This window comes from Kerstersia gyiorum, assembly GCF_004216755.1.
Classification (GTDB): Bacteria; Pseudomonadota; Gammaproteobacteria; order Burkholderiales; family Burkholderiaceae_B; genus Kerstersia; species Kerstersia gyiorum.
On sequence record NZ_SGWZ01000002.1, the window covers coordinates 114260 to 229602 of the forward strand.

At 61.1% G+C, this 115343-nt stretch carries 94 protein-coding genes, 1 tRNA gene and 1 pseudogene (2 of these 96 running past the window's edge); 58 read left to right on the top strand and 38 right to left on the bottom strand.

All coding sequences use genetic code 11. The annotated features are described in order from the left end of the window. The 3 genes in view from EV679_RS06870 to EV679_RS06880 are tightly spaced (at most 17 nt apart) and all read left to right on the top strand, a layout consistent with a single transcriptional unit that may run on beyond the window. A protein-coding gene (locus EV679_RS06870; RefSeq protein ID WP_130487088.1) for a cytochrome ubiquinol oxidase subunit I crosses the window boundary here: on the top strand, positions 1 to 1424 show its 3' portion. It extends 154 nt beyond the left edge of the window; only the last 1424 of its 1578 coding nucleotides appear in the window; its start codon lies beyond the left edge, outside the window; its stop codon occupies positions 1422 to 1424. 17 nt (positions 1425 to 1441) lie between these two features. Beyond that, positions 1442 to 2575: a cytochrome d ubiquinol oxidase subunit II gene (gene cydB / locus EV679_RS06875; RefSeq protein WP_130486829.1), complete on the top strand. Its 1134-nt coding sequence runs from the start codon at positions 1442 to 1444 to the stop codon at positions 2573 to 2575. Positions 2576 to 2585: 10 nt separating this feature from the next. Next, entirely contained in the window at positions 2586 to 2816 is a 231-nt protein-coding gene (locus EV679_RS06880; RefSeq protein WP_068368941.1) for a hypothetical protein, read from the top strand. 326 nt (positions 2817 to 3142) lie between these two features. Here EV679_RS06880 and EV679_RS06885 read toward each other — a convergent pair whose 3' ends face one another. After that, a complete protein-coding gene (locus tag EV679_RS06885) occupies positions 3143 to 3505 on the bottom strand; it encodes a VanZ family protein (protein ID WP_165389983.1) in 363 nt (120 codons plus the stop codon). 313 nt (positions 3506 to 3818) lie between these two features. Here EV679_RS06885 and EV679_RS06890 point away from each other — a divergent pair, with 313 nt between their 5' ends. Both EV679_RS06890 and EV679_RS06895 read left to right on the top strand, forming a co-directional pair. Beyond that, positions 3819 to 4382, top strand: coding sequence for a VUT family protein (locus tag EV679_RS06890; protein WP_130486831.1), 564 nt, complete (start codon positions 3819 to 3821; stop codon positions 4380 to 4382). Next, positions 4379 to 4828 carry a hypothetical protein gene (locus EV679_RS06895; RefSeq protein WP_130486832.1) on the top strand — a complete coding sequence of 150 codons (450 nt, stop codon included), beginning with the start codon at positions 4379 to 4381 and terminating at the stop codon, positions 4826 to 4828. Before EV679_RS06890 ends, EV679_RS06895 begins: the two co-directional genes overlap by 4 nt. On the opposite strand, the gene EV679_RS06900 is transcribed toward EV679_RS06895, so the two are convergent. Further along, positions 4825 to 6981 (bottom strand): sigma-54-dependent Fis family transcriptional regulator, encoded by a 2157-nt coding sequence (locus EV679_RS06900; RefSeq protein WP_068368932.1) that lies wholly within the window; start codon positions 6979 to 6981, stop codon positions 4825 to 4827. The genes EV679_RS06895 and EV679_RS06900 overlap by 4 nt on opposite strands. 246 nt (positions 6982 to 7227) lie before the next feature. Here EV679_RS06900 and exaC point away from each other — a divergent pair, with 246 nt between their 5' ends. Further along, positions 7228 to 8754, top strand: a complete 1527-nt coding sequence (gene exaC / locus EV679_RS06905) for an acetaldehyde dehydrogenase ExaC (RefSeq protein WP_068368929.1) — start codon at positions 7228 to 7230, stop codon at positions 8752 to 8754. Positions 8755 to 8929: 175 nt separating this feature from the next. After that, positions 8930 to 9958, top strand: coding sequence for an alcohol dehydrogenase AdhP (gene adhP / locus EV679_RS06910; RefSeq protein ID WP_068368927.1), 1029 nt, complete (start codon positions 8930 to 8932; stop codon positions 9956 to 9958). A 262-nt stretch (positions 9959 to 10220) separates the two neighbouring features. On the opposite strand, the gene EV679_RS06915 is transcribed toward adhP, so the two are convergent. Both EV679_RS06915 and EV679_RS06920 read right to left on the bottom strand, forming a co-directional pair. Then, positions 10221 to 12101 (bottom strand): ABC transporter ATP-binding protein, encoded by a 1881-nt coding sequence (locus EV679_RS06915; RefSeq protein WP_068369422.1) that lies wholly within the window; start codon positions 12099 to 12101, stop codon positions 10221 to 10223. A gap of 84 nt (positions 12102 to 12185) precedes the next feature. Next, positions 12186 to 13037, bottom strand: a complete 852-nt coding sequence (locus EV679_RS06920; RefSeq protein WP_130486833.1) for a YoaK family protein — start codon at positions 13035 to 13037, stop codon at positions 12186 to 12188. A 407-nt stretch (positions 13038 to 13444) separates the two neighbouring features. Here EV679_RS06920 and EV679_RS06925 point away from each other — a divergent pair, with 407 nt between their 5' ends. From EV679_RS06925 to EV679_RS06945, 5 genes are all read left to right on the top strand, one after another. Next, positions 13445 to 14149, top strand: a complete 705-nt coding sequence (locus EV679_RS06925) for a thermonuclease family protein (protein WP_165389984.1) — start codon at positions 13445 to 13447, stop codon at positions 14147 to 14149. A gap of 76 nt (positions 14150 to 14225) precedes the next feature. Further along, positions 14226 to 16463 carry an ABC transporter substrate-binding protein gene (locus EV679_RS06930; protein WP_068368920.1) on the top strand — a complete coding sequence of 746 codons (2238 nt, stop codon included), beginning with the start codon at positions 14226 to 14228 and terminating at the stop codon, positions 16461 to 16463. Next, the gene (locus EV679_RS06935; protein ID WP_068368918.1) at positions 16460 to 17437 is read left to right on the top strand and encodes an ABC transporter permease; all 978 of its coding nucleotides are present in this window, start codon (positions 16460 to 16462) and stop codon (positions 17435 to 17437) included. Before EV679_RS06930 ends, EV679_RS06935 begins: the two co-directional genes overlap by 4 nt. 9 nt (positions 17438 to 17446) lie before the next feature. Further along, positions 17447 to 18931: an ABC transporter permease gene (locus tag EV679_RS06940; RefSeq protein ID WP_068368915.1), complete on the top strand. Its 1485-nt coding sequence runs from the start codon at positions 17447 to 17449 to the stop codon at positions 18929 to 18931. A gap of 2 nt (positions 18932 to 18933) precedes the next feature. Beyond that, positions 18934 to 20724, top strand: coding sequence for an ABC transporter ATP-binding protein (locus EV679_RS06945; protein WP_130486835.1), 1791 nt, complete (start codon positions 18934 to 18936; stop codon positions 20722 to 20724). A gap of 30 nt (positions 20725 to 20754) precedes the next feature. Here the strand turns inward: EV679_RS06945 and EV679_RS06950 are convergent, their stop codons facing one another. After that, positions 20755 to 21711 carry a LysR substrate-binding domain-containing protein gene (locus EV679_RS06950; protein WP_083969512.1) on the bottom strand — a complete coding sequence of 319 codons (957 nt, stop codon included), beginning with the start codon at positions 21709 to 21711 and terminating at the stop codon, positions 20755 to 20757. A 261-nt stretch (positions 21712 to 21972) separates the two neighbouring features. On the opposite strand from EV679_RS06950, the gene EV679_RS06955 reads away from it, so the two are divergent. Beyond that, positions 21973 to 24270 (top strand): NADP-dependent malic enzyme, encoded by a 2298-nt coding sequence (locus EV679_RS06955; RefSeq protein WP_068368904.1) that lies wholly within the window; start codon positions 21973 to 21975, stop codon positions 24268 to 24270. A gap of 291 nt (positions 24271 to 24561) precedes the next feature. Here EV679_RS06955 and efp read toward each other — a convergent pair whose 3' ends face one another. From efp to acnA, 4 genes are all read right to left on the bottom strand, one after another. Continuing rightward, positions 24562 to 25119 (bottom strand): elongation factor P, encoded by a 558-nt coding sequence (efp, locus tag EV679_RS06960; protein ID WP_068368901.1) that lies wholly within the window; start codon positions 25117 to 25119, stop codon positions 24562 to 24564. Between the two features lie 157 nt (positions 25120 to 25276). Further along, positions 25277 to 26422, bottom strand: coding sequence for an elongation factor P maturation arginine rhamnosyltransferase EarP (gene earP, locus EV679_RS06965; RefSeq protein WP_130486836.1), 1146 nt, complete (start codon positions 26420 to 26422; stop codon positions 25277 to 25279). A 54-nt stretch (positions 26423 to 26476) separates the two neighbouring features. After that, a complete protein-coding gene (locus EV679_RS06970; RefSeq protein WP_127773560.1) occupies positions 26477 to 27682 on the bottom strand; it encodes a DUF2863 family protein in 1206 nt (401 codons plus the stop codon). Positions 27683 to 27978: 296 nt separating this feature from the next. Then, a complete protein-coding gene (acnA, locus tag EV679_RS06975; RefSeq protein WP_068368893.1) occupies positions 27979 to 30681 on the bottom strand; it encodes an aconitate hydratase AcnA in 2703 nt (900 codons plus the stop codon). Between the two features lie 216 nt (positions 30682 to 30897). Here acnA and EV679_RS06980 point away from each other — a divergent pair, with 216 nt between their 5' ends. The 10 genes from EV679_RS06980 (at position 30898) to EV679_RS07025 (ending at position 43356) form a co-directional block, all read left to right on the top strand. Beyond that, a complete protein-coding gene (locus EV679_RS06980) occupies positions 30898 to 31752 on the top strand; it encodes a TrbG/VirB9 family P-type conjugative transfer protein (RefSeq protein WP_130486837.1) in 855 nt (284 codons plus the stop codon). Continuing rightward, a complete protein-coding gene (locus EV679_RS06985) occupies positions 31749 to 33386 on the top strand; it encodes a hypothetical protein (RefSeq protein ID WP_127773563.1) in 1638 nt (545 codons plus the stop codon). Before EV679_RS06980 ends, EV679_RS06985 begins: the two co-directional genes overlap by 4 nt. A 1-nt stretch (position 33387) precedes the next feature. Further along, positions 33388 to 34872: a hypothetical protein gene (locus tag EV679_RS06990; protein ID WP_068368890.1), complete on the top strand. Its 1485-nt coding sequence runs from the start codon at positions 33388 to 33390 to the stop codon at positions 34870 to 34872. Next, on the top strand, positions 34859 to 35410 hold the full coding sequence (locus EV679_RS06995) for a hypothetical protein (protein WP_130486838.1): 552 nt from the start codon (positions 34859 to 34861) through the stop codon (positions 35408 to 35410). The genes EV679_RS06990 and EV679_RS06995 overlap by 14 nt, the downstream gene beginning before the upstream one ends. A 1-nt stretch (position 35411) precedes the next feature. Beyond that, positions 35412 to 37409 (top strand): ATPase, T2SS/T4P/T4SS family, encoded by a 1998-nt coding sequence (locus EV679_RS07000; protein WP_165389985.1) that lies wholly within the window; start codon positions 35412 to 35414, stop codon positions 37407 to 37409. After that, a complete protein-coding gene (locus EV679_RS07005) occupies positions 37402 to 38559 on the top strand; it encodes a type II secretion system F family protein (RefSeq protein WP_130486840.1) in 1158 nt (385 codons plus the stop codon). The genes EV679_RS07000 and EV679_RS07005 overlap by 8 nt, the downstream gene beginning before the upstream one ends. An 86-nt stretch (positions 38560 to 38645) precedes the next feature. After that, complete coding sequence (locus EV679_RS07010) at positions 38646 to 39344, top strand: type 4 pilus major pilin (protein ID WP_130486841.1); 699 nt, start codon at positions 38646 to 38648, stop codon at positions 39342 to 39344. Next, complete coding sequence (locus EV679_RS07015; protein WP_130486842.1) at positions 39341 to 40408, top strand: hypothetical protein; 1068 nt, start codon at positions 39341 to 39343, stop codon at positions 40406 to 40408. The genes EV679_RS07010 and EV679_RS07015 overlap by 4 nt, the downstream gene beginning before the upstream one ends. Before the next feature lie 60 nt (positions 40409 to 40468). Beyond that, positions 40469 to 43090, top strand: a complete 2622-nt coding sequence (gene alaS, locus EV679_RS07020; protein WP_130486843.1) for an alanine--tRNA ligase — start codon at positions 40469 to 40471, stop codon at positions 43088 to 43090. 17 nt (positions 43091 to 43107) lie between these two features. After that, on the top strand, positions 43108 to 43356 hold the full coding sequence (locus EV679_RS07025) for a sulfurtransferase TusA family protein (RefSeq protein WP_068368878.1): 249 nt from the start codon (positions 43108 to 43110) through the stop codon (positions 43354 to 43356). A gap of 299 nt (positions 43357 to 43655) precedes the next feature. On the opposite strand, the gene EV679_RS07030 is transcribed toward EV679_RS07025, so the two are convergent. The 3 genes from EV679_RS07030 to EV679_RS07040 form a co-directional block, all read right to left on the bottom strand. Next, positions 43656 to 45965 (bottom strand): CHASE2 domain-containing protein, encoded by a 2310-nt coding sequence (locus EV679_RS07030; protein WP_068368875.1) that lies wholly within the window; start codon positions 45963 to 45965, stop codon positions 43656 to 43658. A 96-nt stretch (positions 45966 to 46061) separates the two neighbouring features. Continuing rightward, positions 46062 to 47222, bottom strand: a complete 1161-nt coding sequence (locus tag EV679_RS07035) for a FecR family protein (RefSeq protein WP_130486844.1) — start codon at positions 47220 to 47222, stop codon at positions 46062 to 46064. Positions 47223 to 47231: 9 nt separating this feature from the next. Then, complete coding sequence (locus EV679_RS07040) at positions 47232 to 47933, bottom strand: response regulator transcription factor (RefSeq protein ID WP_130486845.1); 702 nt, start codon at positions 47931 to 47933, stop codon at positions 47232 to 47234. A 468-nt stretch (positions 47934 to 48401) separates the two neighbouring features. Here EV679_RS07040 and guaB point away from each other — a divergent pair, with 468 nt between their 5' ends. From guaB to EV679_RS07055, 3 genes are all read left to right on the top strand, one after another. Beyond that, a complete protein-coding gene (gene guaB / locus EV679_RS07045; protein WP_068368868.1) occupies positions 48402 to 49862 on the top strand; it encodes an IMP dehydrogenase in 1461 nt (486 codons plus the stop codon). 136 nt (positions 49863 to 49998) lie between these two features. Continuing rightward, complete coding sequence (gene guaA, locus EV679_RS07050; RefSeq protein ID WP_130486846.1) at positions 49999 to 51591, top strand: glutamine-hydrolyzing GMP synthase; 1593 nt, start codon at positions 49999 to 50001, stop codon at positions 51589 to 51591. Between the two features lie 307 nt (positions 51592 to 51898). Beyond that, positions 51899 to 53101, top strand: a complete 1203-nt coding sequence (locus EV679_RS07055; protein WP_130486847.1) for a tyrosine-type recombinase/integrase — start codon at positions 51899 to 51901, stop codon at positions 53099 to 53101. Between the two features lie 29 nt (positions 53102 to 53130). On the opposite strand, the gene EV679_RS07060 is transcribed toward EV679_RS07055, so the two are convergent. Continuing rightward, complete coding sequence (locus tag EV679_RS07060) at positions 53131 to 53370, bottom strand: helix-turn-helix domain-containing protein (protein ID WP_130486848.1); 240 nt, start codon at positions 53368 to 53370, stop codon at positions 53131 to 53133. Positions 53371 to 53477: 107 nt separating this feature from the next. On the opposite strand from EV679_RS07060, the gene EV679_RS07065 reads away from it, so the two are divergent. Beyond that, entirely contained in the window at positions 53478 to 53663 is a 186-nt protein-coding gene (locus EV679_RS07065) for a hypothetical protein (protein WP_130486849.1), read from the top strand. Between the two features lie 121 nt (positions 53664 to 53784). Here the strand turns inward: EV679_RS07065 and EV679_RS07070 are convergent, their stop codons facing one another. Further along, positions 53785 to 54636 (bottom strand): helix-turn-helix domain-containing protein, encoded by an 852-nt coding sequence (locus tag EV679_RS07070; protein WP_130486850.1) that lies wholly within the window; start codon positions 54634 to 54636, stop codon positions 53785 to 53787. Positions 54637 to 54746: 110 nt separating this feature from the next. On the opposite strand from EV679_RS07070, the gene EV679_RS07075 reads away from it, so the two are divergent. From EV679_RS07075 to EV679_RS17825, 8 genes and pseudogenes are all read left to right on the top strand, one after another. Further along, positions 54747 to 54962: a helix-turn-helix transcriptional regulator gene (locus EV679_RS07075; RefSeq protein WP_130486851.1), complete on the top strand. Its 216-nt coding sequence runs from the start codon at positions 54747 to 54749 to the stop codon at positions 54960 to 54962. A gap of 10 nt (positions 54963 to 54972) precedes the next feature. Next, positions 54973 to 55929: a replication initiator protein A gene (locus EV679_RS07080; RefSeq protein WP_130486852.1), complete on the top strand. Its 957-nt coding sequence runs from the start codon at positions 54973 to 54975 to the stop codon at positions 55927 to 55929. 1019 nt (positions 55930 to 56948) lie between these two features. Beyond that, entirely contained in the window at positions 56949 to 57326 is a 378-nt protein-coding gene (locus EV679_RS07085) for a plasmid mobilization protein (protein ID WP_130486853.1), read from the top strand. Between the two features lie 31 nt (positions 57327 to 57357). Beyond that, positions 57358 to 57597: a HigA family addiction module antitoxin gene (locus EV679_RS07090; RefSeq protein ID WP_130486854.1), complete on the top strand. Its 240-nt coding sequence runs from the start codon at positions 57358 to 57360 to the stop codon at positions 57595 to 57597. Between the two features lie 162 nt (positions 57598 to 57759). Further along, on the top strand, positions 57760 to 58365 hold the full coding sequence (locus tag EV679_RS07095) for a recombinase family protein (protein WP_130486855.1): 606 nt from the start codon (positions 57760 to 57762) through the stop codon (positions 58363 to 58365). Then, positions 58362 to 63134 (top strand): DEAD/DEAH box helicase, encoded by a 4773-nt coding sequence (locus EV679_RS07100; RefSeq protein ID WP_130486856.1) that lies wholly within the window; start codon positions 58362 to 58364, stop codon positions 63132 to 63134. The genes EV679_RS07095 and EV679_RS07100 overlap by 4 nt, the downstream gene beginning before the upstream one ends. Positions 63135 to 63201: 67 nt before the next feature. Beyond that, complete coding sequence (locus EV679_RS07105; RefSeq protein WP_130486857.1) at positions 63202 to 65856, top strand: TrlF family AAA-like ATPase; 2655 nt, start codon at positions 63202 to 63204, stop codon at positions 65854 to 65856. A gap of 1348 nt (positions 65857 to 67204) precedes the next feature. Beyond that, positions 67205 to 67541, top strand: a pseudogene (locus tag EV679_RS17825) (VOC family protein). A gap of 196 nt (positions 67542 to 67737) precedes the next feature. Here the strand turns inward: EV679_RS17825 and EV679_RS07115 are convergent. From EV679_RS07115 to EV679_RS07140, 6 genes are all read right to left on the bottom strand, one after another. Beyond that, positions 67738 to 68766 carry a methionine synthase gene (locus tag EV679_RS07115; RefSeq protein ID WP_207224904.1) on the bottom strand — a complete coding sequence of 343 codons (1029 nt, stop codon included), beginning with the start codon at positions 68764 to 68766 and terminating at the stop codon, positions 67738 to 67740. A gap of 20 nt (positions 68767 to 68786) precedes the next feature. Beyond that, complete coding sequence (locus EV679_RS07120; protein WP_127773592.1) at positions 68787 to 69773, bottom strand: DUF1852 domain-containing protein; 987 nt, start codon at positions 69771 to 69773, stop codon at positions 68787 to 68789. 461 nt (positions 69774 to 70234) lie between these two features. Further along, the gene (locus EV679_RS07125; protein ID WP_130486858.1) at positions 70235 to 70573 is read right to left on the bottom strand and encodes a DUF6616 family protein; all 339 of its coding nucleotides are present in this window, start codon (positions 70571 to 70573) and stop codon (positions 70235 to 70237) included. Positions 70574 to 70590: 17 nt separating this feature from the next. Further along, a complete protein-coding gene (locus EV679_RS07130; RefSeq protein ID WP_130486859.1) occupies positions 70591 to 71367 on the bottom strand; it encodes a DNA alkylation repair protein in 777 nt (258 codons plus the stop codon). Then, positions 71364 to 71870: a MarR family winged helix-turn-helix transcriptional regulator gene (locus tag EV679_RS07135; RefSeq protein ID WP_127773594.1), complete on the bottom strand. Its 507-nt coding sequence runs from the start codon at positions 71868 to 71870 to the stop codon at positions 71364 to 71366. Before EV679_RS07135 ends, EV679_RS07130 begins: the two co-directional genes overlap by 4 nt. A 160-nt stretch (positions 71871 to 72030) precedes the next feature. After that, a complete protein-coding gene (locus tag EV679_RS07140) occupies positions 72031 to 72570 on the bottom strand; it encodes an AAA family ATPase (RefSeq protein WP_130486860.1) in 540 nt (179 codons plus the stop codon). Positions 72571 to 72726: 156 nt separating this feature from the next. Here EV679_RS07140 and EV679_RS07145 point away from each other — a divergent pair, with 156 nt between their 5' ends. Beyond that, positions 72727 to 73155 (top strand): organic hydroperoxide resistance protein, encoded by a 429-nt coding sequence (locus tag EV679_RS07145; RefSeq protein WP_068368821.1) that lies wholly within the window; start codon positions 72727 to 72729, stop codon positions 73153 to 73155. 138 nt (positions 73156 to 73293) lie between these two features. On the opposite strand, the gene EV679_RS07150 is transcribed toward EV679_RS07145, so the two are convergent. Beyond that, positions 73294 to 74412, bottom strand: a complete 1119-nt coding sequence (locus EV679_RS07150) for an NADH:flavin oxidoreductase (protein ID WP_130486861.1) — start codon at positions 74410 to 74412, stop codon at positions 73294 to 73296. 127 nt (positions 74413 to 74539) lie between these two features. Here EV679_RS07150 and EV679_RS07155 point away from each other — a divergent pair, with 127 nt between their 5' ends. Further along, positions 74540 to 74962 carry a winged helix-turn-helix transcriptional regulator gene (locus EV679_RS07155; protein ID WP_127773597.1) on the top strand — a complete coding sequence of 141 codons (423 nt, stop codon included), beginning with the start codon at positions 74540 to 74542 and terminating at the stop codon, positions 74960 to 74962. A gap of 37 nt (positions 74963 to 74999) precedes the next feature. On the opposite strand, the gene EV679_RS07160 is transcribed toward EV679_RS07155, so the two are convergent. After that, positions 75000 to 75584, bottom strand: coding sequence for a chorismate--pyruvate lyase family protein (locus EV679_RS07160; protein ID WP_165389986.1), 585 nt, complete (start codon positions 75582 to 75584; stop codon positions 75000 to 75002). Between the two features lie 161 nt (positions 75585 to 75745). On the opposite strand from EV679_RS07160, the gene EV679_RS07165 reads away from it, so the two are divergent. Then, the gene (locus tag EV679_RS07165) at positions 75746 to 76330 is read left to right on the top strand and encodes an isochorismatase family protein (protein WP_068368809.1); all 585 of its coding nucleotides are present in this window, start codon (positions 75746 to 75748) and stop codon (positions 76328 to 76330) included. Positions 76331 to 76417: 87 nt separating this feature from the next. Continuing rightward, positions 76418 to 76888: an NADAR family protein gene (locus EV679_RS07170; RefSeq protein ID WP_130486863.1), complete on the top strand. Its 471-nt coding sequence runs from the start codon at positions 76418 to 76420 to the stop codon at positions 76886 to 76888. Positions 76889 to 76949: 61 nt separating this feature from the next. Here EV679_RS07170 and EV679_RS07175 read toward each other — a convergent pair whose 3' ends face one another. After that, on the bottom strand, positions 76950 to 77237 hold the full coding sequence (locus EV679_RS07175) for a hypothetical protein (protein WP_083969469.1): 288 nt from the start codon (positions 77235 to 77237) through the stop codon (positions 76950 to 76952). Between the two features lie 33 nt (positions 77238 to 77270). Between EV679_RS07175 and EV679_RS17730 the strand changes: the two genes are divergently transcribed. After that, positions 77271 to 77432 (top strand): hypothetical protein, encoded by a 162-nt coding sequence (locus EV679_RS17730; RefSeq protein WP_207224905.1) that lies wholly within the window; start codon positions 77271 to 77273, stop codon positions 77430 to 77432. On the opposite strand, the gene EV679_RS07185 is transcribed toward EV679_RS17730, so the two are convergent. The 3 genes from EV679_RS07185 to EV679_RS07195 form a co-directional block, all read right to left on the bottom strand. Then, positions 77404 to 77958 (bottom strand): class IV adenylate cyclase, encoded by a 555-nt coding sequence (locus tag EV679_RS07185; RefSeq protein WP_130486864.1) that lies wholly within the window; start codon positions 77956 to 77958, stop codon positions 77404 to 77406. The genes EV679_RS17730 and EV679_RS07185 overlap by 29 nt on opposite strands. Positions 77959 to 77978: 20 nt before the next feature. Continuing rightward, positions 77979 to 78776 carry an SDR family NAD(P)-dependent oxidoreductase gene (locus tag EV679_RS07190; RefSeq protein WP_130486865.1) on the bottom strand — a complete coding sequence of 266 codons (798 nt, stop codon included), beginning with the start codon at positions 78774 to 78776 and terminating at the stop codon, positions 77979 to 77981. Between the two features lie 238 nt (positions 78777 to 79014). Then, positions 79015 to 79290 carry a hypothetical protein gene (locus EV679_RS07195; protein ID WP_068368798.1) on the bottom strand — a complete coding sequence of 92 codons (276 nt, stop codon included), beginning with the start codon at positions 79288 to 79290 and terminating at the stop codon, positions 79015 to 79017. A 167-nt stretch (positions 79291 to 79457) separates the two neighbouring features. On the opposite strand from EV679_RS07195, the gene EV679_RS07200 reads away from it, so the two are divergent. After that, positions 79458 to 80228 (top strand): AraC family transcriptional regulator, encoded by a 771-nt coding sequence (locus EV679_RS07200; RefSeq protein ID WP_130486866.1) that lies wholly within the window; start codon positions 79458 to 79460, stop codon positions 80226 to 80228. Here EV679_RS07200 and map read toward each other — a convergent pair. The 4 genes from map to EV679_RS07220 form a co-directional block, all read right to left on the bottom strand. Further along, positions 80204 to 80998: a type I methionyl aminopeptidase gene (gene map / locus EV679_RS07205; protein ID WP_127773604.1), complete on the bottom strand. Its 795-nt coding sequence runs from the start codon at positions 80996 to 80998 to the stop codon at positions 80204 to 80206. The genes EV679_RS07200 and map overlap by 25 nt on opposite strands. 348 nt (positions 80999 to 81346) lie before the next feature. Beyond that, positions 81347 to 81423, bottom strand: a tRNA-Met gene (locus EV679_RS07210). A gap of 117 nt (positions 81424 to 81540) precedes the next feature. Further along, positions 81541 to 82230 (bottom strand): substrate-binding domain-containing protein, encoded by a 690-nt coding sequence (locus EV679_RS07215; protein ID WP_130486867.1) that lies wholly within the window; start codon positions 82228 to 82230, stop codon positions 81541 to 81543. A 155-nt stretch (positions 82231 to 82385) separates the two neighbouring features. Next, positions 82386 to 83678 carry an MFS transporter gene (locus EV679_RS07220; RefSeq protein ID WP_130486868.1) on the bottom strand — a complete coding sequence of 431 codons (1293 nt, stop codon included), beginning with the start codon at positions 83676 to 83678 and terminating at the stop codon, positions 82386 to 82388. Positions 83679 to 83896: 218 nt separating this feature from the next. Between EV679_RS07220 and EV679_RS07225 the strand changes: the two genes are divergently transcribed. Next, positions 83897 to 84685 carry an AraC family transcriptional regulator gene (locus EV679_RS07225; RefSeq protein ID WP_068368767.1) on the top strand — a complete coding sequence of 263 codons (789 nt, stop codon included), beginning with the start codon at positions 83897 to 83899 and terminating at the stop codon, positions 84683 to 84685. Next, entirely contained in the window at positions 84682 to 85128 is a 447-nt protein-coding gene (locus tag EV679_RS07230; RefSeq protein WP_130486869.1) for a DUF1178 family protein, read from the top strand. The genes EV679_RS07225 and EV679_RS07230 overlap by 4 nt, the downstream gene beginning before the upstream one ends. Before the next feature lie 133 nt (positions 85129 to 85261). Here EV679_RS07230 and EV679_RS07235 read toward each other — a convergent pair whose 3' ends face one another. The 4 genes from EV679_RS07235 to EV679_RS07250 form a co-directional block, all read right to left on the bottom strand. Then, a complete protein-coding gene (locus EV679_RS07235) occupies positions 85262 to 86098 on the bottom strand; it encodes a siderophore-interacting protein (RefSeq protein WP_068368762.1) in 837 nt (278 codons plus the stop codon). A gap of 294 nt (positions 86099 to 86392) precedes the next feature. Next, positions 86393 to 87160 (bottom strand): M23 family metallopeptidase, encoded by a 768-nt coding sequence (locus tag EV679_RS07240; protein ID WP_130486870.1) that lies wholly within the window; start codon positions 87158 to 87160, stop codon positions 86393 to 86395. 104 nt (positions 87161 to 87264) lie between these two features. Beyond that, positions 87265 to 87744 carry a YkgJ family cysteine cluster protein gene (locus tag EV679_RS07245; RefSeq protein WP_083969463.1) on the bottom strand — a complete coding sequence of 160 codons (480 nt, stop codon included), beginning with the start codon at positions 87742 to 87744 and terminating at the stop codon, positions 87265 to 87267. A 184-nt stretch (positions 87745 to 87928) separates the two neighbouring features. After that, positions 87929 to 89431 carry a DASS family sodium-coupled anion symporter gene (locus EV679_RS07250; RefSeq protein ID WP_068368757.1) on the bottom strand — a complete coding sequence of 501 codons (1503 nt, stop codon included), beginning with the start codon at positions 89429 to 89431 and terminating at the stop codon, positions 87929 to 87931. 363 nt (positions 89432 to 89794) lie between these two features. Here EV679_RS07250 and argG point away from each other — a divergent pair, with 363 nt between their 5' ends. The 7 genes from argG to lon all read left to right on the top strand — a co-directional run bounded on the left by argG (position 89795) and on the right by lon (position 98916). Continuing rightward, complete coding sequence (argG, locus tag EV679_RS07255) at positions 89795 to 91132, top strand: argininosuccinate synthase (RefSeq protein ID WP_068368751.1); 1338 nt, start codon at positions 89795 to 89797, stop codon at positions 91130 to 91132. Between the two features lie 588 nt (positions 91133 to 91720). Beyond that, entirely contained in the window at positions 91721 to 92383 is a 663-nt protein-coding gene (locus EV679_RS07260; RefSeq protein ID WP_068368748.1) for a response regulator transcription factor, read from the top strand. Between the two features lie 503 nt (positions 92384 to 92886). Continuing rightward, complete coding sequence (gene tig, locus EV679_RS07265; RefSeq protein WP_127773613.1) at positions 92887 to 94200, top strand: trigger factor; 1314 nt, start codon at positions 92887 to 92889, stop codon at positions 94198 to 94200. Position 94201: 1 nt separating this feature from the next. Beyond that, positions 94202 to 94849, top strand: coding sequence for an ATP-dependent Clp endopeptidase proteolytic subunit ClpP (gene clpP, locus EV679_RS07270; RefSeq protein ID WP_068368741.1), 648 nt, complete (start codon positions 94202 to 94204; stop codon positions 94847 to 94849). 163 nt (positions 94850 to 95012) lie between these two features. Further along, the gene (clpX, locus tag EV679_RS07275; RefSeq protein WP_068368738.1) at positions 95013 to 96296 is read left to right on the top strand and encodes an ATP-dependent Clp protease ATP-binding subunit ClpX; all 1284 of its coding nucleotides are present in this window, start codon (positions 95013 to 95015) and stop codon (positions 96294 to 96296) included. Between the two features lie 44 nt (positions 96297 to 96340). Then, on the top strand, positions 96341 to 96472 hold the full coding sequence (locus EV679_RS17955) for a hypothetical protein (RefSeq protein ID WP_257741023.1): 132 nt from the start codon (positions 96341 to 96343) through the stop codon (positions 96470 to 96472). 2 nt (positions 96473 to 96474) lie between these two features. After that, positions 96475 to 98916 (top strand): endopeptidase La, encoded by a 2442-nt coding sequence (lon, locus tag EV679_RS07280; RefSeq protein ID WP_068368735.1) that lies wholly within the window; start codon positions 96475 to 96477, stop codon positions 98914 to 98916. A gap of 252 nt (positions 98917 to 99168) precedes the next feature. Here the strand turns inward: lon and EV679_RS07285 are convergent, their stop codons facing one another. Continuing rightward, positions 99169 to 99933, bottom strand: coding sequence for a class I SAM-dependent methyltransferase (locus tag EV679_RS07285; protein ID WP_130486871.1), 765 nt, complete (start codon positions 99931 to 99933; stop codon positions 99169 to 99171). A 176-nt stretch (positions 99934 to 100109) separates the two neighbouring features. Between EV679_RS07285 and EV679_RS07290 the strand changes: the two genes are divergently transcribed. Continuing rightward, on the top strand, positions 100110 to 101282 hold the full coding sequence (locus tag EV679_RS07290) for a benzoate/H(+) symporter BenE family transporter (protein WP_130486872.1): 1173 nt from the start codon (positions 100110 to 100112) through the stop codon (positions 101280 to 101282). 119 nt (positions 101283 to 101401) lie between these two features. Here the strand turns inward: EV679_RS07290 and lexA are convergent, their stop codons facing one another. From lexA to EV679_RS07305, 3 genes are all read right to left on the bottom strand, one after another. Beyond that, a complete protein-coding gene (gene lexA, locus EV679_RS07295; protein ID WP_068369369.1) occupies positions 101402 to 102049 on the bottom strand; it encodes a transcriptional repressor LexA in 648 nt (215 codons plus the stop codon). 197 nt (positions 102050 to 102246) lie between these two features. Beyond that, positions 102247 to 103047 (bottom strand): class I SAM-dependent methyltransferase, encoded by an 801-nt coding sequence (locus EV679_RS07300; RefSeq protein WP_130486873.1) that lies wholly within the window; start codon positions 103045 to 103047, stop codon positions 102247 to 102249. Beyond that, positions 103044 to 105101: a TonB-dependent receptor domain-containing protein gene (locus tag EV679_RS07305; protein WP_130486874.1), complete on the bottom strand. Its 2058-nt coding sequence runs from the start codon at positions 105099 to 105101 to the stop codon at positions 103044 to 103046. Before EV679_RS07305 ends, EV679_RS07300 begins: the two co-directional genes overlap by 4 nt. A gap of 332 nt (positions 105102 to 105433) precedes the next feature. Between EV679_RS07305 and EV679_RS07310 the strand changes: the two genes are divergently transcribed. From EV679_RS07310 to EV679_RS07340, 7 genes are all read left to right on the top strand, one after another. Next, a complete protein-coding gene (locus EV679_RS07310; RefSeq protein WP_068369366.1) occupies positions 105434 to 105961 on the top strand; it encodes an RNA polymerase sigma factor in 528 nt (175 codons plus the stop codon). A 13-nt stretch (positions 105962 to 105974) separates the two neighbouring features. Continuing rightward, complete coding sequence (locus tag EV679_RS07315; RefSeq protein WP_068368722.1) at positions 105975 to 106946, top strand: FecR family protein; 972 nt, start codon at positions 105975 to 105977, stop codon at positions 106944 to 106946. A 330-nt stretch (positions 106947 to 107276) separates the two neighbouring features. Continuing rightward, positions 107277 to 109811: a TonB-dependent receptor gene (locus EV679_RS07320; RefSeq protein WP_165389987.1), complete on the top strand. Its 2535-nt coding sequence runs from the start codon at positions 107277 to 107279 to the stop codon at positions 109809 to 109811. Positions 109812 to 109848: 37 nt separating this feature from the next. After that, positions 109849 to 112062, top strand: a complete 2214-nt coding sequence (locus tag EV679_RS07325) for a choice-of-anchor tandem repeat GloVer-containing protein (protein ID WP_130486876.1) — start codon at positions 109849 to 109851, stop codon at positions 112060 to 112062. 87 nt (positions 112063 to 112149) lie between these two features. Then, a complete protein-coding gene (locus EV679_RS07330) occupies positions 112150 to 114063 on the top strand; it encodes a hypothetical protein (protein ID WP_127773620.1) in 1914 nt (637 codons plus the stop codon). Between the two features lie 187 nt (positions 114064 to 114250). Beyond that, complete coding sequence (locus EV679_RS07335) at positions 114251 to 114661, top strand: YidB family protein (protein WP_068368710.1); 411 nt, start codon at positions 114251 to 114253, stop codon at positions 114659 to 114661. 363 nt (positions 114662 to 115024) lie between these two features. Beyond that, positions 115025 to 115343: the beginning of an NADP(H)-dependent aldo-keto reductase gene (locus tag EV679_RS07340; RefSeq protein WP_068368707.1), read on the top strand. The gene runs 731 nt beyond the window's last position; the window shows 319 of its 1050 coding nt (coding positions 1-319); its start codon is at positions 115025 to 115027; its stop codon lies off the right edge, out of view.

The window sequence follows — 115343 nt, forward strand, 5'->3', positions numbered from 1 at the left end:
GCATGACCCAGTTCTGGGCCAAGCTTTTCATGATCAATTTTGCGCTGGGCGTGGCGACCGGCCTGACGATGGAGTTCCAGTTCGGTACGAACTGGTCCTTCTATTCCAGTTTCGTGGGCGACGCCTTCGGCGCGCTGCTGGCCGTGGAAGGGCTGATGGCCTTCTTTATGGAGTCCACCTTTATCGGTTTGATGGTCTTCGGCTGGAATAAGCTGAGCCGCGCGCAGCACTTGATCGTGACGTATCTGGTCGCGCTGGGTTCCAACCTGTCGGCGCTGTGGATTCTGGTGGCCAACAGCTTCATGCAAAGCCCGCAAGGCGCCGCTTTCAATCCGGTGACCATGCGTATGGAGCTGGAAAGCTTCTTCCATCTGTTCTTTAACCCCGATGCGCAAGCCAAGTTCGTGCATACGGTGTTGGCGGGCTATGTGACGGCTGCAATCTTCGTCTGTGGTGTCAGTGCCTTCTATATGCTGCGCAACCGGCATATGGACCTGGCCAAGCGTTCCTTCCGCATTGCATCGCTGTTTGGCGTGCTGGGGACGGCGGGCGTGCTCACGCTGGGCGATGCACTGGGTTTCGTGGGCGCCCATGCGCAGCCGACCAAACTGGTGGCCATGGAAGCCCTGTGGGAAACTGAAGAAGCGCCGATGTCTTTCAACGCCATCGCTTTCCCGTCACAGGAAGAACAGCGCAATCTGTGGGCGCTGAAGATTCCGGCCATGCTGTCCATTCTGGTGACGCACTCGCTCGATGGCACCGTACCCGCGGCCGATGTGCTGGAAGAACGGGCCAAGCTCAGGATCCAGGGCGGGATTCCGGCATTGAAGGCGATGGAACGCCTGAGCGCCGATCCGACGGATGCCGAGGCGCTGGCGCAGTTCGAAGCGCACAAGGCCGACCTGGGCTATGGTTTCCTGGTGCAACGCTATGCCCCTGACGGCGATGTGTCGCGTGTCACGCAAGCCGATATCGACAAGGCGGCCAAGGACACGATTCCCGAGGTCTGGCTGATCTTCTGGTCGTTCCGTGTCATGGTGGCGCTGGGGCTGCTGATGCTGGGCTACTTCCTGCTGGCCATCATTCTGACCCTGGCCAACAAGGTGCATCATTACCGTTGGTTCCTGCGTGGCGCGGTCTGGATGATTCCCGTGCCGTTCCTGGCCTGTGAGATGGGCTGGCTGGTTGCAGAAGTGGGCCGCCAGCCCTGGACGGTCTATGAGGTGCTGCCGACCTGGCTGTCGGCATCCACGCACAGCCTGACCTACATGATCGTCTCCCTGGTGGGCTTTGTCGTGATCTATACGATCTTCGCGGTGATCGAGATCTTCCTCATGCTGAGGTCCATCCGCAAGGGGCCTGACGACCCCGAGCCCGAGACGTCCACCCAGTCCATCGCACCGGCGCCAGCCGTTGCGTCCTGAGATCAAGGAGATCCGTCATGGAGATTTATCTCGTACTGAAAGTACTCTGGTGGGTACTGCTGGGCGTGCTGCTGATCGGGCTGGCCGTCATGGTCGGCATGGACATGGGCGTCGGCACGCTGCTGCGCTTCGTGGGCCGTACCGATGCCGAACGCCGGGTGGCGCTCAACATCATCGGCCCGCACTGGGACGGCAACCAGGTCTGGTTCATTCTGGGCGGCGGCGCCATCTTTGCCGCCTGGCCGCTGGTCTATGCCACTGCCTTCTCCGGCTTCTATATTGTGATGCTGGTGCTGCTGTGGAGCATGATCGTGCGTCCGCTGGGTTTCGAGTACCGCAGCAAGATGCCGTCCGAACGTTGGCGCAACGCCTGGGACTGGAGCCTGTTCGTGTCCGGTTTCGTGCCCATGCTGATTTTCGGCGCAGCTATCGGCAACGTGTTGCAGGGCGTCCCGTTCCATTTCGATTGGCGCCTGACGTCCTATTACACCGGTAGTTTCCTGGAGTTGCTCAATCCGTTCGCCATCCTTTGCGGCCTGGTATCGGTGTCCATGTCCATCTACATGGGCGGCGCCATGCTGATGAGCGGCAGCGCGGGTGAAGTTGCGGTGCGTGCACGCCGTGCCTCGCTGTGGGGCGGCGTGGTCGCGCTGGTGCTGTTCACCATCGGTGGTTTCTGGGTTTCGGGCATGGATGGTTTCCGCATCGTGCAGAGCCCGGATTTTGCGGCGGCGCAGACGCCTTTGCACCAGACGGTGGAACGCGTGCCTGGCGGCCTGCTGGCCAACTTCAGCCAGTACCCCGTGCTGTGGCTCCTGCCGGCGCTGACCTATATCGGCGTCATACTGGGCCTGCTGGCATTGCGCGCGCGCCGTGACCTGCTGGGCTGGTGGCTGGGGGCCTTGGCCTGGGTTGGCGTGCTGGGCACGGCTGGCGCAGCCATGTTCCCGTTCATGATGCCGTCGTCCACCCATCCCTCGCATAGCCTGACGGTCTGGAACTCCGGTGCCAGCGCTGTGACGCAAGGCTGGATGCTGGGCTTTACCGTGATCTTCATGCCGCTCATCATCTGCTATACGAGCTGGGCGTTCTGGGTGATGCGTGGCAAGGTCGATGCCAAGCAGGTTGAAAACTCTCACCACGCTTTGTAAGGAGGCGGACATGTCGGTACTTGCACGTTTCATCGTGGCCGGAGTTCTCGCAGTGATCGTCATCCTTCTGGCGATCGTGCTGGGCGACTACGGGCCATGGTATTTTTCCTGGCTTCTGGGCACAGGGTTCATGATCCTGGTGGCAGCTCTGGGCGGTGTTCTGTTCGAAGCGCAGGAAGAAGCCGCCGAGAGCGGCGCGTCGGGCAAAGCCAAGGTAGCCAAGGAAACTTCGGGCTATTGAGGTGGTTGGCGCTGGCCAGTCAGGCCAGCGCCCCGAGGCCTAACTGCCAAGGCGTGTTCAATGGTGCGGGGGCCATAAAGCAGGCCTTATGAAGTCGGTTCCATGGGGGCGCTTTCATGAGGCGGCCTTCATCAGACAGACTCAATCAGGCTTGCCACACAGGCAGCAGGTAAAAAAGAAGGCGGTCCGGGCAATAAAAGCCGGATCGCCTTTTTGTTCTATTCTTGCCGCTTGCCGCTTGCCGCTTGCCGCTTGGGGCCGTAAGCCTGGGGGGGGGGGAGCCAAAGCGTGTGCCTTGGGCTACGCCATGCCTGGTCGGAAAGTGTTCAGGCAACGTTGCTGCGGATGGGCAGTACCCAGCGCGTCAGCCAGGCCAGGACGACACCGGCAGCAGCGCCTATCGTATCGGCGATCAGGTCGGCCCATTCCCCGGCGCGTCCGAAGCTGGGCTGCACCAGTTCGATCAGGCCGCCGTACGCGACCGCACCGATGAAAGCGCGCAGCGCCCAGGCAGGGCGCGCCACGACCACAGGAAAGACCAGGGCAGCGAAGGCAAGGGCATGATGCAATTTGTCGCCGCCAGCCACGCGCGGCAGGGAACCAGGGGAGGCCAGCGTCAGGAAGCTGATGATGACCAGTAAGGCCAGGGTGGCGGCCAGCGCAAGTCTGTCGAGCGTTGATTGAGCCATGAAAAAGGAAGTCAGTAGCGGAAGCAGGAAACGGTCATGGGCAAGCCGGGCAGCCTGGGCGCATCGCGTCAGGGACGGGCAAAGGGCCAGGCTGTCGGCAGGCGGGCCAGCGCAGAACGGCTGGCCTGTGCCGGATCGTAGCATGAGGCCCGTCCGGGCCAGGGGCAGGATGGAATCTGGTTACAAGCAGGTGGCCGCAGGGCGCTTGCGCTAGAATGCGGGTTCTGCGGCTTGGGCTCTCGCCCTCTGTCGCGCTGTTCCTGTTTCGCGCCGCGCCGGACCATTTTCCGGTGGCGGGCTAGGAGTCTCCATCATGTTGCGCGCCCTTTGGCTGGCTGCGTACGTTTGCGCCATTTTGCTGGCCAACGTATTTCTGGATAGCTTCATCGAGCTGCCCTGGTTCGGCCTGTTCAGTATCGGTTCCATTTTTTTCGCTGCAGTCTTCACCTTGCGCGACCGTCTGCATGGCTATGGCTTGCCGACGGTTTACGCGGCCATTGCCATGGCCTTGCTGGTCACGACCGTGTATGGACAGTTCATCGCCCATCTGGCCCCGCGCTTTCTGTTGGCATCCTTTGCCGCCGTGCTGGCTGGGGAGCTGGCGGATACTGCCATGTTCCAGCGCCTGCGTCATCGGCGCTGGCATGCCCGTGTTTTGGCAAGCAATGCCGTCAGCGTGCCGCTGGACAGTACGGCCTTCACGTTGCTGGCGTTTGCCGGTGCCATGAGCGCCTACGATATGGCGCAGATCATCTATGCGGATGTCATCGGCAAGTTCCTGATTGCCACAGCACTGGCCTGGCTGCCTTTCATACAGATAGGGCGGCGCCGCAGCGTGCCTGCAGCCCTGCCTGCTTGCCCAGGAGATGTGTCATGAGCAATCAAGCCGATGTGCCGTCTGACCATACCCTGGTTCCGTCTTCGCCTGGGGATTACCGGACACCGGATACCGGCGCCGTGTTGAAGACTATCGTCAATCCTGCGCCCATGCTGCGCACCTGGCAGGAGCATGAACTGGTGCTGCCTGAACTGTGCCCGGCTTCGCACAATCCGGGCGCTGGTTCATGCCTGCGTATCCGCTATCGCAGCCGGACACGCTTTCTGGAGGTGTTCTCGCTGGGCGCATATATCCGCGCATTCATCGGGCACCGGTTGGTTCGTGATGTGGAAATGCTGACGCAGGTGGTCGCGCGCGATTGTGCGCACGTGCTCGGTCACCAGGTAGAAGTCGAAGGCTGCTTTGTGCTGCCGGCCCTGGGCCAGACCGTGCGCACGCGGGTGCAGGCCGGACGCTTGCCGCGCACTGGAAAACGGCCGGCCTAGCGGGCGAAGCCCGGCCGCAAGGTTGCGCGCGGATGGCGCTCCAGGTAGCGGTAGATCGTGCTGCGATGGATGCCCAGGCGGCGCGCCGCCTGGGTGACGTTGCCGCTGCAGGCTGCCAGGGCCTGCTCGATCATGGTAATGGTGGCCTGGCGCAGGCCGCTGGCGCCGGTGGCCTGCACGTGGGATGCTGCCGCCGTGGCAGGGACGTCGACTTTGTCGGTCGTGGCTGGACCGCCGACCGGGCTGGGATTGAAGCCGGCGGCGGCATGTGGGGGAGCGCTTGGCGTTGCACCAGGGCCTGTCGTAGCGGGGCTGGCAGGCAGGACCGTGCTTTGCAGGAACGCAGAAACATCTTCGGCCCGGATGACGCTGCCCGGCGCACTCATCACGCTCAGGGTACGCAGGAAGGCATGCAGTTCGCGGTAGTTGCCGGGCCAGGCATGGGCGCTCAGGCGGTCCAGGGCGCTGTCATCCAGGGTCAGGGGCATGGCGTCGCCCGCTGTGGCGCGCAGCGCGCTGCACAGGTAGCTGCGCAAGTCCGGGCGTTCCCGCAATGGCGGCAGGTTCACGCGCAGATCGTGCAGGCGGTAGAAAAGGTCGTTGCGGAACTGTTCGGATTGCACCAGTGTGCCGATGTCGCGATGGGTCGCGCTGATCAGACCGAATTCCACCGGCACCAGCCGGTCCGATCCCAGAGGCTGCACGGCGCGTTCCTGCAGGGCGCGTAACAGGCGGGTTTGCAGGCTCAGCGGCATGTCGCCGATTTCATCCAGGAACAAGACACCGCCATCCGCTTCCCGTAGCCGGCCCCGGGCGCCGTTGCGGCGTGCACCAGTAAAGGCCCCGGCTTCGTAGCCGAACAGTTCGGCCTCGATCAGCGATTCAGGCAGGGCGCCGCAGTTCACGGCGACGAACGGGCCGTCGCGCCAGCGGCTCGCGGCATGCAGGCGGCGAGCATAAATTTCCTTGCCCGCACCTGTTTCCCCGTGCAGGAATACACCCAGGCCACCGTCAAAGGCGCGGCGCACTGCATCGAAACGTGACACCAATTGCGGGTCCAGCGCCAGGTCGGCAGACAGGGCCGGATGGCGGCGCGGTGTGACGGCTCGTTCTTCCTTGGCGGCGGGCGCCGCCGGTGTCGGCATTTGCTCCCGCTCGGCAGATGTGCTTTCCGTGCTGGATAAGGCCGCGTCCTGGCCGTATGTCGTTCGCGCCTCCGTGGGGGCGGGCTTGTACTGGCTGCTGTCGCTGCGGCTGCCGGCATTGTGGGCAGCGTTGCCAGCAGCCGGTAAGGTGCTGGCCACCCGTTTGCCGGTGCGAAACAGGCAGGCGTAGAAGCGTTCCCCCAGCGGCGAGCGCAATTCTGCGGCATCCTGCCCCAACTGGCGCCAGTCTCCGACCCACTGTTGCGCCGGTTGGTCGAGCAGGTCCTGCCAGGATGCCCGCAGCAGTGTCAGGGCCAGGTCATTGGCGCCGACGATATGGCCGTCGTCCAGCAGCAGCATGGCGCGTTCGGTGGATTCAAGCAGCGAAGGCTGGCGCTGGAATACCAGCAACTCGCGGCCGGCCAGGCTTTGCTGCATCATGCGGTTGGTGATGAGACGCGAGCACAGCGAGGCCAGCCCCAGTGCGTAGTCATGCAATTGCGATGCGGCGCCGGAAATGTCCAGCACTCCCATGCGGTCACCGCGCGGGGACCACACCGGGGCGCCGTGGCAGCTCAGGATGCGGTTGCAGTGCAGATAGTGTTCGGCGCCATGGACGCGTACCGGCGTGTTTTCCAGCAAGGCCGTTCCGATGGCATTGGTGCCTCGGTGCTGCTCGGCCCAGCTGACGCCGGGTTGCAGGGCCACGCTTTCGGCCTGTTGCAGGAAACTGGCGTTGCCTGCCGTCTGGAGGATGACGCCGGTGGCATCGGCCAGCAGCACAATGCCGGCATGGCGGCCCACCATGTTGGAGAGCGTGTCGATTTCGGGTTGGGCTGCCTGCAGCAGACTGGCATGCTGGGCCAGGCGCACGTTCAGCTCGCCGCGCACCAGCATCACGGGATCCGGCTGCATATCGGATTCCCGCGCCATGCAGCGCTGCCAGGAACGCAGCACCGGCGCCGACGATGGCTCGGCTTGTGGTGCAGTGGCGAAATGGAACGTCATCTCTACAGCCTCCCCTGAAACAGTGTCGCATTCTGCGACAGTTGTTGTCGCGGAATGTGTTGCAGTGTCGCGGATTGCGGCGTTGCAGCCTGCCTGGGCTGCGGAACGTCATAAGCAAATTATGCCTTAAACCTGCGCATACGCTAGGGCGGAAAACGAGAAGCGTTTTCTGGCACGCTAATTGCTCATGTCTGTACAAGGGCGGCGCCGCATGGTGCGGTTCCGAACCGTTAAAGGAGAAGAGGCATGGATCTGTCAGATTTGAAGAAGCTGGGACTGGATGTCGAATTTCCGTTCAAGAAGAAGTATGAAAACTATATCGGCGGCAAGTGGGTGCCGCCGGTGGCAGGCAATTACTTCGAGGACATTTCGCCCATCACCGGCCAGGCCTTTACCAGTGTGCCGCGTTCCGACGCGCAGGACATCGAACTGGCGCTGGACGCCGCCCATGCGGCACGTGCGGCCTGGGGCCGGACGTCCGCTGCGGAACGTTCCAATATCCTGCTGCGCATTGCCGACCGCATCGAGCAGAACCTCGAGCGCCTGGCGGTCGCCGAAACCATAGACAACGGCAAGCCGCTGCGCGAAACCCTGGCGGCGGACCTTCCGCTGGCCGTCGATCACTTCCGCTATTTCGCGGGTTGCCTGCGCGCCGAGGAGGGCGCCATTTCCGAGATTGACAGCACCACGGTCGCCTATCACTTCAAGGAGCCCATCGGCGTTGTCGGCCAGATCATTCCCTGGAACTTCCCACTCCTGATGGCTGCATGGAAGCTGGCGCCGGCCCTGGCCGCTGGTTGCCCGGTGGTGCTCAAACCGGCAGAACAGACGCCGGCCTCCATCCTGGTGCTGGTGGAACTGATCGGTGAGCTGTTGCCCGCTGGTGTGCTGAATATCGTCAATGGCTATGGCAAGGAAGCCGGCGAGGCACTGGCCACCAGCAAGCGCATCGCCAAGGTGGCTTTCACCGGCTCCACGCCGGTCGGTCGCCACATCCTGCACGCTGCGGCGGAGAACCTGATTCCGGCGACAGTGGAACTGGGCGGCAAGTCTCCCAATATCTTCTTTGCCGACGTGCTCGACAAGGACGATGCTTTCCTGGACAAGGCGCTGGAGGGCCTGTCGATGTTCGCCCTGAACCAGGGGGAAATCTGCACGTGCCCGTCGCGCATCCTGATCCAGGAGTCCATCTACGAACGCTTCATCGAAAAGGCCATTGCCCGCGTGAAATCCATCAAGACCGGCAACCCGCTGGACCGCCAGACCATGGTGGGTGCACAGGTTTCCAAGGTGCAGATGGACAAGATCCTGTCGTACATCGACATCGGCCGCAACGAAGGGGCGGAATGCCTGATCGGCGGCGCGCGCAACGCGCTGCATGGCGGGCTGGAAGAGGGCTACTACATCAGCCCGACGCTGCTGCTGGGCAAGAACGATATGCGCATCTTCCAGGAGGAAATCTTCGGGCCGGTGGCTGCCGTCACCACTTTCAAGGACGAGGACGAAGCCATTGCCATTGCCAATGACACGTCCTTCGGTTTGGGGGCTGGCGTTTGGACACGCGATGGCTCGCAGGCCTACCGCGTGGGGCGCGGCGTGCAGGCAGGCCGCGTCTGGACCAATTGCTATCACCTCTATCCGGCGCATGCTGCCTTCGGAGGCTACAAGGAATCCGGCATTGGCCGCGAAACCCACAAAGTCGCTTTGTCGAACTATCAGCAGACCAAATGCCTGCTGGTGAGCTACAGCCCGAACGCACTGGGCTTCTATTAAGGCATGACAGCAGGCAAGGGTTCCCGGGGTTGCGGCCCCGGGGGCGCCCGCCTGCACGTGGTTTGCGGCATTGGAAAGCGCCGCAAATGACTGTGGCGGACGGCATGACGGGGATCAATGCGCCCCGTCGGGCTTTTGTCCATGATGGAGTCTGGTTTGTTCAAGGAGCTTATCCATGCAACGCACAATGAAAGCGGCAGTCCTGCGCACTTTCGGCCAACCCCTGCAGATTGAAGAAGTGGAAGTGCCGCGCCCGGGCCCGGGCGACATCCTCGTCAAGATCGAGGCTTGCGGCGTATGCCATACCGACTTGCACGCCGTCGAGGGCGATTGGCCGGTAAAGCCCAATCCGCCCTTCATCCCTGGCCATGAGGGCGTTGGCCACGTGGTGGCTGTGGGCCAGGGCGTGACGCACGTGAAGGAAGGCGACCGTGTCGGTATCCCGTGGCTGTATTCCGCCTGCGGTTATTGTGAACACTGCCTGGGCGGCTGGGAAACACTGTGTGAAAAGCAGCAGAATGCGGGCTACTCGGTCAATGGCGGATTTGCCGAGTATGCGCTGGCCAATGCGTCCTATGTCGGCCTGCTGCCGAAGAATGTCGACTTCATCGAAATCGCGCCCATCCTGTGCGCGGGTGTGACGGTCTACAAAGGCCTAAAGATGACCGACACCAAGGCCGGGCAATGGGTGGCGATTTCCGGCATTGGCGGCCTGGGGCATGTGGCCGTGCAGTATGCGCGGGCCATGGGCTTGAATGTCGCGGCAGTCGACGTCGATGATGAAAAGCTGGAACTGGCGCGCAAGCTCGGCGCCACGGTCACGGTCAATGCGCGCAATACCGACCCGGCAGCCTATCTGAAGCGTGAAGTGGGCGGCGTGCACGGCGCGTTGGTCACGGCAGTGTCGCCGATTGCATTCCAGCAGGCCATGGGGATGACGCGCCGTGGCGGCACGATCGCGCTGAATGGCCTGCCGCCGGGTGAATTTTCGCTCTCCATTTTCGACATGGTGCTCAACGGCACAACGGTACGCGGTTCCATCGTAGGGACCCGCCTGGACCTGCAGGAAGCCCTGGACTTCGCAGGCGAAGGCAAGGTCAAGGCCACCGTGGCCTCCGACCGCCTGGAAAACGTCAACGATGTGTTCGACCGCATGCGCAACGGGAAGATCAACGGCCGGGTCGTCCTTGACCTGGCTGCCTGACGGACGTCTATCCCCGGCGAGCGCTGGCGCAAGGCCAGTCGGCGCATCGGCGCTATGAGGCAAATGCCCCCGGCTATCCTGCACGGGGGCATTTTCATGATTTTTTCAGTGGATGTGCTGCACGGTGTGGTGGCGTGTATGGCGCCTTTGCTACCGCCTCGGGCAGCACGAAAGGGGCGGTGCCAAGTGCTTGGTGCCACGCCAGGTGATGGCTGAGACAGAGATGGCGATTGCCGGGCGGGATGCCCGGCATTGGCCTGTCTCAGGCGTCGCTGCTCTCGGTCGCGTCTATCGACTGCGCCACGAAGCCGCCGCTCTGGCGTTCCCACAGGCGCGCGTACAGGCCACCCTGGGCCAGCAACTCCGCATGCGTGCCGCTTTCGACGATATGCCCCTGGTTCAGCACGACCAGCCGGTCCATGCGGGCAATCGTGGACAGGCGGTGCGCGATTGCAATGACCGTCTTGCCGCGCATCAGTACGTCCAGGCTGTCCTGGATGGCCGCTTCCACCTCGGAGTCCAGCGCCGAGGTGGCTTCGTCCAGCACCAAGATGGGGGCATTCTTCAGCAGTACCCGGGCGATGGCGATGCGCTGGCGCTGTCCACCGGAAAGTTTCACGCCGCGTTCGCCAACATAGGCGTCCAGGCCCTGGCGTCCGTCGCCATCGCTCAGCTTGGGTACGAAGTCGGCCGCGCTGGCCTGTGCAAGTGCCTGGAGCAATTCTGCGTCGCTGGCGCCGGGGCGGCCATACAGCAGGTTTTCGCGGATGGATCGGTGCAGCAGCGAAGGCTCCTGGGTCACGATGCCGATCTGTTCCCGCAGACTGTCCTGCTGCACTAGCGCAATATCCTGATGGTCGACCAGAATGCGGCCGCCTTGCACGTCATAGAGCCTCAGCAGCAGGTTGACCAGTGTGGACTTGCCGACACCGGACGGACCGATCAGGCCGATTTTCTCGCCTGGCTTGATGTGCAGATCCACGCCTTGCAATACCGGGTGGCGTGCATCGTAATGGAACTGGACATGGTCGAAACGGATATCGCCCTGGGTCACCGTAAGCGGTTTGGCATCCGGGACGTCCACGACCGAGCGTGGCTGGGCGATGGTGCGCAGGCCATCCTGCACCACGCCGAAGTTCTCGAAAATACCGCTGACGACCCACATGATCCAGCCGGACATGGTATTGATGCGGATGACCAGCCCGGTTGACAGCGCAATGACCCCCAGCGAAGCCTGGCCGGTGTGCCAGAGCCAGATGGCAAGCCCCGCCGTCCCGGCGATCAAGATGCCGCTGAGGCTGGTAATCGCGAAATCCATGGCGGTGATCACGCGGCCGGACATTTGCGCCTTGGCGGTCTGTTCGGCCATGGCGCTCTGGGCATGCTGTTCTTCCAGGCGCGTATGGGCAAAGAGCTTCAGGGTGCTGATGTTCGTGTAACTGTCGACGATACGGCCCAGCAGCTTGGCGCGCGCGGCTGCGGAGGCGGCCGAACGGCGTCGCGCAAGCGGCACGAAATAGGACAGCATGCCGATGTAGCAGGCCAGCCAGAACAGCAGCGGCAGGGTCAGCAGCCAGTCTGCCTGAGCGAACAGATAGATGGCGCTGCCGGAATACACCACCATGCGCCACAGCGCGTCCACCATCTGCACCGAGGAATCGCGTAGCGCCAATGACGTTTGCATGATGCGGCTGGCAGTCCTGCCGGCCAAGTCATTCTGGAAGAAGGCCAGGCTTTGCCCCAGGACATAGCGGTGGTTCTGCCAGCGGATCATCGTGGTGAAGTTCGGATTGATGGTCTGGTGCACGATGAGGTTGTGCAGGCCGGATAGCACCGGGCGCACCAACAGCGCAATGATTGCCATGGTCAGCAGGGCAGGACCGTGTACCGAGAAGAAGTCTTCCTTGGGGGTGGACTGCGCCATGTCGACGATCTGGCCGATGAAGCTGAACAGCGCGACTTCTACCAGCGAACCGGCCAGGCCTACCACCAGCAACAGGGCGAACCAGTGCCAGACCTGTTTCAGGTAGAAGCGGTAGAACGCGCCGACGGAATCAGGCGGAGCGATATCGGGCGCGGGCCGGAACGGATTGATCAGGTCTTCGAAGCGTTTGAACAGGGACGGCTTGGTCTGTTTTGGCATGCGGTGCTCGGAAATGGGAAAACGGTTCGCGGCATGGCGGCGGCCATGCATGGCCCGCGACGGCCAGGGTTGCGAGTGACGCGCTCAGGGGCGCGATTCGGCTTGCGGTACGGCGGGCGGTTCTGGTTCGGCGGCGCTGTCAGGCGCCGCTGGCCCGGGGTGTTCGGGGTGCGGGTGGTAATGACGCACGCGCCAGCGCACGCGCAAGTCGCTCCAGAGCGGAGGCATGGCGAGCACCAGCAGGAAAAAAGCCAGCGGCAGCGTCATGGAGTAGCCCCAGGCCTGGAAGCCGAATGCGCCGGTCATGGCGCCGACCAGGAAGGATAGCAGCAGCTTGCTGTGCAGGACCAGTTTGGTCCGGTTGGCGACCACACGGCCCTGGCCGCGACCGGTGGCCTTGGGGCTATTGATATAGAACAGTTTGCCCAGCTCGATGCCGATGTCGGTCACCATGCCTGTCACGTGGGTGGTGCGGATGACGGCATTGGAGATTTTGGTGATGAGCGCGTTCTGCAGGCCCATCATGTAGCACAGCAAAACGACGGTGGGCGGTTGCAGGAAACTGACCTGGCGGGCGATCTGCGCGCCGATCAGGCCGAACAGCAAGAGCAGCCCGGCTTCCAGCAGCATGGGAATGGAATATTGCGAATGCAGGCGCCGCCGCCTGGCATAGTTGACCAGGATGGAAGTGGTGATGGCGCCGGCCAGGAAGGCGCAGATGGCGATGACGCAGGCCAGTGCCAGTTCCAGGTTGCGGGCGCTGAGGTGGTCGGCGATGCCCGACACCATGCCCGACATATGCGAGGTGTACTGCCCGACAGCCAGGAAGCCGCCAGCATTCGCCGCGCCAGCTACGAAAGCCAGGCACGCGCCCAGGCGCGCGTCGTTCTGTGGCGTACGACGCGTGTCGGTCCAGTGTGTGTAGCGCAACGACATGACCCATCCAAAAGCGGAGAGCAACGGGAACGGGAGCGTATTGCCTCGGCGGGGCCGTGGCGACGCGCTGCGACAGTTCGGTTTTCGCTTGTCATTATAGGAGCGCACTGCCTGCAGTGCAGCATTCCGGGCCGGCTGCCGCTGTTTGTGGCGCGACAATCGCGATGCGGCTTGTCCGGCGTGTTTGTTCCTTGCCGGTATGAGGTCTGGCCGCCATGCAGGCATCGGCCTGGAGCGCCCTGTCGGCGGCAGGCCTTCAGGCTGGAAGAAGGGGATGGCCTGCAGGGGCAGGAATGCCGGGGCGTGGTGCTATCATCATTTGCCTGAAGACGGTGCGAGCGCCCGACCTGGCGTTGTTTCCGCGATTCCCTTACCCTCGCCATGGCGTTTTTACAGGCCGAGCCGGCATGCGTTCCAAGAAAACTTCCTCCCGTACTTCATCTGATACCCGGCCCAGGCGGCAGATTCCGCGTGCCGGTGGCGCGTCGCTGGTTGCGCTCCTGTTGGCTTTTCTGGCCTGGTGCGTGGGTGGGGATTGGCAGGGGCTGGTACAACGGGTAGTGGACGTCGTGCAGCCGGATGCCGGGCCGGACAGGCGTCCGGCCGTGGCAGACGGGTCCTGGCCTGCATTGCCCCAGGGACAGTACCGTTATGACTTGCAGGGCCAGGTCGTCCATGTCGCGGACGGCGATACGCTGACCTTGCGGCCGGCTGGCGAGCCCCAGCGGCGTATCCGCCTGGCAAATATCGACGCACCGGAAACAGGAGACGGCGCCGCACGTCCCGGCCAGCCGCATGGCGTTGCCGCCCGGCGCGAACTGGACCGCCTGGTGGCCGGCAGGAACCTGAAGCTGCGCTGTTACGAAGAAGATCAGTACGGGCGCGATGTCTGCGATGTCATGCTGGGCGAAAACGATAGCGCCAATCGCCGTATGGTGGCGGCGGGTTATGCCTGGGCCAACCAGCAAGGCAAGGGCAAGCACCTGCGCGACCGGCATGTACTGGTGCTGGAGCAGCAGGCGCAGCGCGATGGCCTGGGCATCTGGGCAGACAGCGGAGCGATACGCCCCTGGGTATGGCGCTATGATTGCTGGCAACAGGGGAAATGCTGAGCGGCAGGCATTGTTCGGCCGGCTAGGGCCTGCAGGATAAAAACAGGGCGTGACAGTCTGTTCTAGGGGGAAGGGGATGGGAGCATCGTGGGCGCGGTGGGGGGCGGCGCTGGCGGCCGTGGCTGGGCTGGCGGGGTGCGATCACGCGCCGGTGAACAGTCCGTATGCCGATGGCGCCATGGAGCAGAATACGCTCTACACCACTTTTATTTCCCGTTCTCCCAAGTCGCTGGACCCGGCGAAATCCTACGCCACGGATGAAACCCCCTATACCTACAACATCTATGAGCCGCTTTACGGGTATCACTATCTGAAGCGTCCCTATGAGCTGATTCCGCGTGCCGCCGAGGCCATCAGCGAACCCGTTTATTACGATGCGGACGGCCAGCGCCTGCCGCCGGATGCGCCGGGCGATCGCATCGCCGAAAGTGTTTATGACATCCGCCTGCGTCCGGGCATCCTGTTTCAGCCGCATCCGGCTTTTGCCCGCACCGAAGATGGCGCCTACCGTTATTGGCCGGTTGCCCAGGCAGACCTGAAAATGGTCACGGGCGTGCCTGATTTTCCGGAAACCGGCACGCGCGAATTGACTGCGCACGATTATGTCTATGCTTTCCGGCGGCTGGCCCATCCCCGGTTGGCGTCACCGATTTTCTCTGTCATGGCGGAGCACGTCGAAGGCATGGAAGATTACGGCGCCCGCCTGAAGCAGGTTTATGCACAGCTGCTGGCGGATTTTCGCCAGCAGCAACCCGCCGCCGACCGGCGCGAACAGCCCTGGCTGGATTTGCGTCAGTACGGTTTTTCCGGGGTGGAGGCGCTGGATGACCATACCCTGCGCGTACGAGTCAAAGGCAAGTATCCACAGTTCAAGTACTGGCTGGCCATGACTTTCCTGGCGCCTGTCCCCTGGGAGGCTGACCGCTTTTATCATCAGCCGGGCATGGCCGAGCGTGACCTGTCGCTGGATAGCTGGCCGGTGGGCACCGGGCCATACTACCTGGCTGAATCCTTGCGCAACCGGCGCCATGTCTTGCAGCGCAATCCGAATTTCCGGGGTGAACCCTATCCGTGCGAAGGCGAGCCCGGTGACCAGGAAGCCGGGCTGCTTGATGACTGCGGCAAGATGACGCCGTTTGTGGACCGAGCGGTGTTCAGCATGGAAAAGGAAGCGATCCCGCTGACAGGCAAGTTCATGCAGGGCTATTACGACCTGCCGCAGATCGAGCGCGGCGAGCTGGGGGTTGCCATGCGCGTGGCGGCTGGCGATTCGGCCGACAAGGCTGCGCGTTACGCCGAACGCGGTATCCAGTTGCCCAGCACGGTGGAGACGACGATCTGGTACATAGGCTTCAACTGGAACGATCCGGTGGTGGGCAAGGGGGACACCCCGGAACAGGCCGAGCGTAACCGCAAGCTGCGCCAGGCCATCAGCATCGCCTTCGACTGGGAAGAATACGTGGCCCTGTTCGAGAACAGCCAGGCATTGGTGGCGCAGGGGCCGGTGCCGCCGGGCGTGCTTGGGTATGACGACGGCCCGGACGGTATCAATACGCAGGTCTACGATATCGTCGATGGCAAGCCGGTGCGCAAGTCGCTCGAAGAGGCCAGGCGCCTGCTGGCCGAAGCCGGCTACCCGGATGGCCGGGATGCCGAAACCGGCAGGCCGCTGGTGCTGTTCTACGATTCCATGACGGGCGTGGGTTCCAATCCGGCCGAAGACTGGTACCGCCGCCAGCTTGCCAAGCTGGGAGTGCAACTGGAGGTGCGAGCCACCGACTTCAACCGCTTCCAGGAAAAAATGCGCAATGGCAGCGCGCAGATATTCATGTGGGGTTGGGTGGCGGATTATCCGGATGCCGAGAATTTTCTCTTCATGCTGTACGGTCCCAACGGCAAGGCGGCCTTTGGCGGTGAGAACGCCGTCAACTATGCCAGCCCGGAATTCGATGCCCTGTTCGAACAGATGCGTTTCCTTGATGATGGCCCGGAGAAAAAAGCGTTGATCGACCGCATGGTCGTGATTCTTCAGCGTGATGCACCCTGGATGTTCGGTTACTTCCCGATGTCCGGCGGCGCCTATCACCAGTGGTTGCACAACGCCAAGCCCACCCAGATGGTGCGTAACAACCTGCCGTATCTCCGGGTGGACGTGGCGCAGCGCGTGGAGCACGTGGCGCGCTGGAATGCGCCCTCATGGTGGCCGCTATGGCTGGCCGGTGTATTGGTGGCGTTGGGGGCGTTGCTGGCCGTGTGGGCGCTGCGTCGCCGTGATCATCAGGCGGCTCGGCCCGCCGGAGGCAAGCAATCATGATGGCCTATACCTTGCGCCGGCTGCTGCATGGCGTGCTCATCCTGATCGGGGTCAACCTGCTGACCTTCCTGCTGTTCTTCTGGGTCAACAGCACCGATGACATGGCGCGCATGGCCATAGGCGGACAGCGCATCAGCCAGCAGGCGGTCGAACAGTGGAAGACGGCGCATGGCTATGACAAGCCATTGTTCTACAACACTGAGGCGCAGGGGAGCGCCAAGCTGACTGACACTATTTTCTACACGCGTTCGGCTCCCTTGCTGGTCATGGACTTCGGCCAGTCGGATGCCGGGCGGGATATCGGCCGGGAAATCCGGGATCGCATCGGCCCGAGCCTGGCCCTGGCCATACCCAGTTTCATCCTCGGCATGGCGGCGAGTATCGTCTTTGCGCTGCTGCTGGTGTTCTTCCGGGCGACGCGGCTGGATTTCTGGGGTGTGGTGCTGTGCGTGGTGCTGTTGTCGATTTCCAGCCTGTTCTACATCATTGCCGGGCAGTGGCTGTTTGCCAAGGTTTGGCAGTTGGTGCCTTATTCGGGCTATCAGCCGGGCGCCGACATGATCCGCTTCCTGGCGTTGCCGGTACTGGTGGCCGTTATCGCACGCCTGGGGCCGGAAGCGCGTTTCTATCGCACCCTGTTCCTGGAAGAAATCGGCAAGGACTACGTGCGTACGGCGCGTTCCAAGGGCCTGTCTGAAACCGTGGTGCTGTTCCGCCATGTCCTGCGCAATGCCTTGCTGCCTATCTTGACCGGGGCGGTATCGGCCATTCCCCTGCTGTTCATGGGCAGCCTGGTGGCCGAGGCCTTTTTTGGCATTCCGGGCCTGGGCAGCTACACCATCGACGCCATCAATGCCCAGGATTTTGCCGTCGTGCGCGCCATGGTGTTTTTGGGGGCAGCGCTGTACATCGTGGGCGTACTGCTTGCGGACATCTCATATACCTTGGCCGATCCCCGGGTCCGTTTTCAATAGGCGCCACGCATGCCCAAGTTCGTTCTGCTCTGGACCGATGCCGCGCTGTTCCTGGTGCTGGCCTTCATTCTGATCTACAGCTGGCGGGCCCGCCGCCTGCCGGCGCTGCGTGCCAGCTGGCGTGCCGTCTTTCGCCGGGCGCCGGCAGCCTGCTCGGCGCTGGTGCTGGTGGTGTTCGGCAGTATTGCCTTGCTCGATAGCATCCATTTCCGCCCGCAATTGCCGCCAGCGCCGGGCGCGGCTGCGGGGGCCGCGCCCAATTACGCGCCGGTGGTGCGTTCTGCGCTGGACCTGCTGCTGGACGGTACGGCGTTGGCCGCAACGGAAAAAACCTATTCCGCGCCTCTGGCAGCCTACCAGTTCACCAAGGAATCCTTGCTGCTTGATGGCGTGACGGTACGGGACTTTCCGCGGCTGCGCCATGGCGGCGCGCATCTGGAGGATCCGCCTGCGCAGCGGGGCGGCGATATTGCCAGACGGTTGGCAATCGGCGCCGGGGCAGGCATTCTGGCCGCTGTGGCGCTGGCCGTGGCGGGGCTGCTGGTGCTGGGCCGGCGTGCCGGCGGCTGGCGCCAGGCCGGGGCGGACGTGTTGGCAAGACGCACGGCCTACCCCTGGCTGGCGCTATGGTGCACGGCCGGCGTGCTGCTGGTGCTGGTGGCGCTGGCCGTCAGCCTGGCCGGGGGCTACCATGTCCTGGGAACGGACCGGACCGGCAACGATGTGCTTTGGCAGGCATTGAAGAGCCTGCGCACGGCCCTGGTCATCGGGTTCCTGACCCTGATGGCCATGTTGCCGCCAGCCTTGTTCTTTGGTATTGCAGCCGGCTACTTCAAAGGCCGGGTCGATACCGTCATCCAGTATCTCTACACCATTCTGACGTCCATTCCGGGAGTGCTGCTGATCGCGGCCTGCGTACTGCTGATGCAGGGCTTCATCGACCGACACCCGGAACTGTATGGCACGGCTGCCGAGCGCGCGGACCTGCGCCTGTTCCTGCTGTGCATGGTGCTGGGGCTGACGGGCTGGGCCGGGCTGTGCCGCCTGTTGCGGGCTGAGGCGCTCAAGTTGCGTGAGCTGGAATACGTGCAGGCGGCGCGCGCCTTTGGCGTTTCGCATTGGCGCATCATGCTACGCCATCTTCTGCCCAATGTGACGCATATTGTCCTGATTACTGCCGTCCTGGAGTTTTCCGGGCTGGTGCTCTATGAAGCCGTGTTGTCCTACCTGGGCATAGGCGTGGATGCCACCACGCGTTCCTTTGGTTCGATGATAGACATGGCGCGGCTGGAAATGTCGCGTGATCCGATGGTGTGGTGGAACCTGTTGACCGCATTCGGCTTCATGCTGGCACTGGTGCTGGCTGCCAATCTGTTTGCCGATGCGGTACGCGATGCTTTCGACCCGAATGGCAGCCATGTCAGCCCGCGCCGCCAGCGGATGCGCCGGGCACTGGCACGCCAGCGGGCTGCGCGCGCGGTGCAAGGGGAATAATCATGAGTCAGAAAAAAACAGGCGCGGCTGCGTCGGGGTTGCTGGAAGTCAGCGGCCTGGATGTCGATGTGGACAACGGACTGGATGATGTCAGGGTCGTCCGCGACCTGGCCTTCAGCATCGCCAGGGGCGAGACCTTTGCGCTGGTGGGAGAATCCGGCAGCGGCAAGAGTATGACGGCGCTGGCGCTTATGCGCCTTCTGCCTGCGGCCGCTCAATTGAGCGGCGGTACGGTGCGGCTGGATGGCGAGGAAATCTCCGGGGTGTCGGAGCAAGCCATGCGGCGGGTACGCGGCGGGCGCATTGGCATGATCTTCCAGGAACCTGCCACCAGCCTGAATCCGGTCATGCGGGTCGGCGACCAGATCATGGAAACCTTGCAGGCACACACCGAACTGCGCGGTGCGGCCTTGCGCGAGCGGGCGATACGCTGGCTCGATAGGGTCGGCATCGCGGAGGCGGCCAGCCGGATAGACGATTACCCCTTCCAGTTTTCCGGAGGGCAGAAGCAGCGCATCATGATTGCCATTGCCCTGGCCGCCGAGCCTGCGCTGCTGATTGCCGATGAGCCGACCACGGCGCTGGATGTGACGGTACAGGCGCAGATTCTCGATCTGCTGGCCGATATCCAACGTGAGCTGGACATGGCGGTACTGCTGATCAGTCATGACCTGGCGGTTGTGCAGCGCGTGGCGGACCACGTGGCGGTCATGCGGCATGGCGAGTTGCTGGTCAGCGCACCGGCTGCCGTCTTTTTCCGGCAGGCAGGCCATCCGTATGTGCAGCAGCTTTTCGACGCCATTCCTTCCTATGACAAACGTGGGCGGCCGCTGAGCAGCGGCGCTGGGGCGGTAGCGCCTGCTGTGCCGGCAAGGTCGGCGGCAGCGGCAGAATCAGCCGCAGCAGCAATCCCGGCAGCAGTGGCGGCAGGGCCTGCAGCGGGTGACGAGGCCAGGTATCAGGCGCCAGGCGCCATGCCGGCGCTATCGGTCCGGGACCTGACGGTGTCTTACCCGAGCGGCAACGGCAGCTGGTTGCGGCGGCGTGCGCGCAAGCGCGTCGTCGACGGGCTGTCGTTCGAGCTTCAGGCGGGTGAAACGCTGGCCCTGCTGGGGGAATCCGGGTGCGGCAAGACCACCACGGGCAAGGCCTTGCTGCGCCTGCTGGATGCGCAGGCGGAAGTGGGGGGCGACGTTCGCTTGCAGGGGGTGGACGTGTTCCGGGCAGACCGCCGCGCAATGCGCCGCTTGCGGCGAGGCATACAGATCGTGTTCCAGGACCCGTATGGGTCGCTGGACCCGCGCATGCGGGTCGGGCAGGCTATCGAGGAAGGGCTGGCGTCCTTGCGTCCGGAATGGGATAAAACGGAACGCCAGCGGCGTATCACCAGCCTTCTGCACAGGGTGGGACTGCCGGAAGATGCGGCCTTGCGCTGGCCTCATGAGTTTTCCGGCGGTCAGCGCCAACGCATCGCCATTGCGCGGGCGCTGGCGGTCGAGCCTGCCGTACTGGTGCTGGACGAGCCGACCTCGGCGCTGGATGTCTCCATCCAGGCGCAAATCCTGGACCTGCTGCGCGAATTGCAGGCTGAAACCGGTATGGCCTATCTCTTCATTACCCATAACTTCGGCGTAGTGGAATACATGGCCGATCGCATCGCAGTCATGGAAGCTGGCAGGATCGCCGAAATCGGCGCCGCGCATGAGGTGCTGGGCCAGCCGCAGTCCGAGGCTGCCAGGCGCTTGCTGGCAGCGGTGCCGAGGTTGGCGCTGGGCGAACAGGTGGGGGCGTGAGCCGGTGGTTCCTGGCGGTGTTGCAGCGTTTCAGTAGGGGTCGGCAGGGCGTGCAGGCCGCATTTGCCCGCAGGCCTGGCGCAGCGCGGCCGCGAAGCGTCGGCAGGTTTCCCTGGTGCGGCTGTCCCGGCGCGTAAACAGCGCAATCGGCGGCAATTGCCAGCCCAGGGTGTAGGGCACGATGGCAACACCGGCTACGCGCACCAATTCATTGGCGATGTCGGCGGGAACGATGGAGATGGACTGTTCGCTGCTGGCGATCAGCGCGCCGATCAGTTCTGCCGAATGGCTTTCGGTGATGGGCAAGGGCGGCACGATGCCGGCTTGCAGGAACAGGCCGGCCACCTGTTCGCGCATGGGGGTGCCGGGGGCACCCAATATCCAGTCCAGTTCAGCCAGTGCCTGCCAGTCCAGCGGGCGGCGGCTCAGTTGCGCGGCCAGCCGGCGGTTGGCGATCAGACGCGGCGGCTGTGGGTAAAGCGGTTCGAAATCCAGGCCTTCCAGGTTCAGGGCCGGGTCGGCCCGGCCGATGGCGGCATCCAGGCTGTGGTCGCGTAGCTGGGCCAGCAATTGCGCGCTGCTGCCTTGGTGCATGCGGACGGCCAGGCGTGGCGGCTCCTGCTGAAGCAGGGCGAGGGCATCGGCAACGATACGGCTGGAAACGAAAGGTGTTACCCCGATCTGCAGGCGCGCCGCCAGCCCCGCGCCCGAGGCCTGCACGTCATGCACCAGATGGCCGAGGTCATTGATGATTACCGATGCCCGCGCCAGCACCACTTCGCCCAGGGCGGTAGGCGCCATGCCGCGCGACGAGCGGTTGAACAGCTGGGCCCCAAACAGGGATTCCAGTTCGCCCAGTGTATTGGTGATGGCGGGTTGGCTGGTGGACAGGTGTTCGGCCACGCGTGTCAGAGAGCCATGCTGCTGGATCAGAAGCAGCAATTGCAGGTGCCGCATTTTCAGGCGGGCGGACAGACGCCGCGCCATGAGCTGCGCGTCGTGCAGCGCATCCTGCGCCGTCACTGCGCCAGCTGTTGGGTCAGCGGGGCCCGTCAGGGAAGGGAGCGTGGGCTGCGGTTCAGTCATGACGAAGGAGGGACGCGAAGCAGTGGCGGATCAGGCGTGAGGCAGGTCGTCCACGGTCTTGCTCATCGCCATAATGAAATGGTTATGGAGTAATCATATAACAGAATAATTTTATTATGCGGCAGGCCTAGAATTGCTTCATCGGAATGAAGGAGCAGGAAAATGGGCAATAAAGACCGCGAAGCCGCATTGCATTACCACGAGTTTCCCGTGCCGGGGAAATTGTCCGTCGTCTCCAGCAAGCCCCTGGTTACCCAGCGGGATCTGGGCCTGGCCTATACGCCGGGCGTGGCTGCCGTGTGCGAGGAAATCGCGGCAGATCCCGCCAACGCTGCCCGTTACACAGGGCGCGGCAACCTGGTGGGTGTCATCACCAACGGTACTGCAGTGCTGGGCCTGGGCCATATCGGTGCGCTGGCTTCCAAGCCGGTGATGGAAGGCAAGGCCGTGCTCTTCAAGCAATTCGCAGGTATCGACGTGTTCGATATCGAGATCAACGAAACTGATCCTGACAAGCTGGTGGACATCATTGCCAGCCTGGAATCGACGTTCGGCGGCATCAATCTGGAAGACATCAAGGCACCGGAGTGCTTTACCGTGGAACGCAAATTGCGCGAACGCATGAGCATCCCGGTGTTCCACGATGACCAGCACGGCACGGCTATTTGTGTGGCGGCAGCGTTCATCAACGGCCTGAAGGTTGTGCAAAAGGACATCGCCGCAGTCAAGGTCGTGGTCTCCGGCGCAGGCGCGGCGGCACTGGCCTGCCTGGAATTGCTTGTGGACCTGGGCTTGCCGCGCGAGCACATCTGGGTGACGGATCTTGAAGGCGTCGTCTTCGAAGGCCGCACCGTCCTGATGGACGAAACCAAGGCGCAATATGCACAGGCGACAGACGCGCGTACCCTGGCGGAAGTCATTGAGGGCGCAGACGTGTTCCTGGGCCTGTCTGCCGGAGGCGTGCTCAAGGCCGATATGCTGCGTGGCATGAATGCCCGTCCGCTGATTCTGGCGCTGGCCAACCCAACACCGGAAATCACGCCGGAGCTGGCGCATGCCACGCGGGGCGATGTGGTCATGGCGACAGGTCGGTCGGACTATCCCAACCAGGTCAACAATGTTCTGTGCTTCCCGTACATTTTCCGTGGCGCCCTGGATGTCGGAGCTCGCACCATCACTCGCGCCATGGAAAAGGCAGCAGTTCGCGCGATCGCCGGGCTGGCGCAGGAAGAGCAGAGCGACGTGGTGGCGGCAGCCTATGGCGGCAGCGATGCGCGCTTTGGCCCGGAGTACCTGATTCCCAAGCCCTTTGATCCGCGTTTGCTGGCACGTGTGGCGCCGGCGGTGGCGCAGGCGGCCATGGATGATGGCGTGGCCACCCGTCCGATTGTCGACATGGATGCCTATGTCGAGCAATTGCGCCAGTTCGTCTACCATTCCGGCGCATTCATGAAGCCGGTCTTTGCGGCGGCCAAGCAGCAGGTCCGCCAGGGCGGCAAGGCGCGCATTGTCTTTACCGAAGGTGAGGACGAGCGTGTGTTGCGTGCAGTACAGGTCATCGTCGATGAAAAACTGGCTCGGCCTATCCTGGTTGGCCGGCCCCAGGTGCTGCTGGCGCGTATCGAGAAGTTCGGCTTGCGCTTGCGCCTGGGACAGGATGTGGAAGTCACCAATCCCGAGTACGACGAACGTTTCCATCAGTACTGGACCAATTATTGGGAAATGCGTTGCCGTGATGGCGTGACCAAGGAAATGGCGCGTGTGGAAATGCGCCGGCGGCTGACCTTGATTGGCTCCATGATGGTCAAGCTGGGCGACGCCGACGGCATGATCTGCGGAACGGTCGGGGCATACCATGACCACCTGCGTTTCATCGACCAGGTCATCGGCAAGAAACCGGGCGCAAAAACGTATGGCGCCATGAATATCCTGCTGCTGGGCGAACGCACGCTGGCTCTGGTCGATACCCACGTCAACGACGACCCGACCGCCGAGCAGATCGCCGAATTCACCATTGCCGCAGCAGAGCGTATGGCGCATCTGGATTTGCAGCCCAAGATCGCCTTGCTGTCGCGCTCCAATTTCGGTTCGGGCAGTTCTGCTTCCGGCGTGAAAATGCGCCAGGCGCTGGATCTGGTGCGCAAGGCCGCGCCGCATCTGGAGGTGGATGGGGAAATGCATGGCGACAGCGCGCTGGACGAAGCATTGCGCCTGCGGCAATTGCCTGGCTCGCCGCTCAAGGGCGCGGCTAACCTGTTGGTCTGCCCCAACGTGGATGCCGGTAACATCGCCTACAACCTGCTGAAGACGGCGGCCGGGCGCAATGTTGCGGTCGGGCCGTTCCTGCTGGGTGCTGCGGCCCCGGTGCATATCCTGACATCCAGTTCCACGGTGCGCCGCATTGTGAACATGGCCGCGCTGGCCGTGCTGGATGCCAACCACGAAGAAGCCCAGGCCTGAACGGACTGCGCCAGCGCTGCGGGCCGCCGCCCGGATATCCCCAGGGATGTCCGGCCAGTTGGCAGCGCGGTGGCGTTTTCGGTACCGGTCAGCCAGGTACGGGCGCCAGACTGAACGTGGGCGACAAAAGACGCGGCAGGCAAGCGCGCCACAAGTAAAAAAGCCTGGACTCGCACATTGCGGGTCCAGGCTTTTTGGTGATCCGCCAGCCAGGCTGGCAAATCCACAGGGGGCATGGGTTGCTGTTGCAACCCGTCCCGGGGCAGGCGCAGCGCGCCTTGCCGGGGGAAATTACATCACGCGGCTGCGGTATTCGCCGGTGCGGGTGTCGATTTCAATTTTGTCGCCGATTTCGCAGAACAGCGGCACATTGATATCGTAGCCCGTGGTGATCTTGGCGGGCTTGAGAACCTTGCCGGAGGTGTCGCCACGGACAGCCGGTTCGGTGTAGCTGATTTCACGCACGACGATGGTGGGCAGTTCCACGGAGATGGCGCGGCCATCATAGAACACCACTTCGACCTGCATGCCTTCTTCCAGGTAGTGCAGGGCGTCGCCCATGCTGTCGGCTTCGACTTCATACTGGTTGTACTCTTCATCCATGAAGACGTACATCGGGTCGGCGAAGTAGGAGTATGTGCAGTCCTTGCGTTCCAGCAGGACGACTTCGAACTTTTCGTCGGCCTTGTAGACCAGTTCGCTGCCCGAGCCGGTGAGCAGGTTCTTGAACTTCAGCTTCACGACCGCGGCGTTGCGGCCAGACTTGTTGTATTCGGCTTTCTGGACCACGAGGGGCTCGCTGCCCACCATGACCACGTTGCCCACGCGCAGTTCCTGTGCGGTCTTCATGATTTAAAACTCCGGGTATTTTCAGCAAAGGTGCTGGCCGGTCGCGCTCGGAAGGCCGGGACGGGACACGAACAGGCGCGACTTGACAAAGCTCGCCATTCTATCATGGATCCCATAATCTGCTGGTAACGGCACGCAGGAAAGCCGTCTCCGGCGCTCAAGGCGAGGGGAGTTTTCCCTGGCAGAAAGCCACCAGTTGCTGGCCCAAGTCAGGTTGCCGCGCCTGTGTGTCGCTGTCGTGGCGCGCGTGCTGCTTCCAGGCCTGCCATGCCGGGCCGTTTAGCAGGTTGGCCCATGAATGCATGGTATCCGGGTTGGCTGCCGGCTGGGGGGGGCTGTCCTGGTTCCAGGCCATGAAGGCGTCCTGCACGGCAGGCGGCAGGCTGCCGCAGGCCAGCCAGGCCTGCAGCTTTTCCAGGTGTGCGGCATCGTCCTGCGGGTAGATGTGCCAAAGCAGGGGACGGCCGGCCCAGACGGCGCGCACCAGCGAATCTTCGCCGCGCACCAGGTTCAGGTCGGCGCTCCACAACAGACGGTCGAATTCGGCATGACGCACGAATGCATGGCGTGCCACATGCAGCCGGCCTTGCCGGCCTGTCGGCAAGGCAGGTGCAACGCCTTCGGGAACCAGCAGCAGGGTCGGGCGTGTGTCGCGGGCCAGGGCACTGGTCAATGCTGGCAGCGGAGCATGGGGGTAGCAGAACAGATTGATCAGGCGGCAGTCTGCCAGACGCCATTGCGCCAGCGCTGCCTCTTCCAGGCCCAGTGATTCCAGGAGCGCGGTGGCGTGCTTGCGGTCGGCCTGCCAGTGGGTGCGTTCGACCAGCAGGTCCGGTTCGCGCAGCAGCCCGCCCGTGCCAGGCAGGAAACCTGGGAAGAAAAAGTATTTTGGAACGCCATTGGCCTGCTGCGATGGCAGCAGGTGGCAGCCCGTGACCCAAGGCTCGGCGCTCAGGTACTCAAGGTTCAGCCAGAGATTGCGGTCTGGCGACAGCCTGGCCAGATAGGCCGCAGGCGGGTCGCAGGCGAACGCTTCAATGCAGATATCCAGCGGCGGCAGGTCTGGCGGCGACGCGTTCCAGTGCACCAGTTCGATGCCTTCCAGCCAGCCCCGTCCGTCATGCAGTGTGGCGGAGGGCTCCAGCCGCGCCAGGGCTTCTGGGGCATCCACCCAGAGCCTGATCTGCCAGCCGTGGTCGCGCGACAGGTTGCGAGCCAGGCGCAGGCAGACGCCGATGTCGCCATAATTGTCGATGACGCGGCAGAACAGATCGGCGGAAAGAGCGGAAGCGGCTGAAGTCATATGGGTACGGGAGCGGGCGGCGCCAGGCGGGGCAGGCGCCGCCCGCTCCGGGCCTCAGTGGAAGGTGCCGGGGTTGATGTCGAGGTCTTCCGGCAGTTCGGCGTGCACCATTTCGCCGACCGCGTTGGGGAATAGCGGGCCGCCGCAGTCGTCGCAGGTATCGGGCGGGAACACACCGGGCAGGCGCCGGATTTCATGCACGCCCAGGCTGTTGAGGTGCGAGGATATTTGCTCGAGGATGGCCTGGTAAATATCCGTAGTATCGCTGTCGAGTTCTTCGTCACGGCCGAAAATGGGCCAGATGCAGCCGTAATAGACGTCGTTGCTGTCACGTACGCCCAGGCTGATGCGGAACTCTTCCGGGCCGCCGGCGCTGCAATGGCAAATGACCGCGCGCAATTGTCCGGTTTCCAGGCCGACGGACGTATGCAGCCAGTTGACGGCGGCGGTCAGTGCCAGCGGGCGGATACGTTTGTCCGAATCGCGGTTGCTGACGTAATAGGCGTCCGGCAACATGACCTCCACCGCGCAGCCGGGCAGCATGGCGGCAAAGCTGGGTGCGGCCTGTTCAGCCCAGGCTGCCAGGCTGCTTTCGCGCGTTGCCGGTGTTTCATTTGCGGTTTCCTGCCAGGCGAACAGCGCCTCGCCTTCGGGAACCGCAATGGCGCCGACCAGGTAACGTGTGTCTGCCAGCATGGGCGGAACTTCCACGTCTGGTCGTGTGAGGTGGCGGCTGGTGCGCTTGCCCAGCGCCTGGTTGCCCAGGGTCTGCAGCCATTGCCAGGTTTCGGAAAAGCTGCGCGGCAACTGGTCGACCCCGATCAGGTGCGGGAACAATGCCAGCCTGGCATTGCCCGCCAGGACATGCCCGCTCATCTGAGCTGCCAGGGCTTCGAGCTGGCGCGCGGGGATGGCGCCGTGTGGAATCTGGAAGCGCGTCCAAGCCAGCACCGGCGCGGTCACGAGGACGACGTCATAGCGCTGCTCATCGACAGTGATCGTCGCGGATTCAGACAGGGTTTCGATAAGTTCGACCAACAGGCCGTAGGCGTTCTGGTCATTTTGCAGCAGATGCTCCAGCGCGTTTTCCAGCGCAGCATCATTGCCGGTGCGCAGCAGCCGCACCAGGATCGCTTCCAACTGTTTTTCCCAGTAGCGGTCTTCCGTGCGGCAGCCAGACTGGCCCAGCGCAGTCGCCAGGGAAACAAGGCGTGCGGCATCGCGGGACGGGCGTTGGGAGGAGCGTTGGGTTTGGAACATGTGTGAGGAATGAGGCCGTTAATCTGCGTGTGACCACGCGCCAAAGCGCAAGCCCCGTCGTTTTACCGAAGGGGCCTGGCGGGAGTTCATGACGTGGAGCCGGAGGCTCCCCCGAAAGGGTCTGACGGTTGCCAGCCTGCAGTTCACCCTGAAGGTAAAACCGGGGCCACACACCCGGGTACGGCAGTCAGACCGCACCAACCCTGGGATGCATCATGCGTTCAGGCATGGCGCATCCCAACAGGGGATTGTAGCGGGACTGGGCTCGGCGCGGGCGGCCAGCCCCGTGGTGCGGGTTAGCGCAGCAGCTCGCGCAGCACGAAGGGCAGAATGCCGCCGTGGTTGTAGTAATCCACTTCGATTGGCGTATCTATGCGCAGCAGCACGGGCACACGGTCCGTGCTGCCGTCTTCGCGGTGGATGACCAGCGTGACATCCTGTTGCGGCTGGATACCGTTTTCCAGGCCTTCGATATCATAGGTTTCGCGGCCTGTGATCCCCAGCGATTGCACGCTGTCGCTGCCTTTGAATTGCAGCGGCAGCACGCCCATGCCCACCAGGTTGCTACGGTGGATACGTTCGAAAGAACGGGCAATGACGGCCTTGACCCCCAGGAGCTGGGTGCCCTTGGCGGCCCAGTCGCGCGAGGAACCCGTACCGTATTCCTCGCCGCCGAAGACCACCGTGGACGTACCTTCGCTGATGTAGCGCATGGCCGCATCGTAGATGGACAGTTGTTCGCCGCTCGGCTGGAATAGCGTTTCACCGCCTTCGAAGCGGGTGCCGTCAGGGCGCGGTGGAATCATCAGGTTCTTGATGCGCACGTTGGCGAACGTACCGCGCATCATGATTTCATGATTCCCCCGGCGCGAACCGTAGCTATTGAAATCGCCCTTGCTGACGCCATGGGCCAGCAGCCATTTACCGGCCGGCGAGGTTTCCTTGATCGAGCCGGCAGGCGAAATGTGGTCGGTGGTGACGGAATCGCCGAAGATGCCCAGTGCGCGCGCATGACGGACTTGCGGCATGGGAGCGGGCGTCATGCCGAAGTTCTCGAAGAAGGGCGGCTGTGCAATGTAGGTAGAGCTTGGCCAGTCGTAGACATCACCGGCCGCGCCTTCGATGCGCTGCCAGAGCTCGCCGGGGTTGCTGCGGATTTGCGAGTAGTTGGCACGGAAGGCGTCCGGATTCAGCGCGAAGCGCAGCAGGGCATTGATTTCTTCGCTGCTGGGCCAGAGGTCGCGCAGATAGACCGCTTGCCCCGTGCTGCTGGTGCCCAGCGGTTGCGTGGCGAGGTCGGTAGTCATATTGCCAGCCAGCGCATAGGCTACGACCAAAGGCGGCGACGCCAGGAAGTTGGCCTTGATGTTCGGGTGAATGCGCGCTTCGAAATTGCGGTTGCCGGAGAGCACGGCAGCACAGACGAGATCATTGGCGATGATGGCCTCGTTGATATCGGATGTCAGGTCGCCGGCGTTGCCGATACAGGTGGTACAGCCGTAGGCCGCCACGTTGAAGCCCAGTTTTTCCAGGTAGGGCAGCAGGCCGGTTTTCTCCAGGTATCCGGTGACCACGCGCGAACCAGGGGCCAGCGAGGTCTTGATGTGCGGCGCGACTTTCAGGCCGGCTTCGACGGCTTTTTTCGCCAGCAGGCCTGCGGCCAGCAGGACGCTGGGATTGGATGTGTTCGTACAGGACGTAATGGCGGCAATCAGGACGTCGCCGTTACGGATCGTGGTGCCTGTGCTGGTCGTGAATGGCAGATCCAGTTTTTCGGCAGGCTGCGAAAAACCGTTTTCGGCTACCGGTTTGGAGAACAGGTCGGTGAAGGTCGAGGCTACCTTGGGCAATTCGATGCGGTCCTGCGGACGCTTGGGGCCTGCCAGGGAGGGAACGACGCTGCTCAGGTCCAGTGTCAGCAGCTTGCTGTAGGTGATATCGCTGGCGGCGGGCACGCCATACATTTCCTGGGCCTGGAAATAGGCCTTGAGCGCCGCAATTTCCTCGTCCGTGCGGCCGGTGCCGACGAAGTAGTCGATGGTGCGGTCGTCCACCGGGAAAAATCCCATGGTGGCACCGTATTCCGGCGCCATGTTGCCGATGGTGGCCCGGTCGGGCACGGCCAGGCTGGCCGTGCCCTCGCCACAGAACTCGACGAATTTGCCCACGACCTTTTCGCGCCGCAGCATTTCCGTGATGGTCAGCACCAGATCGGTAGCTGTCACGCCTTCGCGCAGCTTGCCCTTGAGCTCGACGCCCACGACATCCGGGGTCAGGAAGTACATGGGCTGGCCCAGCATGCCGGCTTCTGCCTCGATGCCGCCCACGCCCCAGCCGACCACGCCAATGCCGTTGATCATCGTGGTGTGGCTGTCGGTGCCGACCAGGGTGTCGGGGTAGTAGACATCATCGGCCGAGCGGTGCACGCCGCGGGCCAGGTATTCCAGGTTGACCTGGTGGACAATGCCGAAGCCCGGCGGCACGACGCCGAAGGTATCGAACGCCTGCATGCCCCACTTCATGAACTGGTAGCGTTCCTTGTTGCGGTGGAACTCCAGCTTCATGTTCAGGTCCAGCGCATCCTGCGTGCCGTAGTAGTCGATCATGACCGAGTGGTCAACCACGAGATCCACCGGCACCAGCGGTTCGATGCGTTTGGGATTGGCGCCCATGGACTTGGCAACATCACGCATGGCGGCCAGATCGGCCAGCAGCGGCACACCGGTGAAATCCTGCAGGACCACACGCGCCAGCACGAACGGGATTTCGTCTTCCCGTTTGGCATTGGGCTGCCAGTTCGCCAGTTGGCGGACATGTTCTTCGGTGATTTTCTGGCCGTCGCAATTGCGCAGAACGGATTCCAGCACGATGCGAATGGAAACGGGCAGGCGCTTGATATCAATACCCAGTGCCTGGCCCAGCGCGGGCAGCGAGTAGAACTTGCCGCGGCGATCGCCGGCGGTGAATTCATGCAGGGTATTGAACGTGTTGTGCGGCATGTTGGACTCCTTGGTTCGAACTTCCATTCTCGGCTGCCGCAGGTAACGAAACCCGCGGCGTTGAACTGCGGATAAGGCCAGTCTAGCGCAGACAGCTGCCTTCGTCATCGGGTATTGCAGGCGCTTGAAATGGGTATAAGCCGATCTTTTTGCGACTGATTCGCAGTGCCATGATGGTGCCATTCCAACAGCCCATGCGATGGAGCGGGATCACTCATGAGAACGCGAAGAACAACGCGGTGCCTTTCTTCTGGCCTGCCTGCCATATTGGTTCCGTTCTGCCTGGGCGCCTGCGCGCTGCCCAAGCCGGCGGTGACGCCTCCTGCCTGGCCGGGGGCCGTCACCGCCGGGCGTTATGACTTCGCCTGGCGCCTGTCGGGGCAGCGCGAACTGGCTCCGTTGCAGGTGTTCGATGATGGCCGTGATACCTGGTTGCAGTTTCCTCCCGGCCAGACCCTGCCCGCCATTTTTGTCGCGGACGGCCAGGGCGAGCGTCTGGCTGCCCATGAAACTGCGGGCCCCTATTTACGGGTCGCTGGGGTATGGCCGGCGCTGTTGTTCCGGGGCGGAAGCCGGCAGGCCATGGCGCAGTACACCGGGGAGCAGCGAGGCCAGCCACTGATGCTGGCGCAGGCCGCAGCCACGGCACATGGGGCTGAAGCGGTTGCTGGTGCAGCCAATGCCGTACCGGACATCCTACCGACCACACTTGCCATGGATGAGCGCTCCTCCATATCGACGGCCGATGGCAGCAATGCGGCTGCAGGCGACGACGCCAATTATTCTGTCGCGACCAGCGATGGCAACATGCGGCGGGTGCTGGCGCAGTGGGCCAGGCGTGCCGGTTGGACATTCGATACCTGGCACTGGGATGTAGATATGGACATTCCCTTGGCCGGCAATGCCGTTTTCGGCGGCGATTTCATGCAGGCGGTGCGTCAGTTGCTGGCATCCACGGAATTGTCCGGCAGGCCGCTGCAGCCGTGCTTCTACAGCAATCAAGTATTGCGCGTGGTGGCATGGACCCAGCCATGCGACCGCCACCCCGGTCATGGCGAGGATGCGGCATGAACAGGAGACAGCACAGAGCGTGGCCGGCCGCAGGGCATGGCATCAGACAGTTGGCCCTGTTGTTGCCGCTGGCCGGCGCCGTGACGGGGTGCTCGATGACGCCGGCATTGCAGCAGGTCGACGCCAGCGTGGCGGCTGGCGAAGCGGTGCAGACGCGCCACGCGCAAGCCTTCCGTGAGTCCTTCGATCCGGCAGCGCGGCAGGCGGCGCAACTGGTGGGCAAGCCCTGGCTGGCGGGGCCGGCGCAGCCTCTTGCGCGTGATGCCATCTTGCCGCCTGCGCTGCGTGGCGATATCGACACGACCTTGTTGTTCACGCCTGAGCGCGGCAGCCTGACCTTGCTCGGGGAGCGCATCTATCGGGCCACAGGCATTCCCGTCCGGATTGCGCCCGAAGCCCTGTTGCCTGCAGCGTCCTTTCTGCCGCGCCTGGCCGTCGATGGCGGGCCGCAGGCCGATGCCGAGCTGGCGCCGGAACTGCCCAGCGGGCCGCGGCCCCTGCCGCAGTTGCTTGATGCATTGGCCCACAGGCTCAACCTGTCCTGGCGCTATGCGGATGGCGCCATCATTTTCTTCCGAACGGAAAGCCGGGTCTTTGACGTGCGCTTGCTGACACTGGACGCCAGCACCGATGTCAGGTTGGGCCGTTCTTCCAGCAGCGAAACCGACGGCTTCAAAAGTGAAGCGGAAACCACCCTGGCGCTGCGAGGAGAGGATGCCATGGCTGCATTGAAGGCGCGCCTCGAGCCCATGTTGACAAGGGCTGGCGTGCTGGCGGCAGTACCGGGCGGCGGGCAGTCCGTTGTCGTCACGGACACGCCTGAGGCACTGGATCGGGTGGCGCGTTTCCTGGAGCAGGAAAATCGGGCGCTGACACGCAGGATCAAGCTGGTGTTCGAGGAAATCACGGTTGAACTGGATGACGAGCACCGCCAGGGGCTGGACTGGAGTCTGCTTTATGCCGGTGGCGGAGCGCTGCTGCATGCGGCAATGCCTGGCGGGCTTGCTGCAACGGATGCCGGCGGCCAGACCGGCGCCAGTTTGCAGCGTGGCGGCCTCCAGGGTTCCCGCGCCATTCTGGATGCGGTCAAGCGTGCAGGCAAGGTGGTGCGCCATACCCGGGTGCCCATCTATACCTTGAACCGCCGTCCGGTGACGCATGCCGTGCGTCGCACTTTCTCGTATATCGACGAAGTGCAGACCACGGCAGTGGCTGCGGCAGGCAGCGGTGGCACGGCAGTGTCGCTGCCGTCGGTTTCCATCAGCCAGAAGGAAGCGACAGTGGGCGTATTCCTGACACTGCTGCCGGATGCCCAGGCCAATGGCCAGATCCTGTTGTCGGTTGCCTATGACAACAGCGTGGCGCAACCCCTGCAAAGCGTCACCTTTGGCGAAGCCGGGCAGCAGGTGCAGATTCAGCAGATTACCGTCGATGGCAATGGCGCGGTACAGCAGGTGGCACTGCGGCCCGGGCAGGTGATGGTGATCTCCGGCTTCGAGCGCAACGAGGACGAATCGTCATCGCGCCGCGTGGCGCCTGGGTGGCCCCTGGCGGCAGGTGGGCAGGACCAGGCGGCGCAGCGTCGGCGGACAACCTTGCTGCTGGTGTCGGCGCAGCAGGAAGAGGGCTTCTGACATGGCCGGAGAACACTGGCGGGACGAGTATCCGGCAGGGCCAGGCCATGCGGCGGGCAATGCGCCTGCTTCCTTGTCGCAGCCTGGGCATTTTGGTGCGAATCCGGAAGCCGGGCCTGAACCGGAGCAGCCAGCCCCGCATGCCATGGCCGGGCTGCACTGGGTAGACCTGGGCCCGGATCTCGCTGCGCTCGAAGTGGGCGAGGATGCCGCTGGCCAGGCCTGGCTGCTGTTCGGCCTGGATTGGCGGCCCCTATTGGGTAACCAGATTCCGCGCCAGGCATTGCAACGGGCGCGCAGCCTGCGGGCGACGCACTACGCCTGGCGCGGCGATCTGGCTGCCAGTGTTGCCTGCGTGCGCTTGCAATGGAGGGGGCTGCGTGCACGGCCCCTGTATGCGGCAGCGCTGCTGGTGGCGCAACGCTGCGGTCATGGAACTTTCGCCATCCGGCTGCATGGCGGGACACGGGGCGTGTGGTTGGTGGCCGTGCATGACGGTGTCGTCATCTCGGGCTCCGACCGTTGGTATGCATCCCCGGAAGAAGCCGCCGAGGCACTGCGATCCTTGCAGCAGCGCTACCCGGCTTTGCTTGAAACCGATCTTGGCCTGGCCATTGGCGACCTGTTGCCCAAGGACGGGCAGGCAGGTGGAGCGACGCTTGCGCAGGATTGGACAGCGGCGCGCCTGGTGCGCGTGCCGACGGGCATGCACTGGTCATGGTGGGGGCTGGTCGCCACCATCGGCGTTGCCGGCTGGTTGCTGGCGCCCCAGTTGTCCCGCGCCCCTGCGGTACCGCCTGACGACAGTTCGGAGCAGCTGGCTGTCCAGGCCTGGCAGGGCGTGTATGACGACTATGCCGCGCCGCGCCGGGTGCATGACGGTGCGGCACTGAGAGGCTTGTTACAGGGCGTGGCTGCCTTGCCGCTACGTCGCCAGGGCTGGTTGCTGGAGCAGATTGAATGCCGGGTGAATCTCGTTGGCTGGCGTTGCGCCGGCCGTTATCGCAGGGCGGTCGGGGTGGCTGACAACAACGGCTTGCTGCACCGCTGGCCCGGGGAGTGGCAGGTGGCTTATGACGGCTTTGATCAGGCTCGGGTGGTATGGCAGGTCTCGGGCGGGCGGCTCATGGATTGGCGCCGCCTGCCCGCCGAGGCCAGCCTGCTGGCGGGGCCGGTGGCCGTGCTGCAGCGTCAGGCACCGGTGTTTGAGCGGATCACCCTGGGAGACAGCCAGCCGGTCAGTCTGCCCGAGCCGGTGGGGCCGGATGGCATGCCATTGGCGCCGTTGCCAGGCATGCCCGTACTGAAAGAACGGGCCGTGGCGATATCAGGGACGTTGCGCGGGCTGCCGCTCTTGCAGGATGTGCATTGGCCGGTGTCGTGGGAAAGACTCATGGTGGAGGTCCGTCCGCCTTCCATGGTGCCGGAAGAAACGGAATCGCGCCTGGTGGCGCACTTGCAAGGAGTGGTCTATGGCCGCGATTGAATGGGCGTCGCGTTATCAGTGGCGCCGCGCCAGGGCGTTTGTTCTGTGCGCGGTTCAGTGGTCGGCACCGGCATTGATGCTGGCGGACGCGGCGCATGGCGCGGACCTGCCAGGCGAAGGCGTTGCGCCAGCCAGCGGGCAGGGCTGGCTGGATGGGGCGCCATTGCGGGATTGGCTGGATCGGGAAAGCACGCGAGCGTGGCAGGCCGAGGCCCGGCAGCCGGATGTCAGGCAATTGCCAGCGCCAGGGACAGGCCGCGAGAGCAGGGCTGGTCAGGTATCCACCGCCGGCGAGGCGGTCGCAGAGCCGTCAGTGCCGCGCGTGCGCGCCATCTACGGCAACGGCAGGTTCAGGGCGGCGGAACTCGACATTGCGGGGGAACGACACATCCTTTCCACCGACTCCTCAGGCCGTTTGCGTCCACAGAGCGTGGCGGGATTCCGGCTGATTTCTTTTCATGGCAATTGCGTCGGCCTGCGCCGCGCAGGCGTCCGTACGGATGTGTGCTGGCATGCTGAAGCCCGGGAGGATCGCTGACATGAATGCGCTTGCCTGGTTGCACAGAGGGTTGCGATGGCGATTGCCGCCATGGCATGGGTTGTGGGGCCGCGCGGTGGTGCGTCAGCGTGGCGTGTCCGGTATCAAGGTGGCAACGGCCGCAGCTTCCGGCATGGCTGCTTCCGGTGCCGCCGTGTCCGGAACGGCTGCGTCGGGTTTCAAGGCGCCTGACGCCAGGATGCATGAACAACGGGAGCATGTCTGCCACGAGCTTGTTTCCGGGGCAGGTGTTGCCAGTCTGGAACGTCCCGCCGTCGTCGATACGACATCGACACCCGGGCCTTTGCAGGCCGCGCTGGACAGCCAGGATGAATTGGCGCGCCTGCAACCGGCGTTTCGCAAGGTGTTGGCCGCGGAAGTGGGGGCGGGTGCGCTGGCGGCGCGCTTATGTCCGGTGCAGTTCGAAGATGGCAGCGTGGCGGTATTTGCCTGCGCCGACGAAGCGGGTGGCGACAGTGTTGCGGAATGCCTGCGGCAACTCCAGGCGCGCGGCTATCGGTTGCAGCGGCAGCCCGTCCGGGTGCTGTCCTTGCCGCTGCTGCTGGCACTGGTGCGCGGCCAGATAGACGCCGGGGCGTTATCACGGCGGCGGCATGTGCTTGGCGACCCCCGGAAATCCGGCCTGGTGGCCGTGTTCCACCAGATGGTGGCCTGGGCACTGGTCCACGATGCCAGCGATATTCACATCAATATCGAGGCACAGCGTCCGGTGTCATCCGTGTACTTCACGGTCACTGGACGCTATGTCTCGCCCAGGGCCTATCGCCAATTATCCAGCGCATTGCTGCTGGACATGTTGTCGGTGGCATGGATGGATGTACGTGGCGGCAATGGCGCCGTATTCGACCCGACTGCCGAGCAGCAGGGCAGCATATGGCACGAAGTCGGCGGCGCGGCAGTGATGCTGCGCTGGGCTTCGCTGGCAACCGATGCCGGGCCGTCGGTTTGCCTGCGGCTGCTGCGGCTGGATTCGAGCGAGCCCTTGCCCGGCCTGGCTGCGCTGGGGTACTTGCCCGGGCAGGTGGAATTGCTGGAACGCGCCCGGCTGGCGCAAGGGGGCGCCATGGTGTTTGCCGGCGTTGTCGGTTCGGGTAAATCCACGACGCTTGCCAGCCTGATCCGTTCGCTGCCGGCGGGGCGCAAGATCGTCACGCTGGAAGACCCCGTGGAATACCTGATTCCCAATGCCTTGCAGAATACGCTGGGGCGCAGGCTGGATGGTGAAGACCACGGTGTATTCGGAGTCAAGTTGCGTACCCTGAAGCGCAGCGCCATGAATGATCTGATGATAGGCGAAGTGCGCGATGCCGAGACGGGCCGGGCCTTCATGGATCTGGCGGGTTCCGGGATGAGCCTCTACACCACTGTCCACGCGGGCAGCGCGGCCCTTATTCCCGAACGCCTGGCATCCGATTTCATCCGCGTTTCCCGGGATTTCCTGGCAGCCCCAGGCGTACTGAAACTGCTGGTCTACCAGAGCCTGCTGCCGCGCCTGTGTCCGCATTGCGCCAAGCCGCTGGCGCAGTTGCTGGCGGGAGGAGAGGCTGCCGATGGCTGCTGGCGGGACGGCGCGTATTGGTCGGACTGGTTGGCGGAGCTGGCACAGTTGTATGGCGTTGGAGCCGATGCTGCTGCGCAGACGCTGAAGATACGTTGCAGCGCGGGCTGCGAGGCTTGCCGCAGGCCGGAATTGCCCCAGCTGAATGGCTGGTCGGGACGCACGGTTGCAGCGGAAATCATTGAGCCCGAGCGCACACCGGGTTTCCTCGAAGCCTTGCGCCGCAGGGATGTGCAGGCGGCCATGCAGGCATGGCATGCCGGCTGCCGCAGTCCCCTGAATAGCGCCGATATGCGCGGCAAGAGCGCCATGGAATGCGCCATGTACAAAGCCTGGATGGGCTGGGTGGACCCCAGGGATATCGAGCCGGCCTTCCAGCCGTTTGCCAGCCGGAGCCAAAGCGGGGTGGCGCATGCCTGAGCCATTGCAACGCGGTGATATGCCGGGTATGTGGCGTGTATTCAGCGACGGGGCGCAGCGGCTTTGGCAGCGCGTCGCTGCCGCAGAAATGCGCCGCCGGCGTGCTGGCTATTACGGCTATCTGGCAGGCCGTCTGGCGCAGGACCAGGGGCGTACCCTGCGCACATTGTTCGAGAGCGACGCCAGGCGATATGGCCGATGGGAAGCACGTGGCTGGTTGAGCGGTCAATGGGCGCAACGCTGCACCCAGCAGGGGGGCGATCTTGAACAATTGTGGCAAGGCGTGTTTCCTGCCACCGAGCTGCGTTTGCTGCACGTGGCGCAGCAGGCGGGGGGCGAGGCTTTGCGCCAGACCTTGCGGGACATGGCCCAGGCGGTTGCCTTGATCCTGAAAATACGCGCGGGCGTGCGGCAGACCTTGGCGGTTGCGTTACTGGCCTGCCTGATCCTGTTTGCAACACTGCTGGCAGTGCCGGTCTGGACGGCGCCGCACATGGCGGCCATGTTTGGCGACATGCCGACGGCCTATTACGGGCAGGCCGCTCGTGCGCTGTTTGCCTTTGCCAACGGGTTGGAACAGGTCTGGCCATGGCTGGCGGCCCCAGGGGTAATTCTGTTGTTTCTGCTGCCTGCCAGCTTTACCCATGCACGTGGCCGGTTGCGGCAAGTGTTGGACTATCTGGCGCCCTGGCGCCTGCATCGGGATTTCCATGCCGTGCGGTTCCTGGCCTTGCTGCAGGTGCTGCTGCGGCCCAGGGCCGGCATGGTGATGCCCTTGCGCGAGCAACTGGACCTGCTGTGGGATGCTTTGCCGCCCTGGTTGCAATGGCATGTCGAACGCATGAGCGAAGCACTGGCACGCGGCGGGCAAGTACGGGAGATGTTCGCCACGGGCCTGTTTGAACGTGAGACGCGCTGGATGCTGGACGACATGCTGGAAGCCGACGGCCTGGACGGCGGCATGGCGCAAATCCAGGCGCAGCTGGAAGCACAGGCGGCAGCCGGCGTCCTGGGACGGGCCAAATTCTGGCGCTGGTGCCTGTTGCTGCTTGCGGCGGCTGGGGTGCTCGCATTGCTGTTCTGGCATTACATGGTGATCGACGATCTGCGCCATGCACTGGCCAATTACCAGGCGGCGGGAGCGAACTGATGCCACACACCAGCCAAGCGCTGCACGTTTGCGGGGCGGTGTCCTGTAAGTGCTTTCTTGATCCATCACAGCAACCGGGAGCCCTCATGCAACCAGTTATTCAATCGCTGCCGCGCCATCTGGCCACCAGCCGTTCGCGTCCCCTGCCCGAAAGACAGGCATTGCAAGGCCGGCCTGGGTTTCCAGACCAGCCACTGCCCTGGCGGCAAGGCGGCTTTTCCTTGATAGAGATATCTATCGTCGGAGCCATCATCCTGCTGATTTCCATGGTCGCCGTGCCCATGATCGGCAACTACATCACGGAAAACAAAGTGCCCAAGGTGGGGGATGAACTGTTGCGCTTCATGGTGCGTATGCGCGTGGGGGCGAATGGCGCAGGAGATTTGCCGTACGCCGGAGTGAACAACGGTGTGCTGGTCAATGCCATGAAGGATTCCAGCGTATTGCGCGTGGCGGGAGAGGGGGCCACGGGTATCGTCAAACATGGCCTGGGTGGCGGTGCGGGCAGCACCAGCGGCACGGTGACGCTGGCTCCTGCCAGTGCCGCTGGTGCTGGTAACGGCAGCGCGTTCCGGCTCAGCCTCATCAATGTCAGCCACGCAGCTTGCCCTGGGCTGGCGTCCATCCTGCAGCAGGTCGCCAGCGTGATCAGTATTTCCGGCGGAAAAACCAGTGGCGAGGTAAAGAATTCGGCCGCCAGCCCGGCCCTTGCCTATAACCCCTTGAAGGCGGAATCCTATTGCCAGAACGGGGATGTCAACAGCTTTGTCTTTACTGTGCAATGAGCTCGCACCGGTATTTGTTCCACGTGCCGTCCCGCCAGGTAAACCGGGCAGCGCAGCGCGGCGTTGCCTTGCTCGAACTGATGGTCGCGGCGGCCGTCGCTGTGTTGCTGGCCGCCTGGGGAGCGGGTTACTGGGTGGACCGTGCCGAGTCGGTACGCAGTGCGGCTGTCGGCGCCTGGCTCGGTGAGGTCGGCAAGGCAATATCGCAGATGCTGGAAGACGAATTTGCCGGGCTGGCCGACCCGCTGGCGTCGCTCAAGCATCGCTATGCCAATCGCCTGGCGCCCACGATTGCGGAGCTCAAACAATCTGGCTATCTGCCCGCAGCCTTTCCGGAACAGTCCGCCTGGGGGGTGGGGGCAGACATACGGATATGGCGCCAGGGAAGTTGTCCTGACACGGCTGGGTGCATGTTGCAGGCCATGGCCTACCTGCCGCTGGCGGCTTCCCGCCCGCCTGTCGACATGACCCGTCGTGCCGACGCACTGGCGCAGTTGCAGGGGCGCGGCGGCATGACATGGCCGCACAGGCCGGAGCGCATGCGTGGCGCCCTGTTCGATGTGCCCAATCCACTGCCGGATGGTACGCGCCTGCCTGCCGGGACGGTGGGTGTGTACTACGCGCTGGATGCCACCCGCCTGGGGGAATTCGTCCGCATGCGCGATACGCGCGATCCGTCCTTGCAGGGTAATCTGTCCGTTGCCGGCCGGACGGCTGTGATGGGTACGTTGCGAGCCGCTGGGCGAGTTGAAGCCGACGAATATCTGAAGCTCGGCGGGCAGGCGGGCCAGGGCGGCGCTTGCGCCGAGGCCGGCTTGCTGGCCCGCGACGTGCAGGGCGGCGGACTGTTGCTTTGCGCCAACGGTCGCTGGCAGCATTCTGCTGCGGGCGGTTTCGGCGGGATGTACTCGCTGAGCGATCGCTTTGGTTGCCGGGGGACCTTGCTCAATCCCATGACAGGCCAATGCAGTTGTCCGGCCGGCTTTCGTGCCATCCACGTGAGCGTGCTGAAGCCGAACAATGATCGGGGTGAGGAAGTCTCTGTCTATCTGTGCCAGCGGTAGGGCGGGATACCTGACAGCGCCTATAATGATCAATTCGCCAAATTCATGCCTCGGGCAGCAATGAAAGCTTCAGAAATCCGCCAGAAATTCCTGCAGTTCTTCCAGTCCAAGGGACACACGATTGTTCCTTCGTCGTCGCTGGTGCCTGCCAATGATCCTACCCTGCTGTTTACCAATGCGGGGATGGTCCAGTTCAAAGACGTGTTCACCGGGCGGGATGCCCGTCCCTATACGCGGGCTACCTCTTCGCAGCGCTGCGTGCGTGCGGGGGGCAAGCACAATGACCTGGAAAATGTGGGTTACACCGCGCGCCACCATACGTTCTTCGAAATGCTGGGCAATTTCAGCTTCGGAGACTACTTCAAGCGTGACGCGATCCACTATGCCTGGGAATTGCTGACCAAGGTGTATGGCCTGCCGGCGGACAAGCTGTGGGTCACGGTCTACCAAGAGGATGATGAAGCCCACGACATCTGGGCCAAGGAAGTCGGCGTGCCGGTGGAACGCATCATCCGCATCGGCGACAACAAGGGTGCGCGTTATGCGTCCGACAACTTCTGGCAGATGGCCGATACTGGTCCTTGTGGCCCGTGTTCCGAGATTTTCTATGATCACGGTCCGGACGTCTGGGGCGGCCCTCCGGGGTCCCCGGAAGAGGATGGCGATCGCTACATCGAGGTCTGGAACCTCGTGTTCATGCAGTTTGATCGCGATGCTTCGGGAACGCTCAATCCCCTGCCCAAGCCTTGTGTGGATACGGGTATGGGCCTGGAGCGCATCGCCGCAGTCCTGCAGCACGTGCATTCCAACTATGAAATCGACTTGTTCCAGGCGCTGATCGCTGCAGCCGCTCGCGAAACCGGCGTGACCGACCTGGGCAACAATTCGCTCAAGGTGATTGCCGACCATATCCGAGCCTGCTCGTTCCTGATCGTCGACGGTGTCATTCCCGGCAATGAAGGCCGTGGCTATGTCCTGCGCCGCATTATTCGCCGGGCGCTGCGCCATGGCTACAAGCTTGGCCAGAACCGTCCGTTCTTCCATAAATTGGTGCCTGACCTGGTCGCGCAAATGGGCGATGCCTACCCCGAACTGGCCCAGGCGGCCGAACGGGTGGCGCAAGTCTTGCGCCAGGAAGAAGAGCGTTTCGGTGAAACGCTGGAAAACGGCATGCGTATCCTGGAAGTCGCCTTGGCGGCGGTGCCAGCAGGCAGCCCCCTGGATGGCACGACGCTGTTCACGCTGTACGACACCTATGGATTCCCGGTCGATCTCACGGCGGATATCTGCCGTGAGCGTAATGTCGAAGTCGATCTGGAAGGCTTCGAGAAAGCGATGGCGCGCCAGCGCGAGCAAGCCCGCGCGGCGGGCAAGTTCAAGGCGACCGAAGGCCTGGTCTATGACGGCGGGCAGACGCGTTTCGACGGTTATGGCCAGCTTCGTACCGAAGGCGCTGAAATCGTGGCACTGTACGTGGACGGTACATCTGTGGAACAGGTGCAGGCCGGGCAGGCTGCCGTCGTGGTGCTGGATGCCACGCCGTTCTATGCCGAAGCCGGTGGCCAGGTCGGGGATGCTGGTGAGCTGACGGCGCAGGGTGTCCGTTTTTCGGTGGAAGATACCTTGCGTATCCAGGCGGGCGTGTCCGGCCATCATGGCACGCTTGAAGAAGGCGTCCTGAAAGTTGGTGACCACGTGGATGCCCAGGTAGAAGCCGGCCGTCGCGTGCGTATCGCCCGCAATCACTCCGTGACTCACCTGATGCACAAGGCCTTGCGCGACGTGCTGGGCGGCCACGTGCAACAGCGCGGTTCGCTGGTCGACCCCCATAAGACGCGGTTCGATTTCGCCCATGACGCGCCGATGACGGCAGAGCAGGTGACGCAGGTTGAAAAACTGGTCAACGAGCAAATCTTGCTCAATGAACCGGTTGAAACCCGCATCATGGCCTATGACGATGCGGTGCAGAGTGGCGCGATGGCACTGTTCGGCGAAAAATACGGGGATACGGTGCGTGTCGTCGATATTGGTTTCTCCCGCGAATTGTGCGGTGGCACGCATGTCCGCAGCACTGGTGAAATCGGCTTCTTCAAGCTGGTCGCCGAAGGCGGCGTGGCTGCTGGCGTGCGCCGTGTCGAGGCCGTCACCGGCAGCAATGCGCTGGCTTGGGTGCAGGACCTTGATGGCAAGGTGCAGCAGGCCGCTGCGGTGCTCAAGACCCAGCCGGCGGAACTGCCTGCGCGCATCGCCCAGCTGCAGGATCAGCTGCGCAGCCTGGAAAAATCGCTGCAGCAGGCCAAGGACAAGTTGGCGGCCAGTGCAGGCAATGACCTGGCCGGCAAGGCGAAGGACATCGGCGGCGTCAAGGTGCTGGTGGAATCGCTGGGAGCCGTGGATGCCCGTTCCTTGCGCGGCACGGTGGATCAGTTGAAGAACAAGCTCGGTTCGGCCGTCGTGCTGCTGGCAGCCCAGGATGACCAGGGCAAGATCAGCCTTGTGGCCGGGGTGACGCCGGACCTCACCAGCCGCATCAAGGCGGGCGACCTGGTGGGAGAACTGGCTGGCCGCATCGGGGGCAAGGGTGGTGGCCGTCCCGATATGGCCATGGGCGGTGGCAGTGATGTCGCTGCGCTGCCTGAGGCGATCAAGGCCGCAGCTGCCTGGGTGGAAGCGAAGCTGTAAGGCGGGAACGACTGATCATGAGCGCTGTTGATCCTGAGTTCGTGCAAGAAGTGGACGCCAGCGGGCTGAAGTGCCCGCTGCCCATCCTGCGTGCCAAGAAAGCGCTGGCGCAAATGCAGGCGGATGAAGTGTTGCGGGTGGTGACCACCGATCCTGGCGCCGTTCGCGACTTCGACGCTTTCGCCAGGCAGACGGGCAATACCTTGCTGCTGCAACGCGACGAAGGGGCTCGTTGCGTGCATTACCTCAAGCGCCGCAGCGCTTGATCTGCTTCTACGCTTTGCAGCCTGGCTCATGCCGGGCTGCAGGTAAGCTGGCAGTAGCCTGGCTTGTGTAGTAGGGGTACTTGCTACCCAGATGCGGGCAGCTCCCACACATGGGGGCCTTGCTTGCCTGCCTGTTGATGGCACGGCTTCGCATCAGGCAACCCGAATGTGGAAATACGTCCGTGAAAGCGTTTCATGGATGCCATATTTGACATGGACGTCCGATGGGGCGGGTCTAGGGCTGGTGAGCGAACATCACCGTTATCCGGCCAAATCTTGCCAGCCGGGGGCCAGTATTTTCAGCTTGCTTCGATGGTTTCGGGCTGCGCGACGATGGGCAGCGCAATATGGAAGACGGCGCCGCCATCTGCGGCATTGCTGGCCCAGGCTGTGCCATGGTGCCGTTGGGCGACTGTCAGCACGAAGGCCAGGCCCAGCCCCGTACCAGGGTTGCGGATAGCCGTTCCCGTGGCGTTCTGGGTAAAGGCTTCGAACAGCGTCAGCAGGTCTTCCGGCGGCACGCCAGGCCCGCGGTCGCGGATCGTGATGACCCAGCGATGTCCGTCAGCCTCCCAGTTCAGGCCGCAATCTATGGTGGTATCCGCCGGACTGAACTTGATGGCGTTGTGCAGCAGGTTGCCGATTGCCCGGCGCAGCATGGTTGCGTCCACGCTCAGCCAGGCCGCCTGTTCCGGGGGGGGCGTCATGTTGATGCGCAACTGGCTGGCCTGGGCCAGGCTGAAAAAGTTGTCGCAGCACTCGCACAGCATGTCGTACAGGTCGGTATCGTGTGGATTCAGCGGCGCGGATTCTGCACGGGTCAGTTGCACGAAACCGTCGACCAGTTCCAGGGTCTGGCGCGCATGATTGGAGATACGCTTCAGCGTCCTGGCTTCGTCGGGGCCGGGGGATTCCTGTTGCCGCAGCTCGATCTGGGCCAGAATGGAGTTCTGCGGCGCACGCATGTCGTGGGAGAGAAAGCTCAGGCTTTGCTCGCGGCGACGCTCGATATTGCGGATCACGGAAATATCGTTCATGGCGATGACGATACCCGTGGTCTCCTGCTCTGGGGTCAGCAGCCAGGCATGTTGCAGCAGCCAGTCGGTGCCGGCGCTATCCTGGCTTTCCAGCGTATGCTCCGCTGTTTCGGGGCCTGCTTCGTTTTCATGCCCGGCGAGCCAGTTCTCCAGGCGCTCGGCCGGTAATCGTGGAAACACCGTTTGCAGCAACGGCAGGATGGGCAGGCCGAGTGCCAATGATTGTTCTCCGGGCAGGCGTTGCCAATACTGGGCGGCTGCGCGATTGAAATAACGCAGGGTGCCGTCCGGGTTGCAGATCAGTGTCGGGTCCGGTGTGGATTCCAGGCTGTTGGAAAGGAAAGCGCGCAGGTTACGCACGCGTTCCAGCGCCAGCCCGAGTTCATTGATACGTGTGTCGAGCACATGCTGGCTGACGCGCCGCTGGCGTTGCAGAATTTCGGGGAAATTCTGGTCCTCCTGGCGCAGCATGGCCAGGGTGCTGTCCAGGCTGCGCAGTGCCATTTCCTGGCTGCGCCAGCTCCAGAGTGGATAGCTGATGACAATCACCACCAATGCTGCGCCGGGTGGCACCCATATCTGGCCGTAGCGCAGCAGCAGCCAGCTACCCAGCAGGGTGGAGCCGAACGCCAGCCCGACGGCATATAAGCCATGCCGGGGTGACAGGCGGCGCAGCGCCAGGTAGAGCAGCAGGACGGGCAACAGGCCAATCAGGAAAATGCCCCAGACCGGCCAGGCTTGAATTTCCAGGCCCATCTGGCGCGACTGCACGATATTGGCCAGGATCTCCATTCCTGCCATATCCACGCCAGTCCGCGACATCGGCGTGGCAAAGTTGTCGCCCAGGCCGGTCGCCCAGGCGCCCACGATCACCAGCTTGTTCTTCCAGAAGGATGGCGGCACCTTGCCGTGCAGCACAGCGGCATAGGGCAGCATGGTGTACTGGCCGGAGGGGCCGGCATAGCGTAGCAACGCCGACTGTCCTGGCGGCGTATGATGCCTCGGTGGCTGGCCGGCTACCGTCAGCAGCACGTCTGCCAGGTGGGGGGCGTCATCCAGGCTACGCGGCATGAAGCGGCGTGCCACCCCGTCGGTATCGGGCTGCATGTTGATGTAGCCGATGCCGGTGGCAGCATCCGCCAGCTTTTGGGTGGGGGGGATGATCTGGCCGGATCTGGCATCCAGGATGCCGGGCAGCACGACATGGCCATGGCGTCGCATGGCTACCGCCAGTTGCGTATCTTCCAGCCCGCCGTAGCGGTCCGCTTCGCTGAAAATGACGTCGAAGGCCACGGCGCTGGCGCCGGCGATGCGGTCCAGCAACTGGGCGTGGGTGGTGCGCGGCCAGGGCCAGTTGCCGAGTTGCTCCAGGCTGCCGTCGTCGATGGCAATCAACACGATCTCCGGCGACGCATCGTGTTCGATGGTGCGCAGCAGATTGTCGTAGATCAGGTAGTCAATGCGCCCCAGGCCATTGAGCAGGCTAAGCCCGCCCAGCAGCAGGCTCAGGAAAAGTGCCAGTCCCCATCCGGGCAGGGCACGGCGCGAGAAGCGTGGGGCGCGTTCAGGCATGGCGCTTATGGCAGGGTTTCAGGGGAAGGCGCGAGCCGGGATGGCATGCGTCACCGGCGGCCGTGCGTCCGGGTGCCGGTGATGCTGCCAGCTGTGTCAGTGATAGACCTGCAGCACAACCACTGCACCGGTGCCCGACAGTACCGGGGCGCCATCGGAGCTGATCAGCGCGTTATTGAAACCCGTCAGGGCAACGGCACGGCTGGCCGGGCTGCGCAAACCCTGCGCATCGACGGCAATGATGCTGGCGTAGTAGCGCGGTTCGGTCAGGCGAGCCTGCAAAGGGGGCGCTGCCAGTGTCTGGCGTTCGATGATCTGGCTGCCTTGGGCGTCGTGGCTGTATTGCACCAGATAGGAAACAGCACCGGGCACCGGGGCAAAGTCCACCGTCCATTGGCCGCCTTCGGGCTGGCTGCTCAGGATGGCCGGGGCGGCCGGCAGGGCAACAATGGGATGCGAACTGCCATCGGCACTGACGCGCGTGCCATACCCCGCAGCCACGCGTCGGGAGGTGTCGGCCTGTGTGGTGGAGGGGCCTGAGGCCAGTTGTACCTGGCCGTCCAGCACTTCGTTGATGGTGCCGCTTTCATCGACGCGCACCCGAAAGCGCGTGCCGCGTACGCCTGTAATGGTTACCGGGGTGCGTACTTCGAAGCGTCCGACCCCTTCGTGCTGCGGTGATACCTCGGTTTCAAGGTCGCCCTGTTCCAAGGCGACGACGGAATCAATCAGCCCTGTGCCAGCGAATTGCTGCAGCAGTTCAACGTTGAGCTGGCTATCCTCGGGAAGCGCAACGAAACCGCCGTCCGGCAGGCGGATGGCAGCGGCGCTGCCAGCCGTGGTTTCCAGCCGTTGGCCGGTTGCCAGCGCCTGCCCATTGCTGGCAGGGGCGCCATTGACCAGCACCGTTCCCTGCACGTACTCCAGCACGGCAGTGGCTGGGAGACGCGGAATCCAGGATAACGGGATGCGCAACTGCTTGCCTATGGGCAGGCGGAATTCGTCGGCGATACGGTTGAACTCCGCAAGGGCCTTCCAGCGGCCGACATCCAGCAGATACGTGCTGGCCAGGTCGCCCAGCGTGTCGTCCTTGCGTACGTAATACAGGAAATCTTCCTTGTCAGTACCTGCCGGCTGGGCCAGGGCCACGGACGGAAGGATCGCGCAGCCCAACAGCACAAACCCGGCGGCGAGTTTCTGGCGCAAGGACAAAGCACCGGCTTGCGCCTGGTGACGAGGAAGAAAGGAGTCGGTCATGATGGAGATTCAGGATTCCGTAATGATTTCCAGGCGATAGCCCAGTGCGTAGGATGACGTCAGCCGCACGCCGTTTTCCGGCCGGAGCTGGAGTTTCTGGCGGATGTTGGACAGGTGGGTGTCCAGTGTGCGCGAAGTCGGGGGAATTTCCCGGTTCCAGACGGCATCTGCGAGCATGGCACGCGACAGCAGCTGGTCCGCCTGGCGGAAGAACAGCAGCGCCAGCTCGTATTCCTTGGGTGTCAGCACGGCAGGTGTGCCGTCCAGGGAAATCGTGCGGCTGCCGGTATCTATCGTGTAGCGGCCAAAGGTCAGCAGACCCTGTTCCGGTTCCTCGGGGTAGACGCGTCGCAGCAGGGCGCGGATGCGCGCCAGCAACTCCACCTTGCGCCAGGGCTTGGTAATGTAGTCGTCCGCACCGGATTGCAGGCCCCGGGCCAGATCGTTCTCATCCGTGCGGCTGGTCACGAAAATGATGGGCAGCGCTACGCCATGGCGGCTGCGGATCTTTTTAAGGACCTCTTCGCCATCCATATTGGGGAGGTTCCAATCCAGGATAAGCAGATCGAAGCTCTGGCTGCGCACCGCGGCCAGCATGCTGGAGCCGTCGCGGAAAAGCGTACAACGGAAGCCTGCCTGGAGTAGTGTTTGCTGCATTTGGGCGCCCTGGCTGGGATCGTCCTCGAGCACCGCGATGTGTGGTTCGCGCATGGTATCTGTTATGTTTCCTGCTGGGATAAGGGTAGGGCGGCCGGGCCTGTCAACGCTTTGCCATTGCCTTTGATGGCGCGCATAAAACGTGGGCGCACGTCGAAGGCAACCGTCTTGGGCACGAGCGGGCGCCTTCTACCGGTGAAGTGAAAAAGAATACGACTTTTCGGGCGCGCGGGCGTTACTTGGGCGTTACTTATCTATTATCCAATATTTTCGATTGTTTAGTTCTATCTGAGGCCATGTTTGTGTCTGATGCCTGAATTCCCGTAGGGCAGGCTTTTGGATCACTATATGCGACGGAAAGTTCCAAAAATTGCATCATTGATCGTTTTTTCGACGAAATTGTGCATGTTTTGACGCTTTCATGCCAGGGTGGCACAGTGTGTTTTTGTCCCTTAAGCAACACCGGGGGGGACAGCTGGGCCACATGAGCGTATAATCTTGCTTTGCGCCCGGAGTATCCTCATGCGTTTAATTCAAAAAGCGCTCACTTTCGACGATGTGCTGCTGGTGCCGGCATATTCGGAAGTGCTGCCCAGGGACACCTCCCTGACCACCCGCCTCACCCGCAACATTTCCCTCAATATCCCCTTCGTCTCGGCCGCCATGGATACCGTGACCGAAGCGCGCTTGGCCATTGCCATGGCGCAAGAGGGCGGGATTGGCATCATCCACAAGAATCTATCCATCGAAGAGCAGGCGCGTGAAGTCTCGCGTGTGAAGCGTCACGAGTTCGGTATTGTCATCGACCCCGTGACCGTCACGCCCGACATGCGTGTGCGTGATGCTGTCGCTCTGCAGGAGCAGCACGGCATTTCCGGCCTGCCGGTGGTGCAGGGCAAGGCCCTGGTCGGCATCGTCACGAACCGCGACCTGCGCTTCGAAGACCGCCTGGACCTGCCGCTGCGCGAGATCATGACGCCCAAGGAGCGTCTTGTCACCATGAACGAAGGCGCCACGCTGGATGAAGCGCAGGCCCTGATGCACAAGCATCGACTGGAACGCGTGCTCATCGTCAACGACGCATTCGAGCTGCGCGGCCTGGCAACGGTCAAGGACATCGTCAAGAACACGGCCCATCCCTTCGCCTGCAAGGACGCCCAGGGCCAGCTGCGCGTTGGCGCTGCGGTCGGCGTCGGCGGCGATTCGCAGGAACGCGTGGCCCGGCTGGTCGCGGCTGGCGTAGACGTGCTCATCGTCGACACCGCGCACGGCCACTCGGCAGGCGTGATTGAAGGCGTACGTTGGGTCAAGCAGAACTTCCCGCATGTTGACGTCATCGGCGGCAACATTGCCACCGGTGCAGCAGCGCTGGCGCTGGCCGAGGCCGGTGCGGACGGCGTCAAGGTCGGTATCGGCCCGGGTTCCATCTGCACCACGCGTATCGTCGCCGGTGTCGGCGTGCCCCAGATCACGGCGATTGCCAATGTTGCCAAGGCACTCGAAGGCACGGGCGTACCGCTCATCGCCGACGGCGGTGTGCGCTACTCGGGCGACGTCTCCAAGGCACTGGCGGCTGGCGCCTCCAGTGTCATGATGGGCGGCATGTTTGCTGGCACCGAAGAGTCGCCGGGTGAAGTCGTGCTGTTCCAGGGACGTTCCTACAAGTCCTATCGCGGCATGGGCAGCCTGGGCGCGATGAGCAAAGGCTCGGCGGACCGCTACTTCCAGGATCCCGCCAACAACGTCGACAAGCTCGTACCGGAAGGTATTGAAGGCCGCGTTCCCTACAAGGGCAGCGTCCTGGCCATCATCTACCAACTGGTGGGTGGTGTGCGTGCCTCCATGGGCTACTGCGGTTGCGCGACCATCGAGGACCTCCGCACCAAGGCCGAGTTCGTCGAGATCACGGCAGCCGGTGTGCGCGAATCCCACGTGCACGACGTGCAGATCACCAAGGAAGCCCCGAACTACCGGGCTGACTGATGTGACATGACGGCCTCCTTGAAGGAGGCTGTTTTTCTTTTCGGCGTGCGCCGCCCGGCTTGGGCGGCGGCCCGGAGCGCCAGGGAAATCCTCTTCACTGGCACAACCGACCAGACTAATTACCCTCTCTTCTTCCATGCACCAACGCATTCTGATCCTAGACTACGGTTCGCAGGTCACCCAACTGATCGCCCGCCGCGTGCGCGAGGCTGGCGTGTATTGCGAAATCCATCCTGGCGACGTCAGCAACGAATTCCTGCGCGAGCAGCAAGGCCTGGGCCTCAAGGGCATCATCCTGTCGGGCAGCCATGCCTCGGCCTATGGTGCGGATGCAATCAAGGCGCCGGATTCGGTCTTTGAGCTGGGTGTGCCGGTGCTGGGCATCTGCTACGGCATGCAGGTCATGGCGCAGCAACTGGGCGGCCAGGTCAGCTTCTCCGACCATCGTGAATTCGGCTATGCCGAAGTCCGTGCCCAGGGCCACACCAAGTTGCTCGAAGGCATCGAAGACTTCCGCGACGACGCCGGCCACGGCATGCTCAAAGTCTGGATGAGCCACGGCGACAAGGTCGTCGCGTTGCCGTCGGGCTTCGTCCTGATGGCCTCCACGCCGTCGTGCCCCATCGCGGGCATGGCTGATGAAGCGCGTGGATTCTATGCCGTGCAGTTCCATCCGGAAGTCACCCACACGGTACAGGGCCAGGCCATGTTGACGCGCTTCGTGCGCGACATCTGCGGTTGCGACGCCGACTGGAACATGCCCGACTACGTCGAGGAAGCCGTGGCCCGCATTCGCGAACAGGTCGGCAGCGACGAAGTTATCCTGGGCCTCTCCGGCGGCGTGGACTCTTCCGTCGCGGCGGCGCTGATTCACCGCGCCATCGGCGACCAGCTCACCTGCGTCTTCGTCGACCACGGTTTGCTGCGGCTGGACGAAGGCAAACAAGTCATGGACACCTTTGCGCGCAACATGGGCGTCAAGGTTGTGCACATCGACGCCAGTGATCGCTTCCTGGGCAAACTGGCCGGTGTCTCTGATCCTGAAGCCAAGCGCAAAATCATCGGCCGTGAATTCGTCGAAGTCTTCCAGGAAGAGGCCGGCAAGCTCACCAACGCCCGTTGGCTGGCCCAAGGCACCATCTACCCGGACGTCATCGAATCGGCCGCCAGCAAAACCGGCAAGGCCGTTGCCATCAAATCGCACCACAACGTAGGTGGCCTGCCCGACACGCTGCACCTCCAGCTGCTCGAGCCGTTGCGCGAACTCTTCAAGGACGAAGTGCGCAAACTCGGCGTCGCGCTGGGCCTGCCGCATGAAATGGTCTATCGCCACCCGTTCCCCGGCCCCGGCCTGGGCGTGCGCATCCTGGGTGAAGTCAAACGCGAATATGCAGACCTGCTGCGCCGCGCCGACGCCATCTTCATCGAAGAACTGCGCAACACCATCGACAAGGAAACCGGCAAAAGCTGGTACGACCTGACCTCGCAGGCCTTCACCGTCTTCCTGCCGGTGAAATCCGTAGGCGTCATGGGCGACGGCCGCACCTACGAATACGTCGTCTCCCTGCGGGCAGTGCAGACCTCCGACTTCATGACCGCAGACTGGGCAGAACTGCCGTACTCGCTGTTGAAGAAGGTATCGGGTCGCATCATTAATGAAGTGCGCGGCATCAACCGCGTGGCCTACGATGTATCGAGCAAGCCACCTGCGACGATTGAGTGGGAATGATCCCGCGTCTGGTATGACTAGGCACTACATGGCATGAAAGGTGTTGATAAGCCCGCGTAATTGCGGGCTTTTTTGTCTTTTTGGGTGGCACTGTCTGGCATTGTTCGGCAGCTTCAAGCATGATTTTTTCATGGCATCAAACTTGGTATCATGGGCTGTCGATACCATGAGTCGCGCCGATACCATGCCATGTTTGTTCACAGGGCCATGGTATTGAAAACATACAACCTATTGTTTTATATGGATTAATGTTGATTTTCGGCGTGGTTTTCAATCATGGTATCAGAATGGACATGGAGCCCCTCTGATGCTGACCGATACCAAGCTGCGCAACCTCAAGCCTCAAGACAAGCTGTACAAGGTGAATGACAGGGATGGCCTGTATGTGGCCGTCACGCCCACCGGCACCATCTCGTTCCGCTACAACTACGCCATCCACGGCAGGCAGGAGACGATCACGTTCGGGCGCTACGGCCTGGGCGGCATCACGCTGGCCGAAGCGCGTGAGCAGCTGGGTGAAGCCAAGAAGATGATTACGGCGGGCAAATCGCCAGCCAAGGAGAAGGCCCGCGACAAGGCGCGTGTCAAAGATGCGGAAACCTTCGATGCCTGGGCGCAGAAATGGCTACGTGGCTACCAGATGGCTGACTCCACCCGCGATATGCGAAGGTCAGTTTATGAGCGAGAGCTACTGCCAAAATTTGGCAAGATGAAGCTGGACGAGATCAACCATGAAGACCTGCGAGCCTTGACCGATGGCATCGTGGAGCGTGGCGCACCGGCCACAGCCGTTCATGTGCGTGAGGTCGTGCTGCAAGTCTATCGTTGGGCTATCGAGCGCGGTCAGAAGGTTGAGAACCCAGCGGAATTGGTGCGGCCAGCCAGCATTGCCCGGTTTGAACCACGCGACCGCGCGTTGACGCCGGACGAGATCGGCCTGATGTACCAGTACATCGAGCGCATCGGCACGACACCATCTATCCGCGCTGCAGCCAAGCTCTTGCTGCTGACGATGGTGCGAAAAAGTGAACTGACCAACGCCAAATGGAGCGAGATTAGCTTCAGCGAAGCGTTGTGGACGATCCCCAAGGAGCGGATGAAGCGCCGTAACCCGCATCTGGTCTTCTTGTCCCGGCAGGCGCTGGATATTTTTATCGCTCTGAAAACCTTTTCGGGCGGCTCTGAGTACGTGCTGCCGTCGCGTTACGACATCGACGCGCCGATGAGCAGCGCCACACTGAATCAGGTGCTGACGTTGACCTATAGGTTGGCGCAGAAAGAGGGCAAGTCATTGAGCAAGTTCGGCCCGCATGACCTGCGACGTACGGCCAGCACCTTGCTGCATGAGGCTGGGTATAACAGCGACTGGATAGAGAAGTGTCTGGCGCACGAGCAGCGGGGCGTGCGGGCGGTCTACAACAAGGCTGAATATCGCGAGCAGCGAGCGTCTATGTTGCAGGACTGGGCGGACATGATTGATGAGTGGGCAGGAAGGGGCGTGAGGTCCTAGAGTGCGATTGCGCAGCCTGTGAGGTTCGTTCAGGCCGGTTTGGCGTAAGGGTCAAGCTTCTTGATGGCTTCCGAGGGGGCTTTGTTGCATGCCTTGCACCATTCCACGAATTCGGCCAAGTCGATGTACTGCTCGCCTCGCTCTACCTTGGATACATAGCTCTGGCCACGATCCAGCTTGCAGGCAAGCTCTACCTGCGTGAGACCTGCGTTCATGCGGGTTTCACGAAGCAGGGTCCGTATTGCCTCGTAGACTTGACTATAGAGCATCTTTCGATGCTATAGTCTGCTTTTGAATATTCGAATTTAGACTATTTTGAGTGCCGTATGAAACCCAAAATAGTCTTGCATGGTTATCTCTTTGTTAGTGCCGAAAAATGAACAAAAAGCTCATCGTGATTATCGTGGCGGCAATTGTTGCTGTGTTGGTTGTTGTGATTAATATCGGCGATAGCGGCGGGGCAGATAGCCAGCCCACCCTGGGAACCGATTCGATGCCTGCAACGAAGGGCTTCACGCATACGGCACCAAAAAATAGCGATGCTCGGTATAAGGAGTTTTGACTGCCTGCAAGATCAATCTGCTGGTTGGTTTCCGCTGAATCATTTCAGGTTGTCATCTGGTATGGACAGGGCATAGAAAATAATGCTTCAGTCGGCTAGGCATATAGTCAGAAGTGTCTGGTCACTTCATGAACAGTTTTTGAGCGGACGGTTCCGCTGATCTCTGTTTGTGTCTTCTGATAGCGGCTGATACTGCTTGGCGTGAAGTATTTAGCTGACGGGCGATGTCTGCTTGGCTCATGCCTTGGTCCAGCAGCTCTTGGATATTGCTGATAGCTGTCCTGGGCGCTTTGACTTCCTGAAGCAGCCGATAAGCTTCGCGTCGAACATAGGCGTGCGCCTCTATATCCCAAGCCGGGAGTGCCCCGCTATTGATACCCTGCGACCAGACTGCATCCATTAGAATTTCATATTCTGCTTTGAATCTGCGGTCGCGTTGGTAGGCTCGCCGGGCTTCATCGCTTCGTCTCGGATTATGAAATTCGCAGTAAAACTTGCTCGGTTTTGCAGCAGTTTCATCTTGCCCTGGTTTCCTCGTAATCCAGGCCAGCTCGCCATGTTTCGCCCACTCCTGATATAGGGTGATTCGCTCGACACAGTCTCGAAAGCCAGTGACGGAGCGGTCATTGCGAGTCTCAATAGAATCACAGTACTTATCGTAGAGTCTGGACGCTGTTTGATGCCCCTGACTGCTCGCTAATGCTCGCTCGTATCGTTTTACGATTGCATCTGCCTTCTCTGCGGCGGCATCCCTGATTGACGGTGTCAGGCCTACGACTTTTGCATTTCCTCTGAGCAGTCGCTTGATGACCTGCGGTGAATCTAAGTTGGTTGAATATTCAGTCGTACGCCAGCAAAGCTCGCAGAAACACCATGCGTAGTGATTGCTCAGCTTGGTGCGGATGCGCTGAGATGATGTCTCGGAAAATCTGGTGATCTGCTGGTAAATAGGATCGAAGCCCTGTTTTTTCATGGTCCTGATTGCGCTGCTGTGATGTCAACTTCATTCTAACTTTTTTGCGAGTCCATACAAGCACTGGCCGGTATCGTCAGGCAACTGATTGATACGGAGTCCCAGAAAAAATGGAACGCAAAACACTGATCAACCGCAAAAAGCTCCACGCCATGATTCCATTGGCTAAGCGGACGATCTACAACATGGAGCAGCGTGGTGAATTTCCTCGACGTATTGTCTTGACCAGCCGCAATGTGGCATGGGACTTGGGCGAAATCGAGGCTTGGATTGAGGCGCGCAAGCTATCAAGTATTCCAGCACTACGTCCTGGAGTTGGCGCGTAATCACGAGCTCATGTTTACCGTGTTAAACGTGGCTCATAGCGAATGTGCGGCGGAAGAGGCACTAGCGCGGCTTGATGTAGATGACCGTGAGCAGAGCGATTTCTTTGTCGCAGACATCCTAGACCCAGCGCCGAAAAATGATGTGGTCAGCATGGAGCACCCCATATTTGCGCTGCGTGCAGGTGATATGAAGGTGCGTCGGTACGAACGCAATGGGCATACGCTAACCGTTTTTCCGGGCGCGACGGGTTGCGCGACGATCCATGACAAGGATCTTTGGATCTATTGCATCAGCCAGTTGGTTGAGGCGGGCAATCGAGGCCGTGAAATCACGACAACTGTCCGCTTCACAGCATTTGATTTCCTGACGGCGACCCATCGTGATACCAGTGGTCGCGCCTATGAACGCATGGTCGAGATGCTGCGCCGCCTGAAAGGTACGGTGGTAGAGACCAGCATCGAAACGGCAGGCCTTCGTGAACGCAACGGCTTTGGCTTAATAGAAGGGTGGCGAGTGATAGAGCGAGCACAAGACAATGGACGCATGATGGCTGTTGAGGTGGACTTGCCGAGGTGGTTATTCCGCTCAGTTCAGACAAAACGGGTGTTGACACTATCGAACGCCTATTTTCGTCTACGCAAACCCTTGGATCGGCGTATCTACGAGCTGGCACGCAAGCACTGCGGGGAGCAAGCACGCTGGCGCATAACGTTGGCGGTGCTGCATCAAAAAAGTGGCAGCACGGGCCCATTACGTCGTTTTCGCTTTGACCTGAAGATGCTCGCCGAATCTGGCAACCTGCCAGACTACTTGATGGCTGTTGACGTAAAGCGCGATATGGTCACGTTTTACGCCAATGGCCCAAAAGGCAAGTTGGCTGAGGTGAAGGACATGCTGGCTGGACGGTCGCATGCATCGCTGGCAGCGCATCAGAAGATACGTTCTCCTAGATCGAGAGGGCGCTGACTCCATGCTGACCGCTTGATGGCTCGTCCAGGTAGGTTGTTTTGGCACTGTGGATAAGCTGATTTGCCCTGTGAATCACATCGTGCTTTTAGGAACGCTAGCCTGTGGATAGTATCGTGCTTTCAGGAACGCCAGTATCGTGCCTTCAGGAACAAAAGTCTTGAATATTTAAATTGAATCAATGGTTTGCGAAACCGTAACGCGCGCGCGGTTTTAACTTTTTTATATTATTTAACGCGGCGGCCTGGCGTTGCTCCGATGTTACGCGAGGAAAAATCGCTGGCTACTTGACATTGCCTTTTACTGGCCAATGCAATGCAGTCGAACCTGTGAGTTCAGGGCTCTCGTAGCTCAAGCCTCAGGTTTGTAAAAAAGCACCAAAAGGAGGGGGGGCTGGCTATGCCTGCAATAGGGCTGTTCCCACGGGTTGAGTGGCAGCCGGTCCAGTGCGGCTTGCTCCGTGCTTGTAAGGCCTGGAGGCCTTGGCCCCCAATGTACGGATATGCCCTTGCAGTCCGGTGCAACGACCCTTTTTTGAGTTTGAAAAATAGTCTTGAGACGATATTGGCCGAATTTTTGACGTTGTTCTCGTACATTGGGGACCGTGTTGCTCCTGCCGCAAGACAGAAGCAGAAGGGACAGGTCGAATATCGCTGCGCGGATAGGTTTGTTGGATGCTCTGATCGGTTGCTCGCACGGAGGGGCCGCTAGTCGGAAGGTCAGAATATTCCATCAACCTCTGGCGAGAAGGTGATTTTCTTTTGGTGTATGCGATTTAATGCAATTTAGTGCGACGGAATGCGAGCATCCGCGAATAAATGCGAACAAACGCGATTTTATGAGATTCAGCGTTTCAACAGCCGTGATCGCAAATAATCGCGTTCAAGCAAACGGCAAGATGTGTTTTGTGGGCCCACAAGCTTTGCTTGTGGTCTCACAACACCGAACTTACTCGCGTGGGCTCGATGTTTACTTGCTCTGCGAGGCATGCGGGCGCTACCGCACCTAGAGAGGCATGAATGGAAGAAAAGATAACAAAATCGAGAACCTATGGAACAAGGCCGAGGGGGCATTACATTAAGGTTTTTGTCACCTCGGAGGAGTTGGCTGAAATTCAAGAAAAATCAACTAAATCTGGCTTATCTATGTCAGCGTTTCTTCGGGCTGTCGCATTGAATCAGAAAGTACGTTCTGTTTTGGATCTTGATGCTGTGGTTGATATGGTTAAAGTCAATGGCGATCTTGGGCGAGTTGCAGGGCTACTGAAGCTATGGTTGGCAGAAAAACGCGGCCAGGGCGCATCGCCTATTGCTGTTGAGTCGCTGATGAATGACTTTCGGATGCTGCAAAAGCAAATGGCAGACTTGATGCACAAAGCCGTCCGTGGTCCGCGATAGCTGATGTTGTTTTTGGAGGAATGTTATGGGAATGCACAATCCGCCCCATCCTGGTCAACTGATTCAACATGAAGTAATTGTCCCGCTAGGCCTGTCGCTCGAACAAGCAGCGGATAAATTCCAAGTCGATGTCCAGTACCTTGGTGCGGTGTTGGCTGGACAAGTGGAGTTGAGCACAGAATTAGCCAAGGGCTTGGAAGATGCGGGAGTCAGTACTGCGCGTGCTTGGCTGGCGATGCAGTCGGCGTTTGATCGTTCTAGGGCTGTATAAGGTTGTTGTCTGTCCAGAAAACAGTGGTTTGATGAACAGTCGCCAACGGCATAGTTACATCTGGTCAAGCAGCCACTTCGTTGTTAAAATTTCCGTTAACTTTTCAACGTCCGCCAAACATGCGTTTGCTGGACACTCTTGTGAGCGACGGAAGCGAACGGCATGGGGCAACGCATCGGGTACGCCCGAGTTTCGACAGATGACCAGAACCTTGACTTGCAGCTTGACGCGCTGCATCGAGCTGGCATCGCCGATGGCTGCCTGTACTCGGATACGGCCAGCGGTAAGGATGTCGAGCGCAAAGAACTGGCTGCATGCCTGAAAGCCCTCCGCGAGGGCGACACTCTCGTGGTTTGGCGTCTTGACAGGCTGGGACGCAGCCTGCCCGACCTCGCGCGCATCATCGGCGAGCTAGAGAAGAAGGGCGTCGGTTTTGAAAGCCTCACTGAAAAAATCGAAACAAGCAGTGCTGCGGGCAAGCTGGTTTTCCATGTTTTTGCCGCGCTTGCCGAGTTCGAGCGCAACCTGATCCGCGAACGTACCCGAGCAGGGCTTGTGGCAGCTCGTGCCCGTGGCCGGTCAGGTGGCCGCAGGCCAAAGCTGACACCTCAGCAGATCAAAGAGATCAAACGACTGATGTCTGATCCGACCATTCCGGTCAGTCAGATCGCTGAACGCTACAACGTATCCAGAACGACTATCTACAAGGTCGCACCACGCCGGGAGCCGGGAGTGGTCGAGGCCCAGCCAGTGAAGAAAAAACCATGATCCGTGACATCCTCCAGCAATACAGGGACGAATCCGCATTCAACCGTGATCTAGGCGACCGCTTCGAGCGGCTGATGCGTGCCTACCTCAAGCTCGACCCGCAGTACCTTGCATTATTTGAAGATGTCTGGCTCTGGAAGGACTGGCCGCAGCGGGAAGCCCTTGGCTACAAACTGCCGGACACCGGTATCGACTTGGTGGCGAAGCTGCGCGATGAGGAAGGCTTCTGCGCAATCCAGTGCAAGTTCTACGACTCCCCGATTCCGATGGGCGATCTGGGTAACTTCTTCACACTCTCCGGCAAGGGTGGCTTTACCCAGCGCCTTATCGTGGCAACTGCGCCGCTCTCCAAGCACGCGGCGGATGCGCTGGAAGGCCAGACCATTCCGGTCGAACTGATGACCTTGGAGGACTTGGAAGCCTCCCCGATTGACTGGTCACAGTTCTCGCTGGACAAGCCCGATCAACTGCGCAAACTGCCCAAGAAAGACCCTCGCCCGCATCAAGGTGAAGCCCTGGTCAATGTCACCAAAGGCTTTCAGGCCCACGACCGTGGTAAGCTCATCATGGCCTGCGGTACAGGCAAAACCTACACCTCGCTTATCATCGCCGAGCAGATGGTTAAGCCGGGCCAGAACATCCTGTTTCTGGTGCCATCCATCGCGCTGCTGTCGCAGACGTTGCGGGCGTGGACAGCCGATGCCAGTGTGCCGTTGCGCTGCTTTGCTGTGTGCTCTGATAGCAAGGCCAGCCGCAATGAAGAGGACATGCGCATCTACGAACTGGCTTATCCGGCCACGACGAATGCAAACAAGCTGGCGGCCTCCCTCACCGCAACGCAGGACGAGAGCGCCATTACGGTTATCTTCTCGACCTACCAGTCCATCGAAGTGGTACATCAGGCGCAGCAGAAAACCGGCATGGTGTTCGACCTGGTGGTGTGCGATGAGGCGCACCGCACTGCGGGCTATACCGCTCCCGGCGAAGATCATTCCGCATTCGTGCGCGTCCATGATAACGCCTACATCAAGGCCAACAAGCGGCTTTACATGACCGCCACGCCGCGCATCTACGCCGAAGCCAGCAAGAGCAAGGCCGAAGAAAACGATGTGCAAGTGTTCTCGATGGACGATGTGGCCACCTTCGGCCCGGTGTTTCATCAGCTTCGCTTCGATGAAGCTGTCCGGCGCGATCTGCTGTCCGACTACAAGGTGCTGGTGATCGCTGTTGATGAGTTGCACGTCAGCAGGGTGCTCAACAGGCGCATTGCCGACAGCGGCGACGAACTCAAGCTGGATGACGCGGTGAAGATCGTCGGCTGCTGGAACGGCTTGGGCAAGCACTTCGCAGCTGAGGACGGCATGGATGTCAGTGTCGATCCTCAACCAATGCGCACTGCCATCGCCTTCGCTCAGTCGATCAAACACTCCAAGCTGCTGACCGCCGAGTTCGAGCGCATTTCCGACGACCTCGGCGACCAGATCGACTATCTCCCCGCGCTGGAGGCCAAACACGTCGATGGCACCATGAATGTGGTCGAGCGCAACCAGAAGCTCTCCTGGCTCAAGGACAATATTGGCATGGAAGAGCCGGTATGCCGCATCCTGACCAATGCACGCTGCCTTTCCGAAGGCGTGGATGTTCCGGCGCTGGACGCTGCCATTTTTCTGAACCCCCGCGATTCCGTGGTGGACGTGGTGCAGTCGGTCGGTCGCGTGATGCGCAAAGACCCGGCTGGCCGCAAGAAGTACGGCTATGTGATTTTGCCCATCGGTATCCGCAAGGACACTTCGCCCGAAACGGCACTTAATGACAACAAGAAATACCGCGTGGTCTGGCAAGTGCTCAACGCTTTGCGTGCCCACGATGACCGGCTGGACAAGCAGTTCGCCACCATCGACCTGACAGGCAAAGGCAATGGCGTGGTGAACGTCATCGGCGTGGGCGGCGGCAACGAGAAAGCCGATGCCTTCGGCGGGGAACAGCTTGGCTTTGCCTTCGATCCAGAGGAACTCGGCAAGTGGCAAGATGCCATGTTTGCCAAGATCGTTACCAAATGCGGCAACCGCCGCTACTGGGAAGACTGGGCCAAAGACATCGCCGAGATTGCCGACCGTCACCAGATGCGCATTCGCGCCTTGCTGGAAAAGCCCTATTCCAAGGGCAAAAAAGCATTCGATGAGTTCCTCAAGGGGGTCAGGAAGAACCTCAACCCCAGCGTCAGCCAGAACGACGCCATCGAGATGCTGGCCCAGCACATCATCACCAAGCCGGTGTTCGACGCGCTGTTCGAGGGCTACGCCTTTACCAGCAAGAACCCCGTGTCGCAGTCCATGCAGAAAATCATGAACATCCTCGAAGCGCAGGCGCTGGACAAGGAGCATGAGACGCTGGAGGGCTTCTATGCCAGCGTGCGCGAGCGGGCATCCGGCATCACCGACCCGAAAGGGCGGCAAAAGATCATCATCGAGCTGTACGACAAGTTCTTCAAGACCGCTTTCCAGCGCATGGTCGAACGGCTGGGCATTGTCTACACCCCGGTCGAGATCGTGGACTTCATCCTGCACAGTGCCGATGCTGCCCTCCAGGCACACTTCGGCACCCGGCTGGCTGACCAGAATGTCCACATCCTAGACCCCTTCACCGGCACCGGTACCTTCCCCGTGCGGCTGATCGAAACGGGGCTGATTCCGCCTGACAAGCTGCCCTACAAGTACCGCCATGAGATGCATGCCAACGAGATTGTGCTTCTCGCCTACTATATCGCCGCCATCAATATCGAGGAAGCCTTCCATCGCGTCACTGAGCTGGAGTACGAGCCATTCCCCGGTATTGTACTCACCGACACCTTCCAGATGAACGAGCCGCAGACCGGCGATCTGGATGAAGGCTTGCCAGAAAACCACAAGCGTGCCGACCAGCAGAAAGCACGTGACATTCGGGTGATCGTCGGAAACCCGCCGTATTCGGTGGGTCAGGACAATGCCAACGACAACAATCAAAACCTCAAATATTCCAATCTGGACGGGCGTATTGGAGCGACATACGCAGCTCATTCCACCGCAACCAACAAGAACAGTCTCTACGACTCCTACATCCGCGCTTTCCGCTGGGCATCCGACCGCATCAAGGATGAGGGCATCGTCTGCTTTGTGACCAACGGTGGTTGGATTGACGGCAACACGATGGATGGCTTCCGCAAGACCTTGCAGGACGAGTTTGCGGATGTGTATGTCTTCAATCTTCGGGGCAACCAGCGCACCAGTGGGGAATTGTCTCGAAAAGAAGGAGGCAAGGTCTTTGGGTCAGGCTCGCGCACGCCAGTGGCCATTACCCTGCTCATCAAACGCAAAGACCATCAGGGCAAGGCCGCGATCCATTACCACGACATTGGCGACTACCTCAGCCGTGAGCAAAAGCTGGAGATCGTCAGCAGCTTTGGCAGTTACCAGCAGGTGCCGTGGCAACCCCTGGAGCCTAACGAGTACCACGACTGGATCAATCAGCGCAGCGGGGATTTCAACGCCTTTGTGCCATTCAATGATGAGCCAGATGCAATTTTTGCTCTGAGATCCAATGGCGTGCAAACCAATAGGGATGCTTGGGTTTACAACGCAAGCAAAGCCAATCTAGAAGCAAACATGCAGCGCATGATTGACTTCTACAACGATCAGCTTGCAGTACATGGGAGTATCGTTCAGTCGGCGGGTTCGGCCAAGGAAAAAGAAAAGACGGCCAGTCAGTTGATTGACACAAATCCTAAGAAAATTAAGTGGACAAGAGGGTTGATAGCTCACCTGAGTCGCAGTAGGAAGGGGACATTCGAACACAACAAGATTGGCAAGGCTACATACCGCCCATATTGTCAATCATGGGTCTACTACGATCAGCAGTTTAATGAATATTTCAAAGAAAGATTTTATCCGTCCGTTGAATATAAGAATGTAGCAATCCAATTGACTGGCACTGGTTCAAGTAAGGAATTTTCTTGCCTGATTTCTAACATCCTGCCCGACCTAGAAGTGATATCAAAAGGTCAATGCTTTCCCATGCACTGGTATGAAAAGGCAACGGACGCCGATCCACAGGGCGGTCTTGGCTTTGGCAGCGACGATGCTGGCCTGCCCGACGCCAATGGCTACATCAGGCGCGATGGCATTACCGACGTGGCACTGGCCAATTTTCGCCAGCACTACAGCGACGAGTCGATCACCAAGGAAGACATCTTCTACTACTGCTATGGCGTCTTGCATTCTCCAGAGTACCGCGAGCAGTATGCAGCCGATCTCAAGAAGGTGCTGCCCCGCATTCCCTATGCGCCGGACTTTAAGGCATTCAGCCAGGCGGGGCGCAAGCTCGCCGACCTGCATTTGAACTACGAAACGGTGGAACCGTGGCCGGTGCAGGAGGACGCCAAACCCAAGGGCGATCTGAATGACCTGGCCTATTACCGGGTCGAGAAGATGCGCTTTGCTTCGCTGGGAGGCAGAAACAAGGACAAGAGCGTCATCGTCTTCAACAGCCGCATCACCCTGCGCGGTATCCCGCTGCAAGCCTACGACTATGTGGTCAACGGCAAGAGCGCCATCGAGTGGGTCATGGAACGCTATCAGGTCTCGACCGACAAGGACAGCGGTATCAAGGATGATCCCAATGACTGGTGTCGTGAGCACAACGACCCGACCTACATCCTCAATCTCGTCAAACGAGTTATCCGCGTCAGTGTGGAGACGGTCAAGATCGTAGGAGGTCTACCGTCGATTCAGTAGTGTCAGTCTTAATCGGTATAAGGCTGCATAGATGGCCGTACCCATGCCAAGAAAATCAGGGAGGGATATGAACGATCAGTACACCTACGCACGATTCTGGCGCTGCGCGCTACAGGTTAATCCTGTCGGCTACAACGGCACCTATAGGGGAGCCGATCACGGACTGGATGAGGGCGGCTATAACCAAGCTCTACTTCAAAAGTGCCTTGAGCTGGGTATCACGATTGTCGGGTTGGCCGACCACGGCAGCGTGAGCAGCGTTGATGCCTTGCGTCAGGTGCTACAGCCGCACGGGATCGTGGTTTTTCCCGGTTTCGAAATTGCTTCGAATGACAAGACCCATTACGTCTGCCTGTTCTCCGAGAAAACCACAGGGCAGCAACTCGAACGCTACCTTGGCAATCTCGATCTCCTTGACCCAACCGATGGTGTTCGCCCGTCTCGATTGAGTTCTGAGCAGTTGATCGAGAAGGTCGATCAACTCGGAGGCTTTATCTATGCTGCGCACTGTACTTCAGACAGTGGCCTTCTAAAGAACCGGTTTAACCATGTTTGGAAGCTCCACAAGCTCCGTGCAGTCCAGATTCCGGGGCCGATAGATGATTTGGCGGGTGTGGAAAGTGACTTCTACCGCAGGGTACTGCTGAACAAAGATGATGCCTACCGGCGCGAGAGGCCCGTAGCTGTCATCAATGCCAAGGATATTGCAAAGCCGGAGGACTTGGAGCAGCCGGGTGCCACTTGCCTTATCAAAATGACGCGGCCTAACTTCGCTGCGTTCAAGGTTGCCTTCCTCGATCCGGGATCGCGAATCCGCCTTAACTCTCAGCAGGCCCAAAGCCCGATTGGCAAGGTGGTACGCATGACAGTAGCGGGCGGCTATCTTGATGGCGTCCGGGTTGATTTTTCCGACCATCTCAACACGGTGATCGGCGGCCGTGGAACGGGTAAGTCAACCTTGCTCGAATGCCTGCGCTTCGCGTTGGACTTGCCACCCAAAGGCAAACAGGCTCAGAAACTCCACCAAGAGATCATCAAGGAGAACCTTGGTCGCTCGGCCGGTCGAGTTGATCTGACAGTCGTGTCCTCCGCCCAGAACGGTAAGCAGTACACCATCTCTCGCCGTCATGGTGAGCCGCCGATGGTGCGTGACATGGATGGCAATGTCTCTACCTTGCTCCCGCGCGACTTGCTGCCGGGCATCGACATTTACGGGCAGAACGAAATTTACGAGCTGGCCCAAGATGAAACCAGCCGAGTGCAGTTGCTGGATCGCTTTCTTCCTCAAGACGGGGAGTACGAGGCGAAGAGCGCCGACGTGCATAGACGCTTGAAGGACAACAAGCAGAAGCTCACGAAGTCCCTGACTGATCTTGATGATCTGAATGAGCAGGTTGAGCGCTTACCTAAGCTGGAAGAGCAGCTTCGCGGTTTTGATGAGCTGGGGATCAAGGAGAAGCTGGCCAAGACCTCATTGCTCGCACGCGAGCGAGAGATTGCCAAGACCGCTACTGATGGCGTGAAGAGCTTTCGCGACGCAATTTCAGACTTGCGTGACAGCTTGCCTGACCTTGACTTCATCAACGATGAGGCGCTTGAGGGATTGCCTGACGCTGCTCAGTTGCTCGCCATGCGCACGACGCTGGATGAACTCAAGCAGAGGTTCATCGGGCATCTAACCGCGATGCAGACCTTACTCGATGATAAGGCGGGACAGTTCACCACCCAGCATGACGCATGGCAGCAGGCGATTCAGGCGCACGATGTAGAGTTGGAGAGGGCGCTGCGGGCGTTGCCTGCCACTGCTGGAAAGAGCGGGCAGGAGGTCGGTGTTGCCTATCAGAAGTTGATGGGGGAGATCGAGCGGATCAAGCCCATGAAGTCGCGGGCGACAACCCACGAGTCCCAGCGTGATGCCTTGCGTCAGGAACGGCGCAACCTGTTGGCCGAGTTGTCCGATTTGCGTGGGCAGCGCATACAAGCGTTGCAGAAGGCCGCGAAGAAGCTGAACAGACGACTTGAGGGTAAACTCCAGGTGGAGATTGTGCCGGAGGCTGACCGTACACCCTTGATGACCTTCTTGCTGGGCTGCAAGCTGGATGGTGTTGGCGAAAAGCGGCTTGCGTTCATTGAAGATACTGAGACGATAAGCCCGCTGTCGCTGGCTCAGTCGATTCAGAAAGGGTCTGCCGATGTGCAACTCGAATGGGGTGTCACACAGATGGTGGCCGACGCACTCACCAAGCTCCAGTCGTCGCAGCTCATGGAACTTGAGGCCTTGGAGCTGGAGCATCGCGTGGACATCTTTTTGAATGTCGCTCACGGTCAAGCTAATCCGGTATTCCGGCCGCTCAACAAGCTCTCTACGGGCCAGCAGTGCACGGCAATCCTGCACATGCTGCTGCTTGAGAACGTTGATCCCCTTCTGATGGACCAGCCGGAGGACAACCTTGACAACGCTTTCATCGCAGATCGGATCGTCGCCGAGTTAAGGGAGGCAAAGACCAGTCGGCAGTTCTTGTTCGCGACACACAACGCGAACATCCCGGTGTTCGGTGATGCCGAGTGGATTGGTGTGTTCACGGCCGCTGAGAACCAAGGGTGTCTCGGCCTGGACGCACAAGGCTCTATTGACGTTCCAGTGATTCGGGATCAGGTGGCCAGCATTCTGGAAGGCGGGCGAGATGCGTTCATTCAGCGAAAGGAAAAATACGAATTCTAGGTGGCGGAGTAGAGTATCACGGACCCTAGTGGCTGAACATGGTATTTTCCATGGCATCAATCAGTTGATTGGATTTAAATCATTGATTTGAATGAAGTAATTGTTGTTAAATGCAATAGAGTGGGAGTGAGGACGGTTTTTTAGGCTGTTGATTTGGCTTTGAAAAGCTTAATGCCATTGATGGTGTGAAAGACATCATCAATGGCATTTTTTATGGCATTTAGGAGGCGTGCTAAACAGTGTTTTCAGATGCCATGACGTGATTTTCACCGGCCACGTGGTATCGGATCACTTTAGAGTGTGTGGTCAGGATGGCGTTACACGGACTGAAGCGTGGGCTTACTGAGTGAAGCCATGCGATGAACACGGCAGGCATGCCCCCAGCGCAAAGCAAAAGCGTTCGACCAAGCAGGCATCAAAGGAATGGAAGCCTTTGATGTCTGGGTGCAGAAACGATTAGGCGGCCACCAGAGTGGGGGCCGCCTGCAACCTGCCCCAGCAGATCTATAGGTGGGAGCGATTGCTGAAATTTGGCCAGATAAAGCCAGGCTGCTCAACCACGAAGACTGTGGGTGCTAGCCGGGGGGGCTGGCTTACTGCAATCCCTTCATCTTTTTCTCTCGTTCCTTCTCTTCCGCTTTTTCTTTTCTTGCTCCATCACGATGAGATTTGATGGCGAAGAAACAGCATGTGCCCAGCACGATGAACTTTATCGTACCTAAGGCTAAAGGGACCCAAGCATCCATCATTTCCTCGAAACGCTGCTTCAGCAGCCTTATTTACTCGTTGTGGGCCAGGCAAAGAAACGGACGATGGCCGTTCATTTTCCTGGAGATTTCTTGCCAATTGGAATTGGCAGCGCAGGCCATGGCGTTTTTAATCGCTGTCCCGCCTCTCTACGAACTGCCGCATTAGCAGGCAACTCGTGTGGGAATGAGACTTAGCCGCAGTTTGCGGCATTGTCCATCCTTGGTGATGTCTTGCGCTTCGTGACGGTTGTAGAACCATTCCATTGAGAGGCGTTCATCCCGCACCTTCATTGGATCATGCATGGGTACCGCTCGGCCAGGGCCTTCCTGGTTCGATCAGGACCATTGCCAGCGGTTCATCCGCCGTTCATCGCAATCACCGGGTACTGTTGGCCTTCGGAGCGGGAGCGCAGCACAGATATTTTGGCGCGCAGCGCAGGCAGGTCATCTGGTTGATTATATCAATGACCCGCTTGGTCCGGACGCTGCTGGACCAGGCAGTTTTGCGCGTATTCCTTGACTGCGGTCAAGAACGGCAGCGTATGATCGTTGGTGCAGCGATAGTGCCCCAGTGAAAACCGGTTCAGAGGAGCAATGTTTTGGCCGTCAAACGCATCGTCGTCAATATCAGTGCGGGCAGGGCTGAGCTTGCGAGATCCTTGGTATGGATCTGGTGATGGACCACGGCTGGATCGTTACTGATGAGGCGGATGGCCTGACGAAGTCCCAGGTGAGTGTTGCCTGCGAAGGGGGATCGGGCACATCTGTGCCTGACCTTTCAATTGAAGTCGATAATCTCGATGAGGTTTACCGTTATGTGTCTGCTGCCGAGCCTACCGTTGAATACGGACCTAAGACGGAGCCTTGGGGCGCGTTCGCCGCTTTTACGTGCGCGACCCGTTCGGGAGGCTGGTCAATATTCTCAGCCACGACTAGAAGGGATTCTTGTCCGACGGCGACAGAACAGCCGTGTGCGAACAGGTAGGTTGGCTTTGGTCCAGCTGTTGGGAATGCCCAATCCTTTTTGATCAGACATTCCCTTGCATGAGGCGCTATGCCTTCAGGCGCAACTGGAACCGGTCAAAGTAATTTTTTATCGCTTTGGTATATCGGCCCCAGCTTGTGTCATCGGTCAGGCACCGAGTTCGCGCCGGACGATCTCTGCGCCAGCACTCAAGGCATGCAGCTTGCCCCTGGCCACGTGGCGGGGCAGGGGGGCCATGCCGCAGTTGGTCGAGGGGTAGAGTTTGTCGGCATCCACGAATTGCAACGCTTTGCGCAGGGTGTTGGCGACTTGTTCGGGCGTTTCGACGGTATTGGTTGCCACGTCGATGGCGCCTACCATGACTTTCTTGCCGCGGATGAGCTCGATCAGGTCCATCGGGACGTGCGAGTTCTGGCATTCCAGGGAGATGATGTCAATGCCGGATTTTTGCAGCTTGGGTAAAGATTCCTCGTACTGCAGCCATTCCGAACCCAGGGTTTTTTTCCAGTCGGTGTTGGCCTTGATGCCGTAACCGTAGCAGATGTGTACGGCGGTTTCGCATTTCAGCCCTTCGATGGCCCTTTCCAGGGTGGCGACACCCCAATCATTCACTTCTTCAAAGAAGACGTTGAATGCAGGTTCGTCGAACTGGATGATGTCCACACCAGCGGCTTCCAGTTCCCTGGCTTCCTGGTTGAGGATCTTGGCGAATTCCCAGGCCAGTTTTTCGCGGCTCTTGTAGTGGCTGTCGTACAGCGTGTCGATCATCGTCATGGGACCAGGCAGTGCCCATTTGATGGGTTGCTTGGTTTGCTGGCGCAGGAATTTTGCGTCTTCGACAAAAACGGGTTTTTGCCGCGATACCGCGCCAACGACTGTCGGTACGCTCGCGTCATAACGGTCGCGGATGCGGACAGTTTCACGCTTTTCGAAATCGACGCCGCTGAGGTGTTCGATGAATGTCGTGACGAAGTGCTGGCGTGTTTGTTCGCCGTCGCTGACGATATCTATGCCCGCCTGCAGTTGCTCTTGCAGGGAGACGCGCAGGGCGTCCTGCTTGCCTTCGACCAGTTCTTCACCCTGCAGCTTCCACGGCGACCAGAGGGTCTCCGGCTGTGCCAGCCAGGAGGGTTTGGGCAGGCTTCCTGCGGTGGAAGTGGGTAGCAATTTTTTCATGATGAATGACCTTTTTTGAATCAAAGAGCGTAGTTGGCTTCGGACCACTGTTCGAGGACCGCCTGGTGGGGTTTGATGAAGTGTTCTTCAACAAACTTGCCCTGCTGGATAGCCAGCCTGCTACGTTCTTCCCGATCATAAACAATTCGAGTCAGCGAGAAATCCTGGTGCTTCAGGCTGGGCTGATAGGATTTCCCGGCCGGGGAGTTCGCATTGTAGATCTCGGGGCGATAGATTTTCTGGAAGGTATCCATCGTGCTGATGGTGCTGATCAGCTCAAGGTTGGTGTAGTCGTTCAGCAGATCGCCGGAGAAATAGAACGCCAGGGGAGCGACACTGCCGGCCGGCATGAAGTAGCGGACCTGCAGGCCCATCTTGCTGAAGTATTCGTCGGTGAGGGAGTACTCATCCTGCTGGTATTCGACGCCCAGCACAGGGTGATGGTTTTCGGTCCGGCGATAGGTCTTGCTGCTCGATACGCTCAGGCAGATGACCGGCTGCTTCTTGAAGTGCTCTTGGTAGGTGCTTGAACTGACGAAATGCTTGAACAGCTTTCCATGCAGCTCGCCGAAATTGTCCGGCGTGCTGAATTCGGGCTGGTTCTTGTTGTGTTCCAAGAGCAATACGCTGAAATCATAATCACGCACGTAGGAGGAAAAGCTATTTCCTACAATGCCATCAATGCGCGTATTGGTTTTGGTGTCGAGAATATTGATTTTCAATATTTCAATCAGGGGTAGACCGCTACCGGCGCTGGTTTCGTCAATATTCATTTCTATGGAAATGATATCGAGCTCGACCGTGTAGCGATCCCCTTTGGGATTGTCCCAGTGCGCCAGGGAATTGAAGCGATTGTTGATCATCCTTAAGGTGTTGCGCAGGTTTTCCTGGCGGCTGCTTCCCCGGGCCAAATTGGCAAAGTTGGTCGTGAGGCGCGTGTTGTCTGCCGGGTGATAATCTTCGTCGAAACGAATGCTCTTAAGGGTGAATGTAAAATCGTTGTTCATTGAAACCTGGTATCCTAAATCCTGAGATAAAACTAGAATCTATTGCTTGCTGGCCGGAGTTTTTGCTTTTTTTCCAGCTGTCGGCGCTGTGTTCTTTATTTAGTCTTTGACTAAAATCAAGAGGCATTTTATGCTGACTTGTTGCTTGAGCAAAAGCGAATTAATTTCACCTTAGTATTAGTTATATTCATAGTTTGTCTCGCAGGCGTGTCGGTTCCCAGCCCGGCGTCCTTGTTCCTGCTGCGTTTTTCTGCGTGTTCCTGCTTTTCTTCCTTCTCATCCCTTTCAGAATGTCCGTTGAAATCCTGAGCCGTTGCGTGCTCAGACGCATTCTTGTTGTCGGTGCGGACATCGCAGGGGTTGCCGCGGCTAAGCGGGCCTATCCGTGCGTGATGTACCCGGGTGTCACGCTCGCAGCCGTGGTGGAGCGGCTGCTGTAGTCGTACACCTTCTCTTGGAGGTTACTGCCTTGCCAGCGTCGCCAGGTGGCTTTCCAGCCCGCCAGTGTCGCTGGCTGCATTGACGTGATCGAAGTAGTCATACCATCCGCTGGCTTTGATGCCGGCCAGCAGTATGTCCCTGGCCTGTAGTGTGGGGAAGCGCCAGATGCCAAGGAAACGGTGTGTGCTGGCCTGGTCGACGGAACAATCCGTATCGCCCAGGGCCAGCACTTCAATTCCCATTTGCGCCAGTCCGGACATGGCGGTTCGGATGCCTGCCAGGAATGTTGTGCGCTGGCTTTCAGGCAGGGCCTGCCAGGTGGCGTTGGGTGTGTAGAGTTCGACGAGGTAGTGTGGCATGGCTAACAGGGTGACCTTTATTTGAGGTTGCGCAGCGCGCGTTGGCAGATACGGCGGGTGGCGTCGCCAGGCCGGTTTTGTTGCCATTGATGGCAAAGTTGGCGTACCCAGTCGGGTTGATCCTTGGCAGCATCATTGAGCCAGTTGGCGACCGAGTCCTGAACGTAGGGGCTGGGGTCTGCATGCAAGGCTTCGAGGATGGGCAGGGCGTGCTCGGGGTGCTGTTTGAGGGCCGTGATATGGGCGCACCATACCCCCCTGGGGCGCAGGGCTTCGCAGGCAAAGCGCCGCAGGTAGGGGGAGGGTTGGGCGGTCCAGGGAGTCAACAATTTGACGGCGTGGTGCAGTTGCTGCACCAGGTGCGGGCGTATGGCCATCCAGGCCCATTCACGTACGCCAAAGTGAGGGTCGTCAGCCAGGGGCCGGATGGCGGCCAGGCGTTGCGGGAGTTCACGCGTGGGATGTGCTCCTGTCATGAAACACGCCCAGCCACGCACGGTGTCAGAAGGGTGCGTCAGGCAGCGGGTGGTGCCTGCGTCACCGTAGGTTTCGAACAGTATGGCGCCGATGCCCGCCATGCGCTTCAGTATGCCGAGCTGGCAGACGCTGGCTGCGGCAGCCTGGGCGAGTGGCGGCAGATCAGGGAATACCGTGCGCAGCAGTACTGCCTGGTCAAGCGCCAGGCCTTCCGCCAGCGTGGCGCTTTGCAGGGTGCCGTGGGATAAGGCATCCAGGATATCGGCCGGGATGTCTGCGGTGCGGGTGGCTCCTTTGCGTGGTGCGGCTGTATTCATGGTTTTTGTCCTTGCGTGGTGCGCCCGACCTTACTGGAGACTTTCTCCAGTAAGGTCGCCAGTTGTGTGCGTTCCGTTGCCGATAAATGACCGAATAGCCCGGCGATCCATTGGCCGTGCTGCCTGAAGACGGTCTGGGCAAGTGTCTTGCCTTTCTGGGTAAGCCGGATGCGCAAGGCCCGGCGATCCCGGGTGTCGGCATGGCGTTCGATCAGCGCGGCACGTTCCAGTCCGTCCAGCAGGCCGGTGACGGTGGCGCGGGTGACGCCTGCCTGCTCGGCCAGCGCATTGGGTGCCAGCCCTGCATCTACGGCATCCAGCAGGAATAGCAGGATGAACCGGCCTTCCGAAAGTTCGTGCGGCGCGAGCAAGGCCGCGCAGTCACGGTCGATGGCGCCAGCCAGGGAAAGGGTTTGAAAACAAAGCCGGATGCTGTCGATATCCGGCAGTTGCCGGCGCTGTGCTTCGTTCAGCAGGGCTTGATATTTTTGCTCAAGGTTCATTTGAAGCCACCATATTGTATGGCGGCTAATTATACGCGCAAAGTGTTGCTGGATAAACCCGCAAAACTTGCTGGACGGCAGTGGCTTGATGCCTGCAATCTGTCGACCACGACCGGAGATAGGCGCCCGGACGCATGACGGAGCGTCTGGGCACACCGCATCAACAGGTGGAACAGCCCAGTGTTGCCAGGACGAAATCGGCGCGCTGGGCGACGCTCATGCGTGGCAGTTGCACCAAGGTATAGCCTGCCGCGGGGTAAGCCCGCTGCAGGCGTTCGAATTCTTCCTGCGCGGCGTTCATGTCATGGCGGCGCTCTGCATCCTGCCGGTAAATTTCCGGCCAGGGTGGCGTAAGAAAGACACGGTGGTGATACAGGCAGCCGGTCGTTAATTCCTCGACTGGCGTGCCGGTGCTGGCCTGCAAGGCCGCGGCGAGGTCAATGACGCTGCGATCGAAGAATACCCATTGCGTACTGTCGCGGGGCGCCGTGCGGTGATCCTCGTGTGCAAGGGCAATGGCCCGGTGCAGGAACGCCGCCATATCAATCCAGGGCAGCGCCTGTCCGCCAGTCTGCATTTCTTCCTGGACGATGCGCCGTCCTGCTTCGGGAACGACGGGGTAGCCACGTTGCTTCAGTTCATCGAGCAAGGTGGATTTTCCACCGCCGGAGCAGCCGGAAATAATGACGAAATGGTTCATGGAATGATGGTACCGTTTGAGTTAAGGCGTGAGGATGCCAGCGGACAGATCCGTCCGCCGGGGTGCCTGTGGGGGCGTTTCCGGCAGGTTCGTCCGGGCCTGTGCCGGGCATTGCACGTCGTGTTTGTCGTGAAAACCGATCAATAGGAGACCGTCATGAGCAAAACTACCTTGTATGCAACGTCGGCGACGTCGTCGGGCGATGGCCGCAATGGGCACGTACGCAGTGAAGATGGGCTGCTGGAGCTGGATCTGGCCTTTCCCAAGGAGCTGGGCGGTGCCGGCGGGAAAACGAATCCCGAGCAACTGTTCGGCGCGGGCTATGCCGCGTGCTTCCATTCCGCGCTGAAGCTGGTGGCGTCCAAGGAAAAAGTGGCGCTGGGCGCTTCCACGGTGACGGCGAATGTCAGCCTGCACCCGACGCCGGAGGGCGGGTTCCAGCTGGGCGTGGTGCTGGAAGTCGAAATCGCAGGGGTCAGTCAGGCGGAAGCCGAGGCCCTGGTGGCGAAGGCGCACCAGATTTGCCCGTACTCCAATGCTGTGCGCGGCAATATCGACGTAGCGCTGGAAGTCCGGGCGTCCTGAGACGTCGGCCAGCGGGTTGCGGCCAGTGCATCACGGACAGCGTACCTGCTGTTGACGGCCCGCATCATGCGGGCCGTTTTTCCTGTGTTGGCACCATACCCAGGCGCCTGCCGGAATCAGTGAGGCATCAGTCCGGTATCAGACCAGTGCTCCCAGGACGGAACGGTCGAAATCGTGCAGTTCGTCCGACCGTTCTTCCTTGATCTTCACGACCCACTGCGGGTCGGCCAGGAGTGCCCGGCCGACCGCGATCAGGTCGAATTCGTCACGCTCGAGGCGGCGCAGCAATTCGTCCAGGCCGACGGCGTGGGAGCGTTCTCCCTTGAAGGCCGCCAGGAACTCCCCGGACAGGCCGACCGAGCCGACGGAAATCGTGGGCACGCCGGTCAGTTTTTTGGCCCAGCCGGCAAAGTTCAGCCCCTGTTCGCCATCGACCTCCGGAAATTCGGCTTCCCAGAAGCGTCGTTGCGAGCAGTGCAAGATATCGGCCCCCGCTGCAACCAGCGGCTCCAGCCATTGGGCCATTTCGTCCGGGGTGCGGGCTAACTTGCAGGCGTAGTCTTGTTGCTTCCATTGGCTCAGGCGCAGCAGGATGGGAAAGTCCGGGCCTACCGATTGGCGCACGGCAGCCAGGATATCCGCGGCAAAGCGGGTGCGCTCGCGCAGTGTCGCGCCGCCGTAGCAGTCGCTGCGCTGGTTGGTGGCCTGCCAGAAGAACTGGTCAATCAGATAGCCATGCGCGCCGTGGATTTCCGCGACATCGAAGCCCAGGCGCTTGGCGTCGGCCGCAGCACGGGCAAAAGCGGCAATGGTGTCGGCAATGTCTTCATCGCTCATGGCCACACCATTGGGGTCATCCGGGCCATTGAGGCCGGACGGGCTTTCCACCGGCGCATCTGCCTGCCAGCCGCTGTTGCCGCGGGTGGCGCCCGTGTGCCAGAGTTGCGGCCCCATGCGTCCGCCGGCGGCATGCACGGCGTTGATAACGGCCTGCCACCCGGCCAGCGCCCTGGCACTATGGAAGAACGGAATGCGTGGCTCATTGCGCGAAGCTGGCCGCTCGATGACCGTTCCTTCGGAAAGGATCAGGCCGACGCCGCCTTCGGCACGGCGCTGGTAGTATGCCGCGACATCCGGGCCGGGAACACCTTCGGGCGAGAAGTTGCGTGTCATGGGGGCCATGACGATGCGGTTGGGGAGTTGCAGGGATTTGTACTGGAAGGGGCGGAACAGAACGTCTAAGGCGTGCTTCGACATGGAACGACGACTCCAGATAAAGGGGCTGATGACTCTCCGCCGGACGGTTGGCCGACGGACAGGGATGATTCAGTATATATTTGCTACCTGATTTCGAAAACGCACCAATATTCGCCCAAGTATCCTTATGGAAACTCCTGCCCGTCTGCCTGCGAAAGTTTTTTCTTCCTCTTGCGCAACCCGTGTGCTGTTTGATCAGTTGGCCGATAAGTGGTCGATGATGATATTGACGGTCCTGCATGACGGGCCGCATCGTTTCAATGCAATCATGCGACGCATCGAAGGTATCACGCAGAAAGCCTTGACTCACTGCCTGCGGCGCCTGGAACGTAACGGCATGGTGGAACGGCGGGTGTTGCCGACCTCGCCGGTAGGCGTGGAATACCATCTGACCCCGCTGGGGGATTCCTTGTTGAAGCCGGTGCGTGCGTTGTATGGCTGGATGCTGAACCACCTGGATGAGGTCGAGGCTGCACGCGTGGCGTATGAGGCTCGCACAGCTGGTGTGGCGTCGGGGGGACCCCAGTCGCCCGAGCCGCAGGAAGCCTAGGCGGCGTCTAGGGCCGTGCCGGATGATCCGCCGCGGATCAGGGGCGGCGTCGTCCGGCGGTTTCCCACAGCCCAGGCAGAAAGCACTCCGCGACCAGCAGTGGTTCCTGCTGCACTCGGAAGACGGACCGTCGGGCCAGCAGCAGGCCTACCTGGCCAGCGAGTTCAGCCAACGGCTGCCCCTGGCCTGGCCGTGCATATTCGAAGGGCGTGCGGGTAATGCGCGGGTCTTCGTAGAGCAGTACGCCCAGGGGCGTGTCGCTGAGCGTGCGGATGTCGCGCCAGGCGTGGGCATCAGGGATATCTGGCGTCAGGCTGCGGCCGATGACGGCGTGCGTACCATCGACACTCATCAGCACTTCCCGCAACCAGCATTGGCTGTCTGTGCCTATGCCCAGCGCTTGCGCCTCATCTGGATTCGGGTGGGCGCAGCCTTCATGCAGAACCTCCAGATGGAATGCACCCAGGGCGCGCAAAGCTCGGGTCAGCGAGCCCGGTAAAGGCAGCCATTGCGCCTGCAGGTCGGAGAGAGGAAAGGGAAGGCAGGTGTTCCACACGGAAGAATGAGTGTTTGTTCTTGCGCCCAGGTGCGCCTGGACGTGGCCAGCGCGTGATGAGTGCAAGATTTGTCACCAAGAGGGTTCAAGGACGCAGGCGATTGTACTAGCATGAGCGCAATAGCCCGGCTGGCTGTGACTGCCCGCGCGCCGGTGGCAACGCCGGTTTTCATGCTGCTTGCTTTTCACGCTGGTTTCATTTGTCGCTGACTCGAACAGGAATCCTTATGTTGCTCGACGCCCAACATTCCCAGGTAGTGCTGGTGGATTATCAGCAGAAGCTGATGCCCGTGATTTTCGAAGCAGATTTCGTGGTGGCCAATGCCTTGCGCCTGGCGAAAATCGCGCAGTTGCTGCAAGTGCCTGTTTGGGGCACGGAGCAGATCCCGGCCAAGTTGGGCCACAACGAGCCGGAGTTGCGCGAGCTGTGCCTGCATACGCTTGAAAAGACCCATTTCAGTGGTGTACCGGATGGCTTGCTGGATGTTCTGCGCGGCGAACCGGCAGCGTGCGGGCGTAGCGGCAAGGCATCTGCGAACCAGGCCTTGCCGGAACGCTCCAGCATTGTCGTGGCAGGTTGCGAAACCCATATCTGCCTTATGCAAACAGCCCTGGACCTGTTGTCCGCCGGGTTGGAGGTCTGGGTGGTGACGGATGCCTGCAGTTCACGTACGGAGCGCAACCGTGATGCTGCATTTGATCGGCTGGCCGCAGCCGGTGCCGAGCTGACGACAACGGAAATGGTTGCGTTCGAATGGATGCGGGACAGTGCCCATCCTGCTTTCCGCAACGTGCAGCGCCTGATCAAGTGATGGTGCCTGCCGGCGAGCTTCAGTATTTGCAAAGGCTGCGCAGGGCCTGAACCGGCGTGACCATCCAAATTTTTTCCGAGACCAGCGATGACGACATCGGTGCACACCGTCAACATTTCCATTAATTCATCCGATTGGCGTGGCCAGGCCCTTTCCAATTTCGGTCTGTCGCCATTCATTTTCCAAGGCAAGCTTTTTGCATCCATCGAGGGTTTCATTCAGGGGATCAAGTTTCCCGAATCAGACTCGCGTCGGGAGCAGGCGTTTCGCCTGAGCGGATGGGAAGCAAAGCAACTGGGGGATACCGCCGACCGTAGCGGCGCATATTGGAATGGCGGCTGCCTTGCCTATGGCTCCAGCGGGCATCATCAGCTGATCGGTGACGCCATCAGGGCACGTATCGAACAGTCGCCTGGTTTGCAGGAAGTGCTGCGCTCCACTGCGGGTGCGGAGCTGGTGCACGTGACCGGGCATGTGGAGTCGCCGACCACGTCTCTGCCGGCAACGGTTTTCCTGCAAATCCTCAATGAGCTCCGGGCAGGCCTGTTGCGGCGGTGACGCGCAGCGTGGGGATGCTTGTCGCCGACGTGCGTGATTGGGTGTTGTAGGGCGTGGCCGCTTAGCCGGCGCTGTGTGCTTGCTGCCGGGCCTCCTGTCGAGCGCAGGAAACACGGATGCCCTCATGCAATAGCCCCAGCGTGTTGCGGAACACCTGGGCTGGGTCTATGTGGCTTAGTTGCGATGCAATTTGCTGTGTCAGCGGATAGCGTTCCGCTGGCAGCCCGGCAATGTCCGTGAGCTCTTCCGGTGTGGCGCTGCGCGTCAGGCCGCCGATTTCCGCCATGGCCAGGCCGTAGACGGTCGAATACCAGCCCAGGCAGACGTCCGGCAGGCGTATGTCGGCCACCCCAGCTTGCGCATGGGGGCGGCGCTGGCATATGTGTTTTTCGTGACCTTTGGCGCGGTGGGTACCTATTTGCTGGATGTTGCCTTTTTTGGCAAGGTCGGCATCCTGTTCTGGGGGGACAGCGCCGGGCTGCGCAAGTTTTTCTATCTGACGTTGATTGTGGCGTCTATCGTGGTGCTGAAGCTGGCAGGCTGAGATCCTCTGGGTGAGCTGCCGGATTCAGCAAGTCCAGGTAGGCGCCTTGTACCAATTGGTGGGCGGTTATCCCCAGTGTTTCCATCAGGCGCCGGGCTTCGGCAATGCCGTCAAGTTCATTTTCCTGTTCGCCCAGCACGACTTCCAGTTCCAGGAAATCACCAAGCGCATCGACGTGGTCGAGATGAATGCGGGTGCGGCCCGCAAGCAGCAGGATTCGCTCTTTTACCACGCGTCCCAGAACGCCATGCGCCGCACTCAGCACCTGGCGCAGGGACTGTGGCTTCGAGGTTGGGGTAATCAGATAGAACGAGGCTTTCGGGCCGGCTTGGTCGGCACGCTGGTAGAAGATCAATTCCCCGTGTCCGTCAGCGAACTCCCGTAGTTTCAGTCGGCCGTTCCGGCAATGAAAAAACGTGTCGTCCTGATGGATCAGGCTGGGCTTGGTGGTGGCCACTGAACGTGCCAGTGGCAGCACGTCGGCTACGCTGATAATGCGGGCCTTGATTTCGATATTGCGTGCCATGAGGTAGGGCCTTTATGGCGTTAGACAATATCGTCGACGACGCCGCCATCCACGCGCAGGGCGGCACCCGAGGTGGCACTTGCCTGCACGGAGCAAACGTAAATGACCATGTTGGCGACTTCCTCAACCGTGGCTGCACGCTGGATGATGGAGCTGGGGCGGTGCGTCATGACGAATTCGCGGGCCAGGGCTTCCAGCGGCTTGCCGGTGCGCGCCACTTCGTCCTTCATCATTTCCGCAAAGCCGTCGGAAAGCGTGGGCCCGGGCAATACGCTGTTCACGGTAACACCGGTGCCTGCCATGCGTTTGGCCAAGCCGCGTGCAAGAGACAGCTGGGCAGTCTTGGAAACGCCGTAGTGCACCATGTCCGCCGGGATATTGCGGGCGGATTCCGAGGCAATGAACACCACGCGTCCCCAGCTTTTTTCTGCCATGGCAGGCAAGAGTGCGCGCGATAGGCGCACGCCGCTCATTACATTGGTCTGCCAGTATTCTTCCCAGATATCATCACCGGTTTCGAAAAAGTCGCGCGGTCCGTAAATGCCGGCGTTGTTGACCAGGATGTCCACATGCGAAGGCAGGCCATCCAGCAAGGTCTGGACGCCGGCGGCATCCCCCAAGTCGGCGGCGACGCCATGCAGGCGAGCCTGGGGCAGGGAGGCCTGCAGGCGTTCACGGGCGCGGGAAACACTGGTGGCGCTGCGGCCATTGATGATGACGCTGGCGCCGCTGGCTGCCAGCCCGTGGGCGATGGCGAAGCCGATGCCGCCGGTAGATGCGGTAATCAGGGCGGTTTTGCCGGAAAGGTCAATATTCATTTGCAGTGTGGCTCCGAGCGTGCAGGATGGGATGGAGGCCTGCCATGCCAAGCGGGCATGGGTACACCGCGGAATGCGGCGGGAACGTGTCTAGGCCGGCAGGGGGAGGCGTGCTGCCACCAGGCTTGCGGGCAGGCCTGGCGGCAGGTGGAATCAGGGTTCAGCATAGCAGCTTGAAGCCTATTCCGAATCGTGTCGTAACGGGTATCGGTGCGGCCAGGCAACGAGCCCGCTTGTTTCAATCGTCAGTCTTTTTCATACCTCCGTTTGTCTCTATCAACTGCCGCAGCGCTTCATGCTTCACCTGCAGGATGTCGAACAGCCCCAGCGCTTGCAATGCAGGCAGGGCAGCAATCATGTCGCGCTGCGCCTCGGCGCGTTCGGCGGCAGACTTATTCGGGTCCAGCCAGAGCTTGGCATTGACGAGAAACGCACCGACACTGCCTTTGCGGATAATCACGCCACCTCGCTCGACCTGGTTCTGATGATCGGGAAGAATATCTTCGGCTCGCATGTTCTGCTCCTGTAAAAACAACAAAGCGATACCGGCATCTTAGGCATGATGAGCAACATCAAATACGCTATAACTGACCAAAGATATTCTTTTTTAGCCAATATCCTTTGACAATGATTCGCTTGCCGCCGCCCGTTACGACAGGCCTGCCCTTGGTTGCAGCACAGATGGCTGATGCCCCTGCCGGTCCCTTGCTGGTCGCGGGGGCACAACATGCAGGCGTTGGCCGTGCCACGCCGTGGCACCGGCATGCGCGTGGACAATTGCTGGGGGCCACGCAAGGCCTGTTGGCTTTGGAAACCGGGCAGGGGAAATGGGTGGTGCCTGCGAATGGCGCGATATGGATTCCGCCGGGCATGCCGCATGGCCTGCAGTCGCACGGGCCGTTTGCCGGCTGGAGTGTCTATGTGCGTCCGGATGCATGCCTGGGCTTGCCCGCGCAGGTCGGTATGTTTCGGGCATCTGGCTTGCTGCGAGAAGCGATCTTGCGTGCCGCGCAGTGGTCCCTGCCTGCCGGCCCGGAAAGTGTGCTGGATGCCGTTCAACAGCGCCTGGCAGCGGTCATTCTGGATGAAATGGCGGGGCTGCCCGCTGCACCATTGGGTTTGCCCATGCCGCAGCAGGCACCCTTGCTGAACATTGCCCGGGCGTTGTTGGCGCAGCCGGGGGATGAGCGCAGCATGGCGCAATGGGCCCATTGGGCAGGCATTGCGCCGCGCTCGCTGACGCGGCATTTCACTCGGGAAACCGGCTACAGTTTTGCCGCATGGCGCCAGCGCCTGCGGCTCTTGTGTGCCCTGGAAATGCTGGCTGCGGGCCGGGGCGTCACCGCCATTGCGTCGGAACTAGGCTATGCCAGCACCAGTACTTTTATAGCTGTCTTCAAGCGCAGCTTTGGTACGACACCCGGGCGCTATCTGGAAGCCGCGCCCACCTGAAGCGGGAGGCTGTGGCGTTCCTCTGCACGCAGGGTCAATACCTGTACGCCGGTGCTTGTCACCGCAACGGTATGTTCGAACTGCGCCGATAACTTGCCGTCAGTGGTCACGACCGTCCAGCCATCTTCCTCGGTATGGACATTGCGTCGACCTTCGTTGATCATCGGTTCGATCGTAAACACCATTCCCTCGCGCAGCAGCAGGCCGGTGCGTGGCTGCCCCCAATGCAGCACCTGCGGAGGTTCATGCATCTTGCGTCCGATGCCATGGCCGCAGTAATCCCGCACCACGCTGTAGCCATGGCGGCGTGCGTGCTGGCTGATCGCGTAGCCGATATCGCCCAGCCGCGCGCCGGGGCGCACTGCGGCAATTCCTTTCCACATCGCTTCGTAGCTCACCTGCACCAGACGCCTGGCGGCGGGGGCAACCTCGCCTATGCAATACATTTTGCTGGAATCGGCAATGAAACCGTTTTTTTCCAGCGTGATATCGAAATTCACGATATCGCCATCCTGCAGCAAGTCCGTCATGGCGGGAACACCGTGGCACACCACTTGGTTGCGTGAAGCGTTCAGCGCATAGGCATAACCGTACTGCCCCTTGCTGGCCGGCCGGGCCTGCAGGTCGCTGACAATGAAACGGTCCACCATATTATTGACCTGCATGGTAGACATGCCGCGCAGGGGCAGGGTATCCAGGTAGCCGAACACTTGGGCCAGCAAGCGGCCGGACTCGGCCATCAGTGCAATTTCCTCGGGTGATTTACTCATGTCAGGGGTTCCTGGAATGTCGGGTATTCCTGAATGGATTGGAGGCAGGTGTGAACCGGTGGGAAAGTTACAGGTGCCTAAATTACCGGCGTCGCTATGCCGGTTTGCAGGAAGGGTTTATATGAAACGTATATGAATCATATCATTCTGTTCGGCGCAGGGGGAAGGAGAGCAAACTGTGCTGCTGGTGAGGAAACACGGTCTATGGGACAGGACGGGCGTGGGAAGGCTGCGCCAGATTTATCGCAGCTCATGTATTGAGCGGTTTCAGTGGGAGGCTTTGTCGCAGACAACAAAAAAGCCACCGCATCGGGTGGCTTCAATGTCCTGATTGAACAGGGGAAATTCTGGTGGCGCATCCCTGATTCGAACAGGGGACCTGCGGATTATGATTCCGTCGCTCTAACCGGCTGAGCTAATGCGCCTTTCCGTCACTGCCGTGCTTATTCATTACGGTAGTGGAAAACAGACGCGCATTCTAGCACGGAATTTTTATTCTTGTGCAAGCCCCGTTTTTTTCAGGGAGCGGGGCGCTGTCGGACTCAGGCAGCTTCCATGCCGTGACGCTGTTTGGTGGCGCGCGTTGCGTCCGAGGCCAGGTAGGCCAGCAGCTGGCGGCAGGCCTCGGCTTGCCGGGAACTGGCAGCGATGCCTCCAGAGAAGGTGGTGACAATGGCAATGTCGTCCGGCAGCGCGCCAAGGATGTCTATGCCTTCCAATGGCAGGAGTTCGCTCAGTTGCTGGAAGCCGAGCTCGACTTCGCCTTTGGCGACCAGGCTGCCCACTGGCACGCCCGGAGGTGCCTGAACGATGCGGTCCTTGATGACGTCGGCGATGCCCCATTGTTCGAAGCGCTTTGCCAGTTGCACGCCGCTGGGACCAGTGGAATAGCTCAGGCTGCCTGCGGCCAGGACGGCTGCGCGTACGGCGGCTTCGCTGCTGATATCCGGATGGTTGGCGCCGGCACGGACGGCGACGGCGGTGCTGGAGCGCACGAGATCGGTACGGGTACCAGCCACGATGTGTTGCTTGCCTATCAGTTTGTCGATGGCATCGGCGGCCAGGACGACCACGTCGAAGCTTTCTCCGGCTTCCACGCGTTGTGCAGCGGTAACGCCGCCCACGGATTCGACTCGCACGGCGATGCCGGTTTGTCGTTCAAAGTCCGCGGCCAGATCCTGCAGGATGGATTTGGTCGCCATGGAGGAAATCAGATGCAGGGATGTCGCCATGGTGATGTCTGTTCGTCTCTTGGGTGATGGTCTGTGCGGCTGCCAGTCCTGCCGCAGGGGGAGGGCAACAGCATAGCGCAACTTGAATCGGATTCCACGAAAAAAGGGCCGGCTTTGCGGCACGGCCCTTGCGGCTGAACAGGTTTGGGTTCCTGTCAGGGTTTGGTTTCGGTTTGGGGGATGGGCACCAGGTGGCCATCGGCCGAGATGCGTATGGATCGGCCCGCGCACCAGCCGGCGTAGATCAGGGTGGCGCTCAAGGCGCAGCAGACCAGCAGCGGCATGCTCCAGTTGCCGGAGGCATCATGGATGCTGCCCAGCAGGCTGGGGCCGGTGCAGGCCAGCAGATAGCCGGCGCTTTGCGCCATGCCCGAGAGTGACGCCGCCTGGCCTGCGGTGCTGACGCGGGTGCCCATGAAGGAGAGCGCCAGGATGAAGACACCGCCGTTGCCCATGCCGAAGAGGGTGGCCCAGAAGGTGCTCCAAGATGGGAATAGCCACAATCCGGCCAGGCTGAACAATGACAGGCTGCTGATGGCGACGGCCAGCTTGCGCTGGTCCGAGCTGCGGCGCACGATGGGCATCATCAGCAGGCCGATGATGGAAGCGCCGAATTGCATGATGCCGTGGGCCGCGCCGGCTGCGGCCGGAGTGTAGCCGGCATCGTGCATGATCGCGGGCAGCCAGCTCATGACGGAATAGAACAGGAAGGAGTTCATGCCCAGGAAGAATGTGACCTGCCAGCTGATGGCATGGCGCCAGACCGGCGTGCGTACCTGATTGGTGGCGGGGCCGGCAGCGGCTTGCTCGCGGGGGCGGCGTGCCAATGGCAGCCAGCCGATCAGGCTGATGGCAGGGATCAGCCCGGTGCACAGCAAGGCGAAGCGCCAGCCCAGGCCGGTGATGTCTGCCAGGGGGATGGCGATGCTGGAACTGAAGGCAGCCACTGTGCCCATGGTCAGCGCATAGACAGAGGTGAGGACGGCGATCTGGCCGGGGAAGTCTCGCTTGAGCAGGCTGGGCAGAAGTACGTTGCCGATGGCGATGCCGATGCCGATGGCGCTGGTGCCGGCAAACAGCAAGGGCAGCGGGCCGGCGGAACGGACTACCACGCCCAGCAGGATCAGGAAGAGAGCGCCGACCAGTGCGCGCTCCAGGCCGACGCGCCGCGCCAGCAAGGGAGCCAGGGGCGAGACGATACCGAAGACCAGCAGCGGGATGGCGGTAATGGTGCCAGCGGTGGCGGCATTCAGGCCAAAGCTTTCCTGGATCTGTGTCAGTAGCGGCGCCAGCGCCGTCATGGGGGCGCGCAGGTTGCAGGCAAACAGCAGGATGCAGATGACGAGCAGCAGGCGGCCGCGCGAATCCGGGTCCTGGCTGCTGGAGAATTGGGCAAAAAGGCGCCGTATGCGGCTTGAGGATTGCAGCGATTCAGGCGTAGTAGACATGGAACAGTATTCACAAAAGAAGGGGGATCAGCTTGTGGAATACTCTACCTTGTATTCTGCTGCCTGGATTTCGATAAAATGACTTTCAATATCTAAAAACTGCCATATCGGCGGTGGCCTGAACCGTTACCTGGCGGCAGGCGGCTGTGCCTATGGTTTGGTGTTCCTGATCAGGGGATCTTCCTGGTGGGATCTTCGGCAGGGGCCAAGGATGGGAAATGTATTGTCCACGATATTTCGATCCCGATGATGCATCTGGCGCGTTGAGCGCCTTGCGCCTGGACGTCGATGGCCAGGAGCAGGAGTTGCCTTTGCACCGCCACCGCAAGGGGCAACTGGTGCTGGCGCTGAAGGGAGCGGTGGTTTGCCGCGAGCCCCGCGGGTTCTGGATGCTGCCTGCCAATAGCGCCATGTGGATTCCAGGCGGCGTGGCGCACAGCAATCGCGCGCTCGGCGAGACGCAGGTCTATTTCCTGTTTGTCGAACCGTGCGCCGTGCCCATGCCGGCGCACTGCTGCATGCTGGGCATGACGCCGCTGGCGCGCGAGATGGTGCTTTACCTGGCCGATGGCCGAGCTGGCGAACCGGATAGCGCGGTGCGCCAGAGTTTCGTGCAGGTGTTGCTGGACCAGCTTTCCCGTCTGCCGGTGCAATCTCTGTATTGTCCGGTTTCTGACGATGGGCGTTTGCAGTATATTGCGCGATCTTTGCTGGCCGATCCCGGGGATCGGAGTACGCTGCCACAATGGGCGGCCCGGGTGGCGATGAGCGAGCGCACGCTGGCGCGGCGCACGCGGGAGCTGACGGGCATGACCTTTGGCCGCTGGCGCCAGCAATTGCAATTGCTGCACGCGGTGCAGCGTTTGTCGGTGGGGGCTTCGGTGCAGGCTGTGGCAGCAGAGCTGGGCTATGAGTCCGTTCACGCCTTCATTACCATGTTCAAGGGGCGTATCGGCCAGTCGCCAGGACGTTTCAGCCTTGACCGGCGGATGGGAGACGCAGCATGAGTTTCAAGGTTTTCGATCTGGAGTGCAACCAGGGCCACGTTTTCGAAGGCTGGTTCCGTTCGCATGATGACTACGCCGCGCAGCAGGAGAAGGGCATGGTGCAATGCCCGGTCTGTCAGAGCACGGCGGTCAGTCGCCGGCTGTCTGCCCCCAGTGTGCACACGGCCAAGCGTACCGGCGCTTCATTGCCTGCGGCCGGTGCCAATGAATCCGAGCAGCAGCGCATGGCCAGGGAAATCTTTGCACGCGTGCGTGATCACTTGCGCCAGGTTGAAAATGTGGGTGACGATTTTGTCAGCGAAGCGCGCCGAATTCATGCGGGAGAGGCGGCGGAGCGCCCGATACGTGGAACGGCGACGGCAGCCGAGCGCCAGGAATTGGCCGAGGAAGGGATAGAAGCGCTGGCGGTGCCGTTCCCCCTTGATGACGACGCCTTGCACTGAGGCGCCGAGGCGAGGCAGCAAGGCAAAGGAAACGCCAGGATGGCCTCCTGGTCGGAGGCCGTATCCTGGCGCAAGAAAGGTCTGAAACCTTGGCGGCCCGGTTTGTTGCGGGCTTGGGCTTCAGGTTTCGGATTTAGTCTTCGTGGGTGTCGTGGGTGGCAGTCTTGCCGGGTTTCCAGTAGCCGGAAGCGCGTATCCACTTGGCAGATGCGGCGCGCTCGCTGACGAGGTACTGGCGCAGGGTCTTGGCCGTTGCGCTTTCGCAAGCGACCCAGGCGTAGTAGTCGCCAGCGGGGAAGTCCAGCGATTGCAGGCTGCGCAGCAAGGCGTCACTTTGGCCGGCCGGCGCACCGCGGCGGAAGGCCCAATGCACTTCGGCCTGGGCTCCTGCATGCAGCGGCAACTGATGTTCTTCCGAATCGACCTCGATGACCGCAATCGCGCGGGCGCCGGCGGGCAATTCTTCCAGGCGGCGGGAAATGGCTGGGATGGCGGTTTCGTCACCGACCAGCAGGTGCCAGTCGAAATTCACCGGAACGATGAAGGAACCACGCGGGCCGGCAATGCCCAGCAAGTCGCCGGGTTCGGCCTTGCGTGCCCAGTCGGTAGCAACGCCTTCTTCATGCAGCGCGAAATCAATGGTCAGCAGGCGCTTGTTGGCGTCAAAACTGCGTGGCGTGTAGTCACGTGCCAGCGGACGTTTGCCTTCCGGCCAGGAAATGCCTTCTTCGGTGACGGTCGGGCGTGGGATCTCGCCGGTTTCAGGGTCCGGAAAGATCAGCTTGGCGTGGTCGTCGAAACCCGGGCTGGAGAAGCCTTGCAGTTCATCGCCGGTAAAGGTCAGTCGCAGCATGCTGGGCGTCAGCAGTTCACGGCTGGCGACCTCGACCAGCCGGAAGCGCAGCGGATGGCGCTGACGTTGGGGTTTGCGGTCGTCGGTGTTGGGAGTTGCAGTGATGGAATTCGTCACGTGATTGCCTTGTGTGAAATAGCAGGACAAAACAATAAAGAAAGGGATTCAGGCGGGGCGCCGCATGTGCGAAGCAGGAGCGTTGGAGCCGGATGATGGCCGGCTGGTGCCTGATCTGCGGGCCTGATGCTCCGCCTGCTTGCCGCCGTGGCGGAAGGCGCGGCGCGAGACGCGTGCCGCGCCTGTAGGAGCAATGCATAACACTAACAGTTATTCTTATTCTCGTCCCCATTGACCCATGCTTGCGAGGGGTACGGAGTTGTTTCGCTGCGTATCAGGCGGGTGTGTTCCGGTTCAGCGTTTTGGCAGCAGCGAGCGGGGGTCCACGACCCGCCCGTCCTGACGCACTTCGAAATACAGCGAGGGCTGGGTGGTTTCGGTTTGTCCCATTTCAGCGATGGCTTGGCCCTGACGGACCGTGGCGCCTTCGCGCACCAGCAGCTTGCGGTTGTGCGCATAGACGCTCAGGAAACCATTGGCGTGCCTGATGATCAGCATGTTGCCGTAGCCGCGCAGGGTGTTGCCGGCGTAGGCAACGGTGCCGGCAGCGGCGGCCACGACGGGCGTGCCTGCGGTATTGGCAATGGTGATGCCGTTGGAACGCGCCTGGCCGAATTGTCGGATGATGTTGCCGGGAGCGGGCCAGACCAGGGAGATTTTCTTGGTCGGGGCGGTGGACGCCGAGCTGCCGCTGGGACGGCTGGTGTTGCTGGTTGCTGGTGCCGTGGCGGTGCCTGATGTTTTGCCGCCGGTACTGGCGCCGCCGGCACTGCCAGCAGGAGCCGTGACGCGCAGCACCTGGCCGACATGGATCTGATTCGGGTTGGACAGATTGTTCCAGCGCACCAGGCTGGAAACACTTTGCTTGTTGGCGCGCGCGATCTTGTTGAGCGTGTCGCCGGGCTGGACGCGATAATGCCCGGCAGGCACCGGGCCGCTGGCTGTATTCGAGCCGGTCGTGCCGCAAGCCGCCAGCACGGCGGTGGCGAGCAAGGCTGCCATCAGCTTGGGGCGGAGCAAGCGCAGGCGGGACAGGAATACAGGGGAAGTCCAGAATGTCATGGCGCAGCCAGCGACGGCATGGTTGAGTAACCCGTACAAGAGTAACAAGGCCCGCCATACTCGTGCAATGTATGGCGGGCCGGGCTGTTTTCCAGGTGTTACCGTCAGGCCGCCGCGGGTTGCGGTGGGTGGTTCGGATGCCCTGGGCCGTCGGGGTCGTTGTCGGCCTCCGGGCGTCCGCGCAATGGTGCCAGGCCGAGTGCCAGCCGCAATCGCTGGCAATCCGGGTTGGGGCTGCCGTCTGCCTCCCAGAGGCTGAATTCGCGGCAGGGGCTGGGGCGCTGGGAGTAGATGGCACAGGATATGCCTGGTTCGCCCACGGTGCCCTGCAAGGCCACGCAGCGTACGGGGGCGTGCTCGGTACCTTTCATGCAGACGCGATGCGGCGTGACGGGCGTGGTCAGTTCAGCCGGTACCCAGCCGCCGTTGGGGCCGTCGAGTTCGCCGAAGTAGAAAGAGACGCGGAAATGGGAGCAGCAGGCGCCGCAGTGCAGGCAGGGGTTGCTGTCGGGGTTGTCGTCGCGGAATTCCGATGGAGCGAGATCGGGCAGCGGTAGCGGCGTGTAGGTGAAGCGATTGCTCATGATCGGTAAGGCGCCAGCCCTGCAACTGCCCGTGCGCCTGGGGTAGACGGGAGCAGATTTTATTGCGAGGCGCCTTGCCGGAAAATATTTTTCTGCATCGCCGCCCGGGAGATGTGTGCGGTCGCCGCAACACTCCCTGGCGGAGCGGCCTGGCGCCTGGGCGCCAGCCGAATTCAGGCGGTATTTAGATCAGGCCGAGCCAGCGCCAGTAGGTCATGCCGAACAGCAGCATCAGCAGGTAACCGACGATGGTGATGATGATCCCTACCTTGGCGAACTGACGGGCATTGAAGGTATCGGTGCCCAGGCACACCATGTTCTGCGGCGCGTTGATGGGCAGGATGAAGCCGTAGCTCACGACAAAGCCCAGCAGCATTGCCATGCCCAGGCGGTTGAATTCGCCAGGCAGGGTTTGCAGCACGGTGATGAGGATGGGCAGCATCGCGGATGTCAGTGCGGTGGCGCTGGCGAAGCCCAGGTGGATGACGATCAGGAAGGCCGCCAGAATGGCGAAGATCGCCAGCGGGCCAATCTGGTCCAGGCCGGTGTGGTTCACCACTTGGGCGCCCAGCCACTGGCCGGCTTGTGTGCTGAGCAGGGCCGTGCCCAGGCTGATGCCCACACCGAACACGATGACCGTGCCCCAGGGAATGCGGGATTGCACATCCTTCCATGTCATGATGCCCACCCGCGGCAGCATCAGCAGGACCAGGCCGGCGTATGTCGTGGTGGTGGTGTCCAGGTTGTGCAGCTTGTTTTCCGTGGCCCAGGCCAGCAGCAGCAGGATGGAAACACCCATCAGGCGCTTTTGCGCACTGGTGGTCGGGCCCAGCGCTTGCAGCGAATCCTGCACTGCCTTGTCGCCGCCGGGTACCTGATCGGTTTCGGGCGGCAGCAGCTTGAGCACTACGACCAGCAAAACCAGCGACATCAGCACTGACCACGGCGCGCCAGCGATAAGCCAGTCGCCCCAACTGACGCGTTCGCCGAGGATTTGCTGCATGAAGCCGGCCGTCAGCAGGTTCTGTGCCGCTGCGGTCTGGATGCCGACGTTCCAGATGCTGGTGGCCTGGGCGACCACGATCATGATGCCGGCTGCGATATTGGAACGCTTGTCGACGCCAAAGGCCGCGATGACGCCCATCATGATGGGAACCACGCAGGCACTGCGCGCGGTCGCGCTGGGCACGACCAGGCTGAGGATGATGGTGACTGCGATGGCACCGATCAGAATGCGGCGGGTGCTGGTGCCTATGCGCGACAGCGTCACGAGCGCGATGCGGCGATCCAGCCCGGTATGGGTCATGGCGGCAGCAATGAAAAGGGCACCAGCCACCAGCGCCAGCGCACTGTTGGAAAAGCCCTGCAGCGCCATATTGATGGCCGACGATGTGCCGATCAGCGTATCCGGATCATTGATTTTCGGCGCAGTGCCCAGCAGCACCGCCATGAGCGCCGTGATCATGATGGCGCTGGCTTCGTACGACACCGCTTCGGTGATCCAGACCACCACGGCAAACACGAGGATGGCCAGCATGCGGTGCCCGGCAATGGGCAGGTCTGCCGGGGTCGGCAGCAACAGTACCGCGATCATCGCGATGATGCCGCCGATGAAGGCAATAGGCATGGGTTTGGGAGGGGCTTGGCCGGCGGTGGCGGCCGGGGGAGGGGCTGGCGAGACGCTCATGCGACGGCTCCTTTTGCAACAGGGAAATGGGAATGAGTCCGGGGCAAGTGTACGCCGGGGCGGGGGCAGCGTCGCGTGCCGGATGTGACAGACATTTGGCCTGGATCATGGCGGATGGAGTTTCCTGCCGCCGTGTGCAGCCGTTTGTCGTGCCCGGCACAGGGCGTGGCAGGGCGCAGCGGATGGCGGGCCTTGGGCAAGGCGGGGGAATCGCTCTACAATGTCTCTCTTGTGCATCATGGCGGCCAGCGGTCGCAGGCGCGCCGCGGCATGTTCGCCAGCGAGCATATTCCTGCTTCTTCCTGCTATCGGTCGCCTTGCTGTTCCGGCTGTTTTTTCTACTTCTGACTGCTTTCCTGCACCATGGCAACCATCCTTCAGCATATTCCCGTCGGCCAGAAGGTCGGCATCGCTTTCTCCGGCGGACTGGACACCAGCGCGGCACTGCACTGGATGCGCGCCAAGGGCGCCGTTCCTTACGCTTATACGGCCAACCTGGGCCAGCCCGATGAAACCGATTACGAAGACATCCCGCGCCGCGCGATGCAGTACGGCGCCGAGGCTGCCCGCCTGATCGACTGCCGTGCCCAGCTGGCCGCCGAGGGCGTGGCTGCACTGCAAGCCGGTGCTTTCCATATTTCGTCTGCCGGTGCTACGTATTTCAATACCACCCCCATCGGCCGCGCTGTGACCGGTACGATGCTGGTTGCCGCGATGAAGGAAGATGGCGTCAATATCTGGGGCGACGGCAGCACCTTCAAGGGCAACGATATCGAGCGTTTCTACCGTTATGGCCTGCTGACCAACCCGGCGCTGAAGATCTACAAGCCCTGGCTGGACCAGGACTTCATCGACGAGCTGGGCGGCCGCGCCGAAATGTCCGAGTACATGAATCAGGCTGGCTTCGCCTACAAGATGAGCGCCGAAAAGGCCTATTCGACCGATTCGAACATGTTGGGTGCTACCCACGAAGCCAAGGACCTGGAGCACCTGGATACCGGTATCCATATCGTCCAGCCGATCATGGGCGTGGCGTTCTGGCGCGACGAAGTCGTGATCAAGCGTGAGGAAGTGACGATCCGCTTTGAGGAAGGCGTGCCGGTGGCGATCAATGGCGAAACCTTCGGCGACCTGGTGGAACTGATCCTGGAAGCCAACCGCATCGGCGGCCGTCACGGCCTGGGCATGAGCGACCAGATCGAGAACCGCATCATCGAAGCCAAGAGCCGCGGCATCTACGAGGCACCGGGGCTGGCGCTGCTGTTCATCGCCTATGAGCGCCTGGTGAACGGTATTCACAACGAAGACACCATCGAACAGTACCGTGAAAACGGCCGTCGCTTGGGTCGTTTGCTGTACCAGGGCCGTTGGTTCGACCCGCAGGCCATCATGCTGCGCGAAGCCAGCCAACGCTGGGTGGCACGCGCCGTGACCGGTGAAGTGACGCTGGAACTGCGCCGTGGCAATGACTATTCCATCCTCAATACGGTCTCGCCCAACCTGACGTATCAGCCCGAGCGCCTGAGCATGGAAAAAGTGGAAGATGCGCCGTTCTCGCCGGCCGACCGTATCGGTCAACTGACGATGCGCAACCTGGACATCGTTGATACCCGCGACAAGCTTATGATCTACACGCAGTCCGGTCTGCTGCTGCCTGCCGGCGCCGGCGTGCCGCAACTGAAGGATGGCCGCGAGGAGTAACTTCCTGCGCTATCCATGCCGGATGCCCCGCTATGTAGTGGGGGCCGGCAGCGGTTGGGCTGAATGCCAAAAGCCTGCTTCTTTGTGGAAGCAGGCTTTTTTGTTGGGCGGCCGAACAGGGGAAATGGGGCCGGTTCCCGGCGTGGCAAGGTGGCGGAAAGTGTGGGGGGCTTGCTGGTGGGAGCGGGCGACGGGGGGGCGTTGTCCACTCATTGGCCGGTTAACGATGGGTGTAGTGATAGGCGAGTGGGCGTACGCATTTAACGACGCCGCAGGCCGTTTGGCAGGCGTGCTGTTTTTGTCACCTGATAGCTGTGTTTTTATACAGTGATTGTCTATGATGGTGAGGTTGCCAGATCAGCAATTGCCATATTTTCTGATATGTCCAGTTGGCAATGATGAATGGAATTTCCCTGAAGTTCTCAGGTACTTGCGCTTTATCTACAGAATTTTCACAGGATCGCCATGTATTTTCCTTCCCTCTTGCCAAGCGTTTCGTGTTTTTTTCTGAAATCACCGGATCGGCCTTATCGGGCGAAAGGATGGCGGGTAGATTGCAGCCATCAACGGCCTTTCCCCGCAGATGTGATGCACACGATTCTCATTATAGAAAAACTGCCTGTCGTGCGTCTTGGCGTGCGCAACCTCCTGGTCAATAGCGGCTTCCCGCACGAGATTATCGAGTCGGTCAGTCTCCAGGCGGTGCCTGCAGAGCTCAGCAACCCGGTGTCCCTGATCATCATTGATCCCGCACAGGCCAGCGAAAGCGGCGACCGCCTGGTTTACCGCATTCGGCGCCGTTTCCCCGGCGTGCCGGTGCTGTTTTTCTGCGGTCGGGATATCGACATCTATTCCCCGCTCGCTGTCCGGCTGGGAATCAGCGGCTTCATTGCCAAGGACGGTGATGAAGCCACGGTTGCCGCAGCGGTACGCATGGTCCTGGCCGGCATGCAGTGTTTCCCGGTACTGGACCCTGCGGCAGTTGAGCGGCCGCGCTACCACGACCTGTCCCGCTTGTCGGTGCGCGAGCTGGCGGTGCTGCGGCTGTTGCGCCAGGGAATGCGCAACAAGGAAGTATCGGGTCGGCTCTGCCTCAGCGAGAAAACCGTGAGCGCGCACAAGCAGAACTTGTTTCGCAAGCTGGGCGTGCGTTCCGTCCTGCAGATATCCATCGCGCCAGAAGAAGAAAACAACCAGCCCCTGCGTCTGGAAAACGTGGCGTCCGAACCCGCAGGGACACCGCAATCCTGAGAGCAGGCGGAGTTGAGGGCTGGCGTGCGATCGGGATGGACGGAAGCAGGCAGATGGACAACAGGCAGGCAGTGGGCAGTAGACCATACGCCAGGCAACGGTTAGGCGTCATACAGATAGGCAGCCAGGCCGTTGGCCAGACTGCTGCAGAGGCGTTCTGCAAGGCGTGGCAAGGGCTGTTCCGCGACAGGAGCGCAGTCATTGCAATGATTTTTCTAATTTTTTTGTGTGGTGATCGTGATCGGCAAGGCAGCATGCATAATCAGTACCGGTCGCAAGCGGTGCCTATGACGCAAGCGGCCCGGCACTCGTATGGGTGCCGTTTTTTTGCCTGAAGTTTTTCCAGAAAGTCGGTCGCAATACGTAAATTCAGAGGGAAACGCCAGAAAAACGGCCAGGAAACCGCTTCGTTTTGGGTTGGTACGATGCTCTTTCTAGTTTCCGGTAAAATGCTCTGCTAAGCTTTCCGCTTTCACTTCATACTTCAGAAAAATAGGTTTTTCATGCAGCCTGTGGTTGAAACCCTCTCCGGCCTCGAGCGCCGTATTGATCTGGCCGTTACTGTGGCCGATATCGAAAAGGAAGTGCAGGCGCAAATCAAGCGTCTTGCCCGCACGGCCAAGCTGCCGGGCTTCCGTCCTGGCAAAGTGCCCCTGAACCTGCTTGAGCGCAGCCACGGCCCCAGCATCCGCTACGATGCCATCAATGCCGAAGTTGGCCGTGCATTCGAACAAGCCGTCCGCGCCGCTGAACTGCGCGTGGCTGGCCAGCCCACCCTCGAGCCCAAGGCCGAAGGTGAAGGCCAGGAAGGCGTGCTGGCGTTCAGCGCCACCTTCGAGGTCTATCCCGAAGTCAAGATTCCCGAGCTGGGTGCGCTGGAAATCAAGCGCACGCTGGCAGAAGTCGGCGACGCCGAAGTCGACCGCACCATTGAAGTGCTGCGCAAGCAGCGCGCGACCTACGAAGCTCGTGAAGACCGCGCTGCGGCTGACGACGACCGTGTCACGCTGGACTTCAGCGGCAGCATCGACGGCGAACTGTTCGAAGGCGGCCAAGCGACCGACTTCCCCTTCGTGCTGGGCCAGGGCCGCATGCTGCCCGAGTTCGAAACCGCCGTGCGCGGCCTGAAGGCTGGCGAAACCAAGACCTTCCCGCTGGCCTTCCCGGAAGACTACCCGGGCAAGGAAGTGGCAGGCAAGACGGCAGAATTCACCATCACGGTGAAGGAAGTGGCTGAGCCCGTACTGCCGGAACTGAACGCCGAGTTCGCGACATCGCTGGGCCAGGCTGAAGGCGACGTCGCCAAGCTGCGCGAAGACATCCGCGTCAACCTGGAACGTGAAGTCAAGCTGCGCGCCCAGGGCCGCACCAAGTCCAGCGTGATGGACGCCCTGGTCGCTGCCGCCGAATTCGACGTGCCGAAGTCTCTGGTCAACCAGGATGCCCAAGGCCGTGTACAAGCTGCTCGCGAAGACCTGAAGCAACGAGGCGTGCCCAATGCTGATTCGCTCAACATTCCGGTCGAAGCGTTTGCCGACGAATCTGCACGCCGTGTCCGTCTGGGCCTGCTGGTGTCCGAACTGGTGAAGCAGGTTGGCCTGCAAGCCAAGCCGGAGCAGGTTCGTGCCCGCATCGAAGAGTTCGCCCAGAACTACGAGCAGCCTGCACAGGTCGTTGCCTACTACCTGGCCGACAAGCAGCGCCGTGGTGAAATCGAAGCGGTGGTGGTCGAGGACAACGTGGTTGAACACATCCTGTCCCAAGCCAAGGTTACCGACGAAAACGTGTCTTTCGAGCAATTGATGGGAACAGCCTGACATGCAGCGATTTACCGATTTCTATGCGTCCATGTACGGCGGCTCGTCCGTCACGCCCACCGGGCTGGGCTACATCCCCATGGTCGTCGAGCAGTCCGGGCGCGGCGAGCGTTCGTACGACATCTATTCGCGCCTGCTGAAGGAGCGTCTGGTGTTTCTTGTCGGTCCCGTGAACGACAACAGCGCCAACCTGATCGTCGCCCAGTTGCTGTTCCTGGAATCGGAAAATCCTGACAAGGACATCTCCCTCTACATCAACTCGCCTGGCGGGTCGGTGTATGCAGGCATGGCCATCTTTGACACTATGCAGTTCGTCAAGCCTGATGTCTCCACGCTGTGCACTGGCCTGGCGGCCAGCATGGGTGCGTTCCTGCTGGCAGCGGGTAAGCGCGGCAAGCGCTTCTCGCTGCCCAATTCGCGCATCATGATCCACCAGCCCTCTGGTGGCGCGCAAGGACAGGCTACCGATATCCAGATCCAGGCGCGTGAAATCCTCGACCTGCGTGGTCGCCTGAACCGCATTCTGGCTGACAACACGGGGCAACCCGTGGAGCGTATCGAGGTCGATACCGAGCGCGATAACTTCATGTCCGCGGAAGATGCTGCGGCCTATGGCTTGATCGACAAGGTATTGAGTACGCGGGAATGATTCTCGTCGTCCCGGCTGCCTGATGGTGGCCGGGACGCGGGCTGTGCCATGAAGGGCAGCCTGTCGCGAGACATGTTTAATATGGAGCCGAAGGCTCCCCCCGAGTGGTGTCGGAGAACGTCTGGCCATCGGGCCGGAGTTCTTCACTACCGATACAGAGTCCATGACTGATAAAAAAGACCTGCTTGATGCGCGCGCTCCGCGTTGCTCGTTCTGCAACAAGAGCCAGCATGAAGTCAAGAAGCTGATCAAGGGTGAGGGTTCGGTTTACATCTGCAACGAATGTATAGACCTTTCGCGTGACATCATCCGCGAGGAGTTGCAGCAGGAAGCCCGCCAGAATCAGCGCGATGAATTGCCGACGCCAGCGGAAATCAAGACATTCATGGACCAATATGTCATTGGCCAGGATGCGCCCAAGCGCATGCTGGCAGTGGCGGTCTATAACCACTACAAGCGCATTCGTCACCGCGACCATCTTGAAGATGGCGGTGTGGAACTGGCGAAGAGCAATATTTTGCTGATCGGCCCGACCGGCTCGGGCAAGACCTTGCTGGCGCAGACGCTGGCACGTCAGCTCAATGTGCCGTTCGTGATGGCGGATGCCACCACGCTGACGGAAGCCGGCTATGTCGGGGAAGATGTCGAAAACATCATCCAGAAGCTGCTGCAGAGCTGCGACTACGATGTCGAAAAGGCGCAGCGTGCGATCGTCTATATCGACGAAATCGACAAGATTTCGCGCAAGGCCGATAACCCATCCATTACCCGCGACGTCTCGGGCGAAGGGGTGCAGCAGGCCTTGTTGAAACTGATCGAAGGCACCGTGGCTTCCGTGCCGCCGCAAGGTGGACGCAAGCATCCCAACCAGGATTTTGTGCAGGTCGACACCACCAATATCCTGTTCATCGTCGGCGGTGCCTTCGATGGCCTGGAAAAGGTGATCCGCAATCGCACGGAGAAGTCGGGCATCGGCTTCTCGGCGGACGTCAAACAGAAGTCCGAGCGTTCGGTGGGCGAAGTGTTCACTGAAGTGGAACCGGAAGACCTGGTCAAGTTCGGCCTGATTCCCGAATTGGTCGGCCGCCTGCCGGTGGTTGCCACGCTGCAGGAACTGGACGAAACGGCGCTGGTACGCATTCTGACCGAGCCGCGCAATGCCATCGTGAAACAGTTCCAGAAGCTCTTCGAGATGGAAGAGGTCGAGCTGGAGCTTTCCCCTGAGGCCGTGCATGCGGTGGCGCGCAAGGCGCTCAAGCGCAAGACGGGTGCTCGTGGCCTGCGCTCCATCCTGGAATCAGCATTGCTGGACACCATGTACCAGCTGCCCAGCGACCCCAGCATTCACAAGGTTTTCGTGGATGCCGACGTCATCGAAAAAGGGGCCGAGCCCCGTTTCTTCCGCGAGGAAGGAAATCTGCGCCGTTCGGTTGGAAACGCCGCCTGAGAGTGTCGATAGGGCATGAAAACCCTCTGCTTTGGAGGGTTTTCATGAAAATTCAGGCCACCGGGCTTGTATTTTCCGATATCGTCTCCATCTCTGACTCATCACAGGAAGCAGGCGGCAGCACGCCGTCGTCCCATACGCTTCCCGAACTACAGTTTCTCTCCGAGGAAGCCTAATCATGTCAGTCAGCCGGGCCTTGCCTTCAGAACCCGTTGAATTGCCGCTGCTGCCTCTGCGCGACGTCGTGGTTTTCCCACACATGGTCATTCCATTGTTTGTGGGGCGCCCGCGCTCGATACAGGCGTTGGAAGCGGCAATGGAATCCGGAAAGAGCATCATGCTGGTGGCGCAGAAATCTGCCAGCAAGGATGATCCTACGCCGGAAGATGTCTATGAAATCGGATGTATTGCGAGCATTCTGCAAATGCTGAAGCTGCCGGACGGCACCGTCAAGGTGCTGGTGGAAGGCACGCAGCGCGCTCGCATCGCCCAGATTACTGATGGTGAAGCCCACTTCACCTGCTCGGTCACGCCCATTGAGCCGGACACCCAGGCCAATGCGGAAACCGAAGCGCTGCGGCGTGCCGTTGTCAGCCAGTTCGAGCAGTACGTCAAGCTCAACAAGAAAATTCCGCCGGAAATCCTGACCTCGCTGTCGGGGATCGACGAAGCGGGTCGGCTGGCGGATACCATTGCCGCCCACCTGCCGCTCAAGCTTGAGGAAAAGCAGCGCATGCTGGAGGTGTTCGGCACCACCGAGCGCCTGGAAACCCTGCTGAGCCAGCTGGAAACGGAAATCGACATTCTCCAGGTGGAGAAGCGTATCCGTGGTCGGGTCAAGAAGCAGATGGAAAAGAGCCAGCGCGACTACTATTTGAATGAGCAGGTCAAGGCCATTCAGAAGGAGCTGGGCGAGGGCGAGGAAGGCGCTGATCTCGAAGAACTCGAGAAAAAGATCGCCGCCGCGCAAATGCCCAAGGAAGCGCGCAAGAAAGCCGATGCCGAGCTCAAGAAGCTCAAACTGATGTCGCCCATGTCGGCAGAAGCCACGGTGGTGCGCACCTATATCGACACGCTGATCGGCTTGCCGTGGCGCAAGAAGAGCCGCGTCAACAACTCGCTGGACAACGCTGAGCGCGTGCTCGACGGCGACCACTACGGCCTGGAGAAGGTCAAGGAACGCATCCTGGAGCACCTGGCGGTGCAACAGCGCGTGGACAAGGTCAAGGCGCCCATCCTGTGCCTGGTCGGTCCTCCCGGGGTGGGTAAAACGTCGTTGGGCCAGTCCATTGCCAAGGCAACGAACCGCAAGTTCGTGCGCATGGCCCTGGGTGGCGTGCGCGACGAGGCCGAGATTCGCGGCCACCGCCGTACCTACATCGGCTCCATGCCTGGCAAGATCCTGCAGAACATGGGCAAGGTCGGCGTGCGCAATCCGCTGTTCCTGCTCGACGAAATCGACAAGCTCGGCATGGATTTCCGTGGCGACCCTGCGTCGGCCCTGCTGGAAGTGCTGGACCCGGAACAGAACCATACCTTCCAGGACCACTATGTTGAGGTCGACTTCGATCTGTCGGATGTGATGTTCGTTGCCACCAGCAACACGTTGAACATACCGCCTGCGCTGCTGGACCGCATGGAAGTGATCCGCCTCTCTGGCTATACCGAAGAGGAAAAGATCCGTATCGCCCGCGAGCATCTGCTGCCCAAGCTGATGAAGAACAATGGCGTGCGCGATGGCGAATTGCAGGTCGAGGATGATGCGCTGCGCGACATCGTGCGCTATTACACGCGTGAAGCCGGTGTTCGGTCACTCGAGCGCGAAGTCGGCAAGATCTGCCGCAAGGTGATCCGCCAGCTGATCAAGCGAGTCGAAGACAAGGCTCCGGATGCACCCAAGGTTGTTGTGGTCGATAGTTCGAATCTGGCCGATTACCTGGGCGTGCGCCGTTACAGCTTTGGCGTCGCGGAAAAGGAAAACCAGATTGGTCAGGTGACCGGGCTGGCCTGGACGGAAGTGGGGGGCGACCTGCTCACCATCGAAGTTGCCGACATGCCGGGCAAGGGCGTCATCCAGCGCACGGGTTCGCTGGGCGATGTGATGAAGGAGTCGGTGGAGGCTGCCCGTAGCGTGGTACGTTCGCGCGCTCGCCGCCTGGGCTTTGCCGATACCGTGTTCGAGAAGCGTGACATGCACGTGCACGTTCCTGAAGGCGCCACGCCCAAGGATGGCCCGTCTGCAGGTATCGCCATCACCACGGCTATCGTGTCGGCCTTGTCGCACATTCCGGTGCGTGCCGATGTGGCCATGACGGGTGAAATCACTCTGCGTGGCGAAGTCCTGGCAATCGGCGGTCTGAAGGAAAAACTGCTGGCAGCCCATCGCGGCGGAATCAAGAAAGTCTTGATTCCCGAGGAAAACGTGAAGGATCTCACCGAGATTCCGGACAACGTGAAGAACCAGCTGGAGATTGTTCCGGTGCGTTGGATCGACGCGGTGCTGGAACATGCGCTCGAGCGCTTGCCGACACCTCTGCCCGAGGAAGAAGCCAAGCCGGAAGAGCCGGTGGTGGCCTCCGGTTCCAAACCGGGTGAACCTGGTGCGGTATTGAAGCACTGATGCAGGAAGGCAGGCGCATCACGCGCCTGACCGACAACCCCTGGATGCCTTGGCGGCGCCCAGGGGTTTTTTATTGCTGCACCGTCTTCGGGCAGGCTACCTGGCGATTGTCGATCAGGCAGGGATCAGGCCGGCAGCAGGGAATTTGTCGACGATGCGCGCTTGCCGCAGGCTATTGTTGTTGTAGGCAACCCTTGTTGCCTGTCCTTGGCGCTCATGGTGGCCATGCCGTAGCACAGTGGCTTTGGCGCCTCAGCGCTTGATTGCCTCGAAGGTGATGATGGCATCGGCGTCCGTGGGCCAGCGGCCGTGTGCATAGCCGCCTGAGACCGTGATGTCGCTGAAGCCGGCTGCCCGCAGCGCAGCCAGCATTTCGCGTACGCCCCACCAGCGCAGGCTGAAGGATTCCAGCTCAGTGGCCTGCAGCACGCCATCGTCCCAAGCTTCGTAGCGCAGCAGGTCTACGGAAACCTGGTTGATATGATCGGTGCTGAGACGGTCGCAGGTCAGTGTGAGCTGTTGCCTGGGCGCTGGTTGCCAGGCCCGCAACGAATGGCCACCGGCCTGGATGGCATGAGCCGGATCCAAGTCGAGAATCAGGCGTCCCCGGGTTTGAAGGTGCTGGAAGCAGCGCGTCAGCACGGCAGAGGCTGCGTCGTAATCGGTGATGAGCTGGAATGAACCGGCTGGGATGACGATGGCTGCGAAGGATTGCTCGTAGTGGAAGTGTTCGAAGGTCTGGCAGCTGACCGGGGCCGCCAGGCCGCGCAGCGCACATTCCGATTGGCACAGGGCCAGCATCTCTGCGGATGCGTCGAAGCCGTGCACATCCAGCCCGGCTTGCAATAGCGGAATGAGGATGCGGCCATTGCCGGCGGCAGGTTCGAGGATGGGGCCGGGGCAATGTTGCAGGCGTTCCAGGTAGAACTCGACATCGCCGAAAGAATGGCCGATGGGTTTGTCCAGGTGGTAGACCTGCGAGGCCAGGCGGCCATAGCGGTTATTTTGTTCAGGCATGGATGAATGTGGCTTGCGCGTTGATGGCGTTGAGAAGACGGAATATATCAGCTTGATGCCAGCGATGTTGCGCCAGCCCGGCGCTGCAGCAATGCGAAAAGCAGGGTTATGCAGGAAAGCCATGGCAATGTCTGGCAATATCGGCGGATTTCTGTCTTCATTGCCGGGGAGGTTTCATGGGTGTGCGCGCAGGGTCGGTATCCGCGTGGGTGGCGGGTTTTCTGGCGGTACTGATTTCATATGCAGGGCCGTTGCTGATTTTCATACAGGCCGCGCATGTCGGGCATATCCCGCCGGATATGCTGGCATCCTGGATATGGGCCATTTCGATAGGCGCCGGTGTCAGCGGCTTGCTGTTGAGCTGGTGGCTGAAGATTCCGGTGATCACGGCATGGTCGGCGCCAGGCACGGCTTTGCTGATTACCCTGTTTCCCGAGATATCCATGGCCCAGGTTGTCGGCGCATATATTCTGGCCGCGTTGTTGGTGCTGCTGGTCGGCGTGACGGGGTACTTCGACAAATTGGTACGCGCCATTCCCCGAGGCATTGCCGCTGGCATGATGGCAGGGATCCTGTTTCAGTTCGGTACCCAGGCATTTGCTGCTGCGGGCAGAATGCCAGCGCTGGTGTTTGCCATGCTGGGAGCCTATTTCGTCTGTCGTCGACTGTGCCCGCGCTACACGGTAGTGGCTGTTGCCTTGACAGGCTTCGCCATGGCGCTGGTGCAGCAGCTGACTGATTTCTCAGGCCTGGCGCTGTCCTGGACCCAGCCGATTTTCGTGATGCCGCAGTTTGACTGGGTGTCGTTTTTCAGCCTGGCCTTGCCGCTGACGATCGTAAGCCTGACGGGCCAGTTTCTGCCAGGCATGGCGGTGATGCAGCTGTCGGGCTATCAGATGCCCGCGCGGCCAGTCATTATGGTGACAGGCCTGGCATCGTTTGCGACGGCTTTCTTTGGCGGCGTGACGATCGTCCTGTCGGCCATCACCGCTGCGCTGTGTACCGGCAAGGACGCCCATCCGGAGAAGGACAAGCGTTATATCGCCGGGATTGCCAATGGCGTCTTCTACCTGGTCGGCGGAACCTTCGCTGGCACAATCGTTCTGCTGTTCAAGGCGGTTCCGGCCGAGTTGGTCGCCATTCTGGCCGGCTTGGCGCTGATTGGCGCCATTGTTTCCAATATGACCCTGGTGGTGGAGGATGCTGCCCACCGTGAAGCCTCAACCATTACTTTCCTGGCGACAGCCTCGGGCATGGCGCTATGGGGTTTCGGCTCGGCTTTCTGGGGGATCGTGATCGGTATGCTGGCCCATGGCCTCATGAGCTGGCGCAAGCATGCGAACGCGTGAAGAGGCAACGGCGGCGCCAGGTCTTTGCCGGGCAGATGCCGCCTCCTGCTGAAGCCTGGCGGTTGAACGGCATGGCTTCAGTGCCAGGGTATTCGTGCCAGGGTGTCAGCGCGACAGGGTCAGTGCAGCGCCTGGGCGCGGATCAGGCCGATGGCGATGCCTTCCAGGGCGAAGTGCTGGCCAGGCTTGATTTCGATGACCGGGTAATCCGGATTTTCCGGCAGCAGGCGCAAGCCCTGGCGATCCTGGCTGAGCCGCTTGACGGTGACTTCATCGTCGATACGCGCGACGACGATTTGCCCGTTGCGGGCTTCGCTGGCCTTGCGTACGGCCAACAGGTCGCCTTCCAGGATACCGGCATCGCGCATGCTCATGCCGCGCACCTTGAGGAAATAATCCGGCCGCGCGCTGAACAGCGCGGTATCCACGCGTACCTCACGCTCAATGTGTTCCGCCGCCAGGATAGGGCTGCCGGCGGCGACCCGGCCAACCAGCGGTACCAGCGCGGATTCGAAATCCGTATGCTGCGCCTGCAGGGCGGGCGATTCTTCGGCCTGCGACAGGCGGATGCCGCGCGAGGTGCCAGGCGTCAGGATGATGGCCCCTTTGCGGGCCAGTGCTTTCAGGTGGTCTTCCGCGGCATTGGGCGAGCGGAATCCTAGTGCCTGCGCAATTTCGGCGCGCGTGGGCGGGAAGCCCGTGCCTTCCAGCGACTGGCGGATGAAATCGAGGATCTGTTGCTGGCGCGCGGTGAGCTTGATGGTCATGATTTTGGCTGTATGGACATACAGGGCCAATTTTGTCGGACTTGCGTCCGGAAATCAAGCATTGGTGAGGCTTTGCGGCCTTTTTTTGGTGTTTTGAAGCGTTTTCCCGGGTTTTCCCGGCGGCATGCGGTTTTGTCGATGCGGTGGGCTGGCCTGCCAGCTTGCCGGAAAGGCCAGCCCACCGCCGGTCAAGCGGCTCAGCGCATGTCCGGCTCAGCCAGGATGAGGTAGTCATGGCCGTGCCGCAGTCCTTGTTCTTGCGAGCATAGCGCATGCGCCCTGGCGCGCAGATCCTGCACATGCTCCATCAGCGACAGCGCCAGCTGGCGGTCCCGCAGACGCCCCAGGCGCTGGGTGCACATATCGAGCTGGCTGTCGATGAAGCGGGGGCCGTAGCGTATCGGATAGCGCCGCACATCCAGCGTACGGAAGCCCGAACTGCGCAATTGGCGCAAGACCCATTCCAGCGGATATTCCCGATAGGGGGTTTCTCCGGCAAGCAACAGGCAGGCATCGCGCAGACGGCCGATTGCAGTGACGATGGCGCCTGCCGGGTCATCGGGGAAACGGCTGACATAGGGTTCCAGGCCAATGACATAAAGCCGCCGCCTGACTAGCGGGCGCAGTCTTGCGAAGAGCCTGTCTTGCCAATAGGGGGCAAATCCTTCTATCGCGCCCAGCAGATAGTCGGCCAAGACGGTGTCATAGCGCTCTCCATGCAGCAGCTCGGCGTCCATCCAGTTGCCCAAAACCAGGCGGTCCTGGGCGCGCAGCCGGTCCCCGGCATGCTGGCGTACCGTTTCCAGCATGGCCGGAGAGCCGGTCACCGCGGTCCAGGCCTCGGTTTCCTGGCCCAATAGCCAGGATAGCGAAGCGCGGCCGGTCCCTGCATCGAGGAAGTGGCCCCAGGGTTGTCCTGCCTGAAACTGCGCGACTTCCTCGTAGAGCGAGGCGCTGCCCGCTCCGGCAGGGGCGGGCGTGGCGGATGCCTGGCTCAAAATTCGACCCCGACCCCGGCTATGACGCTGCGGCCTTGAATCGGCGCGGCGCGTGAGATGAACGAGACATGGTTGTAGGCGACCCGGTCCAGCAGGTTGTTGCCCTGCAGGTAGAGCCGGTAGCGCGCACCGTCGAGCTTGCCGCTGTATGACAGGCCGGCGTTGACCATGTTGTACCCCGGCGTATCTTCCTCATAGCTGGCGATCTTGTTCTGGCTGAAGACCCGGTAGTATTCAAGGAAGCCATGCCATTGCTGCCAGGCGGTGCTGGCCCGCAGCCCCAGCCGGGCAGCGGGGATACGCGGCAGGTTGGCGTGCGGGTCGCGCAGTTTGCCGCGAACGTAGTCGCCAAAGATCGTGGTGCTGAAGGCCTTGCTGTATTGATAGGTGGCTTCAGCTTCCAGACCGGTGAAGCTGGCATCGCGCTGGGTATATTCGATCAGGCGGAAGTCTTCGAACTGATCCAGGGTTTCGGCATAGATGTAACCATCGACCCGGCTATGATAGGCGTTCAGCGCAAAGCTCAGGTCGCCTTCGTCCTTGCGCAAGCCCAGTTCCACGGTATTGGCGGTTTCCCGGCCGAGATCGGTATTGCCGCGCTCATAGGTGTTGGTGGCCAGGTGCACGCCCTTGGCGTAGGTTTCCTGTGCGTTGGCCAGGCGCTGCGAGCGCGAGAACGAGACAGTGGCGGCGTAGCCGGGGGTGAAGTCCCAGATGGCTGCGGCCGACAGCGAGTTCGCATGCCCGCTCTTGCGCGGCTGGGTGCCGGCGGTGGGGGTCATGCGCTGCCATTCCTGGCGGGCACCCACTTCGAAGCGCCAGTCTTCATGGCGATATTCTTCCAGTAGGAACAGGCCGGTGCTGCTGGTGCGGGTACGCGGCACGAAGCTTTCCAGGCCGCTGGATTCGAAATGCGATCTGGCGGTCTGCAGGCCGACAACACCATGCCAGCGGCCCAGGGGTTGATGCTGCAATTCGAGTCGCAGGTCGCGCCCGTGGTTGGTGAAGGTTGTCGCAACCTCACCCGCATCGCGTTCATCATGGCGATAGTCGGTGTGACTGGCTCTCAGGCGCAAGCGGTCGAAGCCAGGCAGCGGGTCCCTCAGTTCGCCGCGCAGGTCGACACGTTCGCTGCGCAGGTGCGCAGTGGCGGAATGGCCGCCTTCGCCGTGGTCGTGCGAGTGCTCATGATCGTGATCGTTGTCGTGGCTGTGGCTGCCGCAATGCAGGGTGGAACCGTGAGGATGGCAGCTTTCGTATTCGTGGCTGTGCCCGGGCAGGCCGTAGTCATCTTCGCGGTAGGAATAGGCCAGGCCCAGATAGCCGCGGTCACCGATGAATGAGAACCCCAGGCTGCCTTGCGTACTGTCGGTGTTGGAATCGGCCACTTTGCTGAAATCCTGGCCGGGTACCCGGTAGTCGTCCGAGCGCAGACGAGAGCCTTCCACATGCAGGGCCACATTGCCTTCACCTGCCGTGACGGCAAAGGCGCCGGCACGCTCGTTCGAGCCGGTCGCACCGCGTAGCTGCAACTGGCCGCTCAGGCCGTTGTCGGGAATGCGGGTAGGGATCTTGTCGTCCACGACATTGACAACGCCGCCGATGGCGCTGCCGCCGTAGAGCAGGGCGGCTGGGCCGCGCAGGACTTCCACGCGCCGCGCCAGCAGCGGGTCTACCGTAACAATATGGTCGGGCGATACCGATGAGGCATCGAAGATGTCCGCGCCGTCCGACAGCACTTTGACGCGTGGCGCGGTTTGCCCGCGTATCACCGGCCGGGTGGCGCCGTTGCCGAAGCTGTCTGAATTGATGCCGGGCAGATGGTCCAGGGTCAGGCCCAGCGTGCCGCGGCGGTGCCAGGCCAGGTCTTCGTCCTGCAGGACGGTGCTGGTCTGGGCCAGATTGCCCTGTTCGCGTTGCAGGGCATCGGCGGTAATGACGACGGGGGCGAGTTGGGTGACATCTGCGGTTGCAGCTTGCGCATGCAGGATGGCAGGGCTGCCGAATAAGACGGCTGCCAGTGCAGCATGCAGGGGGCGTGGCCGGAGAAACATGGGAGGCGCTTTCCTTGTATTGAAAATAGGGACGTAAAACAGCAATTATTAATGATATAACATTGCAAATATATTTGGGAAACTGGCAAGTGCATGATTTTGCGCGGCAGGGGCGGCTGGCTATGGGGGCCACGCCTGGCATGCGGCGGCAGGATAAGGGAGCAGGGGGGGCGGACGCACAGGCGGTGGCAACTGTGGCAAGCCTGCATCATGCTTGTGAAGGATAGTTGTTTTCATTATCATCGCTGCTTTTGGCGGATGCGGCTTGTGCTGATTCAACGGGCCGCTTCCTGACATCATTTGCCGCCGGCTTGCCCCGGCCCCTGATCCCCATGCCAAGCCTGGCGCAGGTCGTCGAAGAATTGACGGGCGCCTACACTGAACTGAAGCGTTATCTCGGCTGGAAGCTGAACGATTCGCACAAGGCCGCGGATATTGCCCAGGAAAGTTTCGAGCGCGTCTACCACCATGCCCTGAAGGGCAAGGTGGCGCGTCCTCGCGCCTTGCTGTTCAGCGCAGCACGCAACCTGATCATTGACCAGGGGCGCAGCGAACAGCGGGATCAGTGCCTGCTCGACGAGCTCGGGCAGCAAACCGCTGCCGATTCGGGGGTAGCCAGTGTGGAGCAACAGGTTTTGCACCGTAGGCAGTTGGAACGGGTGGCGGCGCGCCTGCAGCGCCTGCCCCGCAAGCGCAGGGAAGTATTCGTCCTGGCGCGCATATACGGTTACAGTTACGCCGAAATTGCTGCGCGCATGGATATTTCCGTTGACGCGGTGGAGAAACATATTGCGCGGGCAGCGCTGGATTGCTCCGATCTGATCGAGCAGGAAGGCGCGGCGTGCGCGCCACGCAAATGATGGATCACTGACCATGCATCGTTCCCATGTCGAATACGCTTTGACTTTGCTGGCCCGTACATCGGGCGGCATGGGCGAGCGTGCGCGCCTGGCTGAGCAGGAGCTGACGGGATGGCGCCAGGCGGCGCCGGAGCATGAATCGGCATTCCAGGAAGCCTGGCGGCGTTGGCAGGCGCTGGAGTCCATGGCCGGAGATTTGCGTCACCTGATTGCGGAGCCGCGCGCGGGCAAGTGCCGTTGGCGTAATTCGTGGCGCCTGCCTGTTTTCGGCGCTGCGTTTGCCAGCCTGCTGCTGGCCTGTGCCGGGTGGTATTACCTGGTGCCGGTTTACGCCCAGGATTTTGCGACGGCGCTGGCGCAGACCGGACGCTATGAATTGGCTGATGGCAGTACGCTGGAAATGAATGCAGCCAGCAGCGTGCAAGTCCGCTATTACCGCAATCGCCGCGAAGTGGACCTGCTGGCGGGCGAAGCGCGCTTTCACGTGCAATCCCAGGCCGGCAAGCCTTTCAGCGTGGCTGGCGGCAATGTGCGTGCAACCGTGCTGGGCACCGTATTTACGGTCGGCCATCGCGGCGCGGCCGCACAGGTGCAGGTCGAGGAAGGTATCGTGCGCGTTGACGAACGGCGCGCCTGGTGGCAGCCGGACCAGGCCGGCCCGGTCCTGCATGCAGGCCAGCAGGTACGCGGCGATGCCAGTGGACTGGCGCCGGTGCAGGCGCTTTCGGAAACCCAGGCAGCCGCGTGGCGGCGGGGGCTGGCTGTCTTTGACGATACGACCCTGGCCGACGCCGTGGCGCAGTTGCAGCCCTGGTCGGCAGTGCCCTTGCAATTGGCTGACGACCAGGCTGGCGAGCAGCGCATCACCGGCACGTTTCACCTGAATGATGTGGCAGGCATCATCGCCCTGTTGCCTCGCATCGCAGCGGTAGCGGTGGAACATCGTCAGTCGGGCGTGACGATTCGCAGTTTGCCGGGCCGCTGAGCCGTCGCGGGGGATCTCCGCCTGTTTATCGTCCCCCGAATTCCTTGTTTGAAATCCGCCAGGGGAATGAGCGCGGGGCCGGTGCCAGCCAGCCTGTCGATGGTGTCGGGAAATACACGAGTCGCAAATAAAAATAATTGTCGGGTTTATTTGTCCTGGTTCGTCTTCATCGTGATCGCCGTAATCACATAAGAAGTTACCGAGGACGATATGACCATGCGCACCCGCGCAAAAGGGCCTTGCACAGGCCCGCGCCAGCAGGATTCTTTCAGAAGCGAACAGAATGTTCTGACCATGCGTGCCAGCGTCGCTGCCGTTTTGGCCGCATGCATGCTATTTGCCCCCCTGGACCAGTCGCATGCCCAGTCAGGTGCAGCGCCAACACAGCTCGATCTGCCGGCACAACAATTGAGCGAAGCCATCAATGCGCTGGCCTCGCATAGCGGTGTGCAGATCGCCGCGCCTGCCGGGCTGCTGCGGCAACGCCAGGCGCCTGCGCTGTCCGGGCGCTATACCGTGCGCCAGGCGCTGGATGCCTTGCTGTCGGGCAGCGATCTGGAAGTCGAAGAGATAGGCGGGCGCTATGTGATCCGCCAGCGTGGCGCCAGGGCGAAGGCCCAGGATGTGACAACGCTGGAAACCGTGGAAGTGACGGGCCAGGTGCCGGAGCGCATGGCGGTCTATGACACGCCCGATTCCGTGGCTGTGGTGACGCGTGAGGAAATTGACCGTCTGCCGCCGCGCAACGTCTCCGATGTGCTGGCCGATATTCCTGGCGTGGCAACGTCTCAAAGCCGCCAGAACCCCGGTGTGGCGGTCAATATCCGGGGCCTGCAAGGCTTCGGGCGCGTCAACGTGATGATCGACGGCGCACGCCAGAACTACCAGCAAAGCGGCCACGGAGACAGTGGTTCTGTCTATCTGGATGCTGATCTGCTGGCGCGGGTCGAAGTGACCAAAGGGCCGGTGGCGGCGGCCGGCGGCGCCGGCATGATCGGTGGCATGGTCAATTTTCGTACATTGACCATCGACGATGTCGTGGAATCTGGCGAGCAGGTCGGCGGGCGCGTGAACCTGGTGACCGGCAGCAATGCCTACCACTTTTCCGGCAGTGCGGCCTTTGGCTGGCGCCTGAGCGATGAATTCGACCTGACGGCGGCAGTGTCCCGCAAAAGCGTGGGTTCTTTTCGCAAGGGGACCCGCAATACCTCGAAAAACTACGGCGACGCGGTCGTGACCGGTGGTGGAGACTGGAACGAGCAATATCACAACGAATTGATGCAGGCCCAGATGCAAGGCGTGAGCGGCATGACGGACCAGCGTCAGTGGTCTGGACTGGCCAAGCTGGGATGGCGCCCCAATGCCGATCATCGTTTCACGCTGGGCTATGTCGGTTTCAAGGCGGACTATGACGAAGGCGCGCTGGATGACGACATCAAATCGGCCCCTATCAATGCCAGCAACAAGCTGACTTCGGAAACGATCACTTTGCAGCATGAGTGGCAGCCGGTGAACCGCTGGTTCGATTGGCGCGCCAGCATGTACTTCACTACGACGGAAAATGATGCGGAACGCCAGGCCCAGCCTGCGATGAATGTCGGTTGGAGTCTCATGCATTTCGAGACCAATACCTTTGGCATGACAGCCGAGAATCGGGCGCGCTTCGGGCTTGGCGGCATGGATGTGACCTGGGCTGTAGGTGGTGAGTTCTACCGCGACTGGACGCGCCCGGGCGCCATTTCCCAGGAGACCGGCGCCAACCGGAGCGACCCGGAAATCATGGTCGGCGGCACGCCGCGCGGCCAGCGCACGGTGACCAGCGGCTTTACCAACCTGACGCTGGAACACGGCGACTGGCTGGAAGTCGGTGGCGGATTGCGCTACGACTGGTTCGGTCTCAAGGGCGATGGCCTGATGCGCGTCGACACGCTTTACAACGGCAACGGTTCGCGTCCGGAGTATTCCGCGCTTTATACGGAATTCGTCACCAGTCGCCATGACGGTGAGTTCGCGCCCAGCCTGCGCTTGGCCGTCAAACCGGTCGAGCGCGTGCAACTCTTCGCCAATTACGGCAGGGGGATACGGCCGCCTTCGATCACCGAATCGTTTCGCTATGGCGCCCACCCTGGTGCCGTGTCGTTTCCCTATTACCCCAACCCCAACCTGAACGCGGAACGTTCGCGCAACTGGGAGCTGGGCGCCAACATCAAGCTGGATGGCCTGCTGGTGGACGAGGATATGTTCCGCATCAAGGCGGCATGGTTCAACACCAAGGTGGATAACTACATGGTGCTGGCCAGCATTATGTCGCCGAGTTCGCTCAGTGCGCAAAGCGGGGCGAATGCGCCCATGTCCTTCATCAATCTGATGGATCCCTTCCGTACCCGTGGTCTGGAGTTGCAGGCCGATTACGACGCAGGGCTGGTGTTTGCCTCGGCAGGTTTCACCCATTCTCTGATAGATACCGGCGACGGACGCTATGACCCCTATCCGCTGGGCAGCCTGGTGGGCTTCCCATCGACGACGCTGGGCAAGGGTGGTGGCGCGGATATCTGGTATCTGCTGCCACCCAGTAAGAAGTTCACGTTCAGCGGTGGTGTGCGCCTGTTCGGCCAGCGCCTGACGCTGGGGGCGCGCATGCGCCATGAAACCCCGGCGAACAATACGAGCGCATTTTCCAGCAATGCGTACTCGCGCTCTTTCAATGTCTATGACGCCTGGGCGAGCTATGAAATCAGCAAGAACCTGACGGCCCGGGTGTCGGCAGAGAACCTGCTGAACGAAAACTATGCCGAGATGAATGGCATCAGCTACTGGATCGCTCCTGGCCGCACGGTCATGGGCTCGGTCAACTGGCGCTTCTGAGCTGCGTCCCGACTTCAACCGATTCGACGTGAAACCCATGAAAGCTAAACAAAAAAATATCCTGGCTCATTGCCGCCTCTCGGCGCTTGCCTCTTTCTGCCTGAGCGCATGGGCGGTTTCTGCCGGTGCGGCAGGGCTGCCTGCCGGAGATGCTTCCGCCGCGTCCAAGGTGATGGTGACGGAAATGACTTCCTTCCACTACACCGGTGCCAGTGAAACGGGCACCGAGGGCGCCAAGGGCTGGCCCAGCGTCAAGGACCCGTCTTCTCCACCGCTGTTTCTCAAGCACCCTTTGTCGCAGCGCCCCTTTCTGTTTGGCGGTTCATTCGGGCAGGCCTTGCGCGCCATCGGCAGTGTAGGGCTGTGGTGGATGCAGGCTTCGCCTGGTCACTACGAGCGCCTGGAAGTCGATGAGAACCGTGTTTACGGCCTGATTCCCGGAACGCCGGTACGCACCAGCGACGGCAGCATCATGGGCGTCATCGTCAGCATGTTTGCCGAGCAATACGATGCCAGTACCACGGTCGAGACGGCGCAGTATTCCCTGGCCGTGCGCAAGGGGGCCGTGTTCCGCACCGAATTCGATGGTACGCACCTGGTTCCTATCTCCAGTACGCAGGGCAAGCTGAACATGCCCAATGGTGCGCTGGTGGTGGACGCGCAGGACAATCTGTATGGCGCGGACATGGGCGAGCAGGGCCATGGCCGGATTTTCAAGGTCGACGCCAATGACAAGTTCTCAACCCTCTATGAGTTCCAGGCCGGGCCCAACGGCATGCGCCAGGTGCTCAACGACATCATCCTGGGCTCGGACGGCTGGATCTATGGCGTGACCGGCTACGATCGCGGCCTGCCCAATGCGCCGACAACACCGACTGCGCAGGATACCCCGACGGGGACCTTGTTCAAGCTCGACCCGTCCAATCCGGCGGGCAGCTTCCGCGTGTTGCACACCTTCCGCCTGAAGGAAGGCGAGATCAACGTGCAGTCCCACTCGGGCAACGAACGACTGCGTTATTACCCCAGTGGCGATCTGTACGTGCCGGGTACGGCAGGGGATGTGACGATCAGCACCAATGGCGTACAGGCCATGGTGGGCCTGTCGTCGCTGGTGGAGGGCAAGGATGGCCACATTTATGGCACGACCTCCATCAACCGCTGCCAGGTCTATGCCAAGTGGAAGGCGATCCTGACCGCCTATACCACGGTGTCTGCCGATAGCCCGTTGTGCGGTTACCGCTATCCGGGCAAGAACGTGCTGCCGGCGGAATCTTTCCCGCACTATGACGGCCAGGTGGCGCATGGCGCGGTCTATCGCATTCCGATGGATGCCAGCGATGAGGACGGTCGCTTCCAGATCCTGCATGAGTTCTCTGGCGACGATGGCAGCACGCCGCGTGGCCCGCTGGCGCTGGGCAAGGATGGCAATATCTATGGCACGACACTCAGCGGCGGCAGTAATCGCCTGTGGTCCTTTGCCACGGGCCTGCTGGACCATGCGCCAACCTGCGAAGACCTGGGCGTCGAAATCGACCGGGCCAAGTGCCGCGCCGTGGGCGCAGAAGAGTTCGCGGCAGGGACTGGCTATAAAACGGTTGCCTGGGCCGACCAGGGCCTGACCAATGGCACCCTGTTCCGCATCGTGACCAGCGCGCTGGCTCCGGATGCGAATGGCAAGGCCACCGCCAGTGGCTTCCAGAGCCTGCATTCCTTCAAATACGACGTTGATGGGTTCCGTCCGCTGGGCGTGCGTGCAGGCGAAGACGGCCGCCTGTATGGCGTGACCAGCCGTGGCGGTTCTGCATACACCAACAACCGTGGCGAGCAGAAGGACTATGACGACAATGGCGCCGTGTTCGTGGTGGACCTGGACGGCGACCTGCCTTCGGCTTCCATCACGTTGACGGTGAGTCCGCAGGAAATCGCCTCAGGCGCAAGCGCAACGCTGACCTGGACGTCCTGGCAGACGCGCGATTGTCTGGCCAGTTCATCGCAGGGAGACTGGACCGGTCCGCAGGAAACCTCGGGTAGCCTGGAACTGACGCCTGGCAACGGCACGCTGTACTACACCCTGCAATGCACCGATAGCGTCAAGGGGACGGCCGTATCCGCAGTCGTGCCGCTCTACGTCAATTCGCCCATCATCGGCAAGGACGGCAACAAGAACGAATTCGGCAATGGCGGCGGCAGCCTGCCTGCCGGTGTTCTTCTCTTGCTGGCGATTGCCGGCCTGGCCCGTCGTCGTCCTTGATGTGATGTCGCCGCTGGCTGCCTGCTGTCCAGGGCAGCCTGGCGGATCATTTGCACAGATGCAATTCCTTATCCGCAGGAACACAAGATGTCCACATTTTCCTTTCCCCGCTGCGCGCTGAACACCCATGTGACCATGGCGCTGGCCTTGTTGCTGTCGTCTGGCGCTGCTCACGCATTCACGGAACAGGCGCAATTCGCGCCTAAGCCTTTGCTGGTCTTTTCTGGTCCGGCGAGCAATGGTGGCAATTTGCCAGGGGCAAAACCCTTTACGCCTCCGATCTACATCGCAAGCCAGAATCGTTATGTCGGTATGACGCAGGAAGGTGGCGATACGTGGACGGGAGCCTGGAGCGCCATTTTCAATGGCGCGACTTTTTTCCAGGTTGGGGTCGATGGTGCTGGCTACCAGTACCAAACCCTGGGGGAGCGCATCGGGGTACAAAATACGCCTTTGCTCTACGATCCCAAGACGGGAGACATTTATGGTGGAGCAGAATCCGCCCTGGATGAGAACGGCTTGAATCCGGGCGGCGTATTGTTTGTGATCCGCGAAGGGCAAGTGCTTCCGCTGGTTAACCACGGTGATGAATTGTCGGCTAAGGATTTTCAGCCGCGCGGTCAGATGACTCAGGACAGCCAGGGCCGTTTGTTCCTGAATGGAGGCGGTGGGCTGGCGAACTGCTCAGCCACTAATGCCAACCGGAACAGCAAGAATATTCTTTACCATTTCAATCCTGGTGCGGCTCAGTTGCTGCAACCCTCTGCCAATTTGTGCGATTTTGTCGAGATCGTTCAGCGTCAGGTGGGAACGCGTCTTGCCACCTATTATCGCCAGCACAAGGGGGCTGTCCCGCAGATTCAGGTCTGGAGTGAGGCTGACCAGGCTCTCTATGCCTTGGCGAGCAATAGCGGCAGTGAAGAAAATGTTGAAGGTGTGCCGTCCAACGATAACAAGGGCAAGCCCATCAGTACGTTGATTCGCATCAGTGCTGCAGATCTGGGCAGCCGCTTGCAGCCGGATGATGGCGACAAGATCGAGGTCCTCCACAATTTTGCCAAGGCCAGAGACGGTGAGGCGCGTGCTGGCATGGATTATGTCTCCAGCATGATAGAAGTCGGCGACTGGCTGTATGGCACGACCTATTCGGCGACCCCGACGCTTTCGACCTCCGCGTTGGGTGGAACGCTGTGGCGGATTCACAAGCAGCAAGGTACCAGCAGTTTCGAAGTCGTGCACCGTTTTGGCGAAAGCGGCAATGGGGTCGAGGGGGATGGTTCCAATCCGGCCGGTCCACTGGTGCGTGCAGCGGATGGCAATATTTATGGCACGACCAGCTCCGATACACGTGAACTCAACAGCCAGCAGACCGAGGCGCTGGGTGCCGGCGTTCTGTTCCGTATTACGACTCCGGAAGGTGATACGCCGGCCTACGAACCGCTAGCCTACTTCGATGTTGAGACCACAGGAGCCAGGCCGGCAGGGCTGAGCCTGGGCCCTATCAAAACGGACAGCGATGGTAAGCGGCACCAGACGCTGATTGGTGTGTCACGGTATGGCGGCAACGAGGGGGATACCATCACGACCCGTGAATCGGTGGATGGTTTTGGCACCTTGTTCCAGCTGGATGTCCCGGTGACGGACGCACTGCTGACGCGATTCGTGAGCAACGCCAGCTCGGCCCGGCCCGGTACTCGCCCGACGCTGCAATGGAGCAGTGAAGGCACGGAGCGTTGCGTGGCTGGCGGCGACTGGGAAGGAACGTATGGCGCCAGCGGTTCCTATCGCCTGCCTGCGCTCAACGAACTGCGTGACTATGTGTTTACGCTGCAATGCAGCGGCTACACCGGCCAGACGGAAACCAAGCGCCTGACGGTGAAGGTCATCGACGGCTCCGGCACCGGGGAAAGCGGCAATGGCGGTGGCGGTGCGCTGGCAGGTGGCCTGCTGGTAGCACTGGCGGCCTGGGCCGCGAGGCGCCAGGCCCGACCGGTGGTTTAAAACAAGGTAAACCTGCGGCACCGCGACCGGCATCAGGATTTACACTAGGGCTTCTTTCTGTGCTGGCAAGCTGGTGTTTGCCGGCCTTGTGGGCAGGATGGCAGTGGGGGCATCAACACTTGCCACCATCCTGGCCGCCCTGGCGTAGAGCCATCGTGTTATTGATGCCGAGATCGGAGGTATTTTCATGAGCTTGCTGGATTCCTTGGGTTCCCTGGTCGGCGGCAGCAAGTCCGGCCCCGCCGCGCTGCTGCCGGTGTTGCTGGAACAACTGAAAAAATATCCGGGTGGCCTGGCCGGCCTGGTCGATAGTTTTCGCAAGGGCGGCCTGGGCGAGATCGTCGCGTCGTGGATAGGCAAGGGTAACAACCTGCCTGTTTCCATCGACCAGCTGCGCAATGTCTTGCCGGCATCACTGGTGGGTAGCCTGGCGCAGGAGTCCGGCCAGGACGACAATACCGTGCTGAGCCTGTTGAGCACGCTTTTGCCGGAAGTGGTCGACAAGGCGACGCCCGAGGGCGAAGTGAAGGAAGGCCAGGGCTTTGATGCCGCCGGCCTGCTGGGTTCTTTGTCTGGCTTGCTGGGCAAGTTCGGCTGATCCCGGGTTTCCGCCTGTATTGTGTCCGGCCAGCCTGTGCTGGCCAGATGGTTCCTTCTATCAAAACCCTGGCCTTCGGTGGCATGCCGATGGTCAGGGTTTTGTGTTTTCAGGCAGTGCCCGGTTGCAGGCCGGATGGCGCCTGTATGGACCGCTGACAGGACTGTCGGCAGCGGCGCTGCCAGCGACAGCCTGGCATGGCGACGCGGGGCGTTACAGCATTAGCTTATGCACGGCGCTGTCGCCGCAACATCGTCTGTTCCGTTTTACTATGCCGGGTAGTCAGCCTTCGGATCCTGGCCGTGAGCGGTGCAGGGCAGGGGGTTTTTCTGGCAGTTTCTTCATTCAGGAACACGACAAGAGATGAAATACCGCAAACTTGGACGCACCGATATCGACGTCAGCCTGATCGGTCTGGGTACCATGACCTGGGGCGAGCAGAACTCCGAGCAGGAAGCGCACGAACAGCTTGACTACGCACTGTCGCAGGGTGTCAATCTGATCGACGCTGCGGAAATGTATCCGGTGCCGCCCAAGCCGGAAACCCAGGGTCGAACTGAGGCGTACATCGGTTCCTGGTTGAAGCGCAGCGGCAAGCGTAGCGAAGTGGTGCTGGCGACCAAGGTGGTCGGCCCCTTGCGCCAGGCTCACCAAAAGGGCCATATCCGCGATGGCAAGACTT

What these genes read in the sequence shown, in the direction of transcription:
- EV679_RS06940 (WP_068368915.1), top strand. Translation starts at nt 17,447, where the DNA reads ATGCCCAAGTTCGTTCTGCTCTGGACCGATGCCGCGCTGTTCCTGGTG.
- EV679_RS07095 (WP_130486855.1), top strand. Translation starts at nt 57,760, where the DNA reads ATGGGGCAACGCATCGGGTACGCCCGAGTTTCGACAGATGACCAGAAC.
- lexA (WP_068369369.1), bottom strand. Translation starts at nt 102,049, where the DNA reads ATGACCATCAAGCTCACCGCGCGCCAGCAACAGATCCTCGATTTCATC.
- EV679_RS07220 (WP_130486868.1), bottom strand. Translation starts at nt 83,678, where the DNA reads ATGTCTACTACGCCTGAATCGCTGCAATCCTCAAGCCGCATACGGCGC.
- EV679_RS07330 (WP_127773620.1), top strand. Translation starts at nt 112,150, where the DNA reads ATGTCCACATTTTCCTTTCCCCGCTGCGCGCTGAACACCCATGTGACC.
- cydB (WP_130486829.1), top strand. Translation starts at nt 1,442, where the DNA reads ATGGAGATTTATCTCGTACTGAAAGTACTCTGGTGGGTACTGCTGGGC.
- EV679_RS06930 (WP_068368920.1), top strand. Translation starts at nt 14,226, where the DNA reads ATGGGAGCATCGTGGGCGCGGTGGGGGGCGGCGCTGGCGGCCGTGGCT.
- EV679_RS07305 (WP_130486874.1), bottom strand. Translation starts at nt 105,101, where the DNA reads ATGTTTCTCCGGCCACGCCCCCTGCATGCTGCACTGGCAGCCGTCTTA.
- alaS (WP_130486843.1), top strand. Translation starts at nt 40,469, where the DNA reads ATGAAAGCTTCAGAAATCCGCCAGAAATTCCTGCAGTTCTTCCAGTCC.
- EV679_RS06935 (WP_068368918.1), top strand. Translation starts at nt 16,460, where the DNA reads ATGATGGCCTATACCTTGCGCCGGCTGCTGCATGGCGTGCTCATCCTG.
- EV679_RS07145 (WP_068368821.1), top strand. Translation starts at nt 72,727, where the DNA reads ATGAGCAAAACTACCTTGTATGCAACGTCGGCGACGTCGTCGGGCGAT.
- EV679_RS07325 (WP_130486876.1), top strand. Translation starts at nt 109,849, where the DNA reads ATGAAAGCTAAACAAAAAAATATCCTGGCTCATTGCCGCCTCTCGGCG.
- EV679_RS07100 (WP_130486856.1), top strand. Translation starts at nt 58,362, where the DNA reads ATGATCCGTGACATCCTCCAGCAATACAGGGACGAATCCGCATTCAAC.
- EV679_RS07290 (WP_130486872.1), top strand. Translation starts at nt 100,110, where the DNA reads ATGGGTGTGCGCGCAGGGTCGGTATCCGCGTGGGTGGCGGGTTTTCTG.
- clpX (WP_068368738.1), top strand. Translation starts at nt 95,013, where the DNA reads ATGACTGATAAAAAAGACCTGCTTGATGCGCGCGCTCCGCGTTGCTCG.
- EV679_RS07165 (WP_068368809.1), top strand. Translation starts at nt 75,746, where the DNA reads ATGTTGCTCGACGCCCAACATTCCCAGGTAGTGCTGGTGGATTATCAG.
- EV679_RS07065 (WP_130486849.1), top strand. Translation starts at nt 53,478, where the DNA reads ATGAACAAAAAGCTCATCGTGATTATCGTGGCGGCAATTGTTGCTGTG.
- EV679_RS07285 (WP_130486871.1), bottom strand. Translation starts at nt 99,933, where the DNA reads ATGCCTGAACAAAATAACCGCTATGGCCGCCTGGCCTCGCAGGTCTAC.
- EV679_RS07185 (WP_130486864.1), bottom strand. Translation starts at nt 77,958, where the DNA reads ATGGCACGCAATATCGAAATCAAGGCCCGCATTATCAGCGTAGCCGAC.
- EV679_RS07130 (WP_130486859.1), bottom strand. Translation starts at nt 71,367, where the DNA reads ATGAATACAGCCGCACCACGCAAAGGAGCCACCCGCACCGCAGACATC.
- EV679_RS07195 (WP_068368798.1), bottom strand. Translation starts at nt 79,290, where the DNA reads ATGCGAGCCGAAGATATTCTTCCCGATCATCAGAACCAGGTCGAGCGA.
- EV679_RS06985 (WP_127773563.1), top strand. Translation starts at nt 31,749, where the DNA reads ATGAACAGGAGACAGCACAGAGCGTGGCCGGCCGCAGGGCATGGCATC.
- EV679_RS07070 (WP_130486850.1), bottom strand. Translation starts at nt 54,636, where the DNA reads ATGAAAAAACAGGGCTTCGATCCTATTTACCAGCAGATCACCAGATTT.
- EV679_RS07230 (WP_130486869.1), top strand. Translation starts at nt 84,682, where the DNA reads ATGAGTTTCAAGGTTTTCGATCTGGAGTGCAACCAGGGCCACGTTTTC.
- EV679_RS06900 (WP_068368932.1), bottom strand. Translation starts at nt 6,981, where the DNA reads ATGACGTTCCATTTCGCCACTGCACCACAAGCCGAGCCATCGTCGGCG.
- tig (WP_127773613.1), top strand. Translation starts at nt 92,887, where the DNA reads ATGCAGCCTGTGGTTGAAACCCTCTCCGGCCTCGAGCGCCGTATTGAT.
- EV679_RS07245 (WP_083969463.1), bottom strand. Translation starts at nt 87,744, where the DNA reads ATGAGCAATCGCTTCACCTACACGCCGCTACCGCTGCCCGATCTCGCT.
- acnA (WP_068368893.1), bottom strand. Translation starts at nt 30,681, where the DNA reads ATGCCGCACAACACGTTCAATACCCTGCATGAATTCACCGCCGGCGAT.
- EV679_RS07055 (WP_130486847.1), top strand. Translation starts at nt 51,899, where the DNA reads ATGCTGACCGATACCAAGCTGCGCAACCTCAAGCCTCAAGACAAGCTG.
- EV679_RS07260 (WP_068368748.1), top strand. Translation starts at nt 91,721, where the DNA reads ATGCACACGATTCTCATTATAGAAAAACTGCCTGTCGTGCGTCTTGGC.
- EV679_RS06920 (WP_130486833.1), bottom strand. Translation starts at nt 13,037, where the DNA reads ATGTCGTTGCGCTACACACACTGGACCGACACGCGTCGTACGCCACAG.
- EV679_RS06995 (WP_130486838.1), top strand. Translation starts at nt 34,859, where the DNA reads ATGGCCGCGATTGAATGGGCGTCGCGTTATCAGTGGCGCCGCGCCAGG.
- map (WP_127773604.1), bottom strand. Translation starts at nt 80,998, where the DNA reads ATGAGTAAATCACCCGAGGAAATTGCACTGATGGCCGAGTCCGGCCGC.
- adhP (WP_068368927.1), top strand. Translation starts at nt 8,930, where the DNA reads ATGCAACGCACAATGAAAGCGGCAGTCCTGCGCACTTTCGGCCAACCC.
- EV679_RS07155 (WP_127773597.1), top strand. Translation starts at nt 74,540, where the DNA reads ATGGAAACTCCTGCCCGTCTGCCTGCGAAAGTTTTTTCTTCCTCTTGC.
- EV679_RS07000 (WP_165389985.1), top strand. Translation starts at nt 35,412, where the DNA reads ATGAATGCGCTTGCCTGGTTGCACAGAGGGTTGCGATGGCGATTGCCG.
- EV679_RS06950 (WP_083969512.1), bottom strand. Translation starts at nt 21,711, where the DNA reads ATGGCGCGGCGTCTGTCCGCCCGCCTGAAAATGCGGCACCTGCAATTG.
- EV679_RS07125 (WP_130486858.1), bottom strand. Translation starts at nt 70,573, where the DNA reads ATGCCACACTACCTCGTCGAACTCTACACACCCAACGCCACCTGGCAG.
- EV679_RS07105 (WP_130486857.1), top strand. Translation starts at nt 63,202, where the DNA reads ATGAACGATCAGTACACCTACGCACGATTCTGGCGCTGCGCGCTACAG.
- guaB (WP_068368868.1), top strand. Translation starts at nt 48,402, where the DNA reads ATGCGTTTAATTCAAAAAGCGCTCACTTTCGACGATGTGCTGCTGGTG.
- EV679_RS07150 (WP_130486861.1), bottom strand. Translation starts at nt 74,412, where the DNA reads ATGTCGAAGCACGCCTTAGACGTTCTGTTCCGCCCCTTCCAGTACAAA.
- EV679_RS06915 (WP_068369422.1), bottom strand. Translation starts at nt 12,101, where the DNA reads ATGCCAAAACAGACCAAGCCGTCCCTGTTCAAACGCTTCGAAGACCTG.
- EV679_RS07010 (WP_130486841.1), top strand. Translation starts at nt 38,646, where the DNA reads ATGCAACCAGTTATTCAATCGCTGCCGCGCCATCTGGCCACCAGCCGT.
- EV679_RS07120 (WP_127773592.1), bottom strand. Translation starts at nt 69,773, where the DNA reads ATGAACAACGATTTTACATTCACCCTTAAGAGCATTCGTTTCGACGAA.
- EV679_RS07225 (WP_068368767.1), top strand. Translation starts at nt 83,897, where the DNA reads ATGTATTGTCCACGATATTTCGATCCCGATGATGCATCTGGCGCGTTG.
- EV679_RS07140 (WP_130486860.1), bottom strand. Translation starts at nt 72,570, where the DNA reads ATGAACCATTTCGTCATTATTTCCGGCTGCTCCGGCGGTGGAAAATCC.
- EV679_RS07030 (WP_068368875.1), bottom strand. Translation starts at nt 45,965, where the DNA reads ATGCCTGAACGCGCCCCACGCTTCTCGCGCCGTGCCCTGCCCGGATGG.
- EV679_RS07115 (WP_207224904.1), bottom strand. Translation starts at nt 68,766, where the DNA reads ATGAAAAAATTGCTACCCACTTCCACCGCAGGAAGCCTGCCCAAACCC.
- EV679_RS07315 (WP_068368722.1), top strand. Translation starts at nt 105,975, where the DNA reads ATGCATCGTTCCCATGTCGAATACGCTTTGACTTTGCTGGCCCGTACA.
- EV679_RS06955 (WP_068368904.1), top strand. Translation starts at nt 21,973, where the DNA reads ATGGGCAATAAAGACCGCGAAGCCGCATTGCATTACCACGAGTTTCCC.
- EV679_RS07335 (WP_068368710.1), top strand. Translation starts at nt 114,251, where the DNA reads ATGAGCTTGCTGGATTCCTTGGGTTCCCTGGTCGGCGGCAGCAAGTCC.
- EV679_RS07040 (WP_130486845.1), bottom strand. Translation starts at nt 47,933, where the DNA reads ATGCGCGAACCACACATCGCGGTGCTCGAGGACGATCCCAGCCAGGGC.
- EV679_RS06980 (WP_130486837.1), top strand. Translation starts at nt 30,898, where the DNA reads ATGAGAACGCGAAGAACAACGCGGTGCCTTTCTTCTGGCCTGCCTGCC.
- EV679_RS06945 (WP_130486835.1), top strand. Translation starts at nt 18,934, where the DNA reads ATGAGTCAGAAAAAAACAGGCGCGGCTGCGTCGGGGTTGCTGGAAGTC.
- EV679_RS07090 (WP_130486854.1), top strand. Translation starts at nt 57,358, where the DNA reads ATGCACAATCCGCCCCATCCTGGTCAACTGATTCAACATGAAGTAATT.
- exaC (WP_068368929.1), top strand. Translation starts at nt 7,228, where the DNA reads ATGGATCTGTCAGATTTGAAGAAGCTGGGACTGGATGTCGAATTTCCG.
- EV679_RS06925 (WP_165389984.1), top strand. Translation starts at nt 13,445, where the DNA reads ATGCGTTCCAAGAAAACTTCCTCCCGTACTTCATCTGATACCCGGCCC.
- guaA (WP_130486846.1), top strand. Translation starts at nt 49,999, where the DNA reads ATGCACCAACGCATTCTGATCCTAGACTACGGTTCGCAGGTCACCCAA.
- lon (WP_068368735.1), top strand. Translation starts at nt 96,475, where the DNA reads ATGTCAGTCAGCCGGGCCTTGCCTTCAGAACCCGTTGAATTGCCGCTG.
- earP (WP_130486836.1), bottom strand. Translation starts at nt 26,422, where the DNA reads ATGACTTCAGCCGCTTCCGCTCTTTCCGCCGATCTGTTCTGCCGCGTC.
- EV679_RS07075 (WP_130486851.1), top strand. Translation starts at nt 54,747, where the DNA reads ATGGAACGCAAAACACTGATCAACCGCAAAAAGCTCCACGCCATGATT.
- EV679_RS06880 (WP_068368941.1), top strand. Translation starts at nt 2,586, where the DNA reads ATGTCGGTACTTGCACGTTTCATCGTGGCCGGAGTTCTCGCAGTGATC.
- EV679_RS07005 (WP_130486840.1), top strand. Translation starts at nt 37,402, where the DNA reads ATGCCTGAGCCATTGCAACGCGGTGATATGCCGGGTATGTGGCGTGTA.
- clpP (WP_068368741.1), top strand. Translation starts at nt 94,202, where the DNA reads ATGCAGCGATTTACCGATTTCTATGCGTCCATGTACGGCGGCTCGTCC.
- EV679_RS17955 (WP_257741023.1), top strand. Translation starts at nt 96,341, where the DNA reads ATGAAAATTCAGGCCACCGGGCTTGTATTTTCCGATATCGTCTCCATC.
- argG (WP_068368751.1), top strand. Translation starts at nt 89,795, where the DNA reads ATGGCAACCATCCTTCAGCATATTCCCGTCGGCCAGAAGGTCGGCATC.
- efp (WP_068368901.1), bottom strand. Translation starts at nt 25,119, where the DNA reads ATGAAGACCGCACAGGAACTGCGCGTGGGCAACGTGGTCATGGTGGGC.
- EV679_RS07320 (WP_165389987.1), top strand. Translation starts at nt 107,277, where the DNA reads ATGCTATTTGCCCCCCTGGACCAGTCGCATGCCCAGTCAGGTGCAGCG.
- EV679_RS06890 (WP_130486831.1), top strand. Translation starts at nt 3,819, where the DNA reads ATGTTGCGCGCCCTTTGGCTGGCTGCGTACGTTTGCGCCATTTTGCTG.
- EV679_RS06990 (WP_068368890.1), top strand. Translation starts at nt 33,388, where the DNA reads ATGGCCGGAGAACACTGGCGGGACGAGTATCCGGCAGGGCCAGGCCAT.
- EV679_RS07250 (WP_068368757.1), bottom strand. Translation starts at nt 89,431, where the DNA reads ATGAGCGTCTCGCCAGCCCCTCCCCCGGCCGCCACCGCCGGCCAAGCC.
- EV679_RS07025 (WP_068368878.1), top strand. Translation starts at nt 43,108, where the DNA reads ATGAGCGCTGTTGATCCTGAGTTCGTGCAAGAAGTGGACGCCAGCGGG.
- EV679_RS07135 (WP_127773594.1), bottom strand. Translation starts at nt 71,870, where the DNA reads ATGAACCTTGAGCAAAAATATCAAGCCCTGCTGAACGAAGCACAGCGC.
- EV679_RS07170 (WP_130486863.1), top strand. Translation starts at nt 76,418, where the DNA reads ATGACGACATCGGTGCACACCGTCAACATTTCCATTAATTCATCCGAT.
- EV679_RS06970 (WP_127773560.1), bottom strand. Translation starts at nt 27,682, where the DNA reads ATGTTCCAAACCCAACGCTCCTCCCAACGCCCGTCCCGCGATGCCGCA.
- EV679_RS07085 (WP_130486853.1), top strand. Translation starts at nt 56,949, where the DNA reads ATGGAAGAAAAGATAACAAAATCGAGAACCTATGGAACAAGGCCGAGG.
- EV679_RS07015 (WP_130486842.1), top strand. Translation starts at nt 39,341, where the DNA reads ATGAGCTCGCACCGGTATTTGTTCCACGTGCCGTCCCGCCAGGTAAAC.
- EV679_RS07310 (WP_068369366.1), top strand. Translation starts at nt 105,434, where the DNA reads ATGCCAAGCCTGGCGCAGGTCGTCGAAGAATTGACGGGCGCCTACACT.
- EV679_RS06885 (WP_165389983.1), bottom strand. Translation starts at nt 3,505, where the DNA reads ATGGCTCAATCAACGCTCGACAGACTTGCGCTGGCCGCCACCCTGGCC.
- EV679_RS07060 (WP_130486848.1), bottom strand. Translation starts at nt 53,370, where the DNA reads ATGCTCTATAGTCAAGTCTACGAGGCAATACGGACCCTGCTTCGTGAA.
- EV679_RS07035 (WP_130486844.1), bottom strand. Translation starts at nt 47,222, where the DNA reads ATGACCGACTCCTTTCTTCCTCGTCACCAGGCGCAAGCCGGTGCTTTG.
- EV679_RS06895 (WP_130486832.1), top strand. Translation starts at nt 4,379, where the DNA reads ATGAGCAATCAAGCCGATGTGCCGTCTGACCATACCCTGGTTCCGTCT.
- EV679_RS07080 (WP_130486852.1), top strand. Translation starts at nt 54,973, where the DNA reads ATGTTTACCGTGTTAAACGTGGCTCATAGCGAATGTGCGGCGGAAGAG.
- EV679_RS07215 (WP_130486867.1), bottom strand. Translation starts at nt 82,230, where the DNA reads ATGGCGACATCCCTGCATCTGATTTCCTCCATGGCGACCAAATCCATC.
- EV679_RS07240 (WP_130486870.1), bottom strand. Translation starts at nt 87,160, where the DNA reads ATGACATTCTGGACTTCCCCTGTATTCCTGTCCCGCCTGCGCTTGCTC.
- EV679_RS07200 (WP_130486866.1), top strand. Translation starts at nt 79,458, where the DNA reads ATGGCTGATGCCCCTGCCGGTCCCTTGCTGGTCGCGGGGGCACAACAT.
- EV679_RS07190 (WP_130486865.1), bottom strand. Translation starts at nt 78,776, where the DNA reads ATGAATATTGACCTTTCCGGCAAAACCGCCCTGATTACCGCATCTACC.